Here is a 115343-nt window from a genome sequence, read left to right as displayed (position 1 = left end):
CTATTTCCCTGAGCTTTTCGATAGAATCTTCAAAGCTAAGTTCGTTTATTTTTTCCTGATCGATTGCCAAATTTTATCTCTCAAACTTTTAAGGTATCACCCAGATTCAAAACGATGTAGGATTTTACAAATTCGATTTCAGTATTCAATACCTTTTCTTGCTCTGAACCCTTCAGCAAAAGGGTGCTTCACAGATTTAATATCAGATACAAGATCGGCGAGTTTTATAATTTCCTCTTTCGCTCCCCTGCCTGTAAGCACAATCTCCACTTTACCGGCTTTATGTTCTATCAGCTTTTGAATTTGGTTAACAGAGGCAAGACCGATGTTTATGCAGTAAATTATTTCATCAAGCACCACAACATTATACACCCCCTCAGAAGTAAGGGTGTTTATATGTTCAAGGCTCTTCTCTATCAGCTCTGCGGCCTTTTTTCTCTCATCGGAATCATCAGGCGAATTCCACATATTCCAGTCTATATCAATAGTTTTGAAATCTATCGGGAGTTTGCTTTGTTCAATGGCATTTCTCTCGCTGAGCTGTAGATTTTCCGGCTTTAGGTATTGTGCGAAAAGAACCCTATTACCATCTCCTGCAGCACGCAGCGAAAGGCCGAGCGCTGCGGTAGTTTTGCCCTTGCCTTCACCTGTGTATATTTGGACTAAACCATTTTCAATCATCGTTTGTTATCCTTTCAGCAAATTGAGTGAACATCTCTCCCCGCTGCTTAAAACTCTCAAACATATCATAGCTCGCACAGGCTGGCGAAAGGAGGATATTATCTCCAGCCTCAGCTTCCTCCCACGCCTTCAGGCAGGCGTTCTCAAGGCTTTCTGCCAGATGAACTCTGCACCGATTCTTCGGATTTTTCTCTATAAGTTCTTTGATTTTCCCAGCGGTGTCTCCAATCAGTACCGCACATTTAGCCCGCTGAGAAACAACCTTTGCCATTTCATAAAATGGAATTTTCTTGTCATATCCGCCGGCTATCAGGATAACAGGGTTTTCGAATGCCTCTGTGCCTGCGATTGTACTCTCAGGTGTTGTGGAAATGGAATCATTGTACCATCTCACACCGTTCTTTTCGGTTATGAGCTCAAGCCTGTGAGGAAGGGCCTTAAAGCTGGGCAAAGAATTTGAAATCGAAACCTTATCAACCCCAAGTTCTTCCGCTGCCGCAATGGCTGCTGCGAGGTTCGATTTATTAGCCTCACCAGGAAGGTTGAATTTTGCAGTAATTTCAGGGGGTATTGATTTGGAGCTGCATAGCAGAGTTTTTCTCGTTTTGCTCAACTCATCAAACCACCCTGCCGAAACCACATCATCGCTGTTCAGGATTGAAACTCCGCCTTCTGGCTGATTGAAGAAAAGCTTCTTTTTTGCGTTGCAGTAATTCTCGAAAGTTCCGTGCCTGTCGAGATGGTTAGGCGTGAGGTTTGTAATCACCGCTGCCCAGGGGCCGAGTCCGAATTTATCGAGCTGTTCGGACTGAAAGCTGGAGATTTCCAATACAACCTTATCTTTCTCTCTGATCTGTGGTAAAGTTTCCAGAAGCGGAAGATTTCCTATATTACCGCTTAAAAAAACATCCCCATCTATACATTTTTGTTTTGATGCATAAGAGAGTATGTGGTAAATAAGCGAGGTCGTAGTGCTCTTGCCGTTTGACCCTGTAACTGCGATTATTTCCCCTTTGCACTCCTGAAAAAATAAAGCTATTGAAGAGGTAACCAAAGCGCCGCAGATTTCAGCTTTCTTTATAAATTTATTGTCCTCGGGTATTGCAGGATTAACTATAAGCACATCGCATTGGGCAAAATCAGATTCCCTGTGTTCACCGAGCACGAGGTTAATTCCTTTACCTTCCAGAACGTCTGCCTGAGGCAGAGCCTCTCTGCTTGATAAGTCTGTAACAGTTACTTTTCGGGCAAATTTTGAGGCATAAAGCGCTGCATCCGCCCCGCCGCCAAATTTACCCAGACCCATTACTAAAACGGATTTATCCCTTAGAATTTTTGCCATCAGACCGCTAAGAATTCAAAACTGCATTGCCTGATTCAGTGAGTCGTTGGCGTCTATGACAGCCTGCTCTATGCAGCTTTCCCAGTCGTTTCCGAATTGTTCTTTGTATTCCGGCTTCTCATAGGCATAGATAATACCTCGAGATGAATTGATCAGGGCGCCTGTTTTATCAGGTTTGCAGAATCTGATGCAGTCTGTGGGGTCTCCGCCTTGACTTCCAAAGCCCGGAACAAGGAACCATACATCCGGATATTTCATCCTAAGACTGCTTGTATGCTCGGGAGTTGTTCCGCCGATAACCATTCCTACATTGCTGTAGCCGGACTCACCGATTCTTTTGGGCTGTTCTGCTATTTCCGCAGTTATCTCTGCGAGTATCTGATAGAACGGCACACCTTCTTCAGTTAAGGCATCCTGAAGCCTCGCTGCGGAAGGATTGCTTGCACGAACCCATACAAATATGCCGCTGCCTGAATCGTTTGCAGCATCTGCAAATGGGATTATTCCATCAGCTCCGGCAAAGCCGTTTATTGTTACAGCATTCGGCGAAACCACATTAAGGCTCTTGAATTTGGGTTCCTTGATATGGGCGTCAGCATAAGCAGTGCAGGTATGGCCGATATCCCCTCTTTTTACGTCCCCGATCACCTGGACTCCGAGCGATTCAGCCTCTGTGATAAGGCTGTAGTATGCTTCGATTCCGTCCCAGTAGTATTTCTCAAAATATGCTGAATTCAGTTTTACTGCAGGCACATGCTCGGAAATCACTTTCAAGGTGCGGGTGCAGAATTCGAGAGTTGCATCAATAACCGAATCGATATTGTTAGCAGAATTGCCGTAACGTTTTCTTATATCTTCTGGCAGACGCCCGTACACAGGATCCAAGCCAACGCAAAGAATACTGTCTTTGTCTAAAACTGCATTGTATAAGGCGTCTCCGAAATGTTTAGCCATTTTTTTATCCTTTTAAAAAGAAATTATTTTTCGTGTATCAGCAAAACCGCTAACGCTTATTGAATCTGTGGCGGCTGCCGAATACTTGAAATATAATCATTTGGCTATATATTACAAGTTGTAACTGGAAACAGAATGTTAAAAAGGGCTTTATATTTCAAAGTTTGCTGGTTTTTTCAGAACCAGCAGCGGTATGCAAAGGGATGGAAGATCGCTATAAAAATATTTACGAATCAGTTTTCAGCTATTGGCTGAAGGAAAAAGGACTTTGTTTTGAATATATCCCTCAGGCAGGCAAGACGAGCTTAAAGAGGTTTGATTTTCTCGTATCATTTCCTGATTTTTCTGCTGCTGTGGAACTCAAAGGCAGAACAGTTAGAACACGGACAAATATAACTTGCAGTTCATTTCAAAACTGGATCACATCCGGAGACAGCGACTTTATCTCTAAGGCAAAGAACGAAGGCTTTTTGCCTTTGTTTGTTTTCGCATACAGGCTTGATAACCCATACTGCATGTGTGAATACGATATTGATTATACGCTCGGGGAGGACAGGTTTATATTCAGAGCTGTTGAGGCCGAGAGATACTTGAAAAATGCAAAGCTTCGAAGCCCGAAGTGGCATACAATCTGTCTGAGTTCCAAAATATTTGAGAAATTGAGCGTGCCCGCTGCCTCCCTTCTAAAAAGAAAAATATTTACATAGACTCTGCCATATACGAGCTTCTCGTGAAAGGTGAGGCCTGCACAGCTTCAAAGCCCATATCGAGCGAAAGATTACGCAAATATGAGAATTTTTCAGGAGTTATGAATTCCTGCACCTCAAGTGAGGATTTTGACGGTTTAAGGTATTGCCCCATTGCCACACGCTGCACTCCGCAGCTTCTTAAATCGCGGAGAAGCTTTTCTACCTGCAAATATGTTTCTCCAAGGCCGAGCATTAATGAAGATTTCAGCGGGACTTCGGGAAATTTCTCGGAAAATTTATTCAGGAGCTCTAAAGACCTCTTATAGCTGCCCTGCGGCCTTGCTTTTGGAAAAAGCTCTTCAACTGTTTCGATATTGTGCGAATAAACAAAAGGCAGGGCCTCGGCAAGAAAATCAAGAGCCTTGTCTGAACAGCCGACAAAATCCGGCGTGAGGAGTTCAAAGGAGGTATTTGGGTTATTTTTTCGAATCTCCAGCACGGTATCTCTGTAATGTGCTGCTCCCCCGCATGGGAGGTCATCCCTCGTAACGCTAGTGATAACCAGATAGATGATTTCGAGCTCGCTTGTTAGCTTTGAGAGCTTCTTTGGTTCCTGAGGATCTGGATGTGCTGGAGAGCCTGAAGGAACAGAGCAGAACTTGCAGTTTCTTGTGCATATATTCCCGAGAATCAAAACGCTTGCTGTTCCTCTCGACCAGCATTCGCCTTTATTAGGACAGTTCGCCTCCACGCAGATTGTGTTTATACCAAGCGAATCGATAATTCTTTCAGTTCTGCAATAATTGCCCGAGGCAGATATCTTTGTCTTCAGCCAGCTCGGAAAGCGTTTTTTGTATGTATTTGTATTCTTCATTGAAAGTTTCGCCAAGAATTTCGGCTGCTCTTTTCTTTACTTGATTCAAATCGATTGAACTTCCGGTCTCTTTTTCAAGGCTGGTAACCTCAACGCCTTCAAGACCGCAGGGAACTATATTGGAGAATATATCCAGATCGTTACTCAGATTCAAGGCGATGCCGTGATAGCTTATGCCGGAATTTATCCTCACTCCGATTGAGGAAATCTTTTTGCCCCCCTTCCAGAGCCCGGGATATCCTGCCCTGTTTGAAGTTTCGAGGCCGAAAGAATAAAAAAAACGCCGACCGAAATCCTCAAGAGCTGAGATGTAATCTCTAATGCCGAAATGATATCTGCTCAGCTCAATTATCGGATAAACCACAAGCTGCCCAGGATTATGGCAGGTAGCCCCGCCGCCTCTGTTTGCAGGGAATACCTCAATGCCGCTTCTTTTTAGAAGCTCTTCATCTTTCAGCAGAACGTTCTTATCTTTGCGGATGCCCGTGGTGATTACTGGATTATGCTCTGTCAGAAGGATTATTCCGCTCCTGCCTTTATCAGCAAGCCTTTTCTGAAAGCTAAATACATCAGCGAAATTGGTTTTGCCTATATCTGCAATTTCAAGCATTTAACCTTTCAACAGCCGTAGAATTTGCGAATTTTTTCCACAACGTATTCAAGCTGCTGCCTCTCAAGCTCAGGGCTTACCGGAATCGAAAGAACCTGCCTGCATACTTTTTCAGTTATTGGAAGAGACTCTCTGCTGCAATTCAAGTATTCAAAGCATTTCTGCTTATGCAGAGGTGCCGGATAATAAACAGCGCAGCCTATGCCGCTGTTCTGGAGAAATTCCTTTAGCTGGTCTCTGTCTTCGGCCTTGATTGTGTATTGATTGTAAACGCTGACATTACCGCTTTCGATGAACGGCAGTTTAATCTGCTCCACATCTTTCAAAAGCTCATCATACAATCGGGCATTAGCCTGTCTCTTTTTCTGCCAGTCTTTAAGATGCCTGAGCTTTACGTTCAGCACAGCTCCCTGAATTCCGTCCATGCGGAAATTCCCGCCAATACGCTCGTATTCATATTGCTTGTTCTGTCCGTGGTTTCTTATCATCCTGCAGATGCTGTCATTCTCACTGCTGCAAGTTGTTATCATTCCGGCATCGCCGAAAGCGCCGAGATTTTTAGTGGGGTAGAAAGAGAAGCATCCGTAATCGCCCACTGTTCCGCTGGAGTATCCGTCTTGAGAAGCGCCAATGCTCTGAGCTGCGTCCTCTATAACCGTTAAACCGTGCCTTGAGGCTATGTCCATTATCGGCATCATATCAGCCATCTGTCCGAAAAGATGAACGGGAATAATCGCTTTTGTCTTAGAGGTAACTTTTTCATCAATCTTAACGGGATCTATATTGAAAGTTCTTTTGTTAATATCTGCAAAAATCGGCACAGCCCCAAGCCTTGCAACGGTTCCAGTGGTTGCAGCGAAGGTAAATGAGGGCAGGATAACTTCATCCCCCCTGCCAATGCCGGCTGCCATAAGAGAGACAAGAATCGCGTCGGTTCCGCTGGAAACTGCGACGGCAAAATCAGCGTTGCAAAATTGTGCAGCGTTCTTCTCGAACTGCTTAACAGCCGGGCCGAGGCAGCAGGCCTGCTCCTGGCAGACCTTTTCTATGGCAGGCATCACTTCATCCTTTATTCCTGCAAACTGCTTTTTCAGGTCTAGCATAGGTACGTTCATAAATATCCTTTTATCTTTCAAACCCTTGAAATGAGCATATCAGTTTTTTCAGCCGCTTTGATTTCGCCCTCAAAGCAATACGGGAGGATTATGCACTCACCCGGGCCGTACTTCACTTCCCCTTGAAAATTGCCTTTGATTGAGCCTTCGCCCTCAGCGGCAAATACTGCCGCCAAATCACCTTTGTCCCACTTTAACCCCTCTCCAGCGGCCAAGGACTTCTTATCAACATTGAATTCATCTGCATCAACAAGCCTTCCTTCTGTTGTGGGTTCATTGGCTGGATCGGGCATATTTTTTATGCAGTCCAGAGCCTCTTTAATATGCAGCTGACGGGGGCTTCCGTCCTGACCCATTCTCCCCCAGTCGTAAACTCTGTATGTAGTATCCGAAGGCTGCTGAATCTCAGCTATGAGAATCCCGCTGCCAATGGCATGAAACGTGCCCGACGGAATAAAATGGCATTCCCCAGGCTTTACGTGAACTTTCTGTAATAGTCTCTCGCAATCGCTGTTTTCAATTCCTTGCCTGAGCTGATCTGGGGTTACACCTTCTTTCAGACCTTTATAAATAAATGAATCAGGCTTGGCTTCAAGTATATACCAGCATTCAGTTTTCGGGTTTCCTTTGCCGGTTTCTTCGCAGGTCTTTTGGTCTGGATGAACCTGAAGGCTTAGCCTGTCTCCAGCATCAATAATCTTAATCATCAATGGGAATGAACCGAGTGCAAATTTCCCTCCAAAAAGCTCTGAAGGGTATTTTTCTACTATTTCATTTATTCTTAGGCCTTTAAGCTCTCCATTGACGATTCTGCTTCTTGCCCCGGGTATATCCGAGAGAAGCCAGCTTTCCCCGATTTTCCTATTGTCCGAAGGGTTATTCAGGAATTTTCTGCATATCGAATTACCGCCCCAGACTTTTTCAACTAATATTGGTTCAAATTTTATCGGATAAATCATAATTATTCCCATCTAAAAATGTTTCTGAAATTGTTTGACTATGATAAAAATATTCTCACCAAAAGCAAAAATAAAGATGGGAACAATCTCTATAAATATGCATATAATTTATGCCGGTTAGAAGATGATGCCCGCATACCCAACAGTAGAATCACTGCTGCAAAGGTAGTTAGAGCTGATTACCTCGAAGCTGTGAGTATGTTTCAGAAGTTTTCCTTCTTTGCTGCCCACCTGCCTTGCATACTCCACTGCAGCGGCCACAGCTCCAGGCCCGCAGGAGCTCCTCTCGTATATACCTTTAGATAATACAGATTTTGCGTTCATAGACACGGCTGCTTCAATGAAGGCCTTATCGTTTACTTCTTTCGCCCATTTGCAGCCGGCCTCTCCTTCGCCTGCCGGAGAGAAATCAAATCTCCTGCCGTAATGAGTGAGATCAGAGGAGGCGATGCAGAAAACATTTTTATCCTCTATTTTTTTTACCGCCTCAGCAGCATCCTTACCTGCCTGAACTGCGTCTTCTGAAGGCGGTACAAGAACAGGGCATATTTCTGCATCAGGGTAAAGGTGCTTAATGAACGGGCAGACTACCTCAAGGCTGTGTTCGCCTTTATGGCAGCGGCTGTCCTTTTCAAATACAGAACTGCTTTTAACAAGCAAATCAGCAAGCTGCTGATTTACATCAACTATCCCTATTGGCGTTTGCCAAGCCGCTCCGTCAAAAACTGCCGGCTTGAGCACCCCCCTTAGATGAACCGCCCCAAAAAGCAGAAAAACATCAATACTTATTTTGCTCTGTTTAAGGGCATTGAAAACCGCTGCTGTTACATCTCCGCAAAACTCCCATCCTGCGTGGGGTACTACCGCTGCCTTAGGCTCGAAATTTTCCAATGTCTGAGCTTGAGTGTCCTGCTCAAGCAGAGAGTTTATAACTCTCTGACAGTCGCTCTTTAGGGAAGGGTAAAAGCTTCCGGCACATATCATCTCTCTGTCAACCATTCTCTCTCCTTCTTGAAAATTTAAAATTTATTCCTAAAATCATTATACAATCAAAAAGACGTTTTACAAAAATTAAAGTACTTTTTAATGGGAAGGGTAAGACCGCAATGGAAGAAAAAGTCAGTAAAGTGGCGGTTATTATGGGTTCAGACAGCGATCTTTCTACTATGCAGAGATGCATTGACACTCTCAAGGATTTCGGCATAGAGCCAACTGTGAGGGTTATTTCTGCACACAGAACCCCTCTTGAAGCTGCTGATTTTGCCGATAAGGCAAAGGAAAAAGGCTATAAAGTTATAATTGCTGCGGCAGGTATGGCGGCTCATCTTGCAGGTTCTGTTGCGGGGAGGACAGAGCTTCCGGTAATTGGCGTTCCAATGCAGGCCTCAGAAGGGCCTAACGGACTGGACGCCCTTCTCAGCACTGTACAAATGCCTCCAGGGGTGCCTGTGGCATCAATGGCAATTGGCAAAGCCGGCGCAAAAAATGCCGCTATTTTTGCAGCACAGATAATCAGCCTTTTTGATGAAGAAGTAGATAAAAAACTTAAACAGTTCAGAACTCGCCAAACCGAAGCTGTGATTGCTAAAGACGCATCACTTAACAGTTAGTCCGGATTTGGAGAGAAAATGCCCGGCACCAATTATGATTTTACTATAAAAAAACTCGGCAGATGTACAGTTAATTCCCCTCTGAGCTTTTCAACAACGCAAGGCGATTATGTTGCGAATTACGCAAGCGATGAACGGGGCATTATCTACAATATCCAGCTTCCTCGAGGAGACATCAATTTAGATATAAAAATGCATCAGCTGGTTGAAAAGGCCGGGCCAAGGCAGAAAATCTATTTTGACCCTGCAAAAGTAAACGCTGCTGTTGTTACCTGCGGCGGACTTTGCCCCGGGCTGAATGCCGTTATACGCTCAATAACTCACACCCTGTTCTACAGCTACGGCGTTAAAAGGCTTACAGGGATACAGTACGGATATCGCGGCTTTTTGCCCGAATTCAGGCTGCCTACTGTTAATATTACACCTGAAACTGTTAACGACATACACACTAAGGGCGGCACAATACTGGGTTCTTCAAGGGGCCACGGGGACCGGGTGGATGAAATCGTTGATGCTGTTGAGCGAATGAATATTAATATGCTCTTCGTTATCGGCGGCGACGGCACTCAAAGGGGATCACTTGATATTTCGAGAGAAGCAGAAAAAAGAAATCTGAATATATCAGTTGTAGGGATACCCAAAACTATCGACAATGATTTGAGCTTCATAGAGCGGTCATTCGGCTTTGAGACAGCTGTTTCGAAGGCTATTGATGCTGTTGCAGCTGCCCATATAGAAGCGAAAGATGCCTGTATGGGGGTGGGGCTGGTAAAACTAATGGGAAGAGAATCGGGCTTTATAGCTGCTCACACCGCCCTTGCAAGTCAGGACGTAAATTTTGTTTTTGTTCCGGAAGTACCCTTTAAGCTAAATGGAGAAAACGGCTTCCTTAAAACGCTTGAAGAAAGAATGAAGTACAAAGACCATGCCGTAATTGTTGCAGCTGAAGGGGCTGGGCAGGAACTGCTTAAAGCAGAAAAAGATGAAGATGAATCAGGCAATAAAAGGCTTGCAGATATTGGGCTGTTTCTTAAAGAAAGTATTGAAGAGCATTTCTCAAACAAAAACTGGGATATTAATCTTAAATACATAGATCCAAGCTATATAATCAGAAGCGCTCCTCCAAACCCCAACGACACGATTTACTGTTCAAGGCTTGGCGCGAATGCAGTACATGGTGCAATGGCCGGCAGGACGGAATTTCTTATAAGTATGATTTACAATACTTATGTTCATATTCCAATCCCCTTGGCTACTTCTAAGAGGAACTACATAGATCCCGACGGACCTTTATGGAGGGATGTTTTGTCTGCTACAGGCCAGCCAAGGCTTATGCAGGGTTAAGCTCCAGTTAAAATGCTTCTGTAAAGCCGCATCGCATCTAGATTTATCCTTGGCCTGTGAACCCTGATTATAGAAACGCCCTGCTGCATTGCGTAGATTGTAGAGGCGATAGTGCCGCCCTCTCGGTTCTTTGCTTCTTTTCTTCCTGTAATCTTTCCGATGAAGCTCTTCCTGCTCGCCCCGTACAATACTGGACTTCCCAGCTGAGTGAAAATTTTCAGATTTCCTGTCAGCTCTAAATTGTGTTTGAGAGTTTTGCCGAAGCCGATGCCAGGGTCCAGTATGATATTATCTTCCAATACACCTGCTTGAACAGCGGCTTTCTTTTTCTGTTGGAGGTATGCCATAACATCACTTGCAACGTTTTTATATTCAGGGGCTTTCTGCATTGTCTGAGGAGTGCCCAGCATATGCATTAGCACGATGCCGACAGATTTTTTAGCCGCAAATTTGAACATTTGCGGGTCCGAACCGCTGGAAATATCGTTAATAATATCAGCACCGGCCTCTATAGCTGCTGAAGCTGCCTCGCTGCTCTGAGTGTCTATGCTTATCCATATCTTGTGTTTAGCCTTAACAGCCTTTATTACTTCGTAAAACCGCTCAATCTGAAGCTCAGGGCTCACCGGCTCAGCTCCGGGCCGGGTAGATTCAGCGCCAATGTCGATTATATCAGCTCCCTCAGATACAAGCTCATCTGCTCGCCTTGCTGCGCTTTGAAAATCAGAAAAATCGCCTCCGTCGCTGAAAGAATCCGGAGTTACGTTGAGTATGCCCATAATCATGGGCAGGTCTCTTCCTTTAAGCTGGTTTTTGATGTTGAGTTTCATTTTAATAGCGTTCGCAAGGTTTACAAATTAAGTGAAGACGCTGCCGAAAAAGCAGCGCCTTCGAGTCAAGTACAACCAGTACGCAACAAGTTTATAAGTAAAGCCTGTCTAAACACAAGCTCAATTTTTCACATACAAAATCAATTTGCTCATCTCTTAAACTGCTGTAAAAAGGCAGCGCTACTGTACGGCTGCTAACGCTTTCTGTAACAGGAAAACAGCCTTCCTTAATGCCGAGAGGAGCTTTAATAAACGGCTGGAGATGTACGGGCGGAAAATAATTGCTCGCACAAACACCCTCAGACCTCAGCATATCCAGAAGCTCATTTCTTTGTTTCAGGCTGTAATCTTCAGTAAGTCTTACAACAAAGACAAACCAGCTGAAATTGCAATCCTCAGGCAGTTCAGGCATTATAAGCCTTTTGTCCGAATTCAGTTTTTCAATATATTTTCCTGCAGCCTGTGCTCTTTTCTGCTTTATCTCTTCAAACCTCGAGAGCTGGGCAGTTCCCAGAGCGCAGTTTATATCAGAAAGCCTGAAATTGTAGCCAACTCTTTCGTGGCTGAGCCAACCTGCGTTAGGGCTTCGCCCCTGATTACGCAGGGAACGGCATATATCTGCAAGCAGCTCATTATTTGTAATGATAATGCCCCCCTCCCCTGTAGTAATCTGTTTGTTGGGGTAGAAGGCAAAAAAACCTGCATCGCCGAACATACCTGCCGGAATATTTTTGTAAACAGTTCCAATCGCCTCGCAGCTGTCTTCTATCAAAAGCAGGTCTCTGCTTCGTGCAATACGCTGAACCTCATCAATACCCCACGGGTTTCCGAAGGCGTGAACTGCCTCAATAGCTTTTGTGTTTGATGTAATCTGCTCTTCAATCAAATCAGGGTTCATATTCAGATAATCGGGGTGTATATCAACAAACACAGGCTTCGCTCCCACTTGCAGAATCACATTTACAGAGGCTATAAAAGTAAACGGAGTAGTTATTACCTCGTCTCCAGGGGCTATGCCCATAGCTTTCAGGCAAAGGAAAAGCCCGCTTGTTCCGCTGTTTACAGCAACTGCATATTTCGCTCCGGTAAGGGATTTGACTGCTTCTTCAAACTCGGCAAGCCTTGGGCCTAAAGACAGTTTTCCGCTTCTCAGGACTTCTGTAACTGCCTGTATTTCCTTTTCTGTAATATCGGGGGCTGAGAGCTCAATTCGTGGTGAATTCATTTTCTTAGATACTCCAGGCTCGGCGGAAGAGGAATGTTGTTGCCGTGGTTATCTTCGCCGTAGCCGTAATGTGCAAGGAGCTTGATGTCTTCCAAGACACGTTTATCGCCCCTGAAATGAGCCTGAAGGTCTGTAACGATATCAACTTTTCCAACAGCAAGAAGCCTGGCTACTTCATCTCTGATAGTGTCGATCAATGTGGCCTCTTTTCTTTCATTTATATCCGGCGATATTTCAAGAGGATGATCATAGATCATCATTTTCCCCTGATCTGCCAGAGTCATAACCAGATCATTTACGATGATCCTCATATCTGTATTAGAATCAACCTTCCGGTTTATGTCCAGATTTAGAACCTCCCTGTTGAGCCCCTTCCTTTTTTCCGAATTGATAGCCTCATTTGCCCTGAAAAGCTCGAGCGGAGATCTGGCATCATACTCCTCGCCAAGCATATCCATCTTGAGATCACTGCCGTAATGATTGGCTATAAGGGCAATCAGTGTTGACGGTCTTACGTGAAAGCCCCTGTATCTGGGCACAGGTACTGTTATTTCGCCCTGCTCGGAATATTTCTTGATCATATTCTGGCAGAGATTCTTAGCGCTGTTTACATAGTTGCGAATGTAATGTATGCAGTAGTCTGAGAGCTTTTCCAACAGTCCGGAAGGGTCAACAAGCTGTCCTTTGAATTCCTGTGTAGGATCTCTGTATTCGCTGAGATGACGTTCGTAATAGTGGGAAAGTGAAACTGCTATAGTCAGCAGATGGAAGACAACACTTACATGACCCCTGAGTACGGGCAGTGATTCATCATGGCTTTCAGTGTCCGTTTTTGAGACATAAGTGTCATAATTACACTGCATATTGTGGAAATTGTGCTCAAGCATCCGGAGCTTTTCTTCGCTTATCGGAGATATTGAATATGATTCATTGTCAAAGGGCTTATCCCCCTCCACAATGGCTTTGAGAGAAGTGTCAGCTATCATATTCAAAAAGGAAGTTCCGAGAAATGTTACAATCTTTCCAACCTCTACAACGTGTCGTCTTTCATGGTCGTATTTAAGTTTGCCCTCCAGAATATGCTCATCAATCTCATCTTCAAGTATTTCAATTGGTTTCGAATCGATTTCAAGTCTTATACAGTGTTCTACAAATTGATTGGCTGCATTGTGTACAATATTCTTGATGTATGATATCGCATCATCTGTGTTCTGTTCAAACTGCTGAGATTCTTCCTCAATTCGGTATTCTGGAATGCTGTATTTGATGTGTATTAGTTCATATAGGACGTCGCTGAATCTCTTGAGAGTGGCAACGAAAGACCTGAACCTCGCCCAACGGCGGTTATTTTGAGCCCCGTAGAAATCTACAAGCTCTTCCAGCTGAATAGACTGGGAAAGTATAATTCCTGCAAGGGGCCTGGTAAGCACCCTGTACGGGTCTTCATGATTTGCCAGAAAGCTCGTATAACTGTAAAGTATTCTGCTCCTCTGACGCACCAGTCCGCGGAATTTTGTTTCATCGACGTATTGGGCTGTCATGCAATTCAAACCGCTTTCACCTGTTTTTAGTAGCTCTCAAAACAATATGCAGATTTTAGCTATACTTCATAAAAGGTCAACACAACAATAGCTTATATCTGCTGATAAACATAATTTAAATCATTATAACAATAATTTCAAATTTAAAAGAATAAATAATACGTTAAAAGTAAAAATAAATTAAATAAAAACTTTTCTAATTTAAATATCAGCGTGAATAATATATTAGAGGGAAATATTTTTGTTCAATAAAAACAAAATTAGCTTACAAAATACAAGTTTTTTTTCAACTATAAGGGAAGTTAAGAAGATGCCGCGCAATTAAATACTATTTAGGATAAATCTTTATGCTAAAAATTTCATACTATTCAGGCTTGAAACCAATCAGCAAATTTTTCCTGATTGTACTGCTGATCTCAGCGGCGGTTATCGCTGAGCCTTCGTCAAGGTCTGGGGTTGGTGCAATATTGTACCCGGGAGGAACGACATTTCGTGTTTGGGCACCTAACGCCGACACCGTTAATGTTGCAGGAGACTTCAACTATTGGAACTCCTCAGCAACTCCGCTCTACAGTGAGTCAGGGGGTTGGTGGTCTGCTGATGTTAATGGAGCCGATGAGGCCGATGAATACAGGTATGTGATAGACGGCGATCTCTGGAAAAGCGATCCACGGGCATTTGATGTAGTGAGCTCTGTTGGAAATTCAATTATTACCGATAATCAGTACGACTGGGATGAATTCACTCCGCCTGCCTGGAATGATATGATTATCTACGAAATGCATCTGGGAACATTCTACGACGCACCAGGGGGTGAACCCGGAACCTGCTACTCTGCTGCTATGAAACTCGACCACCTCGTTTCGCTGGGAGTAAATGCGGTGCAGCTGATGCCGGTATGCGAATTCCCAGGCAGTTATTCGCTTGGCTATAATCCGGTGAATCTTTTTGCCCCTGAAAGCGCTTATGGAACACCGGAGCAGTTAAAATTTTTCATAGACCAGTGCCATAAGAGGGGGATTGCTGTTTTGATTGATTTGGTTTACAACCATTTGGGACCGAGCGATCTTGATGAATCTATATGGAAGTTTGATGGATACAGTGCTTACGAAGATACAGGAGGGATATACTTCTACGAAAATGACAACCGATACACACCTTGGGGGGATACCCGATTGAACTACAGTGTTGGTGAGGTTCGTTCATTCATCCGAGATAACGTGATGTACTGGCTCAATGAGTACAATATGGACGGTCTTAGAATGGACGGAACTGCTTATATACGTGAAAGAGGGATTATGCAGCCTGAGATTCCCGAAGGCTGGTCTTTGATGCAGTGGATAAATGATGAGATTGATTCTGCGCACCCTGAGAAGATCTCGATCGCTGAAGATATGCGGGATAACGAGTGGATAACAAAATCGACTGGTGCCGGCGGAGCAGGATTTGATTCGCAGTGGGATGCCGGCTTTCACCACAAAATCAAAGGCGCTGTAACTCAGTCTGATGATCCGAACAGAAATATGTACGATGTTAGAGATGCGATTACAAACCTCTACAACGGCTCTGATACGCAAAGGGTGATTTATTCTGAGAGCCACGACGAAGCTGGGGCATCCAGCGGTAAAAGCAGACTGCCTTCTGCCATACACTGGGATAACCCCGAAAGCTACTGGGCTAAAAAACGCTCAACCCTTGCAGCTGGAATCGTATTTACAAGCCCTGGAATTCCTATGCTGTTTATGGGGCAGGAATTTCTTGAAACTGGAGCTTGGCACGATAATACCCCTCTGGACTGGACGAGAAAAAACACGTTTTCCGGAATAAATATGCTTTATGAGCATCTTATCTCTTTGCGAAGAAACCTTGGCCGAAACACCCTCGGACTCAAAGCAAGCAATGTAAATGTTTTTCATGTAAACAATTCAGCGAAAGTAATAGCTTATCACCGATGGTGGAACGGAGGAGCTGGGGATGATGTGATAATACTCGCAAATTTCAGCGGCACTGGTTACACCAACTATGGAATCGGTATGCCCAGAGAGGGGCGATGGAGGGTTCGTTTTAACAGCGACTGGCAAGGCTACGACCCTGAATTCGGCAACTGGAACTCAAACGACACCTACGCCTATTTCGGTTCCAAAGACGGCCTGCCCTTCCACGCAGACGTAGGGATAGGCCCTTACTCATTGGTAGTGCTTTCGCAGGGCAGCCAGCCCAATATGAACGGCGATACTATCGTTAATAATCTCGATTTTGAGATGTTTTCTGAGCAATGGGGAGGCAGCTGTGATTTGTGGAATTCGTGCGGAGGAGCTGATTTCAATATGAGCGGCTCTGTGGACATAGAAGACTTGCAGATCTTCGTAAACAGCTGGCTTGAATAGTAATTCAATTATACCAATCAAAATTCAAAGAGTGTCTTATAATGCATTTAGAAAGGCAGATTAGCTCACTGATATTTACTTCGCTTTTTATTATCTTTTCAGCAGGCGGAGAGCTTTTATCGCAGGTTTACACCACATACCACTGGCATCTCCAGCAGCCGATATACTGGCCTGAGCTGAGCAGCTACAACAGCAGCACTTACCAGAAAGGCTATGAGAGTATGACAAGCTCATCGCCCCACCCGGAAAATAATCTGAGAAGCATTTTTGGGAAAGACGACAGAGTGGCAGTTTATCAGTATCGAATAAAAGACGCAATAGAGAGTATGGGGTTTCCTGATGCAGGCGCCCAAATTTCATATTCAGGCTGCCTTGTTGAAAACGTGATGAGTTTTGCAGAAGACGGCTCACTCGGCTATTATTCGGGCTGGGAAAACAGCAACAGAGAAGCCAGAAACTGGCTCACTTCCGGCGGGAAAAGAAAGCTGGATATTGTTTTATTTACCTATCACCACGCCCTCGGCCCGCTTATAGACCCCCAAGCCCTGAAAAAAGAGATTCAAATATACAAAGAGCTTTATCCTGAAGTTTGGGGCAGCGGAGTCTCAAAGGGGTTTTTCCCCGCTGAGCTTTCTTTCAGCGAGAGAATGATTCCCGTATTGGTTCAGGAAGGTATAGAATGGGTGTTTGTGGCTAATAATCATATCTCAAGGGCTTGCGAGAATTTTCCGCTTACCTTAGGCAGCGGCGGAGAAAACTGCACGCCCCCGAACAAGGCAGATATTCAGAATCCGCCTCAGTCTAACTGGTTCAGCAAAAGTATAGACAGAGGCTGCACACCTACAAACGCATATCCTTTTTCATATCAGCCCCATAAGGCGAAATACGTTGATCCAGAAACAGGTCAGGAATATAAGATAACTGTTGTGCCTGTAGCTCAGGCAATGAGCTGGACAGACGGATATCAGCATTACGGCACGGAAGATATAGACCAGATCTCGTGGGCATCAAGCACGGAAGAACCTATTCTTGTAGTGCTAGCACACGATGGAGATAATGCCTTCGGCGGCGGTTTTTCGTATTATATGCAGAGCGTTCCCCAGTTTTCTCAGGCAGCTTCAAATTCTGGCTATAAGCCGAGCGTTGTAGAGCAGTATTTAGCCGAAAATCCGGTGGATGAAGATGATGTGGTTCATGTGGAAGATGGTTCCTGGGTAAACGCCGATGGAGATTTCGGCTCTCCTGATTTTATAAACTGGAATTGGCCGCTGGTTAATCAGGCGGGGAAATTCGACATCTCCGGCGGCTGGGCTGAAGACGAGCGAAACTGGGCAGTTATAACAGCAGCCCAAAATTATGTTGAAACTGCTGAGCAGATTGAAGGCAGCGCAAGGATCGAGCAGATACAATCTCCAGATGCTTCTGCAACAAACTCTGAGCTGGCATGGCATTTTTTCCTGCCCGCGCTTACGAGCGGATATATGTATTACGGCTCTGCTCTTGATATGGAGGTTAAACCAACTATCGCTTGCAACAATGCAGTTGAAAAAGCTGAGCTTGCTATTCAGGACAGGTCTCAGGATCAAACTCCTCCAACAATCTGGATTCCTCAGCAGCTTCCGCATAATCCAGGCGGAAAAGGTTTCGGCCCGCTTTGGGACTATCAGGAAGTTCAGCATTCAAGGGATTTCTGGATTTGGACATTCGTCAGCGATGTTTCTGGAATGAAGGAAGTAACGTTTAATTACAGGCTTGATAGGGACGGAAAGAATCCGCTCTCTTCAAATCAGAACGAAACATTTCAAGGGGGCAGCGAGGTTGGAGCATGGCGGAGCCGCACTATGACAAAACGTACTTTCCCCCCTGAGAACTTTTTTAATGATCCGGAGATTGATTTTTTCGAGATGCCTCTTGTAATTGCCGACCAGTACTACATTCACGTTTTAGAGCCTGAGATTGTGGCGGAAGGAGGCGTACTCGTTGATTACTACATTGAGGCAGAGGACAATAAAGGCCTCGTTGAGAGATCACCAATTCTTCATACGTACGTTGATACAGGCGGAACAACAGGGGGAGGCGAAGATGGGGCTTTCAAGATGGATGGTTTGTTAGATGAGAAAGCTGCGAAAATCGGCGAAAATCAGGACAATCAGCTCTTTGCGTATTGGAACAGCGAGAAATTATACCTGGCCTGCCCGCCGGCCGCTCAGAATGATCATTTTATATTTATCTCAAAACAGGCAAATCCGCCTGCTGCTGCTCCTTGGGCCAAATCAGGAAATGTAAGCCGTTGGGAGGCTTATGCAGGCTGCGAATCTACCAACGGCTGGACAGGCTGGTTCGAAGCAAGCGGTGAAACCGCCTCCGGAGATATTGCAGAAGCGGTGGTCAGCTGGTCGGAAGCTTTCGGCGATATGCCTGATAAAATATATGCAGCATTCGCTGCTTATCAAACTCAGGATGGTGGTGCATTAATCGCCCAGATACCCTCAGGGGATTCCGACGGAAATATTGATGCAACTGAATTGATAGAGATACCAATCAAGGGAAACCTGAATTTTGACGAACAGATCGATCTCAAGGACTTTGCAGTATTTGCCTCCAAATGGCTCAATGAAAACTGCTCCCCTGCAAATTCGTGGTGCAGCAGTTCAGACCTCAATCAGGATGGAACCGTGAGCGTGCAGGATGCAGTTTTTCTGGCAGGATTCTGGCTCGAATAGATTTCGAAAATTGCTAATCGGCAGTTATCCTGAAGATTTCTGTAGAACAGGGTTTGGCTGTGCCGGTAATGGTTAATGAGCTCTCTTTGGCATCAAGCCGGCTTCCTATAAGGCGTTCTAAACGAAGATCTGTGTTTGTTTCATAAGCTTTGATCATCAGATCATCAACATCAGCATTCTCTTCAGAAAAGTTATGTACCACTGCGATTATCTCGCCTTTGCAGCTCCTTTGAAAAGCTAATATCGAATCACAACCTGCTTCTAGGAGAGTAAAATCTCCCCTGCTTAAGGCTTTATTGCGGCTTCTTAGCCTTATTAGTTTCTTGTACCAGTTCAGCAAAGACTGCTCTTGAAACTCCATACTCTGCACATTGAACTGTCTGAAGTTTTCGTTTGGTTTCTGCCACGGCTGAGCTTTGCTGAAACCTGCGTTTTTACCCGCAGACCATTGCATGGGCTTTCTTATTTCAGGGTCGGGTTTAGTGCCGGCCATACCAATCTCTTCGCCATAATACAAAAATGGTGTTCCCGGAGAGGTAAGCAAAACAGCAGCGGCAAGTTTCATTTTTGCCTCATCTTTGCCTATCTGGGAAAAGATTCTGTTCTGGTCGTGGTTTGAAAGAAACGGCGCAAAACGCATATCAGGATAGCAAATACAAGCCCGCTCGAGTTTTTGGGCAATTTTGTCAGGTCGGCAGTCTTTAATACCTTCGATTAACGTCCATGCAAACGGAAACTCAAACCCCATATCAACGCAGTCCTTAATCGTATATTCACGGATAACTTCAGCATTATCCCATATCTCCCCTATAATAAAAACATCTTCGGAAAGCCCCTTCCATGCCTTTCTTAGATTTTTCAGCACTCTCAAAGTCCCGTTAGTGTTTTGAATATTCTCGCCATTCTCAACCAAATATTTAACAGCATCAAGCCGAAATCCATCTACACCAACATCTTCAATCCAAAATTTCCCTGCCTTTTCAATCTGCTTTCTTACATCCCTGTTTTTATAATTCAAGTCCGGCATAACAGGGCTGAAAAAGCCGTAATAGCTGCCGGAAGGAGTTTTATGCCAGTTTGCTCCAACTTCATTGTCATTCTGCCAGATGTAAAAATTTCTGAAGGCGTTTTGGGCGTTTTGATTGGCTTTCAATGATTTTTTAAACCACGGATGTTTATTTGAGGTGTGGTTGGGCACAAAATCAATTATAACCTTTATGCCGCGACTGTGAGCCTCCTTGAGAAATCTGCGGAAATCCGGCAGGTTCCCGTAATCTGGGTTTATGTTTCGGTAATCGGTAACATCATATCCATGATAACTCGGAGAGGGCATAATCGGCATAAGCCAGAGCGCATCAATCCCTAAATCTCCTTTAGTTTCAGGTTTGCCGTCATTGAGATAATTTAGTTTTTCAGTAAGCCCTTTTATATCCCCGATACCGTCGGCATCGGAATCGTAAAAACTCCTTACAAAAACCTCGTAAAACACTGCTCCCTCCCACCAGTTCTTCCCTGCCGATTCGCCTGAGGTATAAGCGATTGTGAAAATAAGCATCAATAAGCTGATGCGCATAGTTATTCCCCGCAAGGCAGAACTTTCAACTGAGAAATGTTGGTGTAATTATATGGTTCATCCCCTCCGCCTGAATATTTGTAGGGTGAATAATGTTCAAAATAGCTCATGTTACGTGAATAATCATCCTCACTTATCAGAACTTTATAAGTTTTGCCTTTTTCGAGTTCAGCATATACGAAAGTGGAATCTCTGTAAACATCCCAGCCGGATTTATGGCTGTCATAATCTTCGGTATGCGGCATAATGAGGTATTCGTCAGCTTTTTCTGAATCAGAATCTTTTTCAACCACCTTAATATTTTTCACAGCACATGTAATGCCGGAATAAATTTGGAATGACCCGTTAGAGTATTCTGCACAAATCCGGTGTGTGCCGGAATATTCGGCAGTAAATTCGCACTCAATCTTGTGCTCAGGTTTGCCCCAGTTTTCGAAATGATGGCCGTTTACAAGATTGCCGCCAGTATTTTTCATCTCCGAAGCTTCAACATTAACAGAATAATCTCCAGCAGGTAATATCCTGCTTATATGTGATGTGTTCCCGCTGTCGTCATAAACGCTGCATACCGAATAGTAATAGGGGGTATATCTGAAACCGGAAGAATGATCATCCAACCAGCTGTTGCCGCGGATTCGGTCTGCTGCGAGCTCTCCGTTTCTGTAAACTTTGTAGTATATATTTGGATTCTGAGGCCCCTGCCATTTCAAATTTACAAGTCCAAATTTGCTTTCAACAGCAACTTTTTTTGGGGTTTGGGGAGCGAATATCACGCTGCCGGAAAGATTCTTGATATTATTGATTTTGTCCTTTAAAGACTGCTCAGGCAGAAGTTTAATGTCAAAATTGTTAATCTTTGCAAGCTGGCTTTCAAGTACCCGAGAGGAGTTAAGTTTTTGGGAATTCAGTTTTATCTCGTCCACCGAATACCAGCTGCCGGAAGATGGTTTATCAGGGAGATGGAGGGTGATATTAATAACCCTGCCATGGTATTCAAGACCTTTGAGCTGAACCTTATTACTGGCTCTAAAGAGATTACTGTGTATCCAGCCTGTTACGCAAGGATTAATCTTCAGCGATCGAAAGCCGGGCTCAAATCCGAATATAACATCCTGCACCATACCGATATAGCCGGCGACAGACCATAGCTGTCTTCTCGAATTGATAACAGGGCCTTTTATTCCGTTAGACTCTGCATAGGCAAGGCCGGAAGCAAAGTCGTAGTTCTCCATATTTGACAAATTGAGCGCTGCCTGCGAAACCAGCGAATGAACTGCCTGATTCACTGCCTTTGAATTTTGTGCTATTTTTGCAGCCTTCAATCTGTATGCAGTTACAAAAGGCCAGATCCCGTGATTGTGATATATCGCCACTCTCTTATCCTGCGGCCAAACCACCGGTGGCCCGAATTTGCCTGTGGGATAATTCTCAACAATTTTTTCAGCGATTTTCTCATCAGCCACGCCGCAGAGGACCGCTAAAGATTCGCCCAGCAGATCCCTGCGGCATGTTTTAAAGGTCATATCACCCTCAATTATAAGCGAGCTGTAATGCTCCTTATCTTTGAGGTAGAATTTTTCATTTATCCTTTTTCTCAGCGATTCTGACCAATCAGAATACTTCTTCTGGAGAGGCGAATCATTCCTTTCTGCCAGCTTTGCAGCAAACTTCAGGACATTGTAATGCAGCACGTTTGTGGAGAGCGATTTGGACTGCGCGATAAGTGTAACGTTATCTCTTGTGCGATAGGGATAGGTCTGTTCACGCCAATCCAGAAACGACTGTTCCCCCGCATAAAGTCCTGAAGATTCGTCGTATATAATTTTCCTGTCCTGCTCAACTGTTGCCTTAATAATCGGCCAGCACTCATCCAAAAAATCCTCGCGGAGAATTCCGTTCAAATTATTTGCAAGCTCCTCAGCGGCTAACGCCCAAACCACCCTGTCGGTAGAAACAGGCCAGCTCCCGCCTGAACCGGTGTCCTGAATAATCTGAGGCTTAAAACCGCCTTTGACGCCTTGCTTAAATCGGCTTGTCTTAAATAGAAGCGAATTGATGCATCTCTGGCGGTCAAAACCTGCCAAAGAGAGTTCGATTGAATATGCAAGGTCTCTTGTCCAGACATACTTCCATTTTTCGCCAGTCTGGAAGTAGGGCTTTTGCAATTTGCTGCTGTAATTAAAACTATTATCTGAGATACTTGAAACAGAGTTTAACTCAGCCTCATAATAAGCCATAGCCAAAAGAGCATCAAAAAGCTTCGACCCTGAATGTAGTTTTGGCCAGGCTTTTTCTGTAAAATTCAGCTTGCTGTTTTTGCCGTCTCTAAGGCTAAGTGATGTTGATAAGTTAAACTCTCTTTGGCCGTTTGTCTCTGTAACTTCGGCAGCGACCTTACCCCTTGCATCTGAATAGGAGTTTGCAGTATAGTATCCTGCACGGCAAAAAGAGGCAGCTAAGATAATAACAACAATTTTATTCATAATACGATAAATCCTTTTTTAAACTAAGCAGAACGTATCTCTGGCAAGGGCAGCGCTTCCTATAATCCCGGAATCCTCTCTGAGATTTGCGAAACAAAACTCTATCTTTACATTGATATCTTTGCGGATGAATTTATTGAAATAAAAGCTTATTCTATCCAGCAATGTTTGTCCGGCGGCAATCATTCCGCCTGAGAAAACAATCTTATCAGGGTTTGAGTATGAGAAGATGTCAACGCAGAGAAGACCTATAACTTTCGCCGTCAGTTCTGTAATTTCATAAGCAAATTTATCACCTTGTGCGGCGTGTTCGTAAACCTCTTTGCAGCTAACTTCGCCTCTTTCGATAAATATGTTCTGAAGTGATGATACTGCTCCTTCTTCGAGCATCTCATTTGCTCTCTTGGCAGTTGCCGTAGCGGAAGCGTAGGTTTCAGCGCAGCCTCTTTGAGTGCAGCCGCACTCCCTGCCCTCAGGAAAGATTATGATATGGCCGAGCTCCGCTGCGCTGTTTCCTGCACTGTGAATAAGTTTGCCGTCGGTTATCACCGCACCGCCAATTCCTGTGCCGAGGGTTAAAAGAACCATATCATCCACGTCTTCTGCTGCTCCAAGCACATACTCTCCCCAGCCTGCAACATTTGCATCATTCTCGAGAACGCAAGGTGCATGGATCTTTTCAGAAACGAATCTGCTTATCGCAAACCCCTTATACATCGGCAGATTCGGTGAGGTAATTATAACCCCCTTTTTCGTATCTAACACACCTGGGCAGCCTATTCCGGCAGCCTTTATGTTTTCTAACTGCAGCCCTGCCTGCCTTACTAGACTTGCAAGAGCATTCACTACAGAATTGAGAGTAACTTTGGGATGTTGATCGTCAGTTGGTACGGAAATCTTTGAAAGCATCTCCATGCTTTCATTAAAGCACCCTATCTTGACGAATGTTCCGCCCAAGTCTATCCCAATAAAGAGGTCTTTAGTATCAGTGTCCATATCTTCCTGCAAATATTCAATGTATAATTTTCAGCTGATGATGCTATCTTTTTACTAATGCCAGTCTGTATGTATCCTGCCAGCGAACTTCACCAACATGGCCATCTACAAAGACCGCATTAGCAACGCCTTCCCCTCTTTCCTGTACGCTTAATTCAGTTTTATGAAAGCTGCCGAAAAGATCATCAAACTGCCCGTCGTAGTCCTTCGGAAGATTGGTCTCAACAAAATTGTTTCTAAATCTTGCACATAAAGCATTGTCGTTCAAAGCAGCGGTATTTTTCCGAACGCCTTCCTCTTCTCGAAGCCACATATTCTCTTCTGAAAAGAAGAAAGTATTCCCCGCCCTTTTTACAGCATCATACTTCAGCGGCTGGCCGTCAGTATAGTTGTTGGAGTTTGGAGAAAGGAATGCGTTCATACTGTAGCTGTACTGGGGCTCAATTTCAATCTCAGGATTATGATAAGGGTGTTCTGAACCGTATCTTTTAGCAAAAGAATCAAACACAGGACAGAGGTTAATCTCAGTATTATCTCCCAGATAAGGGAACAGAGAACCTCTTAGATGTTCATAATCGTCGTTTACAGGGTTCCTCTCAGCATCATGCCACTGACAGTTAATATCTCCGCCTGCAAGATCGGGCTTGAATATGCAGTTCCATGCATTGGGGAATTTATAATCATTATCGTTTACGTACATATTCCCTGAAATGCCGTACTGCTTCAAGTTGTTTTTACAGAGTATATTTTTTGCCGCCCTTCTCGCCTTACTCAGTGAAGGTATCAAAACAGCCATGAGGATGGCAATTATTGATATTACTACCAGCAGCTCTATCAGGGTGAAGGCATGCTGATTGGCTTTAATTTTATTTGCCATAATAAAACCTTTCTGTATTACAGCCATATTATTTGATATATTCGAAGTTATCTGTTTTCATAACTTCAACTGATTTGCATATATCCCCGTAACCGAAGCTTATTCCGTCTTTGGTGATCCATGCAATCTTTACAAACCGTTTATCGTAAGCGAATTCACCATTCTGCTTTTCGCAGGTTACCTTTATTCCGCCTTCAGTTCTTTGAGCTTTGAAGTTGGAGACAATGAATTTGTCTTCTTTGAATTCGTATCCGTTGCCGCTGTCTTCATAAAGCCTTCCTGATGCCATTCCATTTTCATCGAGCACAATAGAAAGCGTAAGCGGATTAAGCAAGCCAAGCTCTTCAGTTGACTGAACCTTTTCGCCTACAGGAATAATGCTTCCGCCCTTCTGAAGAAGTTTACACTGATACTTATCCCATCGCTCGTTTTGGCCGATTTGAAGATTTCTGAAGATGCCCTCAGGCAAATTAACATCTTCCGCCCACTTTGGAACAACAAGGAGATTATCACCCAGCATAAAGGCCTGGTCTTCGTCTCTGAGGGATTTATCAGCCGGGTCGGCAAAGAAAACGGGCTTCATCACGGCATTTCCGTTTTTGTGAGAGTTCCAAAAGAGCGTGTAAAGATAAGGCATAAGCCTGTAACGCTTATTAAGAGCGCTTCTGGAGGCTTTAAGAGTTTCTTCTCCGAAAGACCACGGTTCATGATCTTTTGAACCAACCATTGTATGTGCCCTGCTGAATGGATAATATGCACCCACACTCATCCAATGCGCAAAAAGCTGAGGCGAGGCATCACCTACAAAACCGCCAATATCAGGGCCGTTAAAAGGCTGTCCTGAAAGAGAAAGATTGAGAGACATCGGAATAGACTGCTCTAAATGAGCCCATGTGGATCCGTTGTCGCCTGTCCAAGTAGCGCCATACTTTTGACCACCGAGGAAATTCGCCCGAGATAATACAAACGGCCTCTTGTCAGGGGCGTACTGCAGCATTCCCTCTCTTGTAGCCTTGATCATCAAATAGCCGTAAACGTTGTGATACTGTATGTGCTTGCCCTGCTTTAATTTGCCACCGCCTCTGTGCAGATTGTCAGAGGGCATAGTTTTCTCCGGCTCTTCAAAAACGGCAGGCTCGTTCATGTCATTCCATACGCCGTCAATTCCTTCATCAAGGAAATCCTGATAAAGACCTGCCCACCATTTTCTAACCCGCGGAATAGTATAATCAGGAAAGACGGTTTTCCCCGGCCAAACCTTGCCGACATAATCTTCACCATCTTTGTTCTTAACCCACGCATCAATTTCGCTCCCGCTGTCGTAAACAGAGTACCCCTCTTCATATTTCGGTGCAGGGTCTATCATCCATACGCTCTTAAATCCCTTGGCATGAAGATAATCATTCAATCCCTTCGGGTTGGGGAAACGTTCAGGATCGAAGGTGAAAATGCGATATTCGTCCATATAATGTATATCAAGCCAGATAACATCGCATGGAATCTGTCTCTGCCTGAAGCCGCGGGCTATCTCACGAACTCGGCTGTCGGGATAATATGAATAGCGGCACTGCTGATAACCCAGCGCCCATCTTGGCGGCATAGGCATCTTGCCTGAAATTCCGCCTAACATCTCCATAAGCCTTGAGGGGCTTTCTGCTTCAAGTGTGTAAACTGGGAAATCCGCAGCATCCTCAGGAGCGGAAAACAATATGCCCGCCCTTAAATCAATTTCAGATTTCCATGTGGTATCAAAAATAATTCCGTATGCGGTTCCATCAGGACGAACACCCATGACCCAAGGATGAGACTGGTAAAGGTTGTCAGGGTCATTGTAATTATAGTTATCTTTGTTGTAGAGAATGATCCTGCAGCCGTTTCTCCTCAATGCCCCTTGAACCTCGCCAGTTCCGTAGAAATCATCATGAGAAGGGGTGTCAAAGTAAACATACTTGCGTCCATTGGCTTTAGAAAATACAGGCTGAAGATCAGGGGATTTCTTCAAACGTTTAACATTATTAAACTCTTTGGAAACTGCAAAAGAAAAAGGTATTTCTTCTAAATCAGCATACTTTGCATAAAAGCGATTAACGCCTCTATCGAGTTTCTCGCTTATGCCGGGAAGGTCGGCGTTTTTGATTGCCCTTGAAACCTTTCCGCCCGGAGAATTGTTCATTTTAAACAGCGAATCCCAGTCTGAGGCAACTTTCAACTCATCAAATTCCCACTTGTTACCTTCGTTTCCAGCTCTTAACCTGAGCTGATTGAAGTCAAATTCAAACTCTCCTCTGGCAGTCTTCCATTCATTTTGATCGCTTAAATCTCTTCTAACAAGCGGATCAAGCCAGATTGTGAATTTATCCTTTGACCCCTCAACAAACTCTATCCGTGCGACAATAAGATGAACCTCACCGTCAACAAGTGTTGGGGCTTTGCCTATAATATTGCTGCTGCCGGGCGAGTAATATTTGAAATATTCCGACTCGAAATCGTTGCCGATACCAAACAATTCAGTATCATTGTTATAGAAACCTAATCCTGCAAAGCTGTTCTTTACATCCTCATTTAAGTTCTTCAGCAAAAAGCTTACGTAAATTGTTTTGCTGTTTTCTCTGTAAGGCTCAATATCAACATCCCATACGGCATCAACCTTATTGCCTTTGTGTTGAAGTCTGCTGCCGGTTTCTTTTATCCAGCTGTAATCCAGACTGCCGCTTAAAACGGAAAAATCATTTCTGCCGTTTATGACTGCCGATTTTGAGATTTCTGCTGAATCAAAGTTCTCTTCAAGAATAACATCTGAAAAACCAGCGCCTGCTAAAACAGTCAAAACAAAAAACAAACTTAATTTCATTCGAATCCTCTTAAATTTAACAGTTGTTTAAAATTCCTATTTTTTCGCCCTGCTCGTAGTTCAGGGCGGAAGAATAGAAAATATGCATTCCCGGCCCAAGTGAGCCGGGAATGCTGAATAATTTTATTCGGTTGGATAAACGTTGTTATCAATGAGCCAATGAGATGCAAATTCTTCAAAATCAGAAAGGCTTACTTTGCAGTCGCCGTCGAAATCCATCTGCGGATCGGACTGGCAGACCGGCTCACCAGTCATATCAGCCATCATCTGGGCTATATCGCTTTGAGCTATTGGATAATTGTATATTGATACTTCATCGAGAATGCTTCCCATAAAGCTGAACTCCTGAGGTACAACAACACCCTCATCGAGTTCGAATCTTGCGCCCATGCTCACAGGAGAGTCTGTATCAGCTATAACTCCGCCCGGAAGCGTATCTTCTGAAGCGAGAGTTCCGTCGATATACAGCTTCTTAATGCCGTCGTCGAAGGTGGCTGCTACCCAGTGCCATTGGCCGTCAAAGATATTTCTCTCTGAAGGCGTGCCATCTTCTTCGCCGCCTGTGCCTCGCGTAGTAAAGCAGATCTTGCTGCCCTGATCGGCAGTGTTATACTTCCTCACCTGCCAGCCTTCGCTGCTCTCGCCGTTCCTCGCTACAAACGGGTTCCAGTCTGAGGGGGTAGAAGATTTTGCCCAGAATGTTACTGTCATATTATAGTTGCACTGATCGAAGTAATCCACTTCCTCAATATCGGTATAAAGGGCATTATCCTGGCCGTTAAAATTGATTGCCTGCCCGCTCCAGCCCGGAGCAAAATTAGGATCGCCGAATAGATAACTGACCGGACTTCCTGCTACAGTACTCTGATAATCTCCGCCATCGAAAGGCCAGTAAGCTATCTTTTTCTTAATATATAGCGGGATAGGTTCGCTTGACACCTCTGTGCCGGAATCGTTGCCTACTTTGCAAACGTATTCAGTTTCATCGCTCGACTGTACATCCATTATTTCTAATACAGAAGATTTTTCTCCGCTGATTTCCTGCAACTCTCCTGCTGCATCAGCTTTATACCATTGATAAGTTTCCGGCGAAATTGAGCTGACTTCAACTTCCATTGATACTGTCTCGCCTATATCAGCAAGCACGTATTCAGTTTGGGATAGAATCTCCGGAATAGATTTCTTTGTCTGGAACTGCCAAGTGAACCCTGTAGTTGTCTCTGAACCTCGAACAGCATCAACGCGCCATTTGTATATTCTGTCCATATCGAGTGATTCTGCCGGGGTGTAAGAATAGGCACCGGATGTTTCATCCCAGCCGCCGGCGGGTTTTGCGATAGTATCAACCAAAAACAAGTTAGGGTCACCTTCCACAGTGTTCATATAAATCTCGTACTCGTCCACAGTCTGGTCAACATCGCTGAGCCCGGGAGAGGAAAGGGCAAAATCCCAAGTCAGATCAGTATTTACAAGCACACCAGTTTCTCCGTTAAAAGGCGCAGGATTATTGGCTCTTGTAAGCTTTTGCTCAAATGTGAATGTTTCCTCGAACGTTGTGGCAACTACCACATCATCCCACTCTGCTGTTTCCATGCACGCAATCCTAATGCCTGTGATCCAATCGCCTTCACGGGCGGAGGCGTCCATAAAAGCGTCGGCAGTGTTGTCTGAAGCGCTGTTGTAGTAGTCCTCAGCATCCGGATTAACCCAAACGCCAACATTTTCCGTCTCCATATCCCATACGCCGACGATTCTGACAGGAACATTGAGCTCAACTTCGACGTTTGAAAAGGCATTGCCGCCGCCATCACCTTCGACGCTAACACCCCAGTATTTTACGCCAGTTTCCTGGTAAGGCAGACCGTATTTAACCTTCTCTCCGCCGGTGTCGGCCATAAAGCTGATTCCGCCCCAGTCGCTGTAGTCGGTAAGGGTGATAGTTGCGCCGGTGTAGATGATTCCGCCGGCTTGCTGAGCACCTGCCCAGATATCCCCGCTGGACCAGTCTCTATAGGCTCCGCCGCCGCTGCCGCCGTAAGCGGGACTGCTGTAAACTCCACCGTTTACTACAGCATTTGTCAGCGTACCCCAATCGGTTTTCCAAGTTGATTTTGTGCCAGTCTGGGTTCTGTCCCAGCCGATACCGCCGTTCTGCCCTACCAGATCAGAGCCGTCCGGATAATCGAAGCTCTCATACCCAACCAGCTCAGCGAATGAAACGCTGACTAACAGGATCAGAATAAGTGAAACAAATTTTTTCATTTTAAATCTCCGTCTGCCATGACAACAACCTTGCTTTACCCTGCATGGCATCAGGGGAAAAGCAAAATATTAAGTTAATTAGTGTTTAGTTTTAGGTAATCTAAATTTATATGCCCGAAATCATCAGGGGCATAGTACACACAAATCTGGTTAATTCCTTTCTGGAGCTCTGCTGAAACAGAGCTGACAGCCCAACTGTCCCAATCAGAAAGCAGGGGAAAATTAACTTTGCAGGCAATTTCACCATTAACAATGACACTGCGTATTGAGGCTTCATTAGCGGATGCATAATTGAAATCGATTTCGTAATTTCCATCCTCTTCGGCCATCACGTAAAACGAAACGCTCTGGTGAACTCCTGTGAACTGATCTACAAAACCATATCCGGAGTATCCCGGGTGATCGTTATCTACAGCCGTGTTAAACTTAATTGCATCTTCAGCCTCATAAAGCTGGCCGTGCGGGGGAGTGAAATCCCTCTCAACTAAAATCATATCCCAAAATTTCAGCTCTTTTACATTGAATGATATATAATCGCTCGTACTGTCTTGGCCTTCTGTGAAATTTAAAGGATAAAAGCTCCCGCCGTTTCTGTCTGGAGAGCCGCAAAATACCTTATTAACCTCAGTATCCTTGCCGAGCCTTAGTTTAACCGTAAAATCGATGAGGGTATTAGGCTGTTCTGCTTGATTCCGCCATAAATTGTCATTACCAAGAAGATTGACTAGATGGAAGATTTCGTAATCTTCATTTGCCCTGTTAATAAACCATACCGTATCAGCGGAAGCATCGCCGGAGAGGTTTACTCCAGGAATATCTATCCATTGAAGGCCGCCGTCGCCCAATCTCAGCTCCGGCGAAAAAAGCAGCTTTTCATTTGCCGTGATAAAGCTGTAGTAATCTTTCAGTTTTTCTTTAAGTGAATCTGTCATAAGCTTTTCTCTGGAAGGGAAAAACTCATTGGCCAGCATAAAATCGCCGTCGCCGAGTTCTAAATGGAAAGCCCCGCAAGCAAAAAATGCGGCATCTGCAAGCAGAACCGAATCTTCATCAAAATAACCTCCAGTATCCTCTTCTTTGTTCATATAAGCCGGCAGAACAACTGCCTTATCGCCTGACTGCCTCTTCGAATATCGGATAAAATTTCTTACCCCGCGGTAGGTATCATTAGACCAAAGTTCGCTGTAAATCACATCAGCGGTGCTCTGCTCGACTATCTGAGGCACTGCCCAATTGCCGACAGCTCCGTCAACAATATTGAATATAACAACATCCCTTCCCTGCATTTCGGGATCTTCTGATTCAAGCCAGTTAAGATGCATCTTGCTTCGATTTACGATGGACCTAAGGCCTTCTGCAAGATTCACTTTTGCTCCCCAATAGTCGTAATAGCTGCCGCTGCCAATATTTCCAAGCTGATCGATATGAAGTCCGTCCCACTGAAAAGTCTGTAAAGCATCAGTAAACTCACCGCAGAGATGATTTTGCCAGTCAAGATTAAAGGGATTGAACACCCATATTTTTGTGCCGGCATCGTGGTAATACTGATTTTGATTGGACTGGTCTGAATAAAGCCCCCATCCCGGACTAACCCCGCTTATCTGCTGATAATCATCCAGTGCGCAGTATGCCTGGAAATACGGCATCGCTGCCATATTTCTTTCGTGCGCCTCTGAGATGGAATGCGTTAAAACTGAATAGGATATTGAAGCTCCCCGCCAGTCCTGCCAAGGCTCTTTGATATCTCCATCCGAATCACGCTCAATAACATTCTCATGCCGCCACATCCAATCGTAATACTGCAGTGAGTTTATGTGATAATCCCTTGAGAGCGAATTCATAATTTCAACATTACGAGAGGCTCCCTGCCCTTCGTAAAATTCTGTAACGTATCCATATCTTGGATATCTTTTCCAGTCGCTCGATACGTCTATTGCTGAGGTTTCGGTGTCTCCATTGCTCAAAAGAGCCTGAATCTGATACCCCTGAAAGTCTTCAGAGGGCAGATGAACGGTGAAATCTTTTTCTGTATTACCCTGTGAAGGGATATTAACCAATAATGAGGCTGAATAAACAGGATTAGTATTTTTTGTGATCCTAATTCTTAAATTGCCTTTGAATTGCTCATCGGATGGATTGCTTATTTCCGCCGTTACAGTGCAGATCTCATTTGGGTTGTGCCTTGAGGCATCTGTATAAACATCTTCAATAAAAGCTTCAGACTGATTTTGGCCGGCAAGCCAGTGAAAAGCCAGATCTGATAAATCATGGTCTCTGTATATATCAGGCTGCTTATTTGATACAGCAGCGAAATCGGCCATATTTACTATGCCGTCAAGGTTGAAATCTGTTCTCAGCCCCGCCAAAGCAAAAGAACTGAGAAAGCCGAAAAGCAATATGTATTTAATAAAAGATGTCATTGTAACCCTTGCCTATCAGCATTTATTGTTAAAACAGGATTGCCCCAGAAGCTCCAGTCGAAGCCCCAGCTGTCGCCTGCTTCTGTAACTGAAAGAGTTAAGAATCTGTTTGCTCCGGTTAGCTTTATATCCACATCTTCCATAGGAGAATCGCTTGACAACAACTTTTCAAATTCTACCTCTCCATCAACAATTACCTGCATAAAAGCTCTTGCGTTAGATTCAGAGTATTTTTCTACTGTATCAGATATGCCGGCCTCAGCGGCGAAGGAACTAATTTTCAGGTTGGAAAGTTTCTCACGAATTGCGTTAAGGTCGAAAGTCATTCCTGTATTTGGATGCATGGTAATCGCAGGATTATCCCTTGTACCGTATTTCCTTCCGCCCTTTTGCAGTCTATGCCTTGGCACATCCAAACCATTATGGAACGCACCGTTGAAGATATATCCCCAGTAGGAACCGCTAGTTTGGGGGATGTTCTTGCTTAAAAGTCCTGTGGATGCAATCTGTACGCCCTGGCCTGCGTTGTCGGCGCAGAACACGCCGTCGATAAACTCATTCGAGGAAACTGAAACATAGGCTTGACGTCCGATTCGTTCTCCATAGTAAGAAAGTTTGCTAAGAACATCTCCGTCTGATATTTCAATGCCGGTTTCTGCGGTTCCAGTGCCGAAGCCGTTTCCACCTCCGACAATATCAGCGAGAGAGAGTTCCCCTCCGTGCCAAAGAAGCCCGGAGCCTGAATCAATTTCTCTGGTGAAGCCGGAAGGCTCGAAATCGGCCTCGCTTATCACTCCGCTCAAACGCTCAACTTCACCTGCTTGGCCTACAGAAAGAAGAAATTTGCTAATTTTATCGTTTACAGAATTCAGAACAGTTTTTCCTTCATACACTTGAACTTTGGAATCACCGTATTTGTTCACCTCAACACCGAACTCAGTACCTAAATCTACGATGTCAGATGAAGGCGTTTGAACAGTAAACCCTTGGGCTCTTTCAGGCACATAAGAGCAGGCTTTCCCGTAATCAAGCCTTAGAACCCCCTCAGAAATGCACCTGAATATCGCTGGAGACTCTATTACAACCTGAGATCCACTCTCAAACAAAAGTTCGATATGTCCTTGTTCAAGCTTGAAGTAATCATCTTTATCATAAAAAGAACCATCCTCGGAAGGCTTACGATAATCATCCGACCATACAGCCTTGTATGAATCATTGATGTATGCGGTTGGAGTTTTGGTGAAGAAGTTTTCCAGCTTCACTGCGGAGAGCAGAAATACAAGCGCGGCTGCTGAAGCAACTGCAATAAAAAGCGTTGGCTTGCTTACTTTTCTCTCAGCGGGTTCTGCGGGTAATTCATAAACTGCCGGCCTGTTTTCTGTTCTTCTCGGCTCGTTTTTGTGCGGTACAACAGGGGCATTCTTTATCTCCTCCTGCAGTTCTAAAACGGCATCATCATCTAAAGCTGCCGGCATAAACTCGTTTATTATTTCTTCATCATCGTATTCCCGAACCCTTGATTCTATACATACATAATCACTTACGAGCTGCCAGTAATAATCCAGGGCCGCCGGATTCTTTTCAGTAAGCTCCTTGAGGTACTCTTCGAATTCTCTCTGCTTTGCTTCGTCGTTCTCGCCGTCAAGCATTCGAAGTATGTATTCTGTAAGTTTAAGTTCGTTAGTGTTCATTTTTTTTATCTGGATTCCTGCTTAATCAGTTCTCTTTTTATGCAGCTTCTCAGAAGGGCAACAATTCTCGCAATAGACTTATAAATCCCGTTTCCTGAGCGGCCAGTAATTTCTGAAATTTTCTTTACACTGAATTCCTTCTTGAATCTCATAAGCAAAAGTTTCCTGTCGGAGGTATTCAGTTTCTTGATGCAATTTCGGAGCAATTCAATCCGCTCTGCCTGATCATCGTCGCTATTTTGAGCGAGCTGGGTTAAAGACTCGTAGAACGCTTCCCCGAATACTGGGGATTTTTTCCTGCTTCGAAGATGCTCTTTCACCTTGTTCTTGGCAACTCCCAGGGCCCAGCCTGCAAAATCGTATGAAGGGTCGTATTTATCAAAGCTCTCCCAGAGTATAAGGCTCACCTCCTGCATCAGCTCGTCTGCGTCATTGCGGTTATGCACGGATGCAAGCAGATAAGTATACAGTCTCATCTGTACTCTGGAATAATGCTTTATAAATTCCGAATTTTCTTTTTTTATTTTCATATAAAATCCGCTCGAATTCTTCACCTATACTTGCATTTACAATTCAAAATTGTAACACAAAAATTCAAAATTAAAGAAACATCTATAAAAATTCAAAAATGGAGTTTCTTTGTTATTCGAATGGATTAAAAAAGGCGAAACTGTGAAGCTTCGCCTTTTGTTCTCTGATATAATCCAGTTCTAACTTTTTCTTCTTCTTCTAAGGGCAATTGAACCGATTCCGAGAAGCCCAAGAGTGAAAGGTTCAGGAACTGCAACTGACATTCCGTCATAAGCAGTAGGTTGAGCTCCTGAAGAAAACCCCCATGCTGCTTCTATATAGTAATGGCTTTCTTTTGCCATCCAAGCCCAAGCCATTATATCTCCACTAGGTGAGCCAATATCTTGAAGAGGTATAGCAAACTCATCGCCATCATTTCCGGAATCACCATATGAAACTCCTATTGAAGAGTCTTCTGGTTCAACCCAGTTATCAGCATCGCCTGTCCATTCTGAACCGTTCCATGTTGAATAGGTGAACCAATTACCACCTCCTGAAAATGCGTAAATTATATCGGGAAGATTATCACCACCAAAACTGATACTCATTCCATCAGTTTCCCCATTAGCAAGAGTTACGTTTGAAGAACCTCCACTGTCTGTTATGCCATCAACATCAAATGCAAGGAAAAACGAATCGTCTGGACTGTAAGAGGTGTCATCATAGTTAGTTCCGGTATCCCCAAGAATGCGGCCCGTACTGCTTCTGTCAACAGCGATGTAAAGGTTTTGAGAATCGTAGGTTGTTCTCAGGGAATAAGATCCTCCATCAGGACCTGATTTAGTTCCTTGGTCTGTGTAGTCGATGCCTGCCCAGTCGGATAAATCCGAATCTATGGTTATATAATCACCAAAAGAACATAAAGACAGGGAGAGTACAATGCCCAACATTAAACTAATAAGCCTCTTCATAATAACATCCTTTCAAAATAACACTTGAAGTAAGTGCTCAAAATTATGCAGCTAAAAATCAAACATCATAATTAACTTCTATCATCTATATTTGAAAATTCAATAAAAATTTGTAAGCGAAAATTTTATTTTTTTCGTAATTTAGTGAAAAATGGCTAATATTCTTTTAGGGATGCAAATTTGAAGGTATGAATATTTTTTTTCAAAAAACGCAGCAAAGTTACATTTCAGTAATTCTTCGTGCAGATTTATTGGCCTTTTTTATAATTTCCGCCTCGCCTGGAATTATCCCGCCCTGCATAAGGATATTCCCATTGCATATAACGGTATCTATGCAGGATGAATCGCAGCTGTAAACCACATCAGAGACAATATCGTACCCTGGAGTCATAAACGGGCTTTTTGTATCAACCAATATGCAGTCTGCCGGCCTGCCCTTTTCAATTTTTCCTCCGTTGAAGCCGTATGCGGATGCGCCGTTTATTGTGGCGAAATTGAACACAACTTCAGAGCTGAAAATCTGAGTGCATTCGAAGCTGTGTTTTGCCAGAAGCGAGGCAAATTTCATCTCTTCTATCATGCTCAAATTGTTGTTTGAAGAGCAGCCGTCAGTTCCGAGGCATATTGAGTCGAGATAGTCAGTAAATAAGCCCGCCCTGAATGCCCCGCTCGATAACTTCATATTAGATACTGGCACATGGGCTATCTTCGCACCCCTCTTTTTAACCAGCTCAGCATCATCTTCTGTCATGTGAACAGAATGTACAGTTACTGTTTTTTCTGTCAAAAGGCCTAAAGAATCCAGATACTGAAACGGAGTGAGTCCGGTCTGAGCAAGGCAGTCCTTTACTTCCTTTTCCGTCTCAGCCACGTGAATCTGTATCGGATACTGCAGACGCTCGGCCATCTCGCTTACCTTCCTAAGTGTGCTTTCCTTTGCCCCGTAAACAGAATGAGGCATAATGGCTGGAATCAACAGATCGCTGAAACCGCTGAGCGAATCGTAAAACTTTTCCGCCTCCTCAAACTGCGGGTCTGTAAGTGAATCGTCAAAGGCATCAAGAAAGATCGGTCCTGCGCAGCATCTGAGCCCCATTTCCGTAATCGTTCTTGCCACTTCCGGAAAATGCCAGTACATATCTGCCGCAAACACAGTTCCAGTTTTTATCATCTCAAGGCAGGCAAGACGCGTGCCTGCGATAATATCCTCGAGATTGAATTTTGCCTCCATAGGCCAGATATAGTTCTGCAGCCAGTCGAAGAGCTCGCGGTCGTCTGCATAGCCCCGCAAAAGGGTCATTGGTGAATGGGTGTGGGCGTTATAGAACGCCGGCAGAACGGCAAGGTTTGTGCAGTCCAGCACAGAATCGGCCTTGGCGGAGTCTGCAGCGGAAAGTGATTCGAATACACCGTTCCTAACCAGAATATTGGTGCTGGATTTGTCTAATATTACATTTTTCAGCAGCAGATTTGACACATTTACACCGCATAATTTTTAGTATTTAAGAAATTCTCAACTTCTTCAGATATGCAGCTGCCTGCAAGAGTTTGCTTTATAATCATCCTCTCTATTTCTTCCGGCGGGGACATAAGCCCCGATTCAAGCTCGTTTCTCATCAGAACGAAAGCTCCATAATTGTGCAGAGCAAGTGTAGCGTCGATGTATCTGAGTCTCGTGGGCTCTCCGAGTATGAAATTCAGCGGTTTCTTCTCGTTTAGAACTCTGTAAGCGGGGATATCCGGGCCGTATTCATCTTCAGCACCCATATTTACCAAATATGCAGAGCTCTTGTTGAAAATTTCTGCATTGTAGCTTTTGCTTATAACATCTTTAATCCCCGTTACTGTAACAATGCAATCCGCATTTTTAATGGCTTGGTGTACAGATTCTTTGTCTTTGAAGTCTATTACTGGATATCCAAATTGATGCCTGCGGGACCCGTCTTCCACAAGCCTTACTTCAGCTCCTTCGTCCGTGAGCCTTTTGCATATCCCCGCTCCTACCTTTCCGCACCCGAAAACAACGTAAGTTTTCCCGGAAACGGGAAGCTGCTTTTCTGCAAGGCTTCGCATAAGCCCGTCTGCTGTTCCAAGATAATCTTCAAAATATTTTATAATGCTTCTGTCAACGCAGAAACACGGTTTAGAGCTGCTGGAATAATAATACTCCCCCGATTTGGTCAGCTCTGCAAATCCAAGGCCGGCACCCAGATGATGATAAGCACCGGCGCAATCGAGAATAATGTCAAAATCCTGTTTTAAATCCGTTCCGTGCCGCACTTCAAGGCCGATATCTTCAAGCATACCTGCCACCTGCGGGTTGTAGGGGCAGTTTTGATGTAGTCCGATTGTTACCTCAGCACCTGCGGCTAAAAGTGACGCAATTTTTGGGCAGGTGTTTCTGAATACCGGGCTGCCTTCCAAAATTTGAAGGCCTTTGAGCGGCTGGGAGGTCTTCCAGTTTTCATACTGGGAAAGAAGGCATACGAACTCATCGCTTCTGTATGAGGATTCTAACTGTTTTATGAGTATATCCGAGATGCTGGACATTAGTTCTCCGTCTTAAAATAGAATTAAAGCTGAAACAACAATTCTATGGTTTTAAGACATTTTTTCAAGCAGTTAAATCGAAAAAGTAATCCGGCAGTTTATTTTGCAGAAACAGGCTGCTTTCTCTGCCTGAAATACAAAAAGCCGAGCCCGAGAGTTAATAATGAAGCAGGTTCGGGGATGGTTATTATATCATTTATCTGCCCGCTGTATTGAGAGAGGTCTGAATAATAGCTTGTGTTTCCGTAAACACGTGTCCTATCAGGTTGTCCGCTGTAAGAGCCAATTGCATGGGCAATTCCAGCAAGTTCCCACTCCCCGTTATTTTTAACGAAAAGACCGGACCCAGAATCGTGTTCTACAGTTATTCCGTAGTCCGCATCATCATTAAAAATTGTGGAAAACCCTTCAATGTTATCGAAATCATCATCGGATTGATAGACTTCCTCAAATGCCCACCTTTTGTCTCTGTTAGTTTGCAAGTAGTATCCATTTGCATGGGCGTCTGCCCCGGGGAAAGGAGATGTTTCCCATATGTAAGGATCTTCACCCGTATCAACATACCAAGTAGTTTCTGTTGAGGAGGTCTGGCCGTCGCCTGTTCCGATATGAGTTGCCTGCGAACCTTCAGAAGGAGCGCTGGAGGCAATGGGTGTTGGAGTGAGTTCGGTTAAATTGCCTGCGGAAGTATCCACTCTGAACATATAGAGGTCTATCTTCGAAGTTTTTTCAAGATTATCAAGCTGAACACCGTATTCCTCGCCGGCCATTTTGTTGTATGTAGCATCGCCATCAACAGTAAAGTATGTCTTGCTGCTTACGTGGTTGGCAGTAATCACCCAGCCGTTTCCCAGATAAACGCCTGAACCGTTCGTTCCTACGCTCCCCGAACGAGCCCAGCCGGGATCATCGGTTGGGGCAGTTAAATGGCCTGAATCGCCGCCTGATATCACAATCCCGAACGAAACATCCGCAAATAAAAGCAATGCAGCTGCTAAAAATGTTAATCGCTTCATAATTATATCCCAAAATTAAAGCCTTGAGCTTTAATATACAAAAGACAGGCTGCGGTTTCAAGTAATATTTCTATATCGAGGACAAAAAAACCTTCCGGCCGAAACCGGAAGGTGGAAAAACAATCATTCCTCGAAATATGACAGATCCCATTCGGTCTGCCATTCAACGACAATCTCATTGTCCTTTATTTTAGCAGGAAGCCACATATATCTGCTGTCTATCTGATTTGACGGCCTCCACACGTCGAACATTGCGATAAAAGCATTGCGTTTCCCTTCAACAGGCAGGATGTAGGTGCTTTGTCCGCCGAAGGTTTTGATCGAGCCGATATCGTTATGCGGATTTTTGCCCTTGCACGGATTGCCGAGAGCCTTCCATTCGCCCATAATATTGCTTGCTCTAAATGAGCGTGCTGTGTTTGGAGCCCAGCCTGAACATCCCGAGGCAATAAGGTAGTAGCTTCCTTCATACTTGCATAATGCGGGGGCCTCGTTGTATCCGCCCGGCCGAGCTCTGGTGTATCTGCCTGTAAAATCCTGATAGTCATCGGTGAGCTCGGAGATGTGAAGGGTTGAATTATCTTCTGATGAATGTATATGATAGGCCTTGCCGTTATCGTCAACGAAAACCGTCATATCTCGGGACATCTGCCCTTCTTTGAAATCTCTTCTCAATACAATTCCCTTTTCAAGCAGAGTGAGCCAGTAGTCCCAGTCTGATTCCTCTTTAAGCTTATTGAACTTCTTCTCACTGATGGGTTTCTGCCATTTTTTGGGGAAATGAATCGGCCATTGCCCCGCATTCGGGCGGAAAGACCTGATATATTCAAATTCGCCTGTCGGATTATCGGAAACTGCCAGCCCCGTTCTTGCTGCGCTGTAGCCTTGGCCTTTCAGCTCCAGATGGAACCACATCACAAAATTATCATTCATTTCGTTGTATATTACCTTTGGTCTTTCGATGATGCATCCCTTCTCGATATCGTGGCCTTCTTTTTCTACCACTTTAAGAGCAATCCCCTCATCCTTCCAGTTGTAAAGATCTTCGGAGCTGTAGCAGTGCACGCCCACATGAGCCTTGTTGCCCGCCCTGCCGGCAATCTTATGCTCACCATAGAGATAATATTTGCCGTCGTGGTGCATCACACCTGCGCCGTGAGCGTTCAGGTGAACGCCATTGTTGTCCGGTTTTTTTACATACGGTTTGAAGCTGTCTGCTGCATTCAGAGAGAAAACGAAACCGGCCAGAACAGCCATAGCGGTAATCTGAAAATTCATAAGAACCCTTTCAAAAAGCTAAAATTTATTCTTTCGAAGCCTTAAGTATTTCCGCTGCAAAACCGGAAATCCCCTCAGGCCCTTGAATATCCCTTCTTGCAAGTGTATCGAGACTTCTTGCTGTTACTATATTCCCAGATCTAACTACAGCGGATTCTGCCAAGAAACGCCCGCCGTATTTTTTCACAGAACCACGAACACCGATGCTTCCAGTGGCCTGTATGCCTCCTGAAAGCACACCCGACCTTGCCAAGACACCCACAGCATAACCATACGCTGCGACTGTTTTGTTAAGCTGGTCTGCCTCGTACATTATATCCATCACAAGCTCATCATTACGGTAAACCCTGGATGTAATGCTTCCATCAAGAAATACGAGCGTATCGTAATCTCTTGCAGACAGATTATTGATAAAAATATCAGGACTCATCTTTATACCATCTGAATTTCTGAATTCATCGTCCGGTGCGGCAATAAAACAGCGGGCATCAGAGATTTGAAAAATGTTCTTGAGCCCGTTTATAACCCTTCTGTCTGCCCCTCTTTCAGGAACAACAATAGCAATTTTCAAACGCTCTTTCTTTTTCGGATCCTGCTTTTCGCCCCCATCCTTATCTTCGGCAGGTTTCTCTTTTTTGAGGGTTTCGGGGCTGATTTTGAAATTAGAATTTTTCAGCTTTCCAAGAGATATCATCATAACGGGTTCAAAGCCTGAAGGCATCTTCAGAAGCGAACGTATTTTGAGCTGATTTAAATCCGGTTCGGTTTTTATTCCAAGTCCAATGGAATTTGCCGCAAGCTCCATATTCTGAGCAATTCTGCCCGCCTCAATAAAGAGAAATTTCCTTCCCTCACGTGGCCTTTTGATGCCGGCAAGCTTTGGGGAGCCAGCAATTACAAAGTTAGCAGAAGAGATATAGCCGTCCTTGTCTCTGTGTTTGGTAGCGCTGAAGAGACGGCGTTTAATGTTATCATCCACGATCTTGCCAAGGGAATCCTTTTTGGGGATATAAACGAACGCCCCGTCTCTGTTTACCAGATAAACAAGCACAGGATAAGCATTATCGTAAGACTCTACTGTCCTTCGGCTGTCCTCGCTGTAACCGTAGCTGAGCTTGAGGATATGCGAAAGCTGGTCTATGGTAAATTCCTGCCTTGTGAACACTACTTCCCCGCCGCGTTTTTTCAGGATTTCTTCAAGCGCAATATCGGGGGTAGAAATTGTGCTTAAATCAATAGTATCCAGCACACGCCCTCCTCGGTAGAAATCTGAATCTACTTTCCGCACTTCTTCAAATGCTGAAACTGTTGAAACTATAAGGAGAATTAACGAAAATCTTTTGAGAATCATATATCACCTCTGTAAAAGCGTTTTGATATTATACAGAGAATACGAAATTTATTAAGAAAAGTTGTGCACCAGCGGCCTATGTTTGATTTTTGATTTATAAAAAAAGGCGTACAGATTTGTACGCCCTTTAATACCAAAAATAGTTTTCAATCAGTTAAGCCAGTTAGATGCAAAATCCTTCAGCTCTGAAATTGTTATAGATTGGTCTTTCCAAATTGCTGCAAACTTAACAAAGTCAGCGATATCGACTTTCGAATCATTGTTAAAATCACCGTTTGCCGGAAGTACTGCCATCTTTACAGGAAGCAGAGCATCGTATTCAAGAGCAGCTGAGGATAATACAATATCCGCTTCATAGATTCCTGCTGGAAGACCTGCTGGGTTCAAGGACACATCCAACGTTTGGTCAATCTCGTTTTTATTCAGCTCAAAACTTGCAGGGGTTGCTGAAAGCCAGCCGTTTCCATCAGAGTATTCTACAGAAATCTGACAGGACAAACTTCCTTCTCCCTGCATTACTGCCTTAGGCTTGAATACTGGTACCTCGCCTTGGCTTAAAGATTTTGTGATGCTGGAGGGATTGAAGCTAACAGAGACCTGCCACATAAACTGCGGGTAGCCTCCGTCAATTCTCCAAGTTTGTGCAAAATCCCAGTTGGCGTAAGTATTCTGATTTTTCATCTCAGCAGTAGTTTTTGCCTGCCCCCCATCGCTTTCTTCGCCAGTAAGACCGGATGCGTCTTTATCGAAGTAAGAGCCGGATACCGAAGAGTCATTTTTACCAGTAAACCCGCCTTCATAAAGAACATCTGTTACAAAATTAGGGTCATTAACGTAAGGACTGGAGTTTGAATCAGCTAAAAGCCCTCCATCCACCTGACCAACAGAATAGCATCTGGATATGCTGCCTGAATTCAAACCGGCAAAACCGCCTGCAAAACTGTATGATAAAACAGATGGCTGGTCCTCAACTGATTCAATAAAATATGATATTGAAAACCCGCCCGCATTCACAACGGACTTAACATTGCCCCGTGCAAAGCAGTTTTCGATAACATTGTTATTAATACCTGCAAATCCGCCGACATATGTGTCTGCTTTGAGCGTAAGATTGTTAAGCCCATATGAAAGGCTGCTGACTGCTGAAACATCGGAATAAGCAGCGCAAGTTTTGAATTCTGCATAATTTATTCCGCACATTCCGCCTGCCCAGCCTGAAGCCTCAACGCTGCCGTAAACCACACAGTCGATTATTGTGCTCTCAGAAGCGGTCCCGCAAAAACCGCCTGCATAGCTTCCGCCTGTAATCTCAGCGCTGGCAAAGCAGTCTGAAACCGATGAGTATGCGTTAATTCCGCCTACAGCCCCTCCTGTATATTCTTGTCCCGTTACTTGACCATCAAAGGTTGACTGAGTTAATTCGCCGCCTTCCAGATAGCCGCAAATACCGCCTGTTGTGTTCTCGCCGATAATCTGGCCGTCTGCGCCGCAGAAATTTATTATACCTGAATTATATCCTGCGATCCCGCCAACGCCGTTTTTCCCAGTAATCTGGGCATTGCTGACTGTACACTCGTTGATAACTCCGTTGTTTCTGCCTGCAATACCGCCTGTTGCAGCATTGGAAGAGGAGGCAATTACCGGAGAGTGAACAGTAAGGCTGTAAATCTTGCCTTCGCTTCCAACAACCCTGAAAATGCCGCACGGTCTAGGGCCGTTTGAAGTTAGACTGAAATTTTTCAGCGAGCCGGCAGCGGTTGTGCCGGTATCGGGGTTTACATATTTCCCGACAAACTGCCCTTGAAAAGGGTACTCCTGTGAACCAATGGCATTCGGTTCAGCACCTTCAAAATCAAGCTGAGCTGTCAGCGCATAATGTTTGTCCATATGGAATGGATCGTTGTCTATCTTGTTAAAATCCTCTACAGTATTGATCAGGAACGGATCCGAAGATGTTCCGGAACCCTCCCACGGCCAATCTTCAGCCATAACAGCTGCGTTTAATAAAAGTGTAGTTAAGACAGACAGCTTTAAGAATAATTTCATAATAAGCCTTTCGATTCCAGTTAATCAGGGCATTCACCTCATAAAAGGGCTGATTTTACAGGCAACACCTGTTATTGCAAGCGAAAAGCTTCAACAAATCGAAAATCACTTCTAAGAATTAACCGCTTGACTTTTGTAAGGGTGCGGTTAGAATACCGCCCTTTTCACGGTGGATGTAGCTCAGTTGGTTAGAGCACCAGATTGTGGTTCTGGGGGTCGGGGGTTCGAATCTCCTCATCCACCCTAAACTTTCAAGCCGGCAAGCCGCCGGCTTTTTTTGTTTATACATTTGCCAAAACCCCGCAAAAAATTATCATTAGCTTCTGTCAGGAAAATGTAAAAAGCTAATATTTAATTATTTCTAAGCGGATTTAATATGCTCAGTTCAAAAGAGATTAGAAAAAGATTTATAAAATTTTTTGAAGATAAAGGCCATAAGTTTGTGCCGAGCTCGCCGGTTGTACCAGCAGACGACCCTAGCCTTCTATTTACGAATGCGGGAATGAATCAGTTTAAGGATATCTTTCTCGGCGTGAAAAAGAAAGACTGCCACAGCGCTGTAAACAGCCAGAAATGCATACGTGTAAGTGGCAAACACAACGACCTCGAAGAGGTTGGCGTGGATACATACCACCATACATTTTTCGAGATGCTCGGGAACTGGTCTTTCGATTCCTACTTCAAAGAAGAATCAATCAAATGGGCATGGGAGCTTCTAACTGAGGTTTACGGGATAGACGAAAGCAAACTCTATGCTACGGTATTCTCCGGAGACGAGTCAGACGGGAGCGAATACGACAAAGAAGCTGCTGAACTTTGGCCTAAGGTAACGGGAATCCCGGCAGAGAGAGTACTTTCGTTCGGCAAGAAAGACAATTTCTGGGAGATGGGTGAAACTGGCCCTTGCGGCCCATCAAGCGAAATACATATAGACCTTGGCGACGAGATGTGCGACATGAAGCATGTGCCCGGCCATGAATGCGGGGTAAATGCAGGCTGCGCAAGGTTTATTGAGCTTTGGAATCTCGTATTCATACAGTTTAACAGACAGTCTGACGGAACGCTAACTCCGCTGAAAGCCAAATATATAGATACAGGACTCGGGCTTGAACGACTTACTGCTGTTTTGCAGCGCAAGCCGAGCAATTATGACACAGACCTTTTCACGCCGCTGATCAAAGAAATCAGCGGTATGGCAAATACAGAATACACTCATTCTCTTACAGAAAAAACAGACATAGCGATGAGAGTGGTAGCAGATCATGTGCGGGCTCTTTCGTTTGCTATAACAGACGGGGCTGTTCCAAGCAACGACGGACGGGGCTATGTTTTGAGGCGGATCCTGAGAAGGGCATCAAGATTCGGCAGGGTTCTCGAGCTCAAAGAGCCGTTCATTTACAAGTTAGTTCCAACTCTGATTGAGCTTATGGGAGAAGCATTCCCCGAGATTAAACAGAGACAGGATTTTGTTGAAACTGTGATCGAATCGGAAGAGGAAAGCTTCAATCGTACTCTCGACCGCGGACTTGAAATATTTGAGGCAGCAGCAGGCAAATCTGAAAAATATATCAGCGGGGAAGATACCTTCAAACTATATGACACATACGGATTCCCGCTTGATTTAACCGAACTGCTTGCTCGCGAGAAAAACCTCGGAATAGACAGAGAAGGTTTTGATAAACTTATGGAAGAGCAGCGTCAGAGAGCACGCGCAGCAAAGAAAGAATCAGGGCTTATAGGAAAGCTTGAAGGCGAAGAACTGCCCAAAACTGATGACAGGGAAAAATATCTTACCGAAAACTGCAAAGCAAAAATCCTTGGATTTGCAGGCAGAGATGGCTATAAAAGCGAAGGTGAGCTTACGGAAACAGAAGAAAACACTGCTGTACTGCTGGATAAGACCTGCTGCTACGCAGAATCAGGCGGACAGATTGGAGACACCGGGGAGATAAGAGGCGATAATTTCGTTTTTGAGATTGAAAAAACAGAAAAAATCGGCCATACCGTTCTTCATCAGGGCAAAATCCTTGAAGGGAAAGCTAAGGTTGAGGATGAGGTGGAAGTTACTGTTTCAGGTGAAAGGAATTCTTCGAGAAAAAATCATACTGCCACGCATCTTTTGCAATGGGCATTGAAAAAGGTTATGGGAAATAGCATTACTCAGCAGGGTTCGCTGGTATGTCCGGATTATCTCAGGTTTGATTTTACCTGCTCGAAGGCGTTGTCCAAAGAACAGATCACAGAAGTGGAAGATCTGGTGAACGGGAAAATATTCGCCGATTCGCCTGTAACATGCGCCACAATGCCTATCGATGAGGCAAAGAAGCTCGGCGCTACTGCCCTTTTCGGCGAAAAATACGGTGATACCGTAAGGCTTATATCTATTGGGCGCACTGAAGATGAGGACTACGAAAACGCCTTCAGCAAGGAGCTGTGCGGAGGAACTCACGTTTCAAGAACATCTCAAATCGGCGGTTTTAAGATAATAAAGGAAGAGAGTGTTTCTGCAGGGGTAAGGCGGATTACCGCACTTACAGGCAGGGCTCTTATCGAATATTTCAGCGAAAGAGAAAAGGTGATAGAAGAGCTTTGCTTTAAGCTAAAAGTCCCGTTCCATCAGCTCAGCGAAAGAACAGATAAGCTCATTGCCGAAAACAAGAAGCTCAAAAAACAAATCAAAGATGCCGGCAAAGAAGGCGGCGGCAGCGCGCGAGAAGAGGCCGATAAGGCTATCGAAAACGCCAAAGATATTTCGGGCGCTAAAATTATAGCAGCGCACGTAAAATGCGCAGATAACAAACAGCTTCGGGAGTGCGCAGATTCAATCAAAAAGAGATGCGAGTCTTTAGCTGCCCTGCTGGTTACCAGCTCCGGCGGGAAGGTAATGATGGTGGCCGCTGTGTCAGAGGATCTTATCAAGAAGGGTATAAAAGCCGGCGATATCGTTAAACAGGCTGCTCCTGCTGTAGGCGGCGGCGGCGGCGGGCGCCCCGATATGGCTCAGGCCGGCGGGAAAGATGCTTCGGGGATACCGAAAGCCCTTAAGGCTGCCGAAGAGTATGCGGCATCAAAATTGGAATAGGCCGGCTTGATAAAATATCCCTCCGGATTCTATCGGCGGGCAAAGAAGCCAGATTGTTGGGAGATTAATGGAACGTTTTTTCACTGCCAGAGAGGCTAAAAACGGCAGTTTAATCGATTATGATGCCGCTGTAATAAAAAAGTGGTTTATAGAAACAATTGAGCCGATTGAGCAAAATGTTAATCCGGAAACGCGTACAGACATGGTATGTGTAAGCTCTATCGCAGTTTGTGTGAACTATGCAAATGCGGTACTTGATCTGATCCGTTCCGGCCATAATATGCCCGCCAAAGCGCTCTTGAGGGTTCTCTGCGAGACAGTTGCCAAGATTGCGTGGTGTCTTGTTTCTCCAAAAAACAAAAAGAAAGACCGCAAACAGGCAGTAGAGAGAAAATTTGACCAATGGGAGAAAGACGCCCTGTACAAAAAGCTTAGAATCCTGTATGAATTCCGCTCCATCGTAGGCTCGGAACAGAGCAGGGAGCTTGAAGATACGATAAGAAAAATCAAGCTTAAGGAACGCAAATTTCATGCCCCGCCAATGCCCAAAACAATTGAGATATTCAACAAGCTTTCTTCAAACTGGCGATCTGGCGTGTATCCACGCGGCTTTCTGCAGTTCAATGATGCAGTGCATATAGACATACATACCCTCCTCTCAAGGATATACTACGAAGAAGGCGGGATGAGCATAAGCCACGACAGCAACGAAGATTTAACAGATTTAAGCGGATACTGCCTGAGCTTTATGTTTCAGCTTTTTTATCTCGTTCGAACACATTTCGGGCTTGATACAGATGATCTGCTCAAGGAATTTCAAGCGAGGTCTGAGAGATTTGAAGATTCAAAACCGAGTGAAAACAGCGAAAAGAAGAACGGCGGATCAGATTCTGAACACTGACTCAGCATTTTGCGAAAGATTCTCGGACATCTGATTTTCCTCAACCCCCTTTACCTCAGCAAGCTTTCTGGCGATATGAACGATAAAAGACGGCTCATTAGTTTTATATTTTCGGAGCGGAGCCGGAGACATATAGGGGCAGTCGGTTTCAACCAGAAGCCGTTCAGGGGGAACAACGGCAGCGGCCTGACGAGTTTTCTCTGCATTCTTGAATGTAACTACACCTGTAAAAGACACAAACCAGCCCTGCCTTAGACAATACTCCGCCTGCTCAGGCCCTTCACCGAAACAGTGAATGACAACAGCTGGCAGTTTTTGTGAGTATTTTGAAAGGATTTCTGCTGTGTCATCAAATGCGTCTCTTGAATGAATTACGACAGGTATATTTTCTTCTGCCGCAATTTCGAGCTGACGGAGGAATGCTTCTTTCTGCTGGTCTCTGGATGAAAATTCGTAGTAGTAATCAAGGCCGATTTCGCCTAAAGCTGCCGCTTTGTCCTCCCGAAGGAGGAGTCTTATCTGTTCAATGCTTTGGTCATCCGCTGATTTTGCCTCGTGTGGATGGAAGCCGGCTGTAAAAAAAACATTCTCAAATTTTCTGGCTATCTCAAACGAATCATGGCTGTCCTTAAGCTCAGTTCCAACTGTGATAATCTTCTCTACTCCTGACTCGGCTGCCCTCTGGATAATCTCATCAAGCCTGCCCTGATACTGTTCAGAAGTTAGATGTGCGTGGTGGTCTATCAATCTCATAATAATCTGCTGTTGTAGTTAATCCGTTTTTCCTTCCTGCTGGATATGTTTCCAGAGCCTTTCTTTCAGCTCATTGATGCCTTTTTTCGTTGCAGCTGAAACCTGAACTATTTCGCAGCCGCTGAGTTTGCTGCTCAGCTCTCTGATTGGCTCATCAGACTGGAGCAGGTCTATTTTGTTCACCACTACAAGCTCCTTCTTTTCAGCAAGCATAGGGCTGTATTTCTCAAGCTCTTCGCGTATTTGTCTGTAGTTTTCTGCGGGGTCTGAGCCGTCTAACGGGCAGATATCTATCAAATGGACAATAGTTTTTGTTCTCTCGATATGGCGGAGGAATTCGTGCCCGAGGCCGGCGCCTTTATGCGCTCCTGAGATAAGCCCGGGGATATCCGCCATTACAAACCTTCGATAATCGCTGAGCTCTGCAATTCCTAAAACGGGATTGAGCGTTGTGAACGGGTAATTTGCTATCTTCGGCCTTGCCTTGCTGCATACAGAAACCAGCGTACTCTTGCCTGCATTGGGCAGCCCTACCATACCAACATCGGCTATCAGCTTAAGCTCGAGGCGAAGATTCCTTGCCTGCCCTTCCTCACCTGGCTCAGCAATACGGGGAGCCTGCCTGATGCTGCTGGTGAAGAATTTATTGCCTTTGCCGCCCTTTCCGCCTTTGCATATCGTTACCTTATTACCTGAAATGTTCAGGTCTTTCAGGAGTATATCGGTATCAGAATCGAAAATCAAAGTTCCCACTGGCACTTCTATCAAGAGCTCGCTTCCATCTGCTCCGGTTTTATTGCTTCCCTCACCCTGCATTCCGTCTTCGGCACGCCAATGATGTTTGCCTGCAAAGTCGGTAAGGGTATCAACATTTTCCGAGGCTTGAAAAATTACATCCCCGCCTTCTCCGCCGTTTCCTCCGTCGGGTCCACCCTTCGGGAGAAATTTCTCCCGCCTGAAACTTACGCAGCCGTCTCCGCCGTCTCCAGCCTTGATAAATATTTTTGCTTCATCTATAAACACGTTTAATATCCCGATTACTCAGCAAAGATAAACTTTTTGAGCTCATTAACCCTTTTAACGAAAACAAATTCCATATCTTTCTTTGCCTCTTCGGGAACTTCCGGCATATCCTTTTTGTTTCTGTAAGGCAGCACCACGGTTTTTATGCCCGCCATTTTAGCAGCCAGCACCTTCTCTTTCAGTCCGCCAATCGGCAGTACATTCCCCTGAAGGGAAATCTCGCCGGTCATGGCAAGGTCTGCTCTAATTTTCTTACCCAACACAAGAGAGAAAAGGGAGGCGAACATCCCGACACCTGCGCTCGGGCCATCTTTGGGAACCGCCCCGGCAGGCACGTGAATATGATAATCATAATCTTTGAATGTATCATTATCGATTTTATTCTTTGGTGCTACAGACTTGATATAGCTGTAGGCAGCCTTTGCGCTTTCTTCCATAACATCTCCGATCTGACCGGTTATGGTTAAGTCTCCTTTTCCCGGAACTGAGAGTGATTCGATGAAAAGTATCTCGCCTCCGTAAGGTGTCCAAGCAAGGCCAGTGGCAACTCCGGGTTTTCCAGTCCTGTTTCTTATCTCAGATTCATATTTAACAGGCCCGAGCACCTCGCCTACCTTCTTCTTGGTAACGGTGAGCTTCTTTGCCTCATCTCTCGCCACCTTCGTAGCTGCGGCTCTGCACATAGCCGCAATTTGCCTTTCCAGAGAGCGAACGCCCGCCTCAGAAGTGTAGCCTTCAATCAGCAGGTTTATTGCTTCATCCCTTATTGAAAACTGGCTTTGCTTGAGACCGTTTTCCTGCACCTGCCTTTTAACCAGATACTTCTTTGCAATGTTGAGCTTTTCCACCTGAGTGTAGCCCGGCAGTTCAATAGTTTCCATCCTGTCGTACAGGGGATCAGGAATTGGATCGGTATAGTTTGCCGTTCCGATAAACATAACGTTTGAAAGGTCGAACGGCTGGTCAAGATAATAATCGGTAAAAGTATTGTTCTGCTCTGGATCAAGCACCTCCAAGAGTGCAGACGCAGGATCTCCCCGGAAATCCTGCCCTATCTTATCAAGCTCATCAAGCATAAACACAGGATTGTTTGAGCCTGATTTGCGAATCTCCTGAAGTATTCTTCCGGGCATAGCTCCGATATAGGTTTTTCTGTGCCCTCTTATTTCCGCCTCATCTCTCATGCCGCCGAGGCTTATTCTAATGAATTTCCTGTTCAGTGCGTTTGCGATTGACTTACCGAGGCTAGTTTTACCAACGCCCGGAGGCCCTACCAAACATAGAATCGGGCTCTTGCCCTCGGGGTTGAGCTTGCGTACTGAGAGAAACTCAAGGATCCTCTTTTTGACCTTTTTTAGGCCGTAGTGATCACGTTCGAGAATCTGCTCGGCTCTTTCTATGTCAATAGCGTCTTCGGTTTGAATCTTCCAGGGCAGATCGCACGCCCATTCCACATAGTTTCTTATAACGCTGTATTCCGGCGAGGCCTGCGGAATGCTTTTGAGCCTTTCAACGTCTTTGAGGATCTCGCTTTCAACCTTCTCGGGCATACCGGTATTTTTCACCTTCTCAGAAAGCGAGTTCAAATCACCCTGCATCTTATCATCATGCCCAAGCTCAGACTGAATAGCCTTGAGCTGTTCCTGCAGAAAATATTCACGCTGGGTTTTGTCTATGGCCTGACGCACCTCACCGTGGATCTTATCGCTCAGCTCAAGAAGCTCAAGCTGATTTGCAAGGCTTACAGAGACCTTCTGTAGCCTCTTGTTGAAGCTCTCCTCTTCAAGAAATTCCTGCTTCTCTTTAGTAGATACGTTAAGTGTAGCGGCTACAAAATCGGCAAGTGAGCCCGGATCGTCAATATTCTCAATCACAAGAGAAGCCTCTTCCGGCGCATTAGGGCTGAGAGAGGCAACCTTGATGGCCATTTTCTTAACGTTCACCATCATAGCCTTGAGTTTCTTGGTAACCCGTCCTTTGGACTCAACCCTGCTTACTCTTGCCTTTATGAATGGATCGGTCTGGATAACTTCATCAATCCTGAATCGTGTTAGGCCATGAACTATAACTGTAGTAGCACCGCCGCCGGGAGAGCGAATCACCTTCAGAATTGAGACTGCGGTTCCAATATCGTAAATGTCTTTAGCCTTTGGGTTTTCCACCTCAGATTTTTTCTGCGTAATCAGGCCGATTATTTCTTCCTCAGAATCCAGCTCATCCAAGAGAGCAAGGCTGCGGTCTCTGCCAATTGCAAGAGGCACAACTGTACCGGGAAACGATACAGCATTCCTAACCGGCAGCAGCTTCATCTCCTCAGGCAGCTGCTGATCTTCAGGAGGCTCGGAATGTCTTCCGTTTTCCTCAGAAATTATTTCGTCTATCTCATCCATCTCTAAGAGATCAAAACTGTTTTTCTTCATTTTATCTATTTCCGCCAAACTGCGTGGGATTATCTTTAAAATTCGGGTTAGTTTCCTTTAATCTATTATATATACGAAAACTGACAGTTCAATCAGCATTGAGCCTAAATTCGCAAAAGCAGGCACAATTATTGATCTTCGTTTGATTTAGTTATAACAAATGAACCTATTGTTGCTTTCATAGAAGCAATGAGCATAACAAATACCTTCCTACCCCGCCAGTCTTGTTCAAGAGAAACGGAGCCAAGAAGCAGATGTGGAACGATGCAGAGAATGGCTGAAAAAGCAAAGAGCAATCGGTAACTCATTGATGTAGATTCTAACCCGGGAAATATATTTGTTAATCCGCTCAGAAAGAGGCCTCCCAAAAGCGAGCCCAGAGCTATCGAAAGAGAAAAAATCAAGTTCAGGATTGAAATTTGAGCCTGATTGTGCTGAGGGGTAACGTAGAACATATGTCTTGTCTGGGCAACTCCGTTTCCCGCCTGAAATATGCTCCAAGTGCAGAAAAGAATGAAGAACATAATCTTTGATATTATTCCCGTTGAAATAAAACACCAGAGGAGCAGCGTAATTATCATGCCAATATGAGAAAATGTAAAGACTGAACGGTTGCCGTATTTATCGCAGACAATCCCCCAGAATTTCAGGCTGATAATTGCCCCCAGAGGCACCATTGCAGTAGCGGCGATGATAGACCCGCTCAGCGCACCTTCGGTTTTCAGAAACTTAACAAAAAATGCAAAGGGCATATAGGCAGCGATGTTGTATATACAGATATAAATACACAAATCCCTTACCGGTTTATTTTTCAGCACTGAGATTACTGTTCTTAGAGGGCTTATATTTTTGTTTTCTTCGCTTAGCGGTTTTTCAGCGATCCCGCTCAGTGATATTATTTTACTAAGAAAAAACAGTTCGCCCACTGCGAAAACAGCAAAAAACCTCCACCATTCAGGCTCTTCCCCCAAGAAGAAAGAAATAAGAAAAGTGCCGATCATCAGTGCAATTTGCCATCTTCTTCGGAAGAGACCGAAAAATTTGCCCGCTGCCCTTCTGGGCACATTATCCTGAAGCATTGGGAACCATGACGCCCCGCCCAAACTCTCAAAAATTGAATGAAGAACAGCAGCAGAAAAAACGACATACAGCATGGTCGAATCGGGCATCAGCTTGTAATGATGGATCAAAGGGGCGAACACAATTGGCAGAGCCAAAATACTCGAGACCACCCCGGAACAGTAAAGAAGAGCCTTCCGTTTGCCTAAGCGGTACATAACATATATACCCATAACGAAAAAGGGGCTTCCAAGCCATATAGAAGAGTTGATCAAGCCGATGTAGAAATCAGTTGCACCCGCATCAATCACAAAAAGCTGCAGGGGCTGAGAAAGAAGGCAGTAGCTGCCTATTACTTTGCCGATAACTGATGCCGAAGCGGATCTTATCGAGTGTTTTCGGTATGCAGATTGTATTCTTCCGGATTTAGTAAGCACCAGCCGTCCAAGCCCTGTAATTCCCGTTCAATTATCCGCCTATCCCTGCCACAGTAACCATGCCAGTATAATCAGCAGCATCATCCGCGGCAAAGCCCTTTTTACGGGCAACAAATGTTACAGTTGTCTCCGCCTTAACCGCAATATCCTCCACTTCTCCTGTGTTGCAGTTCATCCCGGAGGGGATATCCACAGCGAGCACTTTCTTCCCAGCATCATTTATCATACTTATTATTCCTTTTAAAGGCTCTCTAAGCGAGCCGCTGAAGCCGGTTCCCAGCATCGCATCGATTATAACATCTGAATTGTAAATCATCTCACGAATCTTTTCGGTGTCCAAAACATTATGTACCGGCAGCCCCATTTTCTTTATTATCTTGAGATTCTCGCCAGCATCACCTGAAATTTTGGTCTCATCTGCTGCAAGCATTACTGAAACCTCCGCGCCGCAAAGATTCAGATGCCTTGCAGCAACGAATCCGTCGCCGCCGTTGTTTCCACCGCCCGCGAAAACCACAGCAGAAAAATCAGGTTTCCCGCCAGCCAGCTCTATGCATTTCTCAGCGCAGCTCCTGCCGGCGTTTTCCATAAGAATCATCCCGGGTATGCCCTTTTCCTCCATCGCTTTTCTGTCGTAGTCCTGCACCTGTTCTCGGGTGAGATGCTTACTGTTTTGCATAATCAATCCTCTAAGGCAAAAATTTATTCGGATTTGCAAGTTTTTCGGGCAGATATTCATTTACCACAAAATCAAGGCTGTGTTTAGCGAACGCCTGCTGCTCCACACGTACGCCCATTTTGAGCATTTGATTTATGGCCTTCTGCCACTGCTTGTAATGCTTCACGAACGGGTCGTTTTTGAGAGCGTCTTTTGCGCGTTTTATGTCAATCTCTTTGAGCTTATGGGTAGGCAGGTTGTAGTCGATGATATCCTGCGGGGTAACTCCGAGGAATTTCGCTCCGGGAACACAGAAAAATTCGCTCAAATGCGCTGCATTCCCAGAACCAACTTTAAGCGTACGGTAGATATTGAAGTATCCGTATGGATCACCATCGACGAATGCGTAAACTGGAATCTCAAGCGATTCAGAAAGCCTTCTGATAAAACGTCTGCAAGCCCTCGTTGGAACGCCTCCCATACTTATCAGTATGCAGTTATTCGTGTCCCAGAAGCCGTACTGAAGGAGCCTCTGGAATGCGCCCGCTGTTTCGACGGCAAGGATAAAATTGGCCTTGCTCTTGAATTCCAGCTCTTCAACTGCGTTTGGGATTGAATAAGCCCCTGAGCCGAATTTTGTGCAGTCTATCTCGAGCTCGGAGCCCTCATGGTCTTTGTCGTAAACAAGAAGCCTTCCTGCAACTGAACCGCCCTTCTCTTCAGGGAAGAATTTCATCTTCTCCCTGTTTATCTTGAAGGTGGCCTCAACGTCATCCATTATCGTATCAGATTCAGACTGCTCATCAAAGCCGGCTTCCCCCCAGTTTTTGGAGATATAGTAGGCCTCCCTCTTTGTAGCCATATCGTCTGTATCGATAAGCTCCTTTGAAAGCGCCATCATCTTGAGAGTTTGGGCGAACGTTTTCACAGTTCCCACGGTGAGCGTACGTATTTTGCTCTTGCCGCGCATCTGGAAGTGCCCTTTCTTTTCGTGATAGGCCACATTCGAGAGCGACCGCAGAGGCGTAGTCATTGTCGGTTTCTGAGATTTTACAATTTTATCGTGTATGTCCTGCGCAGAATCCTTTATCACCTGCGCAACATTTTGCTGTTTGTTTTCTTCCATTTATCTTTCCAGTTAAGATCCTTCTACAAGTGCCATAAACTTCCTTGTCCGCGGCCCGTCAAATTCGCAGAAAAAAATGCTCTGCCACGTTCCAAGGGCAATCGCTCCTTCTGAAATTATGTAATCCTCGCTCACCCCAATCAGAGAAGACTTTATATGACCGTCTGAATTGCCCTCGCAGTGCTTGAAGCCCTGCATATCCTTCGGAAACTGTTTCTCAAGAGCGAGCAGGATATCCCGCTGGACATCCGGATCTGCGTTCTCATTTGTTGTTATAGCGGCGGTTGTATGGGGGCAGTAAACAGTTACCCTGCCGTTTTTTATCCCGGTCTGCCTGATAAAATCCATTACCGGCTGCGTAATATCCTTCATCTGACACCGCCTGTTTGTGGCAACGCGAAAAACTTGATGTTCGTATTTCATAATCAATATCCCTCAATAAACAATGCAGAATTATAAGCGATGCTGCAAATTCTTCAACATTTATGATAACATAGCAAGGGCGAAATGGAAACCGCCAAAACGTAAAAGCATTGCCCTATATTATTTCAGTGTAATAAAATAAGAATTCTGTTTGAAAGATTTTTGATTGAAAAAGCTGCTTGCACAAAATAAAATGCTCTCTGTTAATCAAGAAATAATTTACAGGAGTTACTATTATGATTAAATCGGCAAAGCTTATTGTTTTAGTATTATTTGCAATTCTGGCTGCAGGCTGCAGTGAGAGCCAGAAGATCTCTCAGCTCAGGCTGCAAAATGCAGAGCTTTCTAAGAAAATTAAATCCCAGCAGAAAGAGTATGAGACTCGTATAGAGAAGCTTAAGGAGAAATATAAGTCCAAGCTGGAGAAGATGTCGCCGGAGTATAAGGAAGAACAGCTCAAGGCAAAAGACCAGCAAATAGCCAGACTGAAAGAAACTATAAACCAAAACAAGAAAACGATAGACGGCTATGCCAAAATGCTCATACAGACAGTCGGCAAGGTAAAAGAGCTTGAAAAACAGCTTTCCGAACACAAAGGGCAATCTCAGCCTTCTGAAGATAATACCGGCAATGAAAATAATGGACCTGCTTCAGATGAAGAAACTCAGCAGAAACTTGAAAAAATGAAACAGTTAAGGCAGAAAGCTATAGAGCAGAAAAACAGCTCAAGCTGAAAACCAAATTAATTCATTGAAAGGCAATTGCATGAAAAAGGGCTTTTGTATTGTCGGAGCAGCTTTGTTGCTGTTTGCGCAAGGTTATGTATCCGCATCAATTGATGATTCAACTCCGCCTTCCTCACAGCCTGCCTCAGGCGGCAGGGGCTGGGAGCTCATCTGGAGCGATGAATTCAACGGGCAAGAGCTGGACAGTTCAAAATGGAGCAGGCAGGTAAGTACGAAAAGCCGGAATCCGAGATGGGATAAGGGAATCCACGACTGGTGGTGGAAAGCGGACAATGCTTTTCTCGATGGAAATGGAAAGCTTATACTGCGAGCCGAAAAACACGACTGGAACACCCTTTACTGCGGATCTATTAATACCAACAATATCTATGAGCCCCAATACGGATATTTCGAAGTCCGGATGAAAGCTGCCGACACCTCAAAGGCCGTGCATACTGCATTCTGGTTTCAGGGCGATAATATGGGCGATATTGACGGTTCAGGAGCGGACGGGGCTGAGATAGATGTGTTCGAATCGGCTTGGGTTGGAGATTTTACCAAATCCGTTGTTCATATTGACGGCTACGGCAGTAATAAGCAGGCAAATACAAAACGATGGAATGCCCCGGGCATTCACTCAGGCTTCCATACCTACGGACTCGAATGGACAGAAGACTATCTCAAGATTTATTACGACGGCCAACTCAAAACGCAGTACACTAACGCAAAATGGATTCCGCAGGTTGGCGAGTATATATGGCTCTCTGATGGAGCGAGCTTTGGGGACGGCGATTTTCAATCCCAGCAGAATGGTTTTTTGACCGACGCAGAAGTTGAATATGTACGAGTATGGCAGAAAGACACCTCTGGCGAGCAGATAACCAACGATTCGGGACAGGCAGTTCAATATTCAGAAGGCTGGGGAAGCTGGTCGGGTAATCCGGGCTATCAAAATGATTCCCATTACTGCAACACTCCTTGGAAATGGGCTGAATTTACATTTACTGGCACAAAGGCAGTTTATTACGGCTTCAAGCGGAATGACCTCGGAATCGCCCGTATTTACTTAGATTCAATACTCCAAACGACAGTAGACTGCTATTCCAGCCAACCGGAATACTTTGTCCCGCTCTATGAAACCCCGTGGCTTCCCTACGGAACGCATACTTTAATGGTGAGGGTAATCAATGAAAAAAATCCTGCAAGCTCTGGAAATGAGATAATAATTGATGCCTTCGGGAGCTTCAATGAATACACTGCAGACTTAAACGAAGACCAAAAAGTAGATTTGCTCGATTTCAGCGGATTAGCTCTCGGATGGCAGGATAACTATAATCTCCAGCAGCTCAGCGAACTTACAGCACAATGGCTGTTGGAATAGAAAACGCCGACAAAATTTTCAGTCGGCGCTGCAATTAACGGAGAGAGGGGGATTCGAACCCCCGGTGCGGCGGTTAGCCGCACACACCCTTTCCAAGGGTGCACCATCAGCCGCTCGGACATCTCTCCATTTTTTTAATCATTATCTTTCTGAAGCTTTTTATTCTCAGCTATCTGCTCACGTCTTCTTTTGAAAAAATCTGAAAGCATCATAGAACAGGGGTCTTCAAGAACCCCTCTCTTAACCTCAAGTCTGTGGTTCAGCCTTTCATCCTGCACTATATTGTACAGAGAACGGGCTGCCCCAGTTTTGGGATCGTCGCAGGCGTAAACGAGCCTATCCATTCTCGCAAGAACCATCGCTCCGGCACACATCGTACATGGCTCAAGCGTAACATATAGCGTACAGCCGTGAAGCCTCCAGGAGCCGATATATTCGGAAGCCTGAGTTATGGCGATCATTTCTGCGTGGGCTGTCGGGTCTTTCAGCAGCTCCCGCTGGTTGCAGGCACGGGCAATAATTCTGCCCTCATACTCGATGCAGGCTCCAATCGGCACATCGCCGGATTCCTCGGCAATCTGTGCCTGTTTTATTGCCTCAAGCATATAATGTTCGTCCGGCTTTTTAGCCTGAATCGTAATGTCCTGCATAAACCTTATGCCCAAATTTAAATTTATAAGCAGTAAGTTAATCTGCCAGCTGCGAGCGGAATATTCTAACGAAAACGCCCGACTGTGCAAGGGCTATTAAAGAAATCAGATAAGTGAAAAACACAGAAATGCACTGATTATTGACAACACGAGGGCAGAGATAATAATATTGAATATGAAAAAACTGCTCAGAAAACTTATTGAAGCAAACTCCACCGCTGAAAAGGGCGAGTTAGAAGCTGCTAAGGTTCTCAAAGACTTCTTCGTCAAGCAGAATATAGACTGCGAAATAGACCAGTGGGATGAAAACCGCGCAAACGTTACCGCCAAAATTAAAGGTGAAAAATCAGACGGAGCTATCCTCATTGCAGGCCATCTGGATGTTGTGCCGGCGTTAAAGAACTCTTGGCACAGCTCGCCTTTTACTCTAACAGAAGAAGGCGGACACCTATTTGGAAGAGGCACAGCCGATATGAAAGGCCCTCTGGCCGCAGCAGCTTCTGCAATGGCGAAAACAGCAGAAAACAAAACTGCCAAGAGAGATATTATATTCACGGCCACAGCTGGCGAGGAGACCAACAGCTGCGGAATACTGCGTTTTGCCGAAAAGGAAAAGCATCTTGAAGGAAGACTGAGAGGCATAATAGTCCCTGAGCCAACCGATCTGAAGCTGGTTACAGCACACAAGGGGCTTCTCTGGCTAATGCTCAAAACTACCGGAAAAACAGCTCACGGCTCTATACCCCATGAGGGCGAGAATGCTGTTGTAAAAATGGCTGAGGCTGTTCATCGCCTTTCAAATATAAAATTCACTAACCAAACACATCCACTGCTCGGAGAGTCAACAATCAGCATTAACAAGATAAGCGGCGGCTCAGCAGCGAATGTAGTTCCCGATGAATGCCGAATCTGGGCAGACATACGCCTTTTGCCAGGCCAGAGCAAAGATGTAGCTCTGAAAGAAATCAGCAGACTTCTTGAAGGTGTTAACTTCGAAGCTGAAACCAAAAGATACGTTGATGCATTTGAAACAGAGCCTGATGATGATTTTGTTAAAGAGCTTGAAACGCTCTCCTCTTGCAAACCCGAAACGATATTCTTCACAACCGACGCCCCATACCTAAAGCAGTTAAGTAAATCTATAGCAGTGATTGGTCCAGGGAAACCGAATATGTGCCACAAGCCGGATGAAAGCATTACTGAAGATGAATTGATCAAAGGCAGGGATTTCTATGCAGATGCCCTGAACTGCTTTGCATTTGAAGACTGATTTTATTAGCCGCAGATACTTATTATGCTGGGAGGTTTATTATGCGTGAGAAGATTAAAGAAATAGCCCGAAGGGTTGGAGAGCTCAGATGTTTGATGGATATAAGCCCTAAGGACATGAGCTCGAGGCTCGGGATTGATGAACAAACCTACAAAAGCTATGAGGCCGCTGAGAAAGATATGCCTGCAAGCATTCTTATAGCAATCGCAGATGAATTAGGAGTTGACAGTACTGTACTGCTAACGGGAAAAGAAGCGAAAATGCATCTTTTCAGCGTTACAAGAAAAGGGAAAGGTGTGCAGATAGACCGACGCAGGCAGTATGGTTATGAAGCTCTATCAACAGAATTCTTTCATAAAAAGGCCGATCCGTTTATCGTTACAGTTTCTCCCGATACCAGTGAAGAACAAATCAAACCTGCCGCACATGCCGGTCAGGAATTCAACTATATCCTGAGGGGTGAACTCAAACTTATGATACACGAAAATGAAATATACCTTTCTGAGGGTGATTCAATATATTTCGATTCAAGCTGCCCGCACAGGATGCAGGCAATGAACGGCGAAGAAGCAGTGTTTCTGGCGATAGTAATGTAGAACAGGAGAAACGATGAACCTCTTAAATAGATTCTTAAAACAAACCAGCTTTGAATCATATGAAGACTTCCGCAAAAACTATCAGGTTGAGATCCCTGAAAATTTCAATTTTGCTTACGATGTTGTTGATTACTATGCAGAGCATTCACCTCAGAAACGGGCACTTGTATGGGTTGATGACGATGATAATGAAAAGATAATCAGCTTCAGCGAGATGAGTGAATACAGCCTTCGTGCAGCATCTTACTTTGATTGCAAAGGAATCCGCAAGGGAGATTGCGTGCTGCTTACGCTTAAGGGAAGATTTGAATTCTGGTACTGCCTGCTTGGATTGCACAGAATAGGCGCTATTGCCGTGCCTGCTACCCATATGCTCAAGAAGAAAGACTTTGAATACCGCTTTGACAAGGCGCGGATAAAGATGGTCGTAAGCGATAACGATCCCGAACTGACAAAGGAAATCGACGCTGCTCATGAAAGTTTCAGTGACCTTGTTCAAATTAAAAGCTGCCTTAAAAAATCACCGAATGAGCAGTGGGATAATTTCTCCGAAGCAATTGAACATTTCTCGCCAGTTTTTGATCGCAGGGAAGGTGGGAACAGTGCCGGAGGCGAGGATCCTATGCTGGTTTATTTCTCTTCCGGAACTACCGCCTTTCCAAAAATGGTTGAACACAATTTCAACTACCCGCTTGGCCATATAATAACTGCTAAATACTGGCAAAACGTGATTGATGACGGGCTTCATTACACCGTAGCGGATACTGGCTGGGCGAAATGCGTTTGGGGAAAGATTTACGGGCAATGGATCTCGGGCAGCGCCGTGTTTGCCTATGATTACAAAAAGTTTGATGCTGCAAAGCTTCTGAAAAAGGCGGCAAAATACAAAGTTAATACTTTCTGCGCTCCGCCAACGATTTACCGTTTTATCATTAAAGAAGATATTGAAAAATACGACTTCTCCAACATCAAATACTGCGTGGTGGCAGGAGAACCATTGAATCCGGAAATTTACAATAAATTTCTTATCTACACGGGAATTAAACTTATGGAAGGCTACGGCCAAACAGAAACCACTCCCCTTGTGTTTACATTTCCCGAAACTCAGCCGAAACCCGGGTCTATGGGCAAGCCGAATCCCGACTACGACCTTAAGCTGATAAACTCCGAAGGCAAAGAATGCGATCCAGGCGAGGAGGGCGAGATCGTAATCGACACCGCTGCGCACATACCTGCCGGCCTTTTTACGAAATACCGCTCCGAGCCGGAAAGAACAGACCAGAGTTGGTACAACAATTTCTATCATACCGGCGATGTTGCGTGGAAAGATGAGGACGGATATTTCTGGTTTGTTGGCAGAGCGGATGATGTAATAAAAAGCAGCGGCTATCGCATAGGCCCATTCGAAGTGGAAAGTGCTTTGTTAGAGCATCCTGCTGTCTTAGAGTGCGCAGTAACCGGCGTGCCTGATGAGGTTCGAGGAACCGCAGTTAAGGCAACTGTAGTGCTCACTAGAGATTATAAGCCTTCCGATGAGCTGGTAAGAGAGCTTCAGAAACATGTAAAAAATGTTACTGCACCATACAAGTATCCGCGGATTGTCGAATTTGCTCAGAGCCTGCCCAAAACAATCAGCGGAAAGATTCGCCGTGTTCAGCTGCGAAAGGAGTGAGCTTCCGCTGAAATATTAATGTTCTACATTTAAGCGGATCAGTTCGATGAAATCTTCCGCATTAACCACCCGAACATCTGAATCAAGCTTTTTGATAGTATTGCGGATATCATCCATGCCCCTGCTCCATGCGTGCACTGTTACGAAGGTATAGCTATCAGGTATGCTCGGATTTGTGGGCAATTCGTTAATACTGCCTGCAAGCTCTTCAGGAGTTGAACGAACTGCTGAATAGAATTTTTCATCCCTGAAATCGAAACGTGCACACACCATAGGCTTGCCGTCGAACCATAGAATTTTGCCGTTATACGGGGCGTATTTTACGTATTCCATAAAAAAGAAACCCCTGAGCCTGTCTATAGATGTGAAATATTTTATTTTATCGTAGTAGTCCTGAGTTAGGCGGCTATCAGGCATAATCCTGTCTATAAGCAGAAGAGTACGGAGGTCTGCCCTTTCGAGGAATTCGTCGAGTCTTTGGGAATGAGTCTGCATATAAGGGGCATGGTATGGGTAGAAATATCCGAGCCCGCAGTAACCCACGAAGGCATCATTTTCTGTGGCAGCATCGTACCACATATCCACGCCCGCAGGCGAAAGCTCCACGAGCGAAGGGGCCATCCCCCAGCTCATTGGAAACTCGCCTCGATGCTGATTTGCATAGAATTTATCTTCGCTGTAGAACGAATCAGGGCCTATCTCTGTAAGAATATTGTCCATATCACTCATAATGAACGTTACATAATGAACCCCCTGCTCGCTATCGGGCTTTTCTCGGGAAATCTTCTGCGTGAATTTCTCATCCTTCATTGCCGGCCCGGTTGATGCGTGAACGGAAAGATTGAGCATCCAGTCTGAAGGCATTTGAAAGAGGCCTTCCTCAGAGTGCAGCTTCACTGTAAGCCCTTCATCCGAAGTAGTTCCGTCCTGCCAGCCGTAAACAGGGCTCACAGGCTCCATGCTCCTGTAAACTCTTCGTGAAAGCTCTTCATCGCTGTGCCACCAGTTAAGAGCCTTCATAGCAGGCGCAAAATCCTTCATATGGAAGACGCTTGGATGACGCCTCATATCGTTTGTATGAACGATTATCGCCTCCTCGTTGATCTCATCCCTGAAGTTATTATAAACCCATTCACAGTCCTTTCTGCTAACATCTGCGGCAAGTTTATACCCAGCCTTTAGAGCAGTCTGCTCAAGGCTTTTATCCACTGCCACTGCATCCCTCAGCCCCGCCATTGTATTAGCAGCGCTGATTGAAGGCTTGTAATCGAGATCGTAGAGGACATAGCTTCCGGAGGTGTGTTTTTTCATAGCTTTAAGAAGACGGGGAAAATCGTTCTCATAAGAGCGGTCTAAGCTTACACTGAATTCTTTTTTAAGGTAGTCAAGAAAAGTATCATCGCCTGTATCTATCCATATCTTTGGCCCTTCTGTGCGGGCAGTAACGCCCTGCAGAGACTGAACCGCTATCGAAACAGCCCCTTTGGATCTTCTCTGCATAGGAAACGTAATCAGCGAATCACCCTTAGAAATAGATTTAATCTCACCGTACAGCGGACTGTAGTCTATCTCCCTGTAAAGAGCTATATTGTCAAGCAGGATGCTCCCGCTTTCTTTGCCATGCGAGCGTACTTCAAACTGAACATCGACAAAGTATGCTTTGTTATGAGCGGTGAATTCTTCATTGCCCTGTTTCCAGCTGCCCTTTTTAGCCGTGAGTTTTCTTTTCTCCACTGAAAGAACATTTTCGCCCTGAAGGCCAAACGAACGCAAGACAAGGTAAAGAGATGCTGTATTATTAAAATCGCTTTGGGCTTTAAGACTGAAATCTACGCAAAACTTCTCTGATCTTCTGATGTTAATCAAATCGGAACGCATTTCAGCCCGGCTGTTTTCCTGAACATTTAACGTAAAACACCTTTCCCCGCTATTTGGGATGTACTCTTTAGCTTTGCAAGCTTCTGTATCCCAGCAGGAAAGCCCATGCTCTGCCCCGCCGTTTTTCAGCGGAGAGTATGAGCGGTCGTATTCGGCTGAGGCATAAGAAACAAAACAGAAAAGCAGCAAAACAGCCAGCAGAATAGCCCAGTTGCGATTTAACCCCTTCAGCATCTCAATTTACCTTTCATAAGTCTTATACAGTTTTCTTTTTCAAAATTCGCGGATATTTCTTGTAAGTTTCGATCACAAGTTCGCCAAATAGAGTGTTAGCCCAGGCAAACCATTCCCTTGAAAAATCTTTCGGGTTATCCTTGTTGAATGATTCATGCATAAAACCTGTGCCTGCGTGGGTGTTTTTGAGCATCCTCAGGCAGAGTGCAATCTCTTCGGAGTTATTGCTTGTCAGGGCTCTTAAAATGATCCCCATAGGCCAGATTGATTCTTTACCTGTATGCGGACTGCCATAGCCTTCCGCAGCGCTTCCCTCGAAATACCATGGGTTGTAGCTGCTTAACAGATATTCTCTTGTCCTGCGGTAAATCGAATCTGAGCTTTTGTGATAGCCCAGATAGCTCAGAGATATAAGGCTCGGAACATTCGCATCATCCATAAACAGATGATTACCGTATCCGTCTGCCTCATAAGCATATATTTTGCCGAAATGGAGGTGCTCTCTTGTGCCCCATTTCATCACAGCCTGCTCCACCTCATCAGCGAGCGAGCTGCATTCTGCGGCGAATTTCTCGTCATCCAGCTTGGTTCGATACAAGTCAGCAAGTTGCCTGAGGCTCTGAACAGCAAACAGATTTGATGGAATCAGGAAAGGAAGCACTGTAGCATCATCAGATGGGCGGAACATTGAACATATCAGCCCAACGGGGTTAATTGGCCTTCCTGTACCGTCAAACACAGGAGCATCTGTCATACGGGATGTTTCCCTGCTGAAGCGGTATGGGGTAGAATGGTCTTTTCTCTGCTCTGTCTTGAATGTCTTAACGATAAGACGCATAGCCTTATCCCACTCTCTGTCAAAACAGCTCGTATCGCCTGTAATCTGGTAATATTCATTCGCAAGGCGAACTACATAACACAGAGAGTCGATCTCCCATTTTCTCTCATGCACGCCGGCTTTAGGTGCAGGCCTGTCGCTTGCCCAGTGTGAGGGTTTGTCCATATCCTTATAGAAAGCATTGGCATAAGGATCCAAAAGAACGCATTTTACCTGACGATTCACAAGACCTTTGATCATCGTTTTCAGGTGTTTATCCTTTTTTATCAGAGGCATATAAGGCCATACCTGACAAGTCGAATCACGCAGCCACATTGCATCAATATCGCCCGTAATTATGAATGTATCGGGCTTGCCGTCTATCATCTCAAAATCGGTGGTTGTATCGAGCGTGTTCGGGTAGCAGTTTTCAAACATCCAGCTAAGCTCAGGGTCCTTTATAAAGGACTTAACCTCATCTATTGTATTTTCTACTGCTGAGCTTTTGAAGGTTCTTTTGTTCGGAGCGGGCCTCTGTGAAACAAATTTTTGCTCTTCAGCACCCAAAGACACACCTCCACCCGCTGCAAGGACTGCGGTCAGCAGAGAAGCGTCTTTCATAAAATCGCGTCTGTTAATCATTACATTATCCTTTCCTGTATAATCAGCTTTTGTCAAGTTCACTCAAGGCATAGGCGTATGCCCCTATTGAGATGGCTTGGCTTGTATCAAGCACTGCCTTTCCGATTCCAATACGTTTCATAGCGTCGTAGGGGATTTCTTTATCGCTTCCCGGAACCTTCAACTGCTTGACTTTGCCTTTGATGAATTCCTTCCGCCCTTCTTCGCTCTCCAGATCGAGGGTTGTCTGGACGATTCTCGGCTGGGGCTCGCCGGCGTAGCTGCTGATAGTTCCGTTCATCTGCTTCAGGGCTGCATCTATAAACATATCGTATGCAGCGGAAAGCCCGCCCCCTATTACGATGATACCATCAATCAGGGTGATTGCATTGGCAAGCGAATCGCCGACTATCTCGCCCAGCTCGGCAAACGAATCCAGCGCAGCATGTTTATTGCCCTCTTGAGTGCCGTTTGCGATTTCGTAAATATCCTTGGGCTCGGGGGCATTTTCCTGCGATATTCCAGCAAGCTCTGCATACTTGTTCTTTACCGCCCTTATGCTCACGCCCTCTTCAGCGAAACACTCAGGATACTTACTGTTCCTTGTGATCCATATCTCGCCGGCGGCGGAGTTATCGCCTATAAAGAGCTCTCCGTTCGAAACTATTCCCGCTCCGAACCCTGTTCCGATTGTTATGCCGAACAGATTCTTGAAGCGTGTTGGCGAGCCTGCCTTCTCAAGCATACTGTTTACCTTAGGCAGGAATCCGGCGATCGCCTCGCCGTAAACAAACAAATCCCCGTCGTTGTTTATATAAACGGGAATCTGGAATTTCTCTTCCAAGTAGGTGCCAAGCGGTATTCCGCCCGCATAAGCGGGCAGGTTGCCTACGTTATCTATAATCCCGTTGGGATAATCCGCAGGGCCGGGGAATGCAAAGCTGATTGCCGCCGGTTTTTGAGGGAGCTTCTCGATCACCTCAGAAAAACCCTTCACCATTGAACCAAGGCTCTTATCAAGGTCGTCTGCGAAGGCGGGCAGTTTAACCGGCTCAACAATTTCCTTCATATCCTGCATCGCAGAGAAAACGAAATTCGTTCCCCCTGCATCAAGGGTTAATACAATTCTGTTATCATTTGTTGGATTCATCTCTCACCTCATTTGATCAAGGACTAGGTACTGCTTCTGGTTCAATCTGCTTCGGCTTATCCTTCTCAAGAGAAAGTACCAGAAGATACACAAAGCAGATTACAGGAACGATAAAGGCTTTAGTGCCGAGCTCCATATCAACAAGACTGCCCATAACCAGCGGCACGAGCGCCCCGCCGGAGATAGCCATACACATAAGGCCGCTGAGCTCGCTTCCGCGCGCTGGGTCCTTCTCTACTGTAATTGAGAAGAGCATTGGCCAGATATTAGCAAATCCGAGGCCTGCAAGCAATACGCCCAGTACTGCTATCTTCGCCGCACCAAACATTAGTATCAACCCGCCGGCAAGACCCATCAGGGCTGAGAGCCTGAAGAAGGTACGCTGAGAGAGGAAGTTCAATACAGCACCCCCGCCGAGACGGCCGACTGTCAGCATAAGGAAGAAAAATGCAGGGCCGAATCTTGAGGCTGTGGTTTCTTCAAGACCCATCTTTTCAAGAAGAGGAAGGAGGAACCTTGCCATACATACCTCAGAGCCCACATAAAGGAAGATCCCGAGAACCGCTAAAGCGTAAACAGGCTTTTTCAAAAGACCAAGACCGGACTTCAGGCTTGGTGGAACGTCTGCCTTTGTCTCGTTTACTTTGATAGTGCAAACCCAAATAAAAGCTGCTGCCATAAGCACGAAGAAAATCGGGAATACGCCTCTCCAGCCAAGTGTTTTGAATATCGCAAAACCTGCAACAGCCGTTACAAGATATGAGGAAACTGAGCTTCCGATTCCCTTGAAGCCCTGAGCGAAGCTGAGATTGCGGCCGTATTTGCCTTCAGCGCTCACATCGTGCATAATCGGATTTCCGGCTACCTGAAGGAATGTTGTTCCAATCCCCAGAACAAAAATGCAGCCGAGAAGAACAGCAAATGTAGGGTCCACAAGGCACGGTATCAGCATAGCTGCTGCATTGAGGCCAAGGCCGAGAAGAAGAAGCCTTTTCTTGCCGATTCTTGCTGCCAGAAGACCGCCAGGGACACTGAAAACAGCGAACGCTATAAATACAAAGAACGATAAGAGGGTTGCTGTTACGTTGCTGAGTTCGTAATTCTCCCTTACCGCCTCAGACATCGGGCCCATTGCATCTGCAACGCCCATCATCAGAAATACAAAAAGTATTGGAATTGTTTGGATTCTCACGGTTCTTCCTTTCGTTTAATTAACCAGTCATTGCGATTTGTACATTAACACTCTAAAGCCTGCCTCTGTCCTTACTCCAATTCTTTAGACATTGAGTAAGGTGCATCGGAAGGATCATCTCCCCAGTCTTTGTTTGGTTTATCGGACATATCGAAAGATACTCTTCCGCCGTCTTGGATATCTTCATAATTCAGATAAGTCTTCGAATACGGCTTGCCGTTCAAACGGGCGGTTTCAATATAGATATTATCCTTGCAGTTATCTTCCGCTTCCACGGTGAATACATTTCCGTTTTCGAGCTTCATCTCAGCCTCTTCAAAAATCGGGCTTCCTATCACAAACTCACCTGAGCCCGGGCATACCGGATAAAAGCCGAGAGCTGAGAATACATACCACGCTGAGGTCTGGCCGTTATCCTCATCCCCGCAAAGACCGTCGGGGGTGGGCTGGTAGAGCCTGTCCATAACCTCTCTGATCCATTTCTGCGCCTTCCAAGGCTGGCCTGCATAGTTGTACAGGTAAATCATATGCTGGATCGGCTGATTGCCGTGGGCGTACTGACCCATATCTACAACGGTCATCTCTATGATCTCGTGTATCGGGAAGCCGTAATAAGAAGCGTCGTATTTCGGAGGCGTTGAGAAAACAGAATCAAGCTTCTCTGTGAACGCTTTCTTTCCGCCCATCAGGTTCATAAGCCCCTGAGGGTCCTGGAAGACGGACCACGTATAATGCCAGGCTGAGCCTTCTGTGAAAACTCCGCCCCACTTCTCCGGTACGAATGGAGACTGCCATTTGCCGCTTTCTTTTTTGCCTCTCATAAAGTCTGTGCTTTCATCAAAAACGTTTCTGTAGAACTGAGCCCTCTTGCGGAAACGCTTAATATGCTCTTTCGGCTTGTCCAGAGCCTTTGCAAGCTTCCAAATTGTATAATCCGCATAGCTGTATTCCAGAGTGCGGGCGATGCTTTCATTTACTCCGACATCGCAGGGAATATAACCCTTTTCGTTGTAATAGTCAACGCCGAGCCGGCCTACCGATGAGAGATTCGGATGCTGGTTTTCGGAATTTTTCAGGATCGCCTCGTAAAGGGTTTCAATATCGTAGCCTCTGATTCCGCTGAGGTAGGTATTTGCGATTATCGAAGCAGAATTTGAGCCCACCATGCAGTCTCTGTGCCCGGGGCTTGCCCATTCCGGAAGCCAGCCGCTCTCCTTGTAGGTGTTTACAAGGCCCTTCATAATATCAGCGTTGAGCTCAGGGTACATTACTGTGAAAAACGGGAAGACTGCGCGGAATGTATCCCAGAAGCCGTTGTCTGTGAACATATAGCCGGGAAGCACCTTCCCGTTATAAGGGCTGTAATGAACCATCTCGCCGTCTTCATCGAATTCATAGAACTTCCTCGGAAAAAGAAGAGTGCGGTAAAGGGCTGTATAGAAATTGCCGAATTGCTTTTCAGTGCCGCCTTTAACCTTGATCCTGTTTAGCTGGGAATTCCAAATCTCTTTAGCTTTGGAGCGGGTCTGAGAGAAAGTTTCATTGCCTATTTCTCGTTTGAGATTGAGCTCTGCCTGCTCAGGACTGATAAACGAAGAGGCCACTTTAACGTTCACAGGCTCGCCCTTGCCGGTCTTAAAGCGGACTGCTGCACCGACGTGCTTGCCCTTCTCTTCGCTGCTGCCCTTCCTGATGTTCCAGTCGCTCCAAGTTGAAACCTCTTCAAAATCCTTGTCGAAAACCGCTACGAAGTAGTTGTGAAAGTTATCAGGTACGCCGCCGCTGTTGTTGCGGCAGTAACCTTTGATCATTCGCTTTTCGGGGATTATCTTTACGTATGAGCCCTGATTGAAGGCATCCAGCAATACGTAGGATTTATCTGATTCGGGGAATGTAAAGCGAAACTGAGCCGCCCTTTCGGAAGGAGTGATCTCGGCGGTAACATCATAATCTGCCAGATAAGCCTTGTAGTAATGCGGTTTTACCGTTTCGGCCTTATGAGAAAACCAGCTTGCGCGTTCTTCTGTCCTAACTGAAAGCTCACCGACTACCGGCATCAGTGCAAAGCGGGCATAATCGTTGATCCAAGGGCTGGGCTGATGGGTCTGCTTGAAGCCGCAGATCTTGTAGTCGTCGTAGTTGTAGCACCAGCCGTTGTTCTGGTCGGTGTTGGTTACAGGGGTCCAGAAATTCATGCCCCAAGGAAGCGCTATCGCAGGATAAGTGTTGCCGTTGGAAAATTCGAATGCAGAATCAGAGCCTACCAGCGGATTTACATAATCCAAGGGCTGATTTTTCGTCTCCCCTGCAAATAAAACTGAAGTAACGAATGCTGCTAATAAAATGAAAAATATATGTTTGAGTCCCATTATGTTAATCCTTTTTTTCTGTTTTCTTTTGCGCAAACTGATATTCTGCTGCTGCTAAGTATCCCCGTGCCGCTGCGGCGGGATAAAGCAGCTGCCAACGCCTAACTGGGCTCGAGTTTTTGTCGTCCCAGTCGTCTGAATATCTTCCTCGAGGCCCCATCACATTCTCGCGGACATTTCTCATTACCTCAAAAGCTATATTCTTCCATTTTGGATTTCCGGTTATCTCGGAAAGCTCAAACCACGCTTCTACCAGCGTAAAGCCGAACATGGCCTTGCAATTCAGTCCGCCATCATCTTCATACCATTTCTCAATACTGGCATCTGCTGTTTTTTTGGCTTTTTGAAGATAGCTCTTTTCTCCTGTAATTTTATAAAGCTGGATATAGCACCTTACAGGCATAGCTGAGTTATAAGACCATTTCCGCCGGCCAATCCTGGCGTCTTCAGTTATATGGTCGAAATATAAGCCTTCTTCATCTTTGAGCGTTTTATCAAGCCACTGCATCAATTCTTTGGCTTCATTAAAATATTTGTCCTGCTTGGTAATTTGGTAAAATTTTAGGCATGAAAAGGAAGTCGGAGCAACTGAACAGGTATTTTTTGATTTTTTTGCATTTTCAGGCCAATTTTCTCTCCAGAAAAGGCCTCCGCCGTCTTCATCAACTCCGCTGAGGCTGTAATCTATTGTTCTCTTAGCTTTTTTAAGAAATTTTTTGTCTCCCGAAGCCTCATATGCATCAATCAGTGCCATAGCTATCCATGCATTATCGTCGTAATAACGGTCCACTTCTGTATTTTTATGTACAGGGAGGCAATTGTATCCGCCTATTCCGCCGGAAACAACAAAATATTCATCAAGAATTTTAACCTGATTTTCAAATTCAGGCTTGTATGAATCATCAATTTCAAATGCCTGAGCCTTGGCAAGAAGAAGGATCGCATTCCCCCATGCGAACGAAACATCATCCCGAGAGCTGTCCTCATAGTAGCCGAGGCCATGTTCTAACTTGAGATCTTTATCAATCTGATTCAGAGTCTCAAAGCCCCATTTTTTAAACGGAGCTTGGGCAGAATTGCTGTTCGCATAGGCGAAAATTAAACACAAAATCAAAAAGCAGTGTATTATTTTAAAACGCATAAACGATTATTCCAGAATAGAAAATATGCAGGCTATGATAAAGAATTAAGATGTTTTAATCTTTACACAGCCTGCACAAAAATGTAATGTTTTAATTTCCTGAGGTAATCATACTTTTAATCCTGCTCGATAACCTGCGCAAGGCCAGCATCGATATACTGCCCGCCGGTTGTCTGGCGGCAATGTATAGCCATAGTATTTTTTCCTTGCTTTAAGGCATCAAATGCTTCTTCTTTGATTTTGTAATGCCCGGGCGAGCTGGTATATCCGTAGAGCTTTGCTGCCATTTTGCCGTTGATATAAACCGTTGCGTCTTCATCGTGGTGTATCATAAGCTCGAGTTCTTCCGGAATATCATCGAGATGGAATTTTCTTGTAATCCAGATGTTCGGGGTCTCCCAAACGGTATTAACCTCGGCAGAAGGCGTTCCGCTGGTTCCAAAGCCAGCCGCTCCTCTGCTCCACCCCTCTTCAATTGGGTCGAAGGATGGTTTATACCAGTTCTCGTTTGCCGGTTTATCGAAAGTATAATACCACATTTTAGGCTCGTCGTAAGACATCTCAACAACCGGCTCAATCTTTGGCGGCTTCGGCAATGGAGCCCACTGCCCTGCTACTGAGCCTGCGTCCTCAACCCATTTATTCCAGACTTTCTTGTTATCCATCAGCTTTATAAACACGCCGCCGACAACAGGGCGTGCCTGAAAGCCTCTCTGCTCTGCGTTATGAGTCCAGTACCAATCTGTCATAGGTACTCGGTCAGGGGTTTCGCTGATGAACTTTCTCACAGGAGCGATGAGGTCTTTGAAGTCTTTTTTGCTGCCGGTAATTGATGCCGTCCAGAAAATCCAGTCCAGTTTTGTGTACTTGCTGCGATTATCCAGCGGAAGGCCGTATTTATTCTGAACCTTCTTGTAGTATTCCATCTCAGTACGGGCGACAGAATCTGGGAATAAATTCAAATCAAGGATTCTATCCCATACAAGATTGTACTTCTGGCTCCAAGTGCCCGGTTTGTCAAAGGCGAGGCGGTAATGGTCACCGTCATCTGCCATTTCCATCCACTGTTTGGCATATTTTTGGGCAGTTCTCCTGTACAAGGAAGCTCTGGCCTTTTCTCCCATCATATCAGCCATATCTGCGTATGCTGCCAGCGAAACAATCGCCTTCATTGAGAGATTAACATTATGCGCAAGATGGCCTGCGAAATCGTCCGTACAGAGCTGATTTTCAGGATCTAAGCCTTTGCTCTTCAAATATTCTGCCCAAGAAGAGAGTATATCCCAGTATTTTCTTGCAAACTCTACATCGCCTTCGGCCTTCACGGCTGCTGCTGTGAGCAGTATCATATTACCGCATTCCTCAACAGGCATCTGGTTTTCGGCAGAGCGTTCGCCGCCGCCGTAAACCTGCCCCATCGCATGCGGATAAGTTCCCACATCGTGCGGGGCAAATGGAAATTTCCAGCGGTCTGAACGGCCGTATTCAAGTATTGGTACAAAGGAAGCCTTGGCGAGAGTTGGGTTGAGAAGCAGAACCTGCGGGGCGAATGGATAGAATACATCAACGGTGCCCATGCAGCCGTTGCTGAAATTCTCTTTGCTGAACATAAGAGGCATACCGTTTTCATCTGCAACAACCTTGTTTGCTGAAAGCGCCTGCCTGTACGCAAGAGAGGCAATCTTAACGTAATCATCCCCGCCGGCCTTTTTAAGATCCTGCATAAGCTCTTTGTCAAAGCTTTTGCATCTCTTTTTAATTTGATTGAAGTTTTCCGCTGCTCTTGCTAGAACATCTTCGATTGTCTTGCCGTCCTTTTTCCAATAAGCCTCAAGCTCATCTCCAAAATACAGAACTGACTTAATGTCATCATAAGCAAGCATCATCCGGCAGCTTGCGGATTGGCCGCTTTTAAGCTTTCTGTCGAATTTGTACGCCATCACAGGGGCATCTTCCTCAACCCTGCGAGGCATATCTTTATCCATTGAGCCGGGTAAATCGCCTCTTGCAGCGAAATATGCACGACTTTTATGAGCTTTAGAAATCTGGGATTGAGGGTTCTGCCCTTTCGGTGCGGCCATATAAAAATAGCCCCAGTCTATACGAACGTTATCGCCTTTCCTTGCCAGTACGTTCTGACTCTGTGTACCAGTTTTGAGAACATTGAGGCTGTCGAAATCGGGCTTAGACCACTCTACATATTGGTTGTTCTGATGAACAGCAAGGTCCATTCCTGCATCCATATATACTGATATATCGTGAGACTTCCCATCAACTGACTTTGCTTCCCACTCAAGCCAGACAACCGGCTGGCTTAAAAGGTCTATATCATCCGGTAGAGCAGCCTGCATAAATTCCAGTTGAATCTCAGCTCCGCCGGCCTGAAAGGTGTAAACTGTTCTGGTGGGATAAACATCAAGTGAGATTTGTTTTGCCGGGTTAATTGCTTCGGGCTGATTCCCCATAAGACGGTATGTTTTCCCATCTATTCTAACCATAGATACCAATGGGTGGTCTGTGCCTGTCCAGTGGCAGGTTGCAGAACCGTAAAGCTCATCTGCAGGAGACCATATACTGAAATAAGGATCACATGCAATAAGAGGCACTGAAGGCGGCCTGAAGCTGCTCTCATTTGACTTATTTGCCAGAGATGGGTTTGCAGTAAATGCAATTAGTAAGACAGTTAAAACTCCCGAAACCCGCTTAAAAAAGCCTTTTCTTTCGGATTTTGCAGGGATTACTGCCTCAAAGATGTTGCTATGCATAATTTTCTCCTAAAAATTGAATAATTGACAATGTTATCGCAAACTAAAAAGAAAACTGATAACATTCTTTTCTTTTAATTATTTATGAACGTACAATGAAAATATGCAACTTAAAAAACAAAACCGAATATAAATTAAGTACTGAAGTTTGAGTTGACTAACGCAGTGAAATGGAAATAATTATCTGCTTATGAGCGAAGAAAAAAACAAAACAATAGACCACAAAAGAATTGAGGCAGCGGTACGTGAAATACTGCTTGCCATAGGAGAAAATCCGGACAGAGAAGGCCTTGCGGAAACTCCGCAAAGGGTAGCTAGGATGTATGAAGAGGTATTTTCAGGGCTCGGGCATCAACCCTCAGAACATACCGAAAAACTCTTCCACGAAGACTATAACGAAATTGTTGTATTGAGAGATATTGCATTCTCAAGTACGTGCGAACACCATCTTATGCCCTTCAGCGGGAAAGCACACATAGCTTACCTGCCTGACAAGCATATTATAGGACTAAGCAAGCTGGCGAGAGTTTTCGACTGCTTTGCAAAGAGGCCGCAGGTTCAGGAGAGGCTTACAATACAGGCAGCAGATTTTCTCATGGAAAGGCTCAACCCCAAGGGAGTGGCTGTTGTTGTGGAAGCAAGCCACAGCTGTATGACTGTGCGGGGAGCCAAAAAACCGGGTTCATTTATGGTAACAAGCGCTCTTAGAGGCATCTTCATAAAGGACCAGAGGAGCCGGTCTGAGGTGATGAGCCTGATTAGAGGCGCAGGCGGGGTTCAATAAATGCACAGGCTTACGCGCCAAATAAGGTTCAGCGTTGATCCCTTTCCCAATGGCGGCGATGCTGAAGGGTTCAACTCGTACTGCTCCAAACCGGCCGGCCACGGCTTTGGCTTTTTCATCTGTCTGAACGTAGAAGTGGAAGGCAGCGTACAGCCGGATACAGGGTTTCTTATAAATCTTGCAGAAATTGATGCCAAAGCAAGGCGTGTAGCAGTTAATATTTACAAGAAAAGGATTCGTCAGCTCATTGCAGAAGGCAAAAACGTAAACCTTCAACGAACATGTGAAATACTTAGGGAATGTTGGGGAGGGCTCCGCAGCAGCTTTACTCCTCAGAAGCTCTCGAGCCTCGAACAGCTAGTAAATCCTTACAAGAAAATAACAATTTCTGGAGATAATATGCTCCTATACAGCGAAAAATTTGAGTTTGCAGCTACGCACAAGCTCTGGAATGACAACTTTTCAGAAGAACAAAATTTTGATCATTTCGGGAAATGCGCGAATCCCGAAGGGCACGGACATAACTATGTGGTGGAGATAACTGCGGAGCCGGAGAACTGGAAAGATTTTGACAGATTCGATTTCCAGAAGAAAGTAAATGAGCTTTTCATTGACAAACTTGACCACAAAAATCTCAGCAGAGATCTGGATTATTACAAAAAGCTAAACCCTACTGTGGAAAATATAACCGTTCACTGCTGGAATACTCTGAGCGATAAACTAAAAGGGGCAAAGCTTAAAAGCGTTAGGATATGGGAAAATGACAGGGCATACTGCACGTACAAGGGCGAACAGGGATGAAAATTTTTGTAACAGGCGGAGCGGGATTTATAGGCTCGCATCTTGTAAGGAAGCTGCTCAGAGAGGGGAATGAGGTTGTTGTACTGGATAACCTTTCTACCGGCTCTCTGGATAATATTGCTGATGTTTTGGACAACCCCGCCCTTTACTTTACAGAGGGAGATGTCTGCGACAAAAATCTTACCCTCAAACTTTCAAGCGGGTGCGGTCAGATGTATCACCTCGCTGCGGCTGTCGGGGTTAAGCTGATTATAGACCGCCCTATACATACCATAAAAACAAATATTTACGGCTCTGAAGTTATGCTGGAAACTGCTCATCAGCACGGAGCAAAACTGCTTATAGCCTCCACAAGCGAGGTTTACGGAAAGACAGAGAAAGTACCATTCTGCGAAGATGACGACACGATCTACGGCAGTACCACCCACCCACGCTGGGCTTATGCATGCAGCAAAGCTGTGGATGAATTCCTCTCGCTTGCCTACTACCGGCAAAAGGGTCTGAAGGTGCTTGTTGGGAGGTTCTTTAATACAATAGGCCCAGGGCAGACGGGCAGATACGGAATGGTAGTTCCGCGTTTTATAGATGCCGCACTGAAAGATGAACCGATCAAAGTTTACGGCAGCGGAGAGCAAAGCAGATGCTTCGGGGCGGTATGGGATGTGATAAGGGCAGCAGATATGCTGATGAGCACCGAAGATGCGTTTGGCGGGGTTTATAATATCGGCAACGACAAACCGATTTCGATAATGAAGCTCGCTGAAAGAATTGTTGAGCTTACAGGCAGCAAAAGCGAGATAGTTCTTGTGCCTTACGAAAAGGCTTACGGAAAGGATTTCGACGATATGATGGTTCGACAGCCATCGCTTGAGAAAGTGAGAGAAAAAACCGGTTTCAAACCTGCATACAGCCTTGATATGATACTTCAGGAAATGATTGAATATCAGCAGAGAAAGAAATGAACATCTTTTTGACAATGGACAGCGAACTACTCTAAGCAATATTGATTATGTTCACTCATTACCATTAAGCGGTTAATAGATGAATTACAGAACAGAAAAAGATTCCCTCGGCGAAAAACAGATCCCTGTCGATTCTCTAAGCGGAATACATACTGCAAGAGCGATAGAGAATTTCGGGAGCATAGGAGGAGAATTAAATCCAAGACTGCTCAAGGCCTATGGCTTTGTAAAGCTTGCCTGCGCAGCGGTGAACCATTCGCTGGATTATCTGAATGACGAGAAGTTTGCAGCTGTAGAGCAGGCATCTAGAGAGCTTTCAGAAGGGCTAATCGAATTGCCTCCCGCCCCTGCTGCACTGCAGGGAGGTGCAGGCACTTCCACAAATATGTATGTTAATGAGGTAATAGCGAATCGGGCGCTCAATATCAGCGGGCTTTCGAGCGGGGAATACAACAAGATCTCGCCGCTGGATGATATAAATCTGCATCAGTCAACAAACGACACCTACCCAACCGCCATGAAAACAGCAGCCATATTCGCATCAATTGAATTAGAGCAGGCAGTAAGCGAGCTTGCAGACGTTTTTCAGGAAGGCGAAAGAAAATTTTCTGAAATTCTCAAGCTCGGAAGAACTCAGCTTCAGGATGCAGTACCAATGACTCTCGGACAGTCTTTCGGCGCATGGGCTGAAGCCTTCAGCAAAGACCGCTGGAGGATATATAAATGCAAAGAGAGGCTCAGGGTGATAAATCTCGGGGGAACAGCAACCGGCACAGGAGCGGGGGCAGATAGGCGATTTATTTTCGCAGCAGCGGATGAGCTGAGAAAAATAACCGGCCTTCCGCTTGCGCGGGCGGAAAACCTTGTGCAGGCAACACAGAATCTCGATGAGATTGTTGAGGTTAGCGGAATACTCAAAGCCCTTGCATCAAATATGTTCAAGATATTCTCCGATTTGCGTCTGCTCTCAAGCGGCCCTGAAGGTGGACTGGGCGAGCTGATTCTCCCGCAGAAACAGGCTGGCTCTTCGGTAATGCCAGGGAAGGTTAATCCGGTAATAGCGGAAATGGCTTGTCAAGCTGGCATAGATGCAATCGCCAAAGACTCAGCAATTACCACTGCTGCAATAAGCGGTCAGCTTGAGCTCAACGCATTTTTGCCCCTTATTGCGGATAATCTGCTGGGCATGTTTGATAACCTGATAATTGCGGCAGAACTCGGCACGAGTATGCTCGCTGCGGGGATTCATGCAGATAAACAAAGATGCGAGAAAAACATCCACAGCTCCACTGCGGTGATTACCGCATTCCTTCCAATGTTCGGCTACGAAAAATGCTCTCAGATAGCAGAAAAGGCCCGAAAAGAAAGTAAAACAATAAAGCAGTACCTCCTTGAGAGAGGGCTTTGCGACGAAAGCACCTACGAGGCAATGACAAGCCCTGAAACAGCATCTTCTCTCGGTTTCAGAAAGCCAAATAGATAAGCTTTATTTAGTATCTTCAGAAAGGCCCCGATCGAGAAATCTCTTACAGGTTGAGTCCGGATTTTTCAGTATCTTTGAGCCCCTTGTGATTTTGCAAAGGCTTATGCGAAGATTTGAGGCAATCTGACGCTGAGGCATGCCGCTGTGAACCATCTTCAAAAGCTTCCACCTGAGAATCACATCCTTCTTTTCACTTGGAGTTAGGATTTCTTCAAGGAAGCATTCCATATCTGCGGGATTGTCAATTTCCAGTAGTATCTGAATAAGTTCTTTAAAGTCCTGCTGCATAATCCGTTCTTAAATACAAAGTTGAAAAATTATTTACTTAAGAATATAGTGGATTTGAAGCTTTTTGAAACATAAAAATAGCTAACCTGTTTGAATAAAATACAAAAAATTCAGCAGCTTTTAAAATTTTTTTTTAAGTTTTTACTTGATAAATGAGTTGAGCCTTATAAGATTAGCTTCGCCTAAACAAAATTCGACGTTTTTTTTGACAAATTTTTTAGGTAAGGCTAACATTAAAAGCAAGATAATAATGAATACATCGGCAAACGGTAAAGACTCTGGCAGTACAATGATAAGAAGCAAATCCTGCGGATTCAGTCTCATTGAGCTTCTGGCTGTAATCAGCATCACAGCCATTCTGATATCTTTTCTTATTCCAGCCCTCGCAAAAGCGAGGGAACACGCACAATGCGCAGTATGCCTTTCGAATCAAAGGAATACAGGGATCGCTTTGAGATTGTATATAGACAACCATAATGGAGTTCTTCCCTCCGCTGAGCCTTATCCGGGCAAATACGGCAGTCTAAAGCAGCACTGGTTTATGAATCCTGAATTTCTAAGCTATCTGGATATTGAGCTGCGAAGGGATGATGATGGGGATCTTCTCGGGCCGCCACAATCACGCAGCGTTCTAACCTGCCCTGCTCACAGAAAGCCAGCCCGCACAAGGCACAGCCCGCCGGAATACCCTGAAAAAAACAAGGGCTACGCTCTTAGCTTTGCAGCGAATGCTGTTTTAGGTGTTTCAGGAAGGGGCAGTATGCCCACTGAATACAGAAAAGAAGGTGAGTTTCGCCGCCCCTCAGAGGCAATGATGTTTACTGATGCGAACGGCACGCTTCATGTTCCGGGCGTAGTGCTTTTCGAAGGCTGCCCTCGGGATAACTTTGCCTTCAGGCATAACAGCAAGGCAAATATTCTGTTCTTAGACCAGCACACTGAAAAAATGGGGAAAGAGGAAATTCCGTTTTTTAACCGGTTCAGTGAAAAACGTTTTGGAAAATTCTGGTATGCAAAGAGAAATTAATAAAGGAGCAATTATGAAAAAAGCAAAAACATTAACAGCATTTATTCTAACACTCGCCGTTTTAACAAACGCCGAATATATTGAGGGCGTGAACTGGGCTGATGAAGTTTTCAGCTGCACGAACCGAATTCAAAGCTGGGCAGATGGTCAATGCGGCGGCCCCGGCCCGAATTTTATCAGCCTCCAAACGCCTCAAACCAGCTGGTGGGTGCTCGGACAAAGCGATTGTGACGGTAACGGCAATATGCAGGCGTGGGATTTTGAAGAGGGAGACAGGGATTATGCTGCTGGCTGGAGAGGTGGTTCGCAGATAAATGCGGGCCAGGAAATTGTTGTGTATTTTGAGAATTCGCTTGAGGACAATGCTGGAGCTGATCTTGTTATCCGACTTTACTGCGGCCCTGCTGCTAAGGCCTCTGTTTACGCAGGCCAATCGCCGGACAATCTTGTTCAAATAGGCGAAATTGAAGGCAAGCTAAATGATGTACCGGGGAAAGGCGGGCACTTGTATGATGCCGAGTTTGATTTCAGCGGCAAAATCTCACAGCCCGTTCATTTCGTAAAAGTTTTTAGAGAAACAGTCGGTTCTCAAACTGGTATGTTTTTTGATTCATTCCGATCTTCAAGCGTTAAGCTTCCTGAAATTAAATCTGAAGCTGCGCAGTACGGCTGGACGATCCCCGAAGATGCAAACAGCGACTGTTTCGTAAACCACTTGGATTTTGCAGAAATAGCAGAGAGCTGGAAAATCTGCTTCGATCCGAAAGTGAGCGGTTTCGAAGATTCTGTTTTCGAAGATCCTAACTCTATTCCATCAGGCTGCCACGGAGTTTGGCAGGCGGGATACGGCTTGCAGGCCGACATCAACAAAGACTGTGTGGTAGATTTCGAAGATCTGCTTCTATTTGCAGAAAATTTCTTAACCTGCACAGACCCTAATAACGAAGATTGCCTTAAACCATGGAACTTATAAAAACAAAAGGAAAATTATTATGAAAAGCAAAACCGTAAAACTTTCAACTTTTATTTCGTTTGCGCTGATGAGCATTGTCCTCATTTCAGGGTGTGATAAAGAATCAGACAGCTCCAAAGAAATACTTCAGATGATAAAGAATACAAAGCCTGTCAAGGCAGCCTCTGAAGACGGGGGGCTAAGAGATCTTTCTCTCTATGAGGCTTTGAAAACTCATCAGGAACACGAACATTCCTCTCACCATCACGAAGATGATAACCACTATCATCACGAATATAAAGCTCACCAACATGATGAACTCACCCATTTCTGCCTCGGGATAACCACGGGATTTAAGGCCATCCAATTCGCTGATGCCCAATTATCTCCTAATTCTCGATTAAACCCAAAGGAGCTTGAGATAAGCGTAAACGGTGCTATGGAGGGGGTTTGGGACATATTCAGCATATATGCAGGCAGTAAGCGTGAATTCGAAGGCACTGACAAACCAATGAGCAGCTCAAGCTTCACCTTCACAGCTAAAACTCCAGATGCAGCTCAGGAGCTGAAATTTCGTCTCAAGAAAACAATCATACCCGAAAAATTTTTCAAGCTGAAAAATAAGGGTTACGGCTGCGGTAATAAAGAGCTTGGGGAAGCTAAGAATAAAGCTCTCCGCAAGATTCTCAGCTCATCTGCTCAAGAGTGCTTCGAACTTGTAAACAATACCAGCGATTAAGAAACTTCCTTTCACATATAAGTGTTACTCCTCATTCTCTGCCGGCGGCTGCGTAAGCTGCCGGCATTTTTCTTATGGCAATCACCCAAGCTAAACGGTAAAATCTGATATGTCTGTGAGAGTAAGAGAAGCGTATTTCATATGGTTGTTTTCAAAGCTTACAGGGCTGGTTTCAGCACGGTAAACCCGTCCCTTGTAATTTTTAACGAGATATGCAGTTTCATTTGCCTGAAATGTTGTTGCGAGCGGGCAGTGCGAGCATTTACTTTTCCCGCCGCAGGTAACCTCAAAGCAATTCCTTCCGATTGCCATATTAGGCGAAAGCTCAAAAACAGAGGAAAACTCAAGGTTGCAGTATTTTATTATATAATTGCTGTCTATAAGGGCTATCGGCTGCTTTATTGAACGGAAAAGATTCTTAAACATCTTCTCCCTTTCAGAAAGGTTTTTCATCAGCCTGAAATGTTCGAGCTGATTATTAACCCTCACTGCAAGTATCTCAGGAACAAAGGGCTTTGCGATATGGTCAACCCCTCCAACATCGAATGCCCTTTTTATGTCTTTTATCTCGTCTCGTGCGCTTACAAAAAGTACAGGAATCTCGGAGGTGTGCTCGTTTTCTTTGAGCTTTCTGCAAACCTCATAGCCGTTCATTTCAGGCATCATAATATCCAGCAGAATTATGTCAGGCCTGTTATGCGTTGCACAGGCAAGGCCCTCCTTTCCCGTTAAAGCAAGCATTACCTCATAACCGGCATTGTTGATAACAGTAGCAGCTACTCTGAGATTGTCAGGATTGTCATCTATAATCAAAACTTTAGCCATAAATATCCTGAAAAAGTTTTACGCCTGATTTAAAGTATAATCATAATTCCTCTCATTGATTCAATCGTTAGCTGAACCAAAGTCCTGCTGCACATATTATTCTAATAATCTCTAAAAAGCAAGATAAAAGAAGGGATGCCCGGGGTGTGGCATCCCAAATAGAAGGGTTTTGGTGTTTTGTCTTAATCAGTAATTTTTATAATATTATAAAAATAAATAATGAATTTCATAAAGGGGAACAGAAAAAAATAATTATATCTTATTGAATGTGAATTTCCTAAACAGCTGGTTTGATTTTACCTGCTTTAGATCAAATATCAAGCCGTTTTAACGTTTTAATTTCGAATCTGACGACTTTTATTGAGATTAAAAAGCGGCCTTGATTAAAGCCGCTTTATGTTTCCGATTTCAAAAAGCTCAGTTTTTCATTTTTTCTTTCATCTGCTCAGAAGAGCGTGTTTTCTGAATCTCTTTGATTCTCATTTCTGCTGTTTCAATATTAGCAGGATAATCTGTTTCTTTTTTAATAGCGAGTTCGTAGTAGCGAAGCGCCTCTGAACGCTTGCCAAGCTTTTTATCGAGTATGCTTGCCAGCTTAAAGCGTACAGGGTATTCCTCTATGTCCGGATTCCATTGAACTGCCCTTTTATAGTAAAGGGCTGCAAGCTTGTAATCCTTGAAAAATGAATAAATCTGCCCTGCTCTGTAGGCAGCATCATCCACCTTGTCGCTGTTTGGAAATTTTTCGATAAGCTCATTGAACATATTTAGAGCCTTCCTGAAGCCCGGTGTATCTCCAATGAGTATTGTAAAGCGTGTTTTATTGTACAAATCGTTTGCCTTCTTGAAGAGCTCGTCTGCCTCGGGAACTGAGACAAGATTTTTAGCATTCTTTGAGGATATCTCACCTGTAACAATAAATTTGTACTGCGGAGTATCCCCGATCATATCAAGCTCTCTGGCAGCCCATTTAGATTTGCGGAAGTTGCCTGTGTTCTCATAATAACTCCTGAGAGTCTTTAAAGCCTCCACATATTCTCGTCTTTCCTGAGCAAGCTTTTCCACCAGATCAACTTCTGCAGCCTCTGGCGGGGCATCATAGCTTTGCTGCTGCACTTCATCAGCTGGCTCTGTTGTATAAATAGAGCTGTATCTCTTTTCCTCACTGCACCCTGCCAAAGCGAATGCCAAAGCAAATACTGAAACAAATAAGATTGTACCGTTTTTCATAAGTAGGCCTTTCAAATACACGGTTAAACGCCAAATTGCAAATGTTCTTTTAGCGTAACAGAGAATTGTTTTAAGTCAAGAGTTAAATCTATCTTTTTTAATTACTTCGCCCGGCAAACTTGAGGTCCCAGGCCATAGTTTTCTGCCCGGGTATATAAGGGTTCCGATACCGGTTTTAACGTTATCGCCAATGAAGGCGCCGAGCTTTCGTCTGCCTGTATCAAACTTTTTATTTTCGATAAGTGTAGTATGATTTCCGCCGTCGTGCCGATAGTCTGCTGTTATAGTACCTGCGCCGAAATTGCAGTTTTCCCCGAGCACAGAATGGGCGGCATAGCTGATGTGCTTTGAGGTAAACCCGTCCATAAGTACCGAATCATATATCTCCATCCTGCCTGCCTGAACACCTTTTCCTAAAACCGTATCTTTGCGTATATACGCAAACGGGCCGACAGTGCAGCCTGAATCAATAAAAACAGGCCCTTCAATATATGTCCCGCTTTTAATTAACGTACCTTCTGCGATATGTACATCGCCCTTTATTACTACATTATCCTCAATTTCCCCCTTTATCTCTCTGACCTTGAGCCTTCGCACCAGCTCAACATTTGCCTCGAGATAATTCCAAGGATAACGCAAAGGCAAACAGTAATCCTGCACTTCCACAGGTCTCAGGCATTTTTGAAAATCATCGCTTATGCTAACTTCTGCTGGGTCAAAGGAAAACGCATTTGCTTCTTTACCCTCGCAGGTGAGCCTTGCATTTCTATCCGCTGCAAGCATCTGCATATCCTCTTTGCTGTAAATGCTGTCGCATTTAAACAAAAGCACCTGCCTTGTATCAAAGAGGCTCCTTTCAACTTCAGTCAGGCAATCATTCCAGTTTGTTGAGGCGGTTATGAACCGAACTTTCACTCCGTTGAATTCATCACCGAGCTTTTCTATTATTTTATCTGCCTCAAACCCTACAAAAACAATATACTCCTCTGCCTCCCCGCAGGCGAGCAGGTTATGCTCTATTACGGTCTTGTCCAGAGCCTTGAGCATAGCAGCAGGCCTGTTTACAGTATGAGGGCTGCACTGAGGACTTTCCATCGCGGCATAACAAATAACTTTCATCTGCTTATCTCCATATTTAAGCTCCAGCAGCTATAATTTTTTTCGCTTCTTCGTTGATCTCTTCAAGCATCTGTCTGTCCGGGCCTTCCACCATTATCCTGCATACATTCTGCGTTCCGGAATACCGCACATACAGCCTTCCGCTTTCGCCGAGCCTTGAATCTGCACTTTGCTTAAGCTCAGTGAATCCTGGAATCTCTTCAAATGGGCGTTTCTGTTTCACCTCAACCTTATCGATCACTTGGGGGAAGAGCTCAATCTGCCCGGCAAGCTCAGAGAGCGGCTTGCCTGATTCCTTCACCATTCGGGCAAAATGCACTGCGGCGAGTATCCCGTCGCCGGTAGTAGTGTAGTTTCCCAGAATAATGTGCCCGCTCTTTTCCCCGCCGAGGGTATAGCCGTTCTTGAGCATTTCCTCAATCACATATCTATCGCCGTTAGCAACTCGAACAGTAGAAATCCCTCGTTTTTTAAGCTCTTCATCAACAGAGAGATTTGTGTACTGAGTTACAACCACGGAATCATTTTTCAGCCAGCCCTTGGACTGATAATAAAGAGCAAGCAGGAAGATAGTTATATCCCCGTCAACCACGCATCCCTTTTCGTCGAGGGTTATAAGTCGGTCGGCATCGCCGTCGAAGGTGATACCGATATCAGCATCGCTTTCAGCCACGAATTTGCTTGCATTTTCCGGGTACATTGCTCCGCATTCCTGATTTATGTTATTTCCGCTAGGGGCATCATTAACAACAATCACCTCCGAAGCGAGATCTTTGAAAATATCTCCCGCTACAGGGCTTGCTGCCCCGTTTGCGCAGTCGAGCACAACTTTCAACTCTTTCAAGCTGTCTCTATCTGCGGTAAGTGTTATAAAATCAGAAAACTGTGGCTTAAAATCCTCACATACTATCTTACCCACTGCTGCGCCGGTAATATGCGAAGTATCCAGAGAGTCTTCAAGGATGAGCCTTTCGATCTCAAGCTCCTTCTCATCAGGAAGCTTAACACCCTTGTTGGAAAAGAATTTTATTCCGTTATCCTCGGGTGGATTATGCGAGGCAGTTATCACAATACCGGCATCTGCATCTATCATCTTCGCTGCAACTGCTGCTGCTGGCGTAGGCATTACGCCTATCAGCCTTACATCTGCCCCCATAGCGCAAAGCCCTGCCGAGATTGCCGCCTCCAGCACCAAGCCTGATGCCCTTGTATCCCTTGCAATCACAAACACTGGACGAGTTTCTTCCCTGCGGAAAATCTTTGCCGCTGCCTTGCCCGTTCTCACCGCTGTTTCAACATCAAGAGGGTATGCGTTGGCCAGCCCTCGTATCCCGTCTGTTCCAAAAAGTTTTCTTTCAGCCATTTATTTATCCAACTCTTTAAATATATTTTCAGAATCTGGGGGTGATTATAATATATGCAAAAGAGGAATCAAACTTTGCTTTACAATAAAATATTCTTCGGCAAAAAATATGACACGATGATATCTTTTGTGTAAATTCTCTTTAATGTTATTCTTTGGGTGAAAGTGAGGAAGCGGAAGGCCGAGGAGCAGAAAAACAGAAAATAACAGGATTTACAGGATTAAATATCGCAACCCATCGAATAGGTGCCTGTTACCTGTTTTAATATGCAAAAAAAAATTAATTTTTTGCATGTAATATGTGAGGGCCTACTGATATCTATACAAGGCTCGTTATGGCCGCAAAAAAGCTTTATAATAGCAGTTTCCTGTTCTTGAACGGACAAGTCGGAGAAGAAAAATTTTAATTTATTTGCAAAGAGGTTTACTATGACAAAAAAGATTACAGCAATCACCCTTCTGTCATTGATGGTCTTCTGCTTCGCTGCTGAAGCGGGAAACTCCCAGTGGAGCGTGGAAAAAGCGAAACAGTGGTACTCGAAGCAGCCTTGGATGGTAGGCTGCAACTTCCTTCCAAGCACTGCTATAAATCAGATTGAGATGTGGCAGGAGCTTACTTGGGACCCTGAGACTATCGACAAGGAGCTCCGCTGGGCACAAGAGCTGGGATTCAATACTGTCCGCGTATATCTGCATGATCTTGTTTATGAACACGAAAAAGAAGGCTTCATTAAAAGAATCGATGAATTCTTGGACATCTGCCAAAAGCACGGGATGAGGCCATTGTTTGTTTTCTTCGACGACTGCCACTGGGCTTGGCCGCATATGGGCGTTCAGCCGAAGCCGGTACCTGGCGTGCACAATTCCGGATGGAAGCACAGCCCAGGCTGGTTTACAACAAAAGCCTACGAGAAGGGAACTGTAAGCAAGACTGAAAAGAAAAAACTTGAAGACTACATCAAGACGATACTAACAGAATTTTCAGATGATAAAAGGATTTTAGGATGGGACCTTTACAACGAACCCGGAAGATCAGGCAATAAACCGATAAAGCTGCTCAAAGATACGTGGCAGTGGGCTTGGGATGTAAGGCCGTCTCAGCCACTTACTGCCTGCGTGAACGGATGCTCTAACGACCAAGCGAAACGGATAAACGCAAAAAACAGCGATATATACAGCTTTCACTCATACCACAATCCAAAAGGTACACAAAAACAGATTGAATTTGCAAAGAAGGACAGCAGCGGCAGACCGATTTTCTGCACTGAATATATGGCCAGGACTAAAGGCAGCACCTTCCAGAATTGTTTGCCGGTTTTCAAGGAGGAAAAGATCTCCTGCTGGAATTGGGGACTGGTTGATGGAAAATCGGGAACAAAATGGCCGTGGTCTTCGCGAACAAGAGACAGAGGGGGACAAATAAGGCCTGTTCCTTCATCAGATCCGGATAATGCTCCGTCTGACCCGCCGGTATGGTTTCACGATATCTTCCGTAAAGACGGAACGCCTTACAGACAGGCGGAAGTGGATTTCATCAAGAAATTTTTAAAAGCTGATTAAGAAGAAACGGTATATTCAAAAATCTATATTCCTAACATTTTTGAATGCAGAAACGGGCATCAGCAGCAGAAATACCTGCGGTGCCCGTTTTTTTATTAGATTTTAAGTTCACACCCCATATTTGTGTCAACGAGAAGAGCAGTTTTGAGCCATTCGTGGTCGCTGGGAACTTTCCTTGTGATTCCGGCAACCTTCTCCAGATCAACCGGAACACATTTGTCATTTTTAACGCCCACCATCACATTATAAACCCCCTCAGCAAGCAGCTGTCCTACTTTCGTTCCAAGCCTCGTACAAAGCAGGCGGTCGGATGCCGACGGGCTCCCGCCCCGCTGGACGTGCCCGAGCCTTGTAACCCTTGTATCAATTCCGCAGGCCTGAGTGATCTTGCGGGCAATCTTGGTTGAAGTGGTTTCTTCAACTAGGTAAGTACCGTCATCATCCATATATGTTTTCTTCTTCTTTTTCTTTTTGCCGTTTTCCTTTATCTCATCCGCCTCTTTTTGTGAGATTGCACCCTCTGCCACAGCAACAATTGAGAATCTTTTCTGATGTCTTCTTCGGGCAAGCAGGTGATCTACAATGCTTTCTATTTTGTAAGGCAGTTCAGGAATGAGAATCACATCCGCTCCGCCTGCAATCCCAGCCCCGAGAGTGAGCCAGCCAGCCTTGTTACCCATAATCTCGCATACAATCACCCTGTGATGGCTTGTTGCAGTAGTATGGAGCTTATCAATAGCGTCTGTGGCGATTTCAATTGCCGTATCAAAGCCGAATGTGATATCGGTTTCTGCCACGTCATTATCGATGGTTTTGGGCAGTGTTATAACATTCAGCCCCTTCTTGCACAGATCCATAGCATTCTTCTGCGTACCGTTCCCGCCGAGACACACAAGGCAGTCTATGTGATTTCTCTGAGCGTTTGCAACAGCAATATCTGTTACGTCAAGAATCTGGTCGCCCATTGGCATCTTTCGGGGTTTGTCCCTGCTTGTACCGAGAATAGTACCGCCGTTGGTAAGTATGCCGCTGACGTTCCGGTCTTCTAGAACCATCGTTCTGTTCTCAACTAGGCCTCTGAAACCGTCGAGAAAACCTACGACCCTTGAACCGTTTGCCATTGCAGACTTCGCCACGCCTCTGATTGCGGCATTCAGCCCCGGACAGTCGCCGCCGGAGGTTAATATTCCTACGCATTTTGTTTTGTTGCTCATAATTCACCCTGTATTTTTCTTATTTTAAGGCTTAGTATATACTGCACGATTAAATTATCAACACAACAAAAGTTTTGCAATTACGATACAAATTCCTGATGACTGCTTACTTAAGGGAACTATAATAGTTTAATTATCCCTTCCTTAGCATTGCAGATTTTCAGTTTGAAATCGTTTTGCTGATATTTTTCCAAAATATTCAGGATTAACTGCAAACTGTCTTGAACAGTAAAAGAGTTTTTTTATAATTTTCCGACGTGGTTTTTATCTTTTAACAATTCAAGAAAGTTGGCACAATGTCTGAAACAGAACAATTTCTAACAAATATTACGAAAAAAGCTAAGTCTCTCTGCAGACATATAGTTCTGCCTGAAGGGGAAGACCAGCGCATGGTGGATGCTGCTTCGATGGCTTCGAAGGAAAAAATGGCAATAATTACTATGCTTGGCGATGCACAAAGCATAACATCAAAACTCGAAGAAGCCGGCGCAGCAATGGATATGATAAACGTTGTCAATCCGGCTGATTCTCCAAAGCTTCAGGAATATGCTGAAGAATTTTACCAGCTCCGCAAGAAGAAGGGAATAGATATGTCCAAGGCCGAGCAGGCCGTTAAGGACAGTATGTATTTCGGCACAATGATGCTCAAGCAGAACGATGCCGACGGGCTCGTAGCTGGAGCAGTTCATTCCTCGGCCGATACAATCCGACCCGCTCTTCAGATTGTCAAATGCGCCCCGTCTGTTAATACTGTTTCGAGTATGTTTTTTATATGCAGGGGCGAGGAAACTTACCTCTTTTCAGACTGCGGCCTTAACCTCAACCCCACTCCCGAACAGCACGCAGACATTGCCCTAGCAACAGCAAACACAGCGAGGCAGTTCAGCATCAAACCCCGCATTGCAATGCTGTGCTATTCGACAAAAGGCTCAGGACTCGGTCCTGATGTCGATGCGATGCAGGAGGCAACAAAGGCAGCTAAAGAGAAGCTATCCAGCGAATTTGAAGGTGATTACGATATTGACGGCGAGCTTCAGCTGGATGCGGCTTTTGTGCCTGAGGTGGCAGCTAAAAAAGCACCCGAAAGCCCGCTGGATGGTAAGGCAAATGTGTTCATATTCCCAGACCTCTGCGCAGGCAACATAGCATACAAGCTGGCTGAGAGAATGGGAGGTATGAGCGCATACGGCCCGATACTGCAGGGTGTAGCAAAGCCTGTGAACGACCTGTCCAGAGGCTGCAGCGCAAGAGACATTCTGGCCACAATAGCAATAACAGCCATACAGGGCGAAAAATAAAAACAAAAAGGGTGCATAATGCACCCTTTTTTAGTTCAGCATATATAATTAGAAACAGAGAAGTATAAGGTGATTAGATAAATGAAAATTCTCGTAGTAAACTGCGGATCAAGCAGCTTGAAATATCAAATTTTCAAGGTTGAAGAAGGCACTTTCAACCTTCTTGCTAAGGGCTCTGCAACACGGATAGGAATTGAAGGTTCTCTAATAGAACATAAGCCTTCAGGCAAAGAGGAATGCACTATAGAAAAGCCTTTGAAAAATCATAAAGAAGCGATGCTTGCAATTGAACCTCTGCTCACTGATAAAACATACGGTGTGCTTAAAGATATATCAGAGATTAACGGCATCGGACACAGGGTAGTTCACGGGGGCGAGATTTTTAAGTCGTCCGTGTTTATTGATGATAAAGTTATCAACGACATTGATGATTTATCCAAATTTGCCCCTCTGCATAATCCCGCAAACCTTACAGGCATCCAAACCTGCAGGCAGCTTATGGATGCACCGAACGTTGCAGTATTTGACACTGCTGTACATCAGACAATGCCGGAAAAGGCCTTTATGTACGGCCTGCCATTGGAGTATTACAAGAACAAGGGCATAAGGAAATACGGATTCCACGGCACAAGCCACGATTATGTTTCGGCTGAGGCTGCAAAACTCATCGGAAAGCCTTTCGAGCAGTGCAGGATTATCACCTGCCATCTTGGAAACGGAAGCTCAATAACGGCATTCAAAGACGGCAAGGTTCAGGATACTTCTATGGGGCTCACTCCCCTCCAAGGCGTTGTTATGGGCACAAGATGCGGCGATGTTGACCCGGCAGCAGTTCTCTCTGTTATGCAGTCCGATGGTATAGGCCCGAAAAAGATGGATGAAATACTAAACAAGAAATCAGGTCTTCTCGGCCTTGCAGGCAGCTCTGATTTGAGGGATGTGATCGATATGGCCGAACAGGGAAATCAAGACGCGGAGAACGCTGTTGAAATTCTGGTTTACAGCATTCAGAAGTATATCGGCTCATATCTTGCAACGCTGGGCGGTGCTGACGGCGTTGTCTTTACGGCTGGTATCGGCGAGAATAATCCAATTATCAGAGACAAAGTTTTGAGCTGCTTTGAATATGCCGGAATCAAAGTGGATAAGAATAAAAATGAGACCGGCGAGAAAATATTTTCTACCGAAGATTCGAAAGTGAAAGCTTTGCTTATACCTACAAACGAAGAACTGATGATTGCAATGGATACCTACAAACTGATTAACTGAAAGCTTGCATAAAACGGGAATCTAAGGTCGGGGCGTTTAAAGCTCTCCGGCTTTTTTAATTTTAATATTAGCGCGATCGGACAAGGCGTGTTCTGTCTATCTGCTGCTGTTCAATTATAGGCTCAATTTCTGAAATAAACCGCAAGCCATCCTTCCAGTAGCCGGCAGTTGGGGCAAGCCCTGGTTTTCTCGCAATGAAATATTTGTTAAGCGATTCAACCATAATCTCCCTGAGCAGCTTGCATATCATTGATGCAGCGGATACTGGCAGAAACCTCTGATCTGCTTTTGCAGTGAAATGTATCTTAATCTCTGAGCTGCCTTGTAGCAGATAGCTTGAGATATTCTCCGATTCCTTAAGCACCGCCACTTCCATATACGGAAACATCTTAGCAAGCGGCCTTGAATAATGCGCCCTGCCGCCCTGCCGGTCTGCTATGATTTGAATTGTCTCTTTCGGGTGATTCTCTGCGATAATCGCAATCAGGCGGCATAAAAGCGTAAAGAGAAGTGAAGATTTATTCTGAACGCTCAGGATCAAGTCGTTATATGCTCCGGCATCAAGAAGCTCTGAGCCTGCGCCAATATACTCGATATAGTTCTTACCGCATTCTCTGCTGAAAACTTCGCCGGAAATGTTCACATCGTCTATGTCGTAATCTAGCGATTCGGCTCTGAGCCCTTCATACCACGGATAATCGGCAGGCTTTTTCAGCGAACTGGAAGTTAAAGAGTCAATCAGATCTCTTGAAGATGCAGGGCGAAGAGCCGTAAGTGCGAGAACTGTTTTGAGCAAATGAGCAATACCGGATTTCCGTGAATAAACCTTTTTGCTGTCTGTTATAAGAAGACGCCCGCGAAGGGCGCGTTTATTTTTTCCCGCTGCGTTTTTAAGGATCTCCCACAGATCTTCAGCGATAATTTCATCAGGAATGCGAAACCCCGTATAACTGACAGCAAGCGGGCCAAGTATTGGTCCGTAGCCCGCTTCATCTATTCCATATAAGAATGCCATATTCCGATTTCAAACCCTATTTGTCCAGGGGAGTTTCAGAGGTTCCTTCCATGTAGAGCTGCGGGAGACTGCCCGGAACTTCTTTCCAGTTGGGCTCTTCGCCCTTTTTTGCTTGCCCGGCAAAAAGCCAGCCGGCATGCTTGTAAAAATAGTAATCCTTCATCAATTCGGGCTTAAGAGCCCTGCTGGTTCTTCCTTTGTATTCATCTCCGCAGCCGGCAGGATTGAAGCATTCGGAAGTTTCTAAATTCCAAAAACAGCCCTCAAGAATGCTCTTTTGCGTTTCACCTGCCACTCCGCCTCTTGAATTATCAGAGAGCTCCGTGGAAAGTCCGCCCGCGAAAAATGAATTTCTTATAATTGAGTAATACTGCCGGCCTGTAATACCTCCGCCAAAGGCGCTTTTATGCGGGAATACGTCTGATTTACTCCAGCATGCAGTAAGTGTGCCATTGTAAAGCTCACCAGAGATTCCGCCGCAATAGCTGTTGTTATTTCCCGAGCTAACTCGAGAGTCTGCCGTGAAACATCTTGTTATCTCGCCTTCAACAGCATATCCTGTAATCCCGCCGGCATATGAGAATTTATCCGAATCCACAGAAACATCACATTCAGAAGAGCTGTTTTCCACTACTGCCTGAAGTGAATATCCAACCAGCCCGCCTGCAAACGCCCTTCTGCCGGCATAAACAGCAACCTCGCCTGAACTGCGGCATCCAGTAATTAGCCCGCCCTTGAGCCGTCCTACGAGAGCGCCTCCTGCGGCATAATCGCCGCATCTTATGTTCATTTTTACCTCCGTTGCAGAGCATTTGATAAGCTTGCCCTTACAGAGTCCTGCAAGTGTTCCCGCATAAACAAGGTCATCTCTTGCGGCAAACATTTTCGGATTAACTAGGTGCAGATCAACAATCCTTGCATTAGGCGAAAGATTGGCAAAGAAGCCGGCAGTCTCAGAAAAACGCCCTGTATAGCTCAGATTATGTATTTTATGGCCGCCTCCCTGAACAGTTCCCCCGAAAGGATCCTCCTGCTCCGGCGCTATGGGTTCTATATGCCGGCCTTTCATTTCAATATCGGAGGTGAATTTAAAGCTTTTGCCCCAATGACCGGGCGTTCCGGCCAATTGAGAGAGATCTTCAGCTGAATCTATCTCAAACGGGGCATCCAAAGAGCCGTCTCCGCCTGAATATGAAAACAAAGAAGCTGCGAGTAAGAGTATTATTAAATTTATTTTTCTCATTCTTTGTGCCTGAAAGTAAAAATATCTTTTATTTATTATACTTACCTTTGCTGAATTTCAATCAGTATTCAGAACCAAAAATAATTTCGTATGCCTGCTTCCACCATTTAAGCTGCTCAGCAGCTCACTTGTTTACAAATTGAAAGGAAAAATGTTAAATTTGGTGTTACCCTGAATCGATAAAGTGTTAGAATGCTTTAATAATAAATTATGTTATAATACGTCAGAGAAGCTATGGAAGAAAAGTATTTTGCAGAAAAAATGGCACTTGAAGGGACTAAGATTTATAATTATATCCTTATGTTAGTGCCTAATGCAGCTGATGCTGAAGACATATTTCAGGAGGCTTCGCTGATTATGTGGCAAAAAAGAGCCAGCTTTAAGAAAGGCACGAATTTTCTTTCCTGGGGCAGGACAATTGCACGCTTCTGCGCAAAAAATTACTGCCGAAAACATTATTCCAGAAACTCATATTTAGACCATGAAGTCTTAGAGCTGATTGAATCGGAAAACACAAAAGAAAATCATAACTGCGAAATCAGGAAGGAACTGCTTGAAGAGTGTGTAGAAAATGTAAGCGGGCCATGCAAACATTTACTTTCAATGAAGTATCAGCAGAGGTTTACTTTGAACGAAATAGCAGGCATACTCAACTTGTCTATAACGGCAGTCCACAGGCGGCTCTCAAAAACTCATGACGTTCTCTCAAGGTGCATCGGAAGAAAGATGCTGGAATATTGATGAAAAATCACTTTATCTATAAGAGCATTCTAAGCAGGTTAATTCTCGCCTCACTAACTGGTGAAATAACAAAGGGGCAGTTAAATAAGCTAAACCAGATTCTTGCCTCAAGCAGGGAAGCCAGAGAGTATTACAGAAATTTCATTTTCTGTTTCAGCTGCCTTGAAAAAGGCGAGATTACGGTTGATTCCTCTGCTTCCGCGAAACTTTCAGGCTGATTATCAGAATTCAGCCTGTTTCTCAGCGTTTGAAAAGCTGCAAAAATCGTTGCAATCACATTCCTGCCTGAGGGCTTTTTTGCTTTATCAGGCGTTTTCTGCGTAAAATATTTGCAAAACCTTGCATTTATAATTATAATCTCGCCTCTTTGAGTTGATAATTTACAAAAGTTTAATCAGGGATCAGCGTTGAGATTTCAGGTATATAAAGAAGGAAAATTAACAGACACTTTCAACTTGGACGGGGCTTATGTTTTCGATTCGGAAGGAGCAGCCCTCAGGGTGAGCGAATCTCTGGATTTTTCCGACAGCGTAATAAGCTTTGATATGCTTACATACGAAGCTGGAGGCCTTGCTGTGATGTGGGAGGTTGAAGGGCTCGGAAAGATGCAGCTCTGCACAACTAAACTGCGCAAACGTTCGGAGCCTTACATACTCAATCTTGAACTGGCACGCGCTCGGCTGATGCAGATAATGCTCAAGCGGGAAGACTGGCAGCTCTTCGACGAAAACGATAACCATACAAATAAAGCAATTCAATCAGCTGAAAAGCTTTTTGTGAGTGCCTTATCACACATAAATCAGCCTGAAAAGGCCTCAGTTTATGCGGATAAATGCCTCAAAAAGGCTGTTCTTGCCTCAGAGAATCTTGCTCAGAGGCATGCTGAAACAAATTTGAATACAAAGGCCGGAAGCGGTAAATTCAATGAGATGTCTTTCGGATGCACTCTCCAGCCCAAATTTGCGGCGAGCGAGAGCTACAGAAGAAAAATACTCGACTTGTTCAATTATGCTGTAATACCGGTTAGCTGGGGCGAGATTGAAAAGAAAAAAGGCGAATACGATTTTTCTTCTATAGACAATTGTCTTGCTGCGTTCGGGCCGGAAAAGATTCGTCTTTCAGCAGGCCCCCTGCTGAAGTTTGAAAGGGGCATTTACCCTGAATGGCTTGGAGGCTATGAATACGACGGCATAAAAGAGCTGGCCTACAACTTTATCACGAAAATCGTAAAGAAGTATGCAGGCAAAATAGACACATGGCAGCTTGTGGGAAGTATGAATTCAAGCAATGATCTTGGGTTCAGCTTTGATGAATGTATTGAAATCTGCAGAGCAGCCTGCCTTGCAGCACGTGCAGCAAACTCAAAAACAACCAAGATTATCACCCTTGATAAACCTTGGGGCTGGTATCATTCAAGAAATGCCTGCACAATACCCACTGTCCAGTTTGCTGAAACTCTCATGCAAAACGCTATAACCTTCGATAAGATCGGAATTGAGCTCGACCTCTCCGGGAAAACCCCTGACGCTGCAACCAAAGACCTTATGCAGATATCAGCAATGATAGACCAACTCACAGTATCAAGCAGACCGATCTGCGTTACGTCAATAAAAGTTCCTTCAAAGCCGATTGAAGGCTCAGGATACTGGCGGGAGCCGTGGTCTGAGAACACTCAGGCAGCATTCCTCAGAGCCCTTTACAAAATACTGCTTGCCAAGGAGCAGATGGCATCGGTAACCTATGATTCTTTTGTAGATATCGAGGAACCAGTGGGGATTGTAACTTCCGGAGGCGAACCGAAAAAAGCAATGAAAACTCTTAGAAATTTCCGAAAACTGCTTTGCGGCTGACTTTATGGGCAATTTTCAAGACTTTCACTTGAGGTATCAATGGAATTTTGCGTTGATTGTAATCATTGCGGGGATACTGCTGTCTTTTGCAGGTGCTGCGGGGAGCAGCGAACGCAGCATAGATATTTATTCAAAGGTTCATCCTCAAACCGCCCCGAAAGCAAGCCTTGTAAGGCTCCCGGGAATTGGTAACGTGCTTGCTGATAGAATTATCGAATACAGAAAAAAACAAAATCTTGAAACTCTTAAACAATTAGACAACGTTTACGGCATAGGGCCGGTTACCATTGAAAAAATCTCTGAATACACCGAGTTTGAATAATGGCAGACTGGAACATAAAGAAACCTGAAGGCGTTTGCTCGATATGCGGCAGAGAATTTGAGACTGATGAAGAATTCTATGCAGGTCTTGTAGATGGGCAGGAAGGCTTCGAGAGAATAGACACTTGCATCGGCTGCTGGCAAGAGAAGAAACCACGAACCTTTTACTTCTGGAAAACTAAAATGCCCCAGCCGGAAGAGAAAGGCAAGCAGAAGTTTCTTAACGATGAAACTATGCTCGAATTCCTCGAGAAGCTTGAGCAGTCAGAAGAGCCCGAAAAAATCAATTTCCGCTTTGTACTTATGCTCGTGCTCGTAAGAAAACGAATCCTTCGATACAAAGACACCTTCAGCAGAGACGGGAAAGACTACTGGAGGTTGAAAATTACCGGACAGGATAAGATGGTAGAGGTTTTAGACCCGCATATTGGTGAAGAACAGATCGAAAAGCTCAGCGAAAATATCGGGGACATTATGCTTTTGGAGGATGAATGAAGGTTTGGATGTGGCTCACAGCGGGGCTGATATTTACAGCCGGGTGCTCAATGCCCGCTAAAATAGACTTCGGACGTCAAACCGCTGATGCCCCCTCGCCGGTGAAAATTGCAGAAAAGCTGGAGAGGAGAAAAATGGCTGCCCAGTCCTTTGCCTTACGGGCTGAGGGGAAGTATAAATCTGACAGCATTTCCGGAGATGTAACCGCAAATCTATATTTCGATTCGCTTAAAAGCATCGCTGTACAGCTCAAGTCTATCATGGGCACAATGATTATCGCAGGCTCTGATCAAGAAAAGATCTGGTACAAATCATACAAAGGCAAAGATAAATCGTGCTATATATTCCCCCGTACGATTACTGATGAATGCTCTGTAATTGGAGGACTGAGCGGAATCAAACCTGAAATAATGCTCGGTTTTATACCTCCCGAGACTATTAGCAAGAGCGATCTGGTTTACTCAGATGGGAGATGGTATTTTGAAGACAAATCATCTGCCGGAGAATACGCAAAATACAGTTTCGACAGCAAAAGCCTTTTGCCCCAGTCTATAGAGATATACAGAAACGCCCGCCTTGCAGTTTCGATAGTACTTCCCTCATACACTGCACTGAAAGAAAATTTCAAAGTGCCAGATGTTATACAAATTCAAACCGAACAGGATAACGCATTCATACACCTGAAGGCTGATAAAATAAAATTATTCAACTTTACCAAACAAATGAAAGAGCGATTCTTTTCTCTGCCTGAAAGTGATAAGTACTTTCGTCTGAAAGAAAATTGTACCTTTTCACCAATCACCCCAAATTAAAAGCGGCTTAGATATGAAAAAAAACATCTCCGATCATTTGAAGTATTATCATCTTCCTGCGGAAAATACCGAATTTGAATATTTACAGGCAGGCGGGTTCAACATAGCCTCATACCACTTTCCCGCACAATCTCCCAAAGGCGTTATATTGGCTCTTCACGGATATCTGGGACATTGCGTGCAGATGGGCAAGCTGATCCCTGAAGTTAATAAAAATGGGTATTCAGTTTGCGCATTAGACTTGCCCGGGCACGGACTTTCCAACGGGAAGAAATATGCCATTTCCAACTTTGATGAGTATAGACTGGTTTTAGAAGTGTTCGCTGATCAGGTAAAAAATCGCTTTACCGCCCTTCCTGTATATGGACTTGGCTTCAGTCTTGGCGGGGCAATTTTTGTTGATTACCACCTGAAAAACGGTAAAGGGGCCTTCAAAAAAACAGTTTTAGCCGCCCCGCTTATCAGAAACGCCCTTTGGGAAATAACAAAAAAAGCCACTTCAGCATTCGATGAAATTACAGACAAGATCCCGCGAGTGTACAAAAAAGAAACATCAGATCCGTTCTACATTGAGATGGAACGCAGCGATCCGCTTCGGGAAAATTTCCTACCGCTGAGCTGGGTTAAGGCCCTTCACAGATGGGAAGCGGAACTTCGCAAAAAGGGTAAATGCAGCGTGCCGGCAAGAGTCCTCTACGGCCTCAAAGACACAACTGTTGACACAAATGAGGGTGCAGAGTATTTCAAAAACTACTGGCCAAACGCCGAGCTGATCGAATACCCGCGAGGCAAACACGAACTGATACTCGAAGCCGACCCGCTTGGCTCAAGAGTTATTCACGATATCTTATCAGGACTGAAGTAGAGCGGCCTGCATTTTAATAAGTAGATACCCCTCCAGAGGAACCCTTGCTTTGACAATGGGCTGAAAATCGGCTATAATTTACTGAATAAGCTCAAACATTTAACGGGGAGCGAAAAATGGGCAAGCTAATCATTCTTTCAGGTCCCTCATGCGCAGGCAAAGGTCCTTTATACAGCAGTTTGCGGAAATTTTACCCTGATCTTGCTGGAAGGCTGAGGAAATGCGTGTTGTACAACAGCCGCAGTCCGAGGCCCGGTGAAACAGACGGCGAAGATTATCACTTCCGAAAAAGAGAAAAAATTGAGGCCTTGAGAGAAAATAACGACTATCTTGTGCTTGAAGTACGAACTGATTTACAGGCTATGGACATCCGAGAACTCACGAAAATGCTGCAAAACGGAGATGTATTTTTCGAGGGTAATCCATTTGTAGTTTTTGAACTGCTGAAGGCGGGAATAAAAGACAACATTAAAACGCTTAAAATTTTCCTGTCTCCGCTCGAAAAAAATGAAATCCAGGAGCTCAAGGAGATTGGCGTTTGCATTGAAGATTTTATCGCTGACGTTATGAGACGCAAACTCCTCCGCCGCACTTCAAGGCATAAAGGACTTCTCGGCTTGAAAGACCTCGAAAACATTGAAACCAGGGCATCAAGCGCATTTCGAGAAATGCAGATGGCTCATATTTTTGACGCTGTATTGCCAAATCACGACGGCGAAGACAGCGAGAACTGGGATGCCTTCTATTACCCGATTGCAGATGCAAGAAAAACCCTCAAAAGCTTTGCAGAACTTTTAGAAAACGGCATCAGTGAAGAATCAGAGAAATGGCCTGCAGACCTTCTGGGTTCAATTAAATAGGGAGAGGAAAATGCAGCAAAATCAAGATTCCGCAACCCAACAACTCGCTTGCGAGAATGTAAAAAAACAGCTTAAAACTATTACTAAGCGGCTTGAAGGCGCTAAATTTGCAAGGGATGTGGAAGATGTTCATAAGGTTCGATTGGCTTCGAGAAGGCTGAGGGCTGTTTTGCGTCTGTTTGGAGATGTTTACGGCAAGGAAAGAGCGGACAACTGGCAAAAACAGCTCAAAAAGCTTCTTAAAGGAATGTCTGAAGCGAGGGATTTGGATGTTGAGATTATTTTCATTGAAGGCATTCTCTCTGAGCTCAATTACGATTCGAGAAGGCAGGTGCCGGGTCTCAGAAGAGCTCTTCTTAGAAAACAGCAGGCAAGGCAAAAATTGCAGCCTAAGATGGCTAAAGAGATAAGGCGTTTTGAGGATAAAAATATTCTCATCGATATGCATCTTGACACTGAAAGAATGCTCTTCCCCCTTAGAAACAAAGAAATCCCGAGAATCAGCGAGTCTCTTTTGGAAAGACTCAGAGAGAGAATCTCGCCGCATAAAAATGATGTGATAAACAAGCTTGAGCTTCTAAAGGACATAGAAAACAACGGCGGCCACCACAAGCTCAGAATTGCCGTTAAGAAAACCCGCTACTGTCTTGAAGCTGCTGACAAGGCATTTGATGGCTCGCTTGAGCAAACAATAACTAAAGTTAAAAATTTCCAAACTATGCTTGGGGATATGCACGATCGAGACGTTTGGAAAATAGGCTTGGAAAATCTCATTGAGGAAGAAAAGCAGAGGACGATTGAATATTTCGGAAGCGCAAGACCGTTCCCAAAGCTTCTTCCCGGAATGCAGATGCTCAAGGATAAAATAGAATCACAAAGACTCCAGCTCTATCAGCAGGCATCTGAATACGCCAATTCTGAGGTTAGCGAGGATTTCTGGAACCATATTGATGATGTTTTTCGTCGGCCGGCAAACGCAGATTAACCTTGGTTCCTGAAAAGCAGCAATAAAGCCCCATCTATAGGCGGGTGTTTTTATTAAGTATGCGTTTTCTCTGCCGGCTGAAAATAGGGACAGTTACCCTAATTCCAAGCTTATGAGTAAAAATATCTTGCCAGTGAGCTGAATAATCATATCCAGCACCTGCCTGATCGCATTTTTCCTGAATAAAATTCTTCAGTCTCTCTCGGTGGGAGTTCATAATCTCGATTGTCTTTTTTCGGATTAAGTAAGGATCTAAATCCCTCCTTATAATTTCCTGAACCCCCTCAGCCACGGCGTCTTCATCATCCTGTACAGTTACAACATACTCATCGCTGAAAAGCTCATCTCTGCCTCCTATATTGGGGGTGTTCACAATACCGAGCCCGCAAAGCAGATACTCAGCACTGACAAACATAGCGCCTTCTTCCTTTGAAAGGCAAAGCCCGCATCGTGCTTCATTTATAACCTTGTAAATTTTACTGGAAGGTACAGATTCTGTGTACTCAGCCTGCGGAAGAATTGCCCTTATTTTGTTATAATGCTGAGTTTCCCTCTCTGAATGCACACCCACAATCTTGAGACTCTCAATTTTACGTGCAAGTTCATGCCTTTTGAAAGGTGTAATCCTTGCAACATATATTGCATCAAAGCTCTTTTTAGTATCAGGTACAATCTTGTATTTACTCGTATCCAAAAATGCATTCTGATGGCAGAAAAAGCTCTTGAGCCCTGCGTTTTGAATCTTGCGGTTTTCGTCCTCGCTGTTTGCCATACACACATATTCAACCGCTTCGTTTTCAGCCTGAAAGCTATGTATATCCTTCACCAAGTCATCAATACGCTCTTTTGTCTGCCTGTGCCAGCCCAGCATAAAAAGCACATAAGACACTCTGTCCTTGGGCAGAGTTTTTATTATCTGATCCTTCGATCTGAGAAAATCGTATTCATAACAGACTATTACCGGGGGAGAGTAATTGAGTATATAGCATCGCAAATTCCCTCTGCCTATGAACGACTTTGCTAAATCTTTGAAGTAATCTATCATACTTAAACCCTAAAGTGTTATTCTTCTAATAAACGCAATCCTGTATTATACAAAACAAGGGCTTAGGAATCACTCAAAAACCCCCCTTGCCTGCTTCTTATCCTAAAGATAGCGGCCAGCATTTTCAAGGCATCTTTTACAGGGCTGATTTTCGAACCTTCCACTTCGTGCCAGTTCACCGGCACTTCTACAATCGAATGGCCCATAAGCTGAGCCAGATAGAGAAGCTCAACATCAAACGCCCATCCGTTTTCAAGTGAGCGTGTGAAAATCTTATGGATTATATCCCTTCTGTACATTTTGAACCCGCACTGAGTGTCTTTGATACCTGGAACTGCAAGGAAATTGACCATCTTGTAAAAAGCTGCGCCCATTACAGACCTCAAACCTTCTCTCTCCTGCTTAACATCACTGGCAGATATATTACGAGAGCCTATTACTATTTTATCACGGTTTTCAATAAATGGAATAAATTTATCCAGCTCCCTTATGGGCGTTGCACCATCCGCATCAGCGTAAAGCGCATACCGTCCTTTTGCCTCAAGCATTCCCCTTCGCACGGCTGCTCCCTTGCCCTGATTCCTTACTTGACGCAGAAGTCTGACGCTCGGATTTTCACCTGCCAATTTCTGAGCAACCTCAACAGTGTTATCGCTTGAGCCGTCATCAACTATGACAACCTCTATAGATAAGCGAGAACTGTTTGCTTCTATATAATTCAATATATCCTTCATAAAAGCCGGAAGTCTTTGCTCCTCATTGTATGCCGGTATAACAATGCTCACATCAGGGGCGTCTTCGTTTTCCTCTATCCCAGGGATTTCCTGTTCAGGGTATCTATGGAGAAATTCTATGATCCTCGGGTTGAAGAAATCGGAAATTTTAAACTTGTATCGTGTTATGTAAACCGCTGATAAGGCAAGTACGGGGATTATTCTCGACAAATGGAACACAACGCACAGCCAGAAAATAACAGGCGATTCAAAAATCAGCAGAGGCAGTTCAGCAAGACCAACTGCAAAAGGTACAGGAGATAATTCTATCACGGCAGTTAATATGAGGTATGCCGTCCATGAATCTGCCGGCGATACGAAATGATTGAGCACTGATGTTACAACAAGCCCCTCCAGCCCCCAGACAATAACACCAAATACAACAGAATTGACATAGCTCAAAACGCCTATGTGTTTTCTCAAAAAAGCAACCAGCAAAGCAGCGGCTGCCGAAACGGCAAAAATCACAGAAAACACTAAGCTGGCGTATAAGATTGAGACAAGAAGGCCGGCGAGCGAACAGATAAAATAAACTCCCAGCACCCTTGAATGAAGCCATAAGCTTATTTTCTCAGATGATATCCGTGTTTCTCGCGCTAGGAACTCTGATTCAAAGGTCTTTTCCGGAAGCAGAGGGCTCATAAAATGCAGATACTGCATCACTACCTCAAACGACATAGACTGGTGCAGAGAAATCTCCTTCCCGAAAAACAGCTTCCGCCGCAGGCTCCTTAGAAAAAGCCCTAAACACGCCGCCCCAAATAATAGAATTATCGAATTAAACGAAATCCCCGAACTCTCAAACCCGCCGAAATGATAAATAAGAAGAGCGAAAATCCCAAGGCCTGTTATAAACAGAAGCCTGTAAATCCGGAAAAGATCAAATATTTCTGGCCGCTTTGCTTCCATTTTAAAAAATTCCCATTAGTCCTTTTTTCTGTAAACCCAAAATCTGTTCAGCAGGAAATTAAATAACGTGCCGCATAGTATTCCAACAGCTGCCGCCAGGGTTAGATGCTCTGACCAGAATTCAAAATTCCTGCTTAATGACATACTGACAAACCAGTTCACCACTGCCCCTATAGAGCAGCAGCAAACAAAACCGAAGTACTGCTTTAACCAGTGCCGGTGCTTGCCGTAGCTGAATGTAAAGCGCCTGTTCATTTCGAAATTCCAAGTCATTGCTGTGATAATAGCAATTATTCTGGCTGTTTCTATTGGCATAAAACTCATAAAGATGTTGTATGATGTAAGGTCAACAACGGCCCCTGTTGCCCCGACAATGCAGAACTGAAAGAATTTTGCCAGATTGCCGTATTTATAATCGAATAATCTTTTTATGTGCTGGATATATCTGAGCTGCTCTTTGAAATTAAGCTTACTGCTGCCGGATTTCCTGTCTGAGAAGAATATTGGGATCTCTTTGATATTCCTGCAGCCGCATTTTACGATCAGCTCAAGGCCGATTTTAGATCCTATGGGATTTAAATATGCGCTGCTTAGAAAGGTTTGTTTCTTCAAAGCAAAAAAACCGGACACCGGATCTTTGGCTTTAGTGAACGGCAAAGCCATCAATCTTGCGATCTTACCGCTCAAACGCCTGAAAATGCTACTGTCCTTTTCAATTGCCGCACCTTCGACATATCTGCTTCCTATCGCAAAATCTGCCTGCTCCTCTAAGACAGCTTTAATCAATTCCGGTAAAGTTTTTGGGGGATGGCTCAAATCAGCATCCATACAAACCAGCACTGAACCTTTCGCCCTCTTAAATCCCTCTATAACTGCTGAACTCAGCCCCCTCTGATTTTTCCTAACAATCATACATACTGGAAGCCCTTCCTGCTGGAGCTTCTTTAATTGTTCAACAGACCCATCCTGACTGTTATCATCAACCAAAATGAGCTCATATGAATATTTGCCTGCTTCTAAAACCTTAGAAACCTCTCTCACGACTAACGGGATGTTGGCTTCTTCTTTATAAACCGGAATTACAACACTAACAAAATCAGCGTTTTCTTCATCTTTCGGCTCAAAATCAGCAGAAAAATCAAATAATTCAATGTTCTCTTTAACTTCCCCATGAGAGGGATTCATTCAATGCCCCTTAAAAAACTGAATAAAAATAATGGTATTATTATATTTAATAGAAAACATTCTAAAATCAAAATCATCTTTTGCTTATTTATCCTGATGGATAGTTTATTTTGATAAATATCAATTTTACGCTCTATTTTTATAAACTTATGCCAAAACATTCAAACGTATCAAGAGATTATGCCGAGGGCAAATCACATCACTTCATAAACAATATAAAGATCATTTTCAAAAACAACATCATTTTTACTGAGAAAACCTTTATTTTTATTGAGGAAGGCTTTATGCTCTGATTTATTGCACAAGATATGGCTTATGCCTCTGTTCTGAACGAAATTATCAAGCTCCCCGCCGGCTTGAGAGAAAAGAACCTCCACCTTATTCCGTACATCCTCCGGCGTTTGCTGAGTGCTCCCTGCTGATACCGGCGCTGAGCTGAATCTCAGTGCCCTGTTAGACTCTTTAATACCGGAAAGCAATGTATCTTCTTCAGTAAGGTTATTGGAGATATAGCTGTAGGCGGAATAGGCCTCTTGAGAATAGAAAAATCTTGAGTCTCTGATAACCACTTTCCCGAAATTTGCAGCAACTTGATAGGCAGGCGTAAGAAAAGTAATACAAAGCAGAAGCCCGCAGAGAGTATATGAAATTTTCGGCGGCAATTTTGTATTGGGAAGTCTCTTGAGAAACAGCACGAAAAACACAGCTAACGGCACACTAATACCGAGTATAAATCGCCTCGAAAATGCAAACGGCGAATACATCAGAGCCGTTTGTAGAAGGAGCCATATCGCCATAAATTTGAGCTCTAAGCTCATTTGCTTAAACTTGAAAACTCTGAGAATACATTCTACATAACCGAGGGAGAGCAGGCCGAAACCCATTAGAATCACAATAAAGTTTGGCGGTAGATTAACGTTCTTCTCCGCCCAGAGGCTGAAACCGGCATTCGTCTTGAGCACATAATACTGATAAAGCAGTGTGGCGAAAAATAAAACGCCGTAAGCAGAGTAGCCCCAGAAGACCCGCTGCTTAAACGGCCAGCTTTTGAAAAATCTGAACAAAAGGAACAAAGCAAAGGATATAAATGCAATTGGAACGAGGTCGTATGAATGAGAAAGACCGATGAGAAAAACAGAGCCGGCGGAGACCAAAAACGGTTTGAATGATTCTTTTTTTTCGCCAAAATATATGCCGCCGTAAATCAGAACTATAAGAAGATAGCTCCAAATGAAAAGAGGCGTATAGTTGATTGAGTTCCATACGGTCATCTCAGGCATCCAGAGATCGCCCGGGAAGGAAGACATCGCCTCCCCTGATACCTCAATACCCGAGATTAAACTGAATATCTTCCCAAACAGCCCGAAACCGGAGCCAAGCATAACAGCAAGAAGGCCGGTAGTAAGCCAACCGCCCGATACGACTTTTTTGAGCATCGCCCAAGCTGCAAAGCCAAATAACACAGAAAAAATATATTTGGAAACAAGATAAACAAGCCATAGAGGCAAATTCAAAAGCCCTGAAATCCCGCCAAGCAATAGGAAAAGGGTATGTATATACTCCCTCTCGTGCGGAATATCGCAGCTGAGGTTCAGAAATCTTATATGCCCATCCTGAGCCTGCTTCATAAAACTGTAATAGATATTCTGATCGTGGGCATTCATTAAATAGCCGGTGAAAAAGGTATCTCCGCTGAAGAGGCTGCCGGCAATATAAGGGGCGAGAAGAACTAAAGGTATGAGCAGAACAAGCAGCAGGCGGGCCTTATTACCGCTGTAAAACACGCCGATCTTAGAAAATTTTTTGATACTTCCCATAATAGCAGCTTTCTAAATTAATATATTCAACCTATTTTTGCGATTCCCTGTATCGTACAACTAAAAGATAAAATGCCCATATAGTGAGAAAGATGCAGGCTGCAGGCAGTACTGGAAACATATTTGCGTACTGATTTCGATTAAAACTTGTCAAATGAATGGCAGAATTACCTTTCACAAAACTACCCAAAAAATCCGCAGAATTGAATATGATCGACTCGGGAATAATAAAGAAACCAACAAAGCCTGAAGTTACAGCAGCCTTGAAAAACTTACCCTCCCTTAGGTAAATATTTATTAGATAAAGCGCAAAGGGCAAAACAAAAACAAGATCGTACAGTCGATGGTAAGATATCAACATCGTCAGGGAGGTAATAAAAAACATAAGATGCATACTTATGTTCTCATCTTTCCTGGTTAGGAACAGGGCATAGAAAAATAAAGCCGCACAGGATATTTTTGCGGTTAATTGCAACCATTTAACAGCAATGAAATCCAGGTGAATCATATTGTATCCGCTCACAGCGAATGTATTGAAGCCTCCCTCTGAAACCTGAGTTAATAGGGGTTCTGTATAGCTCGAATAGAGCTCGATAAGATTATGTCCAAGAAGCAGAGGAACTGCTGCGAAAAGCAAAAACAGAACAAATGAGAATATGCAAAGCCGGTAATTTTTTTTGAAAAACAGAGCAAGACCGTAAAGAGGCAGCATAGAGTATTTCAGCGCAGCGGCCGCACCAAAGAATAACACCTTAAGATAGAAATGCTTTGTTAAGAGAATCGAAATCAGAAAGAAAGTTACAATTATAGTGATCTGCCCGTGATCCAGCGATGCAAAATAGGGTGTGGAGCTCATAAATATGAATAAAGTAAGAAGGAAGCCTGAATCTAACAAATCTTTTTTATCGCTGCTTATCAGGCCTGTTTTTCTAAACAGCAAGTAGAAAAGAATGACAGTTATTATCACATTCAATACTAAAAATACATACCCTGCTGCAACTGAAGAAAAAAATGTGATAGGATAAAATATTGCAGTATATCCCGGAAATACAATAGGCGGTTTTCCCCATTGCAAAGACAAATTTTCAAGAATATAAGGATCAACCCCATTTCTGATAGTCTTTGTAATATCGTAATAGGCGAGAAAATCAATGAAACTGCTTTCATTAATAACAACTTTAATAAGCCTTAAAGCTGCAAGCAGACCAAACAGTCCGGTAGCACCATAAATAAATTTTCTGGAATAACTCAATTTACTTCCCATATTATTAGCTTTGACACCAAATTAAAGTCCATAACTAATCACAAATTGGGAAAAAAGGGTTTTAGAACAGCACTGTCTGAGAGTGTTCCGTAAACCATACCCCCTGGAGCCGGTTCAAGAATCTCAAGCGCCGGCGTAACGAAAATCCCCTTTTCCAGCGCAGTTTCTGGGTTTTTGAGCACATCTACAATTTTAAGATCGTATTCAAACGAATTGCATCTTCTGCACAATTTTTCAAGATTCTCAATGGCCAGAGTTGAATTTACGTTTTTTCCGGCCACATAAAGCCTCAAAACCATCAAAGTGTTATCGCCGCTCATCTCTTTTCTCCGCACCTGAATACACACCGCCTATTTTAATACCATTGTCTGTAATTTTGAAAAGATGACATTGATTTGAATGAGCCCTTGCTCTAGATTTTAGTATTAGCAGAAGGCGATTCAAACGCCCCTGAAATTCAACGTTTCTAAGCAGAATCACAGTGTCAATCACAGAAGAAAGATCAATTCCTGTAATTTCCCTACCCTCTCTCTCGTTGTCTGCAAGATTTGTCAGCAGAGTTGTAATGCCTCTCTGTTTGCAGTAGTTTATGAGCCTCAGGATATAATCGAAGGCCGCGTGCTTATCGCCCATACGCCTGCAGGCAGAAATGGCATCAACCACAAGAAATCCCGGGTTAAACTCTTCAATCAAACGAAAAACCCGCACCAGATGCTCCTCAACACCAAGAGCTTCGGGCATTACCGGGTGAAATTTAAGCAGACCTTTATCTATGTGGGCTTTGAGATTGATTCCCGGGCTGAGCATACCTTCAACGACTGCCTGCTGAGATTCTTCAAAATCTATATATAGAGCCTTTTCGCCGTTTTGACATATTGAACTGACAAACGAACAGACAAGGGTGGTTTTCCCTGTGCCTGAGGTACCTGAAATCAGGTTGCAGGAATTTCTCCTGTAGCCCCCGCCAAGGAGTTCATCGAGCTTTTCAACCCCGCTGGAAACTGATTTGCCAAGACCTTTGTGCTGGAGTGATGTGGTTGTAACGGGGATTATCTTAACCCCGTTGAGATATATTGCGAACGGGTATTCATTCCTGCCGAAGTCCGAGCCGCGACACTTCAGCACTCGAAGCCGCCTTGTGGCAATCTGATTGTAAACCCGCTGGTCTAACTGGATAACACAGTCGCAGAGATAGTCCAAAAATTCATAGCGGTTGTAATCCCCTTCATACTTTTTTATGGTAAGCGCAGTAGTTATCTGGTTGTCCTCCAGCCAATTTTTGAAACTGTACAATTCATTGCGTTCTTTTACAAGGTCGTCAAGGAGCCTGAGAAAGACATCCGGCCCGTCGATGAGGATTCTTTTTGAATTGATTCTTGCCGCCTCGCTATCAATAATTGCCAGCAGACCAGACAAATCAAACCTGCCTGAAAGCACCGCTTGAGGGTCTATCCTTGCTTCAATAACTGAAAGCTTATTTTCATTTTCAAGCTTCCTGAAATCCCAGCCAAGGGTTAAAGCGTTATTCTTCAGTGTTTCAGCTTTCTCTTCAAATGAAAGAATTATCCCGGGTTCGCCGTTAATCGCCCCGCGATATATAAATTCTGAACCAAGGATCGTCTTGCCTGTCCCTGGACCGCCGTTTATGAGCGTAAGCGAACCGGACGGCAGACCGCCCATCAGTATTTCATCCAAGCCATTAATTCCCGTAGCTGCCTTCGCGATCCCGGCAGTTTCGGGAAATTTTTCGTCTTGCGAAGATTCGGAATACATATTATCAGTACCCTTTCCAAATAGACCTGATTTCCCACTTTAAGCCCGAATAAAATATCAAATTCACAGGCTGATTTCAAGCAATAAAATATTTTTGAGATATCAAGATTAGCCATATCACCTAACCTTCACAGTTCTAAAGCGAACAAAAATAATAAGGCAAGTGTAAAAGGAATAGAGATATAAGCTTTAATATTGCAAAATCTTACCTGTGTATTTGTTTGACTTGAAGGGTTTAATATTTTAAAATCGGCGTATGATAATTTATTTATTCGAGGGCGCTATTATGAGAAGAAATATTATATGCATACTAATTCTGCTGTTCACTTCAGCATTGACTGCTGCGGAAAGGGATATCCCCCGTACCGGTCAGCAGGCCTACCAGCAGAGGCGAATCAACAGAAACACAAACAGAGCAAGATACACTACCCCTTCTACTCAGCTCCAAAGCAAAACAAGCCCTTACACGGGCAATTACAACTACTATGACCAGAAGCCAGGATATCAAAACTATTCCCGGGCAGGTATGGATGTAAACGGAAGGCAGTATAATCAGAACCCAATCACCACATATAGAGAGTACGACCGTTATTCCAAATCTTCTACGGGGCTCAAATACAGCTATCCTCTCAGCGGGACAAAACTCCCGCACAGAATCACTGACCGCTCTAACCTGAAAACCGGCATGCCAGAATACGAAGAATATCTGAGGAATAAAGTTCTCTCGGAAACGAGATACGGCCGCAACATTAAGATAGACTCCAACAAACTGAAAAACAGCGAATACTCTTCAAGGAAGGACGCAGACAGGTATTCTCTTCCCGAAAATTTTGAGCAGGAGCACCAAGACCTAATCACTAAAAAATACGTTCAGGATCTCATTGCCAAAGAGCAGGGAAAGGTAAGCAGTAAGGATCCTTTAGATGATATTCTAAAGCCGCAGCAGCCCGCAAGCCCTGATAAACAACGACAGATCAATAAAGAATCTGAGCTGAGAAGAACAGAAAACGAAAAGGTTAAGGAAAATTCACCGCTCCAGGATCCGGCGGCAAAACAGAAGCAGGAAGACATGGACGTGTTTGAAAGAATAAAAGACGAAATCCAGAACTATCAATCTGCGTCCCAAAAGAAAAAAGAAGATGAGAAAAAGTTAGACAGCGAAGACTCTTCAGATAAAGGCAATGAAAAACCCCTTTCGGCTAGAGAAAAATACGAGAAATACATAAAGGATTTTGAAAACCCGAAAACAGAGGCCGAAAAGGATATTGAAGAATCTCTGGAAATTGCTGTCCCTGAAGGTGATAATCTCCGCCAGCAGGCTGAAAACATCTTAGGTAAGCATTCAACCTTTGCAACGCTTTCAAACGACAAATTCAACACCTATATGCGAAAAGCAGAAAAGCTTATGTCTCAGGGGCAGTATTACAAAGCGATCAGCGCTTACAAAATAGCCAAGATTTACAAAAAATACGACCCTCTCTGCCATCTGGGGATCTGTTTTGCACAATTCGCCGCAGGCGAATATCTCAGCAGCTCAGTAAGCTTGAACAGGGCAATGCTCATATATCCGGATATAGTTAAAATGCGTGTTGAGCTCACAGACATTATAGGCAGCAGAGATATCATAGAAAACAGGATGGTTGATGTTGAGCGGTGGATAGAGAGAAACGGTTCAAGCAAACTGGTTTTCCTGCTTTCATACATTTACTATCAGATGGATAATCCGGACTGGGCACGTGAGCAGCTGCGGACGGCAAAAGATAATTTCAGAGATGAAGGATTCAAGAAAAATGCCGGACTGCTTGCCGAACAGATCGGCGCAGATTTCAGTTCATCAACTGAGGCTCAGGAGCAGTTAGAGCAGTAGTATGAAGCAGAAAATTCACCTCAAAGCCGCAGCCGCGGTATTCGCCGGGGCAGTTATGTGTGCTTTGTCTTTTGCTCCATACAACGTCAGCTGGCTGGCTTGGGTTGCTTTTGTGCCGGTTTTGCTGAGTCTTACAGCGGCTAAAGGCAAGTTTGCGGCTTTTACATTCTGGCTTGCAGGCTTCTCGCTTTGGCTTTTCAGCACAGACTGGTTTGTAAATATTGCATTCGCTGCTTGGATAACTGCCGCAGCAATAATGGGCATCAAATGGCTCCTGCTTTACTTTTCCGTGCGTTTTCTCCACCAGAAAGGCATTTTCTTCACGTTTGCTTTCCCCATCGTTCTTGTAGGGCTTGAAGCGATTCAGGGGTACCTTTTCGGAGGTTTCGACTGGAATTTCCTCGCCCACAGCCAATACCGTTTTCTGCATTTGATTCAAATTGCAGATATAACGGGTGCAGCGGGAGTTAGTTTCGCAGTGGCGATGGTAAACGGTTATTTGGCTGATGCGTTTCTGATAACCCGCCGGCTTATAAAGGAGAAGCCCGAAATAAACGCCAAGATGCTTGCCAAATACGGTGCTCTGGACGCTTCAGTGGTGATTGTTCTTGCCTCAGTGTTTCTTTACGGGCATTTCAGAATCGAAAACGAAAAGCTCTCTGAAGGCCCGCTTATCGGAATTGTGCAGCCGGACGTACCATCTACAGCCAAAGGCATACAAGTGAGCTACGATAAAATGCTCAAAAGGCTTGAAAAACAAACAGTGCTTTGCAGACAGAGCGGAGCGGATATTATTGCTTGGCCAGAAACTATGATACCAGCACCGATGAATAAAGAATACATTGAATGCTGCAGGAGCGATTCTCTGCCCCAAAAATTTTATAGAAGGCTCAAAAAACTCACTGAAGATTTCACCCTTATTGCAGGTGCGCCTTACGCAACGCTAACCATCGAAGACGGGAGCCTTCGGTTTGACGAGGAGTACAATTCTGCAATTATCTTCAAGAACGGGAAACTCCTTGATAAAAGATACGATAAAATTCACCTAGTACCCTTTGGAGAATATATACCCCTCGGACACATCAGCTGGATAAACGATTTGATTATGCACTTCAACCCCCAGGGACTGGACTTCACAATCAACCGAGGAAAAAGCTTGCAGAGATTCAGGCTTAAGGCTGATGGAAGAGAGATTTTAATCACACCTTCAATCTGCTACGAAGATACCGATGCAGAATTTACTAAGAAATCTCTTCATACCAACGGCGAAAAATCCGACCTACTTCTGAACATAAGCAACGACGGCTGGTACGTGAAATTTGACGGCGACGGCACAGCACGAGCAGGAAAAGAACATTACCAGAGAACAGCGATTTCAGCTTTCAGGGCTGTAGAGAACAGGGTAACTCTTATGCGTTCTGTAAATACTGGCATAAGCTGCACGATAGATCCACTCGGAAGGATAATAAACGGATACAAAGAGGGCAATCTTCCCGAGAAAGCATTAAACAGAGGAGCTGTTGAAGGATGGTTCAGCGATAATATAATACTCTGCCGAAGAAGAAGCTTCTTCAGCTGGCACGGAAGATGGTTTTCACGCATCTTTCTAAAGGTAATAATAGTTATATTTGCTGCAATTGTAATTGAAAAGTTATGGCTAAAGAGAAATAAAAAAAACGGAAGAAAATGCTGAAAGATAAATTTATCAAAATCAAGTATATCGCCGCAATCATTGTGTCAATACCGGTCATTTGCTCAGCAATGGGAGACAGCAGATCCAGAGGTGTTGAGGAAGGGCTGCCTTTGGAAGAAAAGGCAAGATGGAAAGTTATGGAAATTATGCAAAGCGGGAGCATCGATCTGCAAATGGACGCTATTGAAGTGGCAGCGAAAAGCGGCGATGAAACCCTTCTTTCTAATATTATGCCTGTTTTAAATGATGAGAAGGCCCCCGAGCCAATCAAATTTGCAGGCCTCATGGCGATTGGCGATGCAAAATATTCAGGGGGGCTGAAGTTTGCTGAGAAGTACAAAACAGATGAAAACCCAAATCTTAAAATGGCAGCGGCGTATGCCCTTATAAGACTCGGAAAAACTTCTAACTCTAACTACAAAATAATATTAAATCATCTCGATTCTGAAGATCAAAAAACTAAAGACAATGCGGTATTGCTTCTGGGCAAGGCTGGAGAACGAAAATATATAAGCGTTCTGCGATGGCTTTACAATAATGAAAACTCTACCGAGAGAACGAAGCTTTTGATTGTCGAAGCCCTCTCAAGGCTCAGGGATCCCGAAGCTCGCTCAAAGGCTTGGGCATTAATGATAAGTAAAAGAGCTGATGACAGAGTTATGGGCATCACCTCAATGCAGAAGCTCAAAACGCTTAAAGCCAAAAATGCGATACTTACTATGCTTGATGACGGGGTTCTTGAAGTGAGGCTGGTGGCTGCTGAAAATGCCGCCCTGCTCGGGGATAAATCCGGCAGGGATATCGTGCTGAATTTCTTCAAGAACAAAGTGAATACGCTGGACAAAAAAGACAGGGACCGCGCCCTGCTGCACGCAATAGATGCAGCGATGGCTATAAAGGGTGTTGACAGTGCCCAATATGTTCCTGATTATCTGGATTACAACTCTAAAAAGATCCAGCTCAAAGCTGCCCAAGCAATATTGAGTATGTAAAAATGCCTTTATTTTTCGCTGAAAATATCAATCCCACTACCTTTCTGGACCAATCAGAAACCAAGCATCTTGCAGCTTTCCGCATTAAAAAAGGCGATAATATACAAATATTCGACGGCAAAGGGAACTCCGCAACAGGTTTAGTAAGAGAGACAGGCAAAAACAGCACTGAACTTGAGATTCTCAGCAAGCAGACGGCCAGCCCACGCGAGAATGGTAAAATATCCCTGATTGTAAGTATCGCAAAGGGGCAAAGGTTCGACTGGCTCATCTCCAAAGCCGCAGAGCTCGGTGCAGATCGTATTATGCCCGCAGTATTTGAACGTACAGTAAAAACCGCCAAAGGGAAAAACCTTCTGGAAAGATACAGGAAAGTTGCAATATCAGCTTGCAAACAAAGCAGAAATTTATTCCTTCCGGAAATCCTCGCCCCGGCCCCCTTTGAAGAATATTTGAATGGGCTTAACGATTCGGTTTTGTTATCGGCAACTTTATCAGGTAATTCCGAAAGCCTTTTTAAGACAACACTAAATCCTTCAGACAACTATGCAGTATTTATAGGACCTGAGGGAGGATTTACGGAAAGTGAAGAAAAAATTCTCGAGCAGGCTGGCGCAAAAAGCATATCACTCACATCAACCATCCTTAGAACTGAAACAGCAGCAATCTGCTTTTGTTCGTTTTTAGCGGTTATGCGTGATTCGGCCAAAGTATAAAAATTACCTGCGGTTAATTTCAGTGAAAGGCTTATTTGTATTTACCGGAAAGGTTTATATGATATAATCTAAGAGAAATAATCTTTAACTATCCGAGGAACGAATGCTTACAGCCACTTTCAACGCAAATTCAATTAGAACAAGAAAAGAAATCATCAAAGACTGGCTTGAAGAAAAGAGCCCTGATATTCTCTGCATTCAGGAAACCAAAGTGCAGGATAAGGATTTCCCTTCATCCTTTTTCGAAGATATTGGATATAACGTATATTTCAGCGGACAGAAGAGCTATAATGGGGTGGCAGTTTTGTCCCGCGAAGAGGCTTTGAAAGTGGAATATGGGCTGGATACTGAGCCTGAAGACAAAAGCCGGCTGGTATATGCCCAGTATCCTGAAATAAATATAGTTAATACTTACATCCCACAGGGAAACAGTCCGGATTCGGATAAATTTCAGTACAAGCTCGATTGGTACAAAAGACTTAAGGCCTTTTTCAGCAGAAAATTCTCGCCGGAAGATAACGTTTTGTGGCTTGGAGATATGAATGTTGCACCAGAAAACATCGATGTTCACAACCCTGAAGGGCTACTTGGCCACGTATGCTTCAGACAGGAAACATGGGACGCTTTTAAGGATGTTATGAACTGGGGATTCACAGACATCCTCAGAAAACATTACCCGGAAGATGTTATCTATACATTCTGGGATTATAGGGCGGGCTCTTTCCCAAACAACAAAGGCTGGCGTATTGACCATATACTGGCAACCGCCCCTCTATCTGAACGCAGCATAAAATGCTTCGTGGATTTAGAGCCCCGGAAAAAACATAAACCAAGCGACCACACTTTCTTAGCAGCGGAGTTTGATATATGAAAGACATAATCTCAGACAACAGAAAAATATTAGTTATTCTGCTCAGTTTACTGCTGCCGGCAGCTCTTAGCATTGCAGGGCTTTCAGGAAGTTCGCTTGAAACAAAACGAAAGATGCGCCAGATCAACGCCAGAAGATTGTGTATGACAGGTCTTGCCGGCGAGAATACGCCGATTAGCATAAAGGGTTTCAGCTCGCTGTTTCTAAACAACGACGCCTTAAACGCGAACGAAGA

Annotated in this window: 95 protein-coding genes and 2 tRNA genes (2 of these 97 cut by a window edge); 38 read left to right on the top strand and 59 right to left on the bottom strand. The window is 44.5% G+C overall.

Annotation, left to right across the window (positions count from 1 at the left end):
- From xseB to pyrF, 4 genes are all read right to left on the bottom strand, one after another.
- Nucleotides 1-70: the beginning of an exodeoxyribonuclease VII small subunit gene (xseB, locus tag STSP1_RS01745; protein WP_085754700.1), read on the bottom strand. Its footprint begins 134 nt before the window's first position; only the first 70 of its 204 coding nucleotides appear in the window; it begins with the start codon at nt 68-70; its stop codon lies off the left edge, out of view.
- A gap of 68 nt (nt 71-138) precedes the next feature.
- A complete protein-coding gene (locus STSP1_RS01740) occupies nt 139-681 on the bottom strand; it encodes a cob(I)yrinic acid a,c-diamide adenosyltransferase (protein WP_085754699.1) in 543 nt (180 codons plus the stop codon).
- A complete protein-coding gene (murD, locus tag STSP1_RS01735) occupies nt 674-2023 on the bottom strand; it encodes a UDP-N-acetylmuramoyl-L-alanine--D-glutamate ligase (RefSeq protein ID WP_085754698.1) in 1350 nt (449 codons plus the stop codon). The genes STSP1_RS01740 and murD overlap by 8 nt, the downstream gene beginning before the upstream one ends.
- 15 nt (nt 2024-2038) lie before the next feature.
- Complete coding sequence (gene pyrF / locus STSP1_RS01730; protein WP_085754697.1) at nt 2039-2977, bottom strand: orotidine-5'-phosphate decarboxylase; 939 nt, start codon at nt 2975-2977, stop codon at nt 2039-2041.
- A gap of 203 nt (nt 2978-3180) precedes the next feature.
- Between pyrF and STSP1_RS01725 the strand changes: the two genes are divergently transcribed.
- Complete coding sequence (locus tag STSP1_RS01725) at nt 3181-3684, top strand: HYExAFE family protein (RefSeq protein ID WP_085754696.1); 504 nt, start codon at nt 3181-3183, stop codon at nt 3682-3684.
- On the opposite strand, the gene lipA is transcribed toward STSP1_RS01725, so the two are convergent.
- From lipA to amrB, 5 genes are all read right to left on the bottom strand, one after another.
- Complete coding sequence (gene lipA, locus STSP1_RS01720) at nt 3677-4540, bottom strand: lipoyl synthase (protein ID WP_085754695.1); 864 nt, start codon at nt 4538-4540, stop codon at nt 3677-3679. The two genes, STSP1_RS01725 and lipA, sit on opposite strands and share 8 nt — an antisense overlap.
- Nucleotides 4455-5150: a lipoyl(octanoyl) transferase LipB gene (gene lipB / locus STSP1_RS01715; protein WP_085754694.1), complete on the bottom strand. Its 696-nt coding sequence runs from the start codon at nt 5148-5150 to the stop codon at nt 4455-4457. The genes lipA and lipB overlap by 86 nt, the downstream gene beginning before the upstream one ends.
- Before the next feature lie 8 nt (nt 5151-5158).
- On the bottom strand, nt 5159-6265 hold the full coding sequence (locus STSP1_RS01710) for a DegT/DnrJ/EryC1/StrS family aminotransferase (RefSeq protein ID WP_085756637.1): 1107 nt from the start codon (nt 6263-6265) through the stop codon (nt 5159-5161).
- A gap of 17 nt (nt 6266-6282) precedes the next feature.
- On the bottom strand, nt 6283-7224 hold the full coding sequence (locus STSP1_RS01705; protein ID WP_161491556.1) for a type I phosphomannose isomerase catalytic subunit: 942 nt from the start codon (nt 7222-7224) through the stop codon (nt 6283-6285).
- A 117-nt stretch (nt 7225-7341) separates the two neighbouring features.
- A complete protein-coding gene (gene amrB, locus STSP1_RS01700) occupies nt 7342-8223 on the bottom strand; it encodes an AmmeMemoRadiSam system protein B (protein WP_085754692.1) in 882 nt (293 codons plus the stop codon).
- A 107-nt stretch (nt 8224-8330) separates the two neighbouring features.
- Here amrB and purE point away from each other — a divergent pair, with 107 nt between their 5' ends.
- Both purE and STSP1_RS01690 read left to right on the top strand, forming a co-directional pair.
- Nucleotides 8331-8834, top strand: a complete 504-nt coding sequence (purE, locus tag STSP1_RS01695) for a 5-(carboxyamino)imidazole ribonucleotide mutase (protein ID WP_085754691.1) — start codon at nt 8331-8333, stop codon at nt 8832-8834.
- An 18-nt stretch (nt 8835-8852) separates the two neighbouring features.
- The gene (locus STSP1_RS01690) at nt 8853-10178 is read left to right on the top strand and encodes an ATP-dependent 6-phosphofructokinase (RefSeq protein ID WP_085754690.1); all 1326 of its coding nucleotides are present in this window, start codon (nt 8853-8855) and stop codon (nt 10176-10178) included.
- Here STSP1_RS01690 and folP read toward each other — a convergent pair.
- The 3 genes from folP to STSP1_RS01675 form a co-directional block, all read right to left on the bottom strand.
- Nucleotides 10175-11008: a dihydropteroate synthase gene (gene folP / locus STSP1_RS01685; protein WP_085754689.1), complete on the bottom strand. Its 834-nt coding sequence runs from the start codon at nt 11006-11008 to the stop codon at nt 10175-10177. The two genes, STSP1_RS01690 and folP, sit on opposite strands and share 4 nt — an antisense overlap.
- Before the next feature lie 91 nt (nt 11009-11099).
- The gene (locus STSP1_RS01680; protein WP_085754688.1) at nt 11100-12233 is read right to left on the bottom strand and encodes a DegT/DnrJ/EryC1/StrS family aminotransferase; all 1134 of its coding nucleotides are present in this window, start codon (nt 12231-12233) and stop codon (nt 11100-11102) included.
- Nucleotides 12230-13783: an HPr family phosphocarrier protein gene (locus STSP1_RS01675; protein WP_123806947.1), complete on the bottom strand. Its 1554-nt coding sequence runs from the start codon at nt 13781-13783 to the stop codon at nt 12230-12232. The genes STSP1_RS01680 and STSP1_RS01675 overlap by 4 nt, the downstream gene beginning before the upstream one ends.
- Nucleotides 13784-14121: 338 nt before the next feature.
- Between STSP1_RS01675 and STSP1_RS01670 the strand changes: the two genes are divergently transcribed.
- Together STSP1_RS01670 and STSP1_RS01665 are read left to right on the top strand one after the other, a co-directional pair.
- Nucleotides 14122-16161, top strand: coding sequence for an alpha-amylase family glycosyl hydrolase (locus tag STSP1_RS01670; RefSeq protein WP_085754686.1), 2040 nt, complete (start codon nt 14122-14124; stop codon nt 16159-16161).
- A 41-nt stretch (nt 16162-16202) separates the two neighbouring features.
- Nucleotides 16203-18884: a hypothetical protein gene (locus STSP1_RS01665; RefSeq protein ID WP_085754685.1), complete on the top strand. Its 2682-nt coding sequence runs from the start codon at nt 16203-16205 to the stop codon at nt 18882-18884.
- A 13-nt stretch (nt 18885-18897) separates the two neighbouring features.
- On the opposite strand, the gene STSP1_RS01660 is transcribed toward STSP1_RS01665, so the two are convergent.
- The 16 genes from STSP1_RS01660 to STSP1_RS01585 all read right to left on the bottom strand — a co-directional run bounded on the left by STSP1_RS01660 (nt 18898) and on the right by STSP1_RS01585 (nt 43702).
- Nucleotides 18898-20457 carry an alpha-amylase family glycosyl hydrolase gene (locus STSP1_RS01660; protein WP_085754684.1) on the bottom strand — a complete coding sequence of 520 codons (1560 nt, stop codon included), beginning with the start codon at nt 20455-20457 and terminating at the stop codon, nt 18898-18900.
- 2 nt (nt 20458-20459) lie between these two features.
- Complete coding sequence (locus STSP1_RS01655; protein WP_085754683.1) at nt 20460-22940, bottom strand: amylo-alpha-1,6-glucosidase; 2481 nt, start codon at nt 22938-22940, stop codon at nt 20460-20462.
- A gap of 18 nt (nt 22941-22958) precedes the next feature.
- Complete coding sequence (locus STSP1_RS01650; RefSeq protein WP_085754682.1) at nt 22959-23936, bottom strand: ROK family protein; 978 nt, start codon at nt 23934-23936, stop codon at nt 22959-22961.
- A 43-nt stretch (nt 23937-23979) separates the two neighbouring features.
- Nucleotides 23980-24813, bottom strand: a complete 834-nt coding sequence (locus STSP1_RS01645; protein ID WP_094759146.1) for a type II secretion system protein — start codon at nt 24811-24813, stop codon at nt 23980-23982.
- A gap of 28 nt (nt 24814-24841) precedes the next feature.
- Entirely contained in the window at nt 24842-27664 is a 2823-nt protein-coding gene (locus STSP1_RS01640; protein ID WP_118158559.1) for a TIM-barrel domain-containing protein, read from the bottom strand.
- 123 nt (nt 27665-27787) lie between these two features.
- Nucleotides 27788-29926 carry a LamG-like jellyroll fold domain-containing protein gene (locus STSP1_RS01635; protein ID WP_161491555.1) on the bottom strand — a complete coding sequence of 713 codons (2139 nt, stop codon included), beginning with the start codon at nt 29924-29926 and terminating at the stop codon, nt 27788-27790.
- 74 nt (nt 29927-30000) lie between these two features.
- Nucleotides 30001-32346 carry a glycoside hydrolase family 66 protein gene (locus STSP1_RS01630; RefSeq protein ID WP_085754679.1) on the bottom strand — a complete coding sequence of 782 codons (2346 nt, stop codon included), beginning with the start codon at nt 32344-32346 and terminating at the stop codon, nt 30001-30003.
- The gene (locus STSP1_RS01625) at nt 32343-34037 is read right to left on the bottom strand and encodes an NPCBM/NEW2 domain-containing protein (protein WP_085754678.1); all 1695 of its coding nucleotides are present in this window, start codon (nt 34035-34037) and stop codon (nt 32343-32345) included. The genes STSP1_RS01630 and STSP1_RS01625 overlap by 4 nt, the downstream gene beginning before the upstream one ends.
- Nucleotides 34038-34042: 5 nt before the next feature.
- On the bottom strand, nt 34043-34567 hold the full coding sequence (locus STSP1_RS01620; protein WP_085754677.1) for a sigma-70 family RNA polymerase sigma factor: 525 nt from the start codon (nt 34565-34567) through the stop codon (nt 34043-34045).
- A 180-nt stretch (nt 34568-34747) separates the two neighbouring features.
- Nucleotides 34748-35518 (bottom strand): PEP-CTERM sorting domain-containing protein, encoded by a 771-nt coding sequence (locus STSP1_RS01615; RefSeq protein ID WP_085754676.1) that lies wholly within the window; start codon nt 35516-35518, stop codon nt 34748-34750.
- A gap of 220 nt (nt 35519-35738) precedes the next feature.
- Nucleotides 35739-36995: an amidohydrolase gene (locus STSP1_RS01610; RefSeq protein ID WP_085754675.1), complete on the bottom strand. Its 1257-nt coding sequence runs from the start codon at nt 36993-36995 to the stop codon at nt 35739-35741.
- Nucleotides 36996-36997: 2 nt separating this feature from the next.
- Nucleotides 36998-38068 carry an NAD(P)-dependent oxidoreductase gene (locus tag STSP1_RS01605; protein ID WP_085754674.1) on the bottom strand — a complete coding sequence of 357 codons (1071 nt, stop codon included), beginning with the start codon at nt 38066-38068 and terminating at the stop codon, nt 36998-37000.
- Nucleotides 38069-38166: 98 nt separating this feature from the next.
- On the bottom strand, nt 38167-39084 hold the full coding sequence (locus tag STSP1_RS01600; RefSeq protein WP_118158558.1) for a trypsin-like peptidase domain-containing protein: 918 nt from the start codon (nt 39082-39084) through the stop codon (nt 38167-38169).
- A 123-nt stretch (nt 39085-39207) separates the two neighbouring features.
- The gene (locus STSP1_RS01595; RefSeq protein WP_085754672.1) at nt 39208-40362 is read right to left on the bottom strand and encodes a glycoside hydrolase family 43 protein; all 1155 of its coding nucleotides are present in this window, start codon (nt 40360-40362) and stop codon (nt 39208-39210) included.
- A 25-nt stretch (nt 40363-40387) separates the two neighbouring features.
- Nucleotides 40388-41713, bottom strand: a complete 1326-nt coding sequence (locus tag STSP1_RS01590; RefSeq protein ID WP_085754671.1) for a DJ-1/PfpI family protein — start codon at nt 41711-41713, stop codon at nt 40388-40390.
- Nucleotides 41714-41863: 150 nt separating this feature from the next.
- The gene (locus STSP1_RS01585; protein ID WP_085754670.1) at nt 41864-43702 is read right to left on the bottom strand and encodes a GLUG motif-containing protein; all 1839 of its coding nucleotides are present in this window, start codon (nt 43700-43702) and stop codon (nt 41864-41866) included.
- A 226-nt stretch (nt 43703-43928) separates the two neighbouring features.
- Between STSP1_RS01585 and STSP1_RS01580 the strand changes: the two genes are divergently transcribed.
- The 3 genes from STSP1_RS01580 to STSP1_RS01570 all read left to right on the top strand — a co-directional run bounded on the left by STSP1_RS01580 (nt 43929) and on the right by STSP1_RS01570 (nt 47742).
- A tRNA-His gene (locus tag STSP1_RS01580) sits at nt 43929-44002 on the top strand.
- A 133-nt stretch (nt 44003-44135) separates the two neighbouring features.
- The gene (gene alaS, locus STSP1_RS01575) at nt 44136-46841 is read left to right on the top strand and encodes an alanine--tRNA ligase (protein ID WP_085754669.1); all 2706 of its coding nucleotides are present in this window, start codon (nt 44136-44138) and stop codon (nt 46839-46841) included.
- A 67-nt stretch (nt 46842-46908) separates the two neighbouring features.
- Complete coding sequence (locus tag STSP1_RS01570; RefSeq protein ID WP_085754668.1) at nt 46909-47742, top strand: DUF5677 domain-containing protein; 834 nt, start codon at nt 46909-46911, stop codon at nt 47740-47742.
- On the opposite strand, the gene STSP1_RS01565 is transcribed toward STSP1_RS01570, so the two are convergent.
- The 7 genes from STSP1_RS01565 to STSP1_RS01535 form a co-directional block, all read right to left on the bottom strand.
- Nucleotides 47725-48495, bottom strand: a complete 771-nt coding sequence (locus STSP1_RS01565; RefSeq protein ID WP_085754667.1) for a TatD family hydrolase — start codon at nt 48493-48495, stop codon at nt 47725-47727. The two genes, STSP1_RS01570 and STSP1_RS01565, sit on opposite strands and share 18 nt — an antisense overlap.
- A gap of 18 nt (nt 48496-48513) precedes the next feature.
- Nucleotides 48514-49518 (bottom strand): GTPase ObgE, encoded by a 1005-nt coding sequence (gene obgE / locus STSP1_RS01560; protein WP_085754666.1) that lies wholly within the window; start codon nt 49516-49518, stop codon nt 48514-48516.
- 14 nt (nt 49519-49532) lie between these two features.
- On the bottom strand, nt 49533-51938 hold the full coding sequence (gene lon / locus STSP1_RS01555; RefSeq protein ID WP_226997493.1) for an endopeptidase La: 2406 nt from the start codon (nt 51936-51938) through the stop codon (nt 49533-49535).
- Nucleotides 51939-52066: 128 nt separating this feature from the next.
- Nucleotides 52067-53434 (bottom strand): MFS transporter, encoded by a 1368-nt coding sequence (locus tag STSP1_RS01550; RefSeq protein WP_085754665.1) that lies wholly within the window; start codon nt 53432-53434, stop codon nt 52067-52069.
- Nucleotides 53435-53465: 31 nt separating this feature from the next.
- Nucleotides 53466-54113: an NAD(P)H-hydrate epimerase gene (locus STSP1_RS01545; protein ID WP_161491553.1), complete on the bottom strand. Its 648-nt coding sequence runs from the start codon at nt 54111-54113 to the stop codon at nt 53466-53468.
- Nucleotides 54114-54123: 10 nt separating this feature from the next.
- Complete coding sequence (locus STSP1_RS01540) at nt 54124-55218, bottom strand: DNA topoisomerase IV subunit A (RefSeq protein ID WP_085754663.1); 1095 nt, start codon at nt 55216-55218, stop codon at nt 54124-54126.
- A 12-nt stretch (nt 55219-55230) separates the two neighbouring features.
- Entirely contained in the window at nt 55231-55641 is a 411-nt protein-coding gene (locus STSP1_RS01535) for a secondary thiamine-phosphate synthase enzyme YjbQ (protein ID WP_085754662.1), read from the bottom strand.
- 236 nt (nt 55642-55877) lie between these two features.
- Here STSP1_RS01535 and STSP1_RS01530 point away from each other — a divergent pair, with 236 nt between their 5' ends.
- Both STSP1_RS01530 and STSP1_RS01525 read left to right on the top strand, forming a co-directional pair.
- Nucleotides 55878-56375 (top strand): coiled-coil domain-containing protein, encoded by a 498-nt coding sequence (locus STSP1_RS01530; RefSeq protein WP_085754661.1) that lies wholly within the window; start codon nt 55878-55880, stop codon nt 56373-56375.
- 31 nt (nt 56376-56406) lie between these two features.
- Nucleotides 56407-57747, top strand: coding sequence for a glycoside hydrolase family 16 protein (locus STSP1_RS01525; protein WP_085754660.1), 1341 nt, complete (start codon nt 56407-56409; stop codon nt 57745-57747).
- 38 nt (nt 57748-57785) lie between these two features.
- Here the strand turns inward: STSP1_RS01525 and STSP1_RS01520 are convergent.
- A tRNA-Ser gene (locus STSP1_RS01520) sits at nt 57786-57875 on the bottom strand.
- Nucleotides 57876-57881: 6 nt separating this feature from the next.
- Nucleotides 57882-58397: a tRNA adenosine(34) deaminase TadA gene (gene tadA / locus STSP1_RS01515; protein ID WP_085754659.1), complete on the bottom strand. Its 516-nt coding sequence runs from the start codon at nt 58395-58397 to the stop codon at nt 57882-57884.
- Nucleotides 58398-58572: 175 nt separating this feature from the next.
- Between tadA and STSP1_RS01510 the strand changes: the two genes are divergently transcribed.
- The 3 genes from STSP1_RS01510 to STSP1_RS01500 are packed head-to-tail and all read left to right on the top strand — an operon-like array spanning nt 58573 to nt 61935.
- Nucleotides 58573-59667 (top strand): M20 family metallopeptidase, encoded by a 1095-nt coding sequence (locus tag STSP1_RS01510; RefSeq protein ID WP_085754658.1) that lies wholly within the window; start codon nt 58573-58575, stop codon nt 59665-59667.
- Nucleotides 59668-59708: 41 nt separating this feature from the next.
- A complete protein-coding gene (locus STSP1_RS01505) occupies nt 59709-60263 on the top strand; it encodes a helix-turn-helix domain-containing protein (RefSeq protein ID WP_085754657.1) in 555 nt (184 codons plus the stop codon).
- Nucleotides 60264-60276: 13 nt separating this feature from the next.
- Entirely contained in the window at nt 60277-61935 is a 1659-nt protein-coding gene (locus STSP1_RS01500) for an AMP-binding protein (RefSeq protein ID WP_085754656.1), read from the top strand.
- Nucleotides 61936-61950: 15 nt separating this feature from the next.
- Here the strand turns inward: STSP1_RS01500 and STSP1_RS01495 are convergent, their stop codons facing one another.
- The 7 genes from STSP1_RS01495 to STSP1_RS01465 all read right to left on the bottom strand — a co-directional run bounded on the left by STSP1_RS01495 (nt 61951) and on the right by STSP1_RS01465 (nt 74102).
- Complete coding sequence (locus STSP1_RS01495) at nt 61951-64047, bottom strand: GxGYxYP domain-containing protein (RefSeq protein ID WP_085754655.1); 2097 nt, start codon at nt 64045-64047, stop codon at nt 61951-61953.
- 22 nt (nt 64048-64069) lie between these two features.
- A complete protein-coding gene (locus STSP1_RS01490; protein ID WP_193432582.1) occupies nt 64070-65506 on the bottom strand; it encodes a glycoside hydrolase family 125 protein in 1437 nt (478 codons plus the stop codon).
- Between the two features lie 22 nt (nt 65507-65528).
- Nucleotides 65529-66635, bottom strand: a complete 1107-nt coding sequence (locus STSP1_RS01485) for an ROK family protein (protein WP_085754654.1) — start codon at nt 66633-66635, stop codon at nt 65529-65531.
- 16 nt (nt 66636-66651) lie between these two features.
- The gene (locus tag STSP1_RS01480; protein WP_085754653.1) at nt 66652-67827 is read right to left on the bottom strand and encodes an MFS transporter; all 1176 of its coding nucleotides are present in this window, start codon (nt 67825-67827) and stop codon (nt 66652-66654) included.
- A 71-nt stretch (nt 67828-67898) separates the two neighbouring features.
- Nucleotides 67899-70196, bottom strand: coding sequence for a GH92 family glycosyl hydrolase (locus tag STSP1_RS01475; RefSeq protein WP_085754652.1), 2298 nt, complete (start codon nt 70194-70196; stop codon nt 67899-67901).
- Nucleotides 70197-70200: 4 nt separating this feature from the next.
- On the bottom strand, nt 70201-71337 hold the full coding sequence (locus STSP1_RS01470) for a glycoside hydrolase family 76 protein (RefSeq protein WP_085754651.1): 1137 nt from the start codon (nt 71335-71337) through the stop codon (nt 70201-70203).
- A gap of 116 nt (nt 71338-71453) precedes the next feature.
- Nucleotides 71454-74102, bottom strand: a complete 2649-nt coding sequence (locus STSP1_RS01465) for a glutaminase family protein (RefSeq protein WP_085754650.1) — start codon at nt 74100-74102, stop codon at nt 71454-71456.
- 190 nt (nt 74103-74292) lie between these two features.
- Here STSP1_RS01465 and folE point away from each other — a divergent pair, with 190 nt between their 5' ends.
- The 4 genes from folE to STSP1_RS01445 all read left to right on the top strand — a co-directional run bounded on the left by folE (nt 74293) and on the right by STSP1_RS01445 (nt 78132).
- The gene (folE, locus tag STSP1_RS01460; RefSeq protein WP_085754649.1) at nt 74293-74886 is read left to right on the top strand and encodes a GTP cyclohydrolase I FolE; all 594 of its coding nucleotides are present in this window, start codon (nt 74293-74295) and stop codon (nt 74884-74886) included.
- Complete coding sequence (locus STSP1_RS01455) at nt 74887-75687, top strand: 6-pyruvoyl trahydropterin synthase family protein (protein ID WP_085754648.1); 801 nt, start codon at nt 74887-74889, stop codon at nt 75685-75687.
- Nucleotides 75684-76649: a GDP-mannose 4,6-dehydratase gene (locus tag STSP1_RS01450; RefSeq protein ID WP_085754647.1), complete on the top strand. Its 966-nt coding sequence runs from the start codon at nt 75684-75686 to the stop codon at nt 76647-76649. The genes STSP1_RS01455 and STSP1_RS01450 overlap by 4 nt, the downstream gene beginning before the upstream one ends.
- A gap of 79 nt (nt 76650-76728) precedes the next feature.
- On the top strand, nt 76729-78132 hold the full coding sequence (locus STSP1_RS01445; RefSeq protein ID WP_085754646.1) for an aspartate ammonia-lyase: 1404 nt from the start codon (nt 76729-76731) through the stop codon (nt 78130-78132).
- A 3-nt stretch (nt 78133-78135) separates the two neighbouring features.
- On the opposite strand, the gene STSP1_RS01440 is transcribed toward STSP1_RS01445, so the two are convergent.
- Nucleotides 78136-78420, bottom strand: coding sequence for a Trp family transcriptional regulator (locus STSP1_RS01440; protein ID WP_085754645.1), 285 nt, complete (start codon nt 78418-78420; stop codon nt 78136-78138).
- A gap of 250 nt (nt 78421-78670) precedes the next feature.
- Here STSP1_RS01440 and STSP1_RS01435 point away from each other — a divergent pair, with 250 nt between their 5' ends.
- Genes STSP1_RS01435 through STSP1_RS01425 form a run of 3 tightly spaced genes read left to right on the top strand, consistent with a single transcriptional unit; the run spans nt 78671 to nt 81138 of the window.
- Complete coding sequence (locus STSP1_RS01435) at nt 78671-79447, top strand: type II secretion system protein (RefSeq protein WP_085754644.1); 777 nt, start codon at nt 78671-78673, stop codon at nt 79445-79447.
- Between the two features lie 13 nt (nt 79448-79460).
- A complete protein-coding gene (locus tag STSP1_RS01430; RefSeq protein ID WP_085754643.1) occupies nt 79461-80420 on the top strand; it encodes a hypothetical protein in 960 nt (319 codons plus the stop codon).
- Nucleotides 80421-80439: 19 nt separating this feature from the next.
- The gene (locus STSP1_RS01425; protein WP_085754642.1) at nt 80440-81138 is read left to right on the top strand and encodes a hypothetical protein; all 699 of its coding nucleotides are present in this window, start codon (nt 80440-80442) and stop codon (nt 81136-81138) included.
- A gap of 90 nt (nt 81139-81228) precedes the next feature.
- Here the strand turns inward: STSP1_RS01425 and STSP1_RS01420 are convergent, their stop codons facing one another.
- The 4 genes from STSP1_RS01420 to glmM all read right to left on the bottom strand — a co-directional run bounded on the left by STSP1_RS01420 (nt 81229) and on the right by glmM (nt 85675).
- Complete coding sequence (locus STSP1_RS01420) at nt 81229-81963, bottom strand: response regulator (RefSeq protein ID WP_085754641.1); 735 nt, start codon at nt 81961-81963, stop codon at nt 81229-81231.
- A gap of 417 nt (nt 81964-82380) precedes the next feature.
- A complete protein-coding gene (locus STSP1_RS01415) occupies nt 82381-83193 on the bottom strand; it encodes a tetratricopeptide repeat protein (protein ID WP_085754640.1) in 813 nt (270 codons plus the stop codon).
- Between the two features lie 75 nt (nt 83194-83268).
- A complete protein-coding gene (locus STSP1_RS01410) occupies nt 83269-84312 on the bottom strand; it encodes a hypothetical protein (protein ID WP_118158556.1) in 1044 nt (347 codons plus the stop codon).
- Between the two features lie 16 nt (nt 84313-84328).
- Nucleotides 84329-85675 carry a phosphoglucosamine mutase gene (gene glmM, locus STSP1_RS01405; RefSeq protein ID WP_085754638.1) on the bottom strand — a complete coding sequence of 449 codons (1347 nt, stop codon included), beginning with the start codon at nt 85673-85675 and terminating at the stop codon, nt 84329-84331.
- A 429-nt stretch (nt 85676-86104) separates the two neighbouring features.
- Between glmM and STSP1_RS01400 the strand changes: the two genes are divergently transcribed.
- Nucleotides 86105-87235: a cellulase family glycosylhydrolase gene (locus tag STSP1_RS01400; RefSeq protein ID WP_085754637.1), complete on the top strand. Its 1131-nt coding sequence runs from the start codon at nt 86105-86107 to the stop codon at nt 87233-87235.
- A gap of 95 nt (nt 87236-87330) precedes the next feature.
- On the opposite strand, the gene STSP1_RS01395 is transcribed toward STSP1_RS01400, so the two are convergent.
- Nucleotides 87331-88449: a 6-phosphofructokinase gene (locus tag STSP1_RS01395; RefSeq protein ID WP_085754636.1), complete on the bottom strand. Its 1119-nt coding sequence runs from the start codon at nt 88447-88449 to the stop codon at nt 87331-87333.
- Nucleotides 88450-88745: 296 nt separating this feature from the next.
- On the opposite strand from STSP1_RS01395, the gene pta reads away from it, so the two are divergent.
- Both pta and STSP1_RS01385 read left to right on the top strand, forming a co-directional pair.
- Nucleotides 88746-89747 (top strand): phosphate acetyltransferase, encoded by a 1002-nt coding sequence (pta, locus tag STSP1_RS01390; RefSeq protein ID WP_085754635.1) that lies wholly within the window; start codon nt 88746-88748, stop codon nt 89745-89747.
- A gap of 81 nt (nt 89748-89828) precedes the next feature.
- A complete protein-coding gene (locus STSP1_RS01385; protein ID WP_085754634.1) occupies nt 89829-91016 on the top strand; it encodes an acetate/propionate family kinase in 1188 nt (395 codons plus the stop codon).
- 67 nt (nt 91017-91083) lie between these two features.
- Here STSP1_RS01385 and STSP1_RS01380 read toward each other — a convergent pair whose 3' ends face one another.
- Both STSP1_RS01380 and STSP1_RS01375 read right to left on the bottom strand, forming a co-directional pair.
- Nucleotides 91084-92031, bottom strand: a complete 948-nt coding sequence (locus STSP1_RS01380) for a ribonuclease H family protein (protein ID WP_085754633.1) — start codon at nt 92029-92031, stop codon at nt 91084-91086.
- 16 nt (nt 92032-92047) lie between these two features.
- Complete coding sequence (locus tag STSP1_RS01375) at nt 92048-93274, bottom strand: hypothetical protein (protein WP_085754632.1); 1227 nt, start codon at nt 93272-93274, stop codon at nt 92048-92050.
- A gap of 234 nt (nt 93275-93508) precedes the next feature.
- Here STSP1_RS01375 and STSP1_RS01370 point away from each other — a divergent pair, with 234 nt between their 5' ends.
- The 9 genes from STSP1_RS01370 (at nt 93509) to STSP1_RS01330 (ending at nt 100203) form a co-directional block, all read left to right on the top strand.
- A complete protein-coding gene (locus STSP1_RS01370) occupies nt 93509-94015 on the top strand; it encodes an RNA polymerase sigma factor (protein WP_085754631.1) in 507 nt (168 codons plus the stop codon).
- Nucleotides 94015-94233 (top strand): hypothetical protein, encoded by a 219-nt coding sequence (locus STSP1_RS01365; protein WP_085754630.1) that lies wholly within the window; start codon nt 94015-94017, stop codon nt 94231-94233. The genes STSP1_RS01370 and STSP1_RS01365 overlap by 1 nt, the downstream gene beginning before the upstream one ends.
- Nucleotides 94234-94422: 189 nt before the next feature.
- A complete protein-coding gene (locus tag STSP1_RS01360) occupies nt 94423-95865 on the top strand; it encodes an endo-1,4-beta-xylanase (protein WP_085754629.1) in 1443 nt (480 codons plus the stop codon).
- Between the two features lie 4 nt (nt 95866-95869).
- Complete coding sequence (locus STSP1_RS01355; protein WP_085754628.1) at nt 95870-96187, top strand: ComEA family DNA-binding protein; 318 nt, start codon at nt 95870-95872, stop codon at nt 96185-96187.
- Nucleotides 96187-96681, top strand: a complete 495-nt coding sequence (locus tag STSP1_RS01350) for a hypothetical protein (protein WP_085754627.1) — start codon at nt 96187-96189, stop codon at nt 96679-96681. Before STSP1_RS01355 ends, STSP1_RS01350 begins: the two co-directional genes overlap by 1 nt.
- Nucleotides 96678-97493: a hypothetical protein gene (locus tag STSP1_RS01345; protein WP_085754626.1), complete on the top strand. Its 816-nt coding sequence runs from the start codon at nt 96678-96680 to the stop codon at nt 97491-97493. Before STSP1_RS01350 ends, STSP1_RS01345 begins: the two co-directional genes overlap by 4 nt.
- 13 nt (nt 97494-97506) lie before the next feature.
- Nucleotides 97507-98358 carry an alpha/beta hydrolase gene (locus STSP1_RS01340; protein WP_085754625.1) on the top strand — a complete coding sequence of 284 codons (852 nt, stop codon included), beginning with the start codon at nt 97507-97509 and terminating at the stop codon, nt 98356-98358.
- A gap of 116 nt (nt 98359-98474) precedes the next feature.
- A complete protein-coding gene (locus STSP1_RS01335; protein WP_085754624.1) occupies nt 98475-99218 on the top strand; it encodes a guanylate kinase in 744 nt (247 codons plus the stop codon).
- Nucleotides 99219-99228: 10 nt separating this feature from the next.
- Entirely contained in the window at nt 99229-100203 is a 975-nt protein-coding gene (locus STSP1_RS01330; protein WP_085754623.1) for a CHAD domain-containing protein, read from the top strand.
- Between the two features lie 34 nt (nt 100204-100237).
- Here STSP1_RS01330 and STSP1_RS01325 read toward each other — a convergent pair whose 3' ends face one another.
- The 7 genes from STSP1_RS01325 to kaiC all read right to left on the bottom strand — a co-directional run bounded on the left by STSP1_RS01325 (nt 100238) and on the right by kaiC (nt 108969).
- Nucleotides 100238-101248, bottom strand: coding sequence for a glycosyltransferase family protein (locus STSP1_RS01325; protein WP_085754622.1), 1011 nt, complete (start codon nt 101246-101248; stop codon nt 100238-100240).
- Nucleotides 101249-101310: 62 nt separating this feature from the next.
- A complete protein-coding gene (locus STSP1_RS01320; RefSeq protein ID WP_085754621.1) occupies nt 101311-102930 on the bottom strand; it encodes a dolichyl-phosphate beta-glucosyltransferase in 1620 nt (539 codons plus the stop codon).
- 15 nt (nt 102931-102945) lie between these two features.
- Nucleotides 102946-104115, bottom strand: coding sequence for a glycosyltransferase (locus STSP1_RS01315; RefSeq protein ID WP_085754620.1), 1170 nt, complete (start codon nt 104113-104115; stop codon nt 102946-102948).
- Between the two features lie 194 nt (nt 104116-104309).
- Nucleotides 104310-105932, bottom strand: a complete 1623-nt coding sequence (locus STSP1_RS01310) for a hypothetical protein (RefSeq protein ID WP_085754619.1) — start codon at nt 105930-105932, stop codon at nt 104310-104312.
- A 31-nt stretch (nt 105933-105963) separates the two neighbouring features.
- Complete coding sequence (locus STSP1_RS01305) at nt 105964-107196, bottom strand: glycosyltransferase 87 family protein (protein WP_085754618.1); 1233 nt, start codon at nt 107194-107196, stop codon at nt 105964-105966.
- 38 nt (nt 107197-107234) lie between these two features.
- A complete protein-coding gene (locus STSP1_RS01300; RefSeq protein ID WP_085754617.1) occupies nt 107235-107516 on the bottom strand; it encodes a circadian clock KaiB family protein in 282 nt (93 codons plus the stop codon).
- The gene (kaiC, locus tag STSP1_RS01295) at nt 107503-108969 is read right to left on the bottom strand and encodes a circadian clock protein KaiC (RefSeq protein ID WP_085754616.1); all 1467 of its coding nucleotides are present in this window, start codon (nt 108967-108969) and stop codon (nt 107503-107505) included. The genes STSP1_RS01300 and kaiC overlap by 14 nt, the downstream gene beginning before the upstream one ends.
- 286 nt (nt 108970-109255) lie before the next feature.
- Between kaiC and STSP1_RS01290 the strand changes: the two genes are divergently transcribed.
- The 6 genes from STSP1_RS01290 to STSP1_RS01265 all read left to right on the top strand — a co-directional run.
- Nucleotides 109256-110836 carry a hypothetical protein gene (locus STSP1_RS01290; protein WP_123806945.1) on the top strand — a complete coding sequence of 527 codons (1581 nt, stop codon included), beginning with the start codon at nt 109256-109258 and terminating at the stop codon, nt 110834-110836.
- 1 nt (nt 110837) lies between these two features.
- Nucleotides 110838-112529, top strand: a complete 1692-nt coding sequence (gene lnt / locus STSP1_RS01285; protein ID WP_085754614.1) for an apolipoprotein N-acyltransferase — start codon at nt 110838-110840, stop codon at nt 112527-112529.
- Nucleotides 112523-113521, top strand: coding sequence for a HEAT repeat domain-containing protein (locus STSP1_RS01280; RefSeq protein WP_085754613.1), 999 nt, complete (start codon nt 112523-112525; stop codon nt 113519-113521). Before lnt ends, STSP1_RS01280 begins: the two co-directional genes overlap by 7 nt.
- Nucleotides 113522-113523: 2 nt before the next feature.
- Nucleotides 113524-114237, top strand: coding sequence for an RsmE family RNA methyltransferase (locus STSP1_RS01275; RefSeq protein ID WP_085754612.1), 714 nt, complete (start codon nt 113524-113526; stop codon nt 114235-114237).
- A 103-nt stretch (nt 114238-114340) separates the two neighbouring features.
- On the top strand, nt 114341-115108 hold the full coding sequence (xth, locus tag STSP1_RS01270; protein WP_085754611.1) for an exodeoxyribonuclease III: 768 nt from the start codon (nt 114341-114343) through the stop codon (nt 115106-115108).
- Nucleotides 115105-115343, top strand: the 5' end (the start) of a protein-coding gene (locus tag STSP1_RS01265; protein WP_085754610.1) for a hypothetical protein. Its footprint extends 1687 nt past the window's final position; only the first 239 of its 1926 coding nucleotides appear in the window; it begins with the start codon at nt 115105-115107; the stop codon falls past the right edge of the window. Before xth ends, STSP1_RS01265 begins: the two co-directional genes overlap by 4 nt.

Source organism: Sedimentisphaera salicampi (genome assembly GCF_002117005.1).
Classification (GTDB): domain Bacteria; phylum Planctomycetota; class Phycisphaerae; order Sedimentisphaerales; family Sedimentisphaeraceae; genus Sedimentisphaera; species Sedimentisphaera salicampi.
Note: the sequence above shows the minus strand (reverse complement) of the source record. Positions and strands in the feature narration are given on the sequence as shown.

Excerpts from the sequence above, each read along its gene's own strand:
- STSP1_RS01315 (WP_085754620.1), bottom strand. The coding sequence starts at position 104,115 with ATGAATCCCTCTCATGGGGAAGTTAAAGAGAACATTGAATTATTTGAT.
- STSP1_RS01655 (WP_085754683.1), bottom strand. The coding sequence starts at position 22,940 with ATGAATAAAATTGTTGTTATTATCTTAGCTGCCTCTTTTTGCCGTGCA.
- folP (WP_085754689.1), bottom strand. The coding sequence starts at position 11,008 with ATGAAACTCAACATCAAAAACCAGCTTAAAGGAAGAGACCTGCCCATG.
- STSP1_RS01540 (WP_085754663.1), bottom strand. The coding sequence starts at position 55,218 with ATGGAAGAAAACAAACAGCAAAATGTTGCGCAGGTGATAAAGGATTCT.
- STSP1_RS01300 (WP_085754617.1), bottom strand. The coding sequence starts at position 107,516 with ATGAGCGGCGATAACACTTTGATGGTTTTGAGGCTTTATGTGGCCGGA.
- STSP1_RS01505 (WP_085754657.1), top strand. The coding sequence starts at position 59,709 with ATGCGTGAGAAGATTAAAGAAATAGCCCGAAGGGTTGGAGAGCTCAGA.
- lipB (WP_085754694.1), bottom strand. The coding sequence starts at position 5,150 with ATGCTTGAAATTGCAGATATAGGCAAAACCAATTTCGCTGATGTATTT.
- STSP1_RS01570 (WP_085754668.1), top strand. The coding sequence starts at position 46,909 with ATGGAACGTTTTTTCACTGCCAGAGAGGCTAAAAACGGCAGTTTAATC.
- STSP1_RS01670 (WP_085754686.1), top strand. The coding sequence starts at position 14,122 with ATGCTAAAAATTTCATACTATTCAGGCTTGAAACCAATCAGCAAATTT.
- STSP1_RS01650 (WP_085754682.1), bottom strand. The coding sequence starts at position 23,936 with ATGGACACTGATACTAAAGACCTCTTTATTGGGATAGACTTGGGCGGA.
- pta (WP_085754635.1), top strand. The coding sequence starts at position 88,746 with ATGTCTGAAACAGAACAATTTCTAACAAATATTACGAAAAAAGCTAAG.
- STSP1_RS01470 (WP_085754651.1), bottom strand. The coding sequence starts at position 71,337 with ATGCGTTTTAAAATAATACACTGCTTTTTGATTTTGTGTTTAATTTTC.
- STSP1_RS01350 (WP_085754627.1), top strand. The coding sequence starts at position 96,187 with ATGGCAGACTGGAACATAAAGAAACCTGAAGGCGTTTGCTCGATATGC.
- STSP1_RS01595 (WP_085754672.1), bottom strand. The coding sequence starts at position 40,362 with ATGAATTTTCAGATTACCGCTATGGCTGTTCTGGCCGGTTTCGTTTTC.
- STSP1_RS01635 (WP_161491555.1), bottom strand. The coding sequence starts at position 29,926 with ATGAAAAAATTTGTTTCACTTATTCTGATCCTGTTAGTCAGCGTTTCA.
- STSP1_RS01435 (WP_085754644.1), top strand. The coding sequence starts at position 78,671 with ATGAATACATCGGCAAACGGTAAAGACTCTGGCAGTACAATGATAAGA.
- murD (WP_085754698.1), bottom strand. The coding sequence starts at position 2,023 with ATGGCAAAAATTCTAAGGGATAAATCCGTTTTAGTAATGGGTCTGGGT.
- STSP1_RS01630 (WP_085754679.1), bottom strand. The coding sequence starts at position 32,346 with ATGACATCTTTTATTAAATACATATTGCTTTTCGGCTTTCTCAGTTCT.
- STSP1_RS01645 (WP_094759146.1), bottom strand. The coding sequence starts at position 24,813 with ATGGCAAATAAAATTAAAGCCAATCAGCATGCCTTCACCCTGATAGAG.
- purE (WP_085754691.1), top strand. The coding sequence starts at position 8,331 with ATGGAAGAAAAAGTCAGTAAAGTGGCGGTTATTATGGGTTCAGACAGC.
- STSP1_RS01530 (WP_085754661.1), top strand. The coding sequence starts at position 55,878 with ATGATTAAATCGGCAAAGCTTATTGTTTTAGTATTATTTGCAATTCTG.
- STSP1_RS01465 (WP_085754650.1), bottom strand. The coding sequence starts at position 74,102 with ATGCATAGCAACATCTTTGAGGCAGTAATCCCTGCAAAATCCGAAAGA.
- STSP1_RS01385 (WP_085754634.1), top strand. The coding sequence starts at position 89,829 with ATGAAAATTCTCGTAGTAAACTGCGGATCAAGCAGCTTGAAATATCAA.
- STSP1_RS01275 (WP_085754612.1), top strand. The coding sequence starts at position 113,524 with ATGCCTTTATTTTTCGCTGAAAATATCAATCCCACTACCTTTCTGGAC.
- STSP1_RS01355 (WP_085754628.1), top strand. The coding sequence starts at position 95,870 with ATGGGCAATTTTCAAGACTTTCACTTGAGGTATCAATGGAATTTTGCG.
- STSP1_RS01425 (WP_085754642.1), top strand. The coding sequence starts at position 80,440 with ATGAAAAGCAAAACCGTAAAACTTTCAACTTTTATTTCGTTTGCGCTG.
- STSP1_RS01345 (WP_085754626.1), top strand. The coding sequence starts at position 96,678 with ATGAAGGTTTGGATGTGGCTCACAGCGGGGCTGATATTTACAGCCGGG.
- STSP1_RS01340 (WP_085754625.1), top strand. The coding sequence starts at position 97,507 with ATGAAAAAAAACATCTCCGATCATTTGAAGTATTATCATCTTCCTGCG.
- STSP1_RS01335 (WP_085754624.1), top strand. The coding sequence starts at position 98,475 with ATGGGCAAGCTAATCATTCTTTCAGGTCCCTCATGCGCAGGCAAAGGT.
- STSP1_RS01665 (WP_085754685.1), top strand. The coding sequence starts at position 16,203 with ATGCATTTAGAAAGGCAGATTAGCTCACTGATATTTACTTCGCTTTTT.
- STSP1_RS01625 (WP_085754678.1), bottom strand. The coding sequence starts at position 34,037 with ATGAACACTAACGAACTTAAACTTACAGAATACATACTTCGAATGCTT.
- STSP1_RS01380 (WP_085754633.1), bottom strand. The coding sequence starts at position 92,031 with ATGGCATTCTTATATGGAATAGATGAAGCGGGCTACGGACCAATACTT.
- STSP1_RS01440 (WP_085754645.1), bottom strand. The coding sequence starts at position 78,420 with ATGCAGCAGGACTTTAAAGAACTTATTCAGATACTACTGGAAATTGAC.
- STSP1_RS01725 (WP_085754696.1), top strand. The coding sequence starts at position 3,181 with ATGGAAGATCGCTATAAAAATATTTACGAATCAGTTTTCAGCTATTGG.
- STSP1_RS01705 (WP_161491556.1), bottom strand. The coding sequence starts at position 7,224 with ATGATTTATCCGATAAAATTTGAACCAATATTAGTTGAAAAAGTCTGG.
- STSP1_RS01500 (WP_085754656.1), top strand. The coding sequence starts at position 60,277 with ATGAACCTCTTAAATAGATTCTTAAAACAAACCAGCTTTGAATCATAT.
- STSP1_RS01495 (WP_085754655.1), bottom strand. The coding sequence starts at position 64,047 with ATGCTGAAGGGGTTAAATCGCAACTGGGCTATTCTGCTGGCTGTTTTG.
- STSP1_RS01310 (WP_085754619.1), bottom strand. The coding sequence starts at position 105,932 with ATGGGAAGTATCAAAAAATTTTCTAAGATCGGCGTGTTTTACAGCGGT.
- STSP1_RS01375 (WP_085754632.1), bottom strand. The coding sequence starts at position 93,274 with ATGAGAAAAATAAATTTAATAATACTCTTACTCGCAGCTTCTTTGTTT.
- xth (WP_085754611.1), top strand. The coding sequence starts at position 114,341 with ATGCTTACAGCCACTTTCAACGCAAATTCAATTAGAACAAGAAAAGAA.
- kaiC (WP_085754616.1), bottom strand. The coding sequence starts at position 108,969 with ATGTATTCCGAATCTTCGCAAGACGAAAAATTTCCCGAAACTGCCGGG.
- lnt (WP_085754614.1), top strand. The coding sequence starts at position 110,838 with ATGAAGCAGAAAATTCACCTCAAAGCCGCAGCCGCGGTATTCGCCGGG.
- STSP1_RS01450 (WP_085754647.1), top strand. The coding sequence starts at position 75,684 with ATGAAAATTTTTGTAACAGGCGGAGCGGGATTTATAGGCTCGCATCTT.
- STSP1_RS01325 (WP_085754622.1), bottom strand. The coding sequence starts at position 101,248 with ATGATAGATTACTTCAAAGATTTAGCAAAGTCGTTCATAGGCAGAGGG.
- STSP1_RS01330 (WP_085754623.1), top strand. The coding sequence starts at position 99,229 with ATGCAGCAAAATCAAGATTCCGCAACCCAACAACTCGCTTGCGAGAAT.
- folE (WP_085754649.1), top strand. The coding sequence starts at position 74,293 with ATGAGCGAAGAAAAAAACAAAACAATAGACCACAAAAGAATTGAGGCA.
- STSP1_RS01605 (WP_085754674.1), bottom strand. The coding sequence starts at position 38,068 with ATGTCCAGCATCTCGGATATACTCATAAAACAGTTAGAATCCTCATAC.
- STSP1_RS01455 (WP_085754648.1), top strand. The coding sequence starts at position 74,887 with ATGCACAGGCTTACGCGCCAAATAAGGTTCAGCGTTGATCCCTTTCCC.
- STSP1_RS01280 (WP_085754613.1), top strand. The coding sequence starts at position 112,523 with ATGCTGAAAGATAAATTTATCAAAATCAAGTATATCGCCGCAATCATT.
- STSP1_RS01485 (WP_085754654.1), bottom strand. The coding sequence starts at position 66,635 with ATGAATCCAACAAATGATAACAGAATTGTATTAACCCTTGATGCAGGG.
- STSP1_RS01545 (WP_161491553.1), bottom strand. The coding sequence starts at position 54,113 with ATGCAAAACAGTAAGCATCTCACCCGAGAACAGGTGCAGGACTACGAC.
- STSP1_RS01305 (WP_085754618.1), bottom strand. The coding sequence starts at position 107,196 with ATGGGAAGTAAATTGAGTTATTCCAGAAAATTTATTTATGGTGCTACC.
- STSP1_RS01660 (WP_085754684.1), bottom strand. The coding sequence starts at position 20,457 with ATGCGCATCAGCTTATTGATGCTTATTTTCACAATCGCTTATACCTCA.
- STSP1_RS01600 (WP_118158558.1), bottom strand. The coding sequence starts at position 39,084 with ATGAAGCGATTAACATTTTTAGCAGCTGCATTGCTTTTATTTGCGGAT.
- STSP1_RS01680 (WP_085754688.1), bottom strand. The coding sequence starts at position 12,233 with ATGAATTCACCACGAATTGAGCTCTCAGCCCCCGATATTACAGAAAAG.
- pyrF (WP_085754697.1), bottom strand. The coding sequence starts at position 2,977 with ATGGCTAAACATTTCGGAGACGCCTTATACAATGCAGTTTTAGACAAA.
- STSP1_RS01535 (WP_085754662.1), bottom strand. The coding sequence starts at position 55,641 with ATGAAATACGAACATCAAGTTTTTCGCGTTGCCACAAACAGGCGGTGT.
- STSP1_RS01475 (WP_085754652.1), bottom strand. The coding sequence starts at position 70,196 with ATGGGACTCAAACATATATTTTTCATTTTATTAGCAGCATTCGTTACT.
- STSP1_RS01525 (WP_085754660.1), top strand. The coding sequence starts at position 56,407 with ATGAAAAAGGGCTTTTGTATTGTCGGAGCAGCTTTGTTGCTGTTTGCG.
- STSP1_RS01690 (WP_085754690.1), top strand. The coding sequence starts at position 8,853 with ATGCCCGGCACCAATTATGATTTTACTATAAAAAAACTCGGCAGATGT.
- STSP1_RS01620 (WP_085754677.1), bottom strand. The coding sequence starts at position 34,567 with ATGAAAATAAAAAAAGAAAATTCGGAATTTATAAAGCATTATTCCAGA.
- STSP1_RS01365 (WP_085754630.1), top strand. The coding sequence starts at position 94,015 with ATGAAAAATCACTTTATCTATAAGAGCATTCTAAGCAGGTTAATTCTC.
- STSP1_RS01740 (WP_085754699.1), bottom strand. The coding sequence starts at position 681 with ATGATTGAAAATGGTTTAGTCCAAATATACACAGGTGAAGGCAAGGGC.
- STSP1_RS01490 (WP_193432582.1), bottom strand. The coding sequence starts at position 65,506 with ATGATTAACAGACGCGATTTTATGAAAGACGCTTCTCTGCTGACCGCA.
- STSP1_RS01320 (WP_085754621.1), bottom strand. The coding sequence starts at position 102,930 with ATGGAAGCAAAGCGGCCAGAAATATTTGATCTTTTCCGGATTTACAGG.
- STSP1_RS01710 (WP_085756637.1), bottom strand. The coding sequence starts at position 6,265 with ATGAACGTACCTATGCTAGACCTGAAAAAGCAGTTTGCAGGAATAAAG.
- STSP1_RS01420 (WP_085754641.1), bottom strand. The coding sequence starts at position 81,963 with ATGGCTAAAGTTTTGATTATAGATGACAATCCTGACAATCTCAGAGTA.
- STSP1_RS01565 (WP_085754667.1), bottom strand. The coding sequence starts at position 48,495 with ATGAGATTGATAGACCACCACGCACATCTAACTTCTGAACAGTATCAG.
- alaS (WP_085754669.1), top strand. The coding sequence starts at position 44,136 with ATGCTCAGTTCAAAAGAGATTAGAAAAAGATTTATAAAATTTTTTGAA.
- STSP1_RS01585 (WP_085754670.1), bottom strand. The coding sequence starts at position 43,702 with ATGGCTGAAGATTGGCCGTGGGAGGGTTCCGGAACATCTTCGGATCCG.
- STSP1_RS01370 (WP_085754631.1), top strand. The coding sequence starts at position 93,509 with ATGGAAGAAAAGTATTTTGCAGAAAAAATGGCACTTGAAGGGACTAAG.
- STSP1_RS01290 (WP_123806945.1), top strand. The coding sequence starts at position 109,256 with ATGAGAAGAAATATTATATGCATACTAATTCTGCTGTTCACTTCAGCA.
- STSP1_RS01445 (WP_085754646.1), top strand. The coding sequence starts at position 76,729 with ATGAATTACAGAACAGAAAAAGATTCCCTCGGCGAAAAACAGATCCCT.
- STSP1_RS01410 (WP_118158556.1), bottom strand. The coding sequence starts at position 84,312 with ATGAAAGTTATTTGTTATGCCGCGATGGAAAGTCCTCAGTGCAGCCCT.
- STSP1_RS01415 (WP_085754640.1), bottom strand. The coding sequence starts at position 83,193 with ATGAAAAACGGTACAATCTTATTTGTTTCAGTATTTGCTTTGGCATTC.
- STSP1_RS01640 (WP_118158559.1), bottom strand. The coding sequence starts at position 27,664 with ATGAAATTAAGTTTGTTTTTTGTTTTGACTGTTTTAGCAGGCGCTGGT.
- STSP1_RS01510 (WP_085754658.1), top strand. The coding sequence starts at position 58,573 with ATGAAAAAACTGCTCAGAAAACTTATTGAAGCAAACTCCACCGCTGAA.
- STSP1_RS01395 (WP_085754636.1), bottom strand. The coding sequence starts at position 88,449 with ATGAGCAACAAAACAAAATGCGTAGGAATATTAACCTCCGGCGGCGAC.
- STSP1_RS01590 (WP_085754671.1), bottom strand. The coding sequence starts at position 41,713 with ATGATTCTCAAAAGATTTTCGTTAATTCTCCTTATAGTTTCAACAGTT.
- STSP1_RS01430 (WP_085754643.1), top strand. The coding sequence starts at position 79,461 with ATGAAAAAAGCAAAAACATTAACAGCATTTATTCTAACACTCGCCGTT.
- glmM (WP_085754638.1), bottom strand. The coding sequence starts at position 85,675 with ATGGCTGAAAGAAAACTTTTTGGAACAGACGGGATACGAGGGCTGGCC.
- amrB (WP_085754692.1), bottom strand. The coding sequence starts at position 8,223 with ATGGTTGACAGAGAGATGATATGTGCCGGAAGCTTTTACCCTTCCCTA.
- tadA (WP_085754659.1), bottom strand. The coding sequence starts at position 58,397 with ATGCAGGACATTACGATTCAGGCTAAAAAGCCGGACGAACATTATATG.
- STSP1_RS01400 (WP_085754637.1), top strand. The coding sequence starts at position 86,105 with ATGACAAAAAAGATTACAGCAATCACCCTTCTGTCATTGATGGTCTTC.
- lipA (WP_085754695.1), bottom strand. The coding sequence starts at position 4,540 with ATGAAGAATACAAATACATACAAAAAACGCTTTCCGAGCTGGCTGAAG.
- STSP1_RS01615 (WP_085754676.1), bottom strand. The coding sequence starts at position 35,518 with ATGAAGAGGCTTATTAGTTTAATGTTGGGCATTGTACTCTCCCTGTCT.
- lon (WP_226997493.1), bottom strand. The coding sequence starts at position 51,938 with ATGAAGAAAAACAGTTTTGATCTCTTAGAGATGGATGAGATAGACGAA.